108 protein-coding genes (2 of these 108 running past the window's edge) are annotated in these 111,827 nt (G+C 71.5%); 56 read left to right on the top strand and 52 right to left on the bottom strand.

Annotated features, from left to right (window positions below; all coding sequences use genetic code 11):
- Positions 1-677, top strand: the end of a protein-coding gene (locus ACZ3II_RS17700) for a dihydroorotase (RefSeq protein WP_465518717.1). The gene continues 766 nt to the left of window position 1, outside the view; the window shows 677 of its 1,443 coding nt (coding positions 767-1,443); the start codon falls outside the window, past its left edge; the stop codon is at positions 675-677.
- Between the two features lie 6 nt (positions 678-683).
- On the opposite strand, the gene ACZ3II_RS17695 is transcribed toward ACZ3II_RS17700, so the two are convergent.
- Genes ACZ3II_RS17695 through ACZ3II_RS17685 form a run of 3 tightly spaced genes read right to left on the bottom strand, consistent with a single transcriptional unit; the run spans position 684 to position 3,390 of the window.
- Positions 684-1,766, bottom strand: a complete 1,083-nt coding sequence (locus tag ACZ3II_RS17695; RefSeq protein WP_465518716.1) for a hypothetical protein — start codon at positions 1,764-1,766, stop codon at positions 684-686.
- Between the two features lie 21 nt (positions 1,767-1,787).
- On the bottom strand, positions 1,788-2,216 hold the full coding sequence (locus ACZ3II_RS17690; RefSeq protein ID WP_465518715.1) for a hypothetical protein: 429 nt from the start codon (positions 2,214-2,216) through the stop codon (positions 1,788-1,790).
- A gap of 25 nt (positions 2,217-2,241) precedes the next feature.
- Positions 2,242-3,390 (bottom strand): NHL domain-containing protein, encoded by a 1,149-nt coding sequence (locus ACZ3II_RS17685; RefSeq protein WP_465518714.1) that lies wholly within the window; start codon positions 3,388-3,390, stop codon positions 2,242-2,244.
- Positions 3,391-3,472: 82 nt separating this feature from the next.
- On the opposite strand from ACZ3II_RS17685, the gene ACZ3II_RS17680 reads away from it, so the two are divergent.
- Complete coding sequence (locus ACZ3II_RS17680; RefSeq protein WP_465518713.1) at positions 3,473-4,036, top strand: hypothetical protein; 564 nt, start codon at positions 3,473-3,475, stop codon at positions 4,034-4,036.
- On the opposite strand, the gene ACZ3II_RS17675 is transcribed toward ACZ3II_RS17680, so the two are convergent.
- Positions 4,033-5,994, bottom strand: a complete 1,962-nt coding sequence (locus ACZ3II_RS17675) for an acyl-CoA dehydrogenase family protein (RefSeq protein ID WP_465518712.1) — start codon at positions 5,992-5,994, stop codon at positions 4,033-4,035. The genes ACZ3II_RS17680 and ACZ3II_RS17675 overlap by 4 nt on opposite strands.
- 76 nt (positions 5,995-6,070) lie before the next feature.
- Here ACZ3II_RS17675 and ACZ3II_RS17670 point away from each other — a divergent pair, with 76 nt between their 5' ends.
- Positions 6,071-7,642 (top strand): methyl-accepting chemotaxis protein, encoded by a 1,572-nt coding sequence (locus ACZ3II_RS17670; RefSeq protein WP_465518711.1) that lies wholly within the window; start codon positions 6,071-6,073, stop codon positions 7,640-7,642.
- A gap of 135 nt (positions 7,643-7,777) precedes the next feature.
- Here ACZ3II_RS17670 and ACZ3II_RS17665 read toward each other — a convergent pair whose 3' ends face one another.
- The 3 genes from ACZ3II_RS17665 to ACZ3II_RS17655 form a co-directional block, all read right to left on the bottom strand.
- The gene (locus tag ACZ3II_RS17665) at positions 7,778-8,650 is read right to left on the bottom strand and encodes a DUF4437 domain-containing protein (protein WP_465518710.1); all 873 of its coding nucleotides are present in this window, start codon (positions 8,648-8,650) and stop codon (positions 7,778-7,780) included.
- The gene (locus tag ACZ3II_RS17660; protein WP_465518709.1) at positions 8,647-10,131 is read right to left on the bottom strand and encodes a class I adenylate-forming enzyme family protein; all 1,485 of its coding nucleotides are present in this window, start codon (positions 10,129-10,131) and stop codon (positions 8,647-8,649) included. The genes ACZ3II_RS17665 and ACZ3II_RS17660 overlap by 4 nt, the downstream gene beginning before the upstream one ends.
- A gap of 365 nt (positions 10,132-10,496) precedes the next feature.
- On the bottom strand, positions 10,497-11,396 hold the full coding sequence (locus tag ACZ3II_RS17655) for a hydroxymethylglutaryl-CoA lyase (RefSeq protein WP_465518708.1): 900 nt from the start codon (positions 11,394-11,396) through the stop codon (positions 10,497-10,499).
- Positions 11,397-11,453: 57 nt separating this feature from the next.
- Between ACZ3II_RS17655 and ACZ3II_RS17650 the strand changes: the two genes are divergently transcribed.
- Together ACZ3II_RS17650 and ACZ3II_RS17645 are read left to right on the top strand one after the other, a co-directional pair.
- Complete coding sequence (locus ACZ3II_RS17650; RefSeq protein WP_465518707.1) at positions 11,454-12,647, top strand: CaiB/BaiF CoA transferase family protein; 1,194 nt, start codon at positions 11,454-11,456, stop codon at positions 12,645-12,647.
- On the top strand, positions 12,647-13,279 hold the full coding sequence (locus tag ACZ3II_RS17645; protein WP_465518706.1) for an isochorismatase family protein: 633 nt from the start codon (positions 12,647-12,649) through the stop codon (positions 13,277-13,279). Before ACZ3II_RS17650 ends, ACZ3II_RS17645 begins: the two co-directional genes overlap by 1 nt.
- Before the next feature lie 48 nt (positions 13,280-13,327).
- Here the strand turns inward: ACZ3II_RS17645 and ACZ3II_RS17640 are convergent, their stop codons facing one another.
- A complete protein-coding gene (locus ACZ3II_RS17640; protein ID WP_465518705.1) occupies positions 13,328-13,588 on the bottom strand; it encodes a hypothetical protein in 261 nt (86 codons plus the stop codon).
- A gap of 130 nt (positions 13,589-13,718) precedes the next feature.
- Here ACZ3II_RS17640 and ACZ3II_RS17635 point away from each other — a divergent pair, with 130 nt between their 5' ends.
- A complete protein-coding gene (locus ACZ3II_RS17635; RefSeq protein WP_465518704.1) occupies positions 13,719-14,261 on the top strand; it encodes a PadR family transcriptional regulator in 543 nt (180 codons plus the stop codon).
- Complete coding sequence (locus tag ACZ3II_RS17630; RefSeq protein WP_465518703.1) at positions 14,258-15,112, top strand: CPBP family glutamic-type intramembrane protease; 855 nt, start codon at positions 14,258-14,260, stop codon at positions 15,110-15,112. Before ACZ3II_RS17635 ends, ACZ3II_RS17630 begins: the two co-directional genes overlap by 4 nt.
- Here the strand turns inward: ACZ3II_RS17630 and ACZ3II_RS17625 are convergent.
- Both ACZ3II_RS17625 and ACZ3II_RS17620 read right to left on the bottom strand, forming a co-directional pair.
- The gene (locus tag ACZ3II_RS17625; RefSeq protein WP_465518702.1) at positions 15,105-16,070 is read right to left on the bottom strand and encodes an alpha/beta fold hydrolase; all 966 of its coding nucleotides are present in this window, start codon (positions 16,068-16,070) and stop codon (positions 15,105-15,107) included. The two genes, ACZ3II_RS17630 and ACZ3II_RS17625, sit on opposite strands and share 8 nt — an antisense overlap.
- Before the next feature lie 125 nt (positions 16,071-16,195).
- Positions 16,196-16,456 (bottom strand): hypothetical protein, encoded by a 261-nt coding sequence (locus ACZ3II_RS17620; RefSeq protein WP_465518927.1) that lies wholly within the window; start codon positions 16,454-16,456, stop codon positions 16,196-16,198.
- Positions 16,457-16,639: 183 nt separating this feature from the next.
- Between ACZ3II_RS17620 and ACZ3II_RS17615 the strand changes: the two genes are divergently transcribed.
- The gene (locus ACZ3II_RS17615; protein ID WP_465518701.1) at positions 16,640-18,385 is read left to right on the top strand and encodes a glycosyltransferase family 2 protein; all 1,746 of its coding nucleotides are present in this window, start codon (positions 16,640-16,642) and stop codon (positions 18,383-18,385) included.
- On the top strand, positions 18,382-20,331 hold the full coding sequence (glxA, locus tag ACZ3II_RS17610; RefSeq protein ID WP_465518700.1) for a radical copper oxidase GlxA: 1,950 nt from the start codon (positions 18,382-18,384) through the stop codon (positions 20,329-20,331). The genes ACZ3II_RS17615 and glxA overlap by 4 nt, the downstream gene beginning before the upstream one ends.
- Before the next feature lie 147 nt (positions 20,332-20,478).
- On the opposite strand, the gene ACZ3II_RS17605 is transcribed toward glxA, so the two are convergent.
- From ACZ3II_RS17605 to ACZ3II_RS17595, 3 genes are read right to left on the bottom strand one after another with little or no spacing between them, the layout of a single operon-like run.
- Positions 20,479-21,468 (bottom strand): glycoside hydrolase family 6 protein, encoded by a 990-nt coding sequence (locus tag ACZ3II_RS17605; protein WP_465518699.1) that lies wholly within the window; start codon positions 21,466-21,468, stop codon positions 20,479-20,481.
- 39 nt (positions 21,469-21,507) lie between these two features.
- A complete protein-coding gene (locus ACZ3II_RS17600) occupies positions 21,508-22,242 on the bottom strand; it encodes a hypothetical protein (RefSeq protein ID WP_465518698.1) in 735 nt (244 codons plus the stop codon).
- Positions 22,229-22,810 (bottom strand): RNA polymerase sigma factor, encoded by a 582-nt coding sequence (locus ACZ3II_RS17595; RefSeq protein WP_465518697.1) that lies wholly within the window; start codon positions 22,808-22,810, stop codon positions 22,229-22,231. The genes ACZ3II_RS17600 and ACZ3II_RS17595 overlap by 14 nt, the downstream gene beginning before the upstream one ends.
- Before the next feature lie 114 nt (positions 22,811-22,924).
- Here ACZ3II_RS17595 and ACZ3II_RS17590 point away from each other — a divergent pair, with 114 nt between their 5' ends.
- Positions 22,925-24,118, top strand: a complete 1,194-nt coding sequence (locus ACZ3II_RS17590; RefSeq protein WP_465518696.1) for a YncE family protein — start codon at positions 22,925-22,927, stop codon at positions 24,116-24,118.
- On the opposite strand, the gene ACZ3II_RS17585 is transcribed toward ACZ3II_RS17590, so the two are convergent.
- On the bottom strand, positions 24,101-24,715 hold the full coding sequence (locus tag ACZ3II_RS17585) for a class I SAM-dependent methyltransferase (protein WP_465518695.1): 615 nt from the start codon (positions 24,713-24,715) through the stop codon (positions 24,101-24,103). The two genes, ACZ3II_RS17590 and ACZ3II_RS17585, sit on opposite strands and share 18 nt — an antisense overlap.
- Complete coding sequence (locus ACZ3II_RS17580) at positions 24,712-25,728, bottom strand: hypothetical protein (protein ID WP_465518694.1); 1,017 nt, start codon at positions 25,726-25,728, stop codon at positions 24,712-24,714. The genes ACZ3II_RS17585 and ACZ3II_RS17580 overlap by 4 nt, the downstream gene beginning before the upstream one ends.
- Before the next feature lie 44 nt (positions 25,729-25,772).
- Here ACZ3II_RS17580 and ACZ3II_RS17575 point away from each other — a divergent pair, with 44 nt between their 5' ends.
- Positions 25,773-26,846, top strand: coding sequence for an AbfB domain-containing protein (locus tag ACZ3II_RS17575; protein WP_465518693.1), 1,074 nt, complete (start codon positions 25,773-25,775; stop codon positions 26,844-26,846).
- Positions 26,847-27,049: 203 nt separating this feature from the next.
- Here ACZ3II_RS17575 and ACZ3II_RS17570 read toward each other — a convergent pair whose 3' ends face one another.
- Genes ACZ3II_RS17570 through ACZ3II_RS17555 form a run of 4 tightly spaced genes read right to left on the bottom strand, consistent with a single transcriptional unit; the run spans position 27,050 to position 32,131 of the window.
- On the bottom strand, positions 27,050-29,038 hold the full coding sequence (locus ACZ3II_RS17570; RefSeq protein WP_465518692.1) for a beta-galactosidase: 1,989 nt from the start codon (positions 29,036-29,038) through the stop codon (positions 27,050-27,052).
- Positions 29,035-30,375 (bottom strand): ABC transporter substrate-binding protein, encoded by a 1,341-nt coding sequence (locus ACZ3II_RS17565; protein ID WP_465518691.1) that lies wholly within the window; start codon positions 30,373-30,375, stop codon positions 29,035-29,037. The genes ACZ3II_RS17570 and ACZ3II_RS17565 overlap by 4 nt, the downstream gene beginning before the upstream one ends.
- A gap of 11 nt (positions 30,376-30,386) precedes the next feature.
- Positions 30,387-31,262 carry a carbohydrate ABC transporter permease gene (locus ACZ3II_RS17560; RefSeq protein WP_465518690.1) on the bottom strand — a complete coding sequence of 292 codons (876 nt, stop codon included), beginning with the start codon at positions 31,260-31,262 and terminating at the stop codon, positions 30,387-30,389.
- Complete coding sequence (locus ACZ3II_RS17555; protein WP_465518689.1) at positions 31,262-32,131, bottom strand: carbohydrate ABC transporter permease; 870 nt, start codon at positions 32,129-32,131, stop codon at positions 31,262-31,264. The genes ACZ3II_RS17560 and ACZ3II_RS17555 overlap by 1 nt, the downstream gene beginning before the upstream one ends.
- 96 nt (positions 32,132-32,227) lie before the next feature.
- On the opposite strand from ACZ3II_RS17555, the gene ACZ3II_RS17550 reads away from it, so the two are divergent.
- On the top strand, positions 32,228-33,289 hold the full coding sequence (locus ACZ3II_RS17550; RefSeq protein WP_465518688.1) for a LacI family DNA-binding transcriptional regulator: 1,062 nt from the start codon (positions 32,228-32,230) through the stop codon (positions 33,287-33,289).
- Between the two features lie 108 nt (positions 33,290-33,397).
- A complete protein-coding gene (locus ACZ3II_RS17545; RefSeq protein WP_465518687.1) occupies positions 33,398-33,775 on the top strand; it encodes a spore germination protein GerW family protein in 378 nt (125 codons plus the stop codon).
- A 242-nt stretch (positions 33,776-34,017) separates the two neighbouring features.
- On the opposite strand, the gene ACZ3II_RS17540 is transcribed toward ACZ3II_RS17545, so the two are convergent.
- Positions 34,018-34,701: a PilZ domain-containing protein gene (locus tag ACZ3II_RS17540; protein WP_465518686.1), complete on the bottom strand. Its 684-nt coding sequence runs from the start codon at positions 34,699-34,701 to the stop codon at positions 34,018-34,020.
- A gap of 143 nt (positions 34,702-34,844) precedes the next feature.
- Between ACZ3II_RS17540 and ACZ3II_RS17535 the strand changes: the two genes are divergently transcribed.
- From ACZ3II_RS17535 to ACZ3II_RS17520, 4 genes are all read left to right on the top strand, one after another.
- Entirely contained in the window at positions 34,845-35,363 is a 519-nt protein-coding gene (locus ACZ3II_RS17535) for a SigE family RNA polymerase sigma factor (protein ID WP_465518685.1), read from the top strand.
- Positions 35,360-36,190 carry a hypothetical protein gene (locus ACZ3II_RS17530; RefSeq protein ID WP_465518684.1) on the top strand — a complete coding sequence of 277 codons (831 nt, stop codon included), beginning with the start codon at positions 35,360-35,362 and terminating at the stop codon, positions 36,188-36,190. Before ACZ3II_RS17535 ends, ACZ3II_RS17530 begins: the two co-directional genes overlap by 4 nt.
- On the top strand, positions 36,187-37,254 hold the full coding sequence (locus tag ACZ3II_RS17525; protein ID WP_465518683.1) for an amidoligase family protein: 1,068 nt from the start codon (positions 36,187-36,189) through the stop codon (positions 37,252-37,254). The genes ACZ3II_RS17530 and ACZ3II_RS17525 overlap by 4 nt, the downstream gene beginning before the upstream one ends.
- A 105-nt stretch (positions 37,255-37,359) precedes the next feature.
- Positions 37,360-37,998: a hypothetical protein gene (locus ACZ3II_RS17520; protein ID WP_465518682.1), complete on the top strand. Its 639-nt coding sequence runs from the start codon at positions 37,360-37,362 to the stop codon at positions 37,996-37,998.
- 34 nt (positions 37,999-38,032) lie between these two features.
- Here ACZ3II_RS17520 and ACZ3II_RS17515 read toward each other — a convergent pair whose 3' ends face one another.
- The 6 genes from ACZ3II_RS17515 to ACZ3II_RS17490 form a co-directional block, all read right to left on the bottom strand.
- A complete protein-coding gene (locus ACZ3II_RS17515) occupies positions 38,033-38,728 on the bottom strand; it encodes a GntR family transcriptional regulator (RefSeq protein WP_465518681.1) in 696 nt (231 codons plus the stop codon).
- A gap of 63 nt (positions 38,729-38,791) precedes the next feature.
- Entirely contained in the window at positions 38,792-40,009 is a 1,218-nt protein-coding gene (locus ACZ3II_RS17510; RefSeq protein ID WP_465518680.1) for a cytochrome P450, read from the bottom strand.
- A 12-nt stretch (positions 40,010-40,021) separates the two neighbouring features.
- Complete coding sequence (locus ACZ3II_RS17505) at positions 40,022-41,080, bottom strand: DUF2293 domain-containing protein (RefSeq protein ID WP_465518679.1); 1,059 nt, start codon at positions 41,078-41,080, stop codon at positions 40,022-40,024.
- Between the two features lie 11 nt (positions 41,081-41,091).
- Positions 41,092-42,879 (bottom strand): RiPP maturation radical SAM C-methyltransferase, encoded by a 1,788-nt coding sequence (locus tag ACZ3II_RS17500; protein WP_465518678.1) that lies wholly within the window; start codon positions 42,877-42,879, stop codon positions 41,092-41,094.
- A gap of 6 nt (positions 42,880-42,885) precedes the next feature.
- Positions 42,886-43,128: a hypothetical protein gene (locus ACZ3II_RS17495; RefSeq protein ID WP_465518677.1), complete on the bottom strand. Its 243-nt coding sequence runs from the start codon at positions 43,126-43,128 to the stop codon at positions 42,886-42,888.
- Entirely contained in the window at positions 43,116-45,887 is a 2,772-nt protein-coding gene (locus tag ACZ3II_RS17490) for an AfsR/SARP family transcriptional regulator (protein ID WP_465518676.1), read from the bottom strand. The genes ACZ3II_RS17495 and ACZ3II_RS17490 overlap by 13 nt, the downstream gene beginning before the upstream one ends.
- 108 nt (positions 45,888-45,995) lie before the next feature.
- Here ACZ3II_RS17490 and ACZ3II_RS17485 point away from each other — a divergent pair, with 108 nt between their 5' ends.
- Positions 45,996-46,712, top strand: a complete 717-nt coding sequence (locus ACZ3II_RS17485; RefSeq protein WP_465518675.1) for a hypothetical protein — start codon at positions 45,996-45,998, stop codon at positions 46,710-46,712.
- On the opposite strand, the gene ACZ3II_RS17480 is transcribed toward ACZ3II_RS17485, so the two are convergent.
- On the bottom strand, positions 46,696-47,652 hold the full coding sequence (locus tag ACZ3II_RS17480; protein WP_465518674.1) for a LysR family transcriptional regulator: 957 nt from the start codon (positions 47,650-47,652) through the stop codon (positions 46,696-46,698). The two genes, ACZ3II_RS17485 and ACZ3II_RS17480, sit on opposite strands and share 17 nt — an antisense overlap.
- Positions 47,653-47,786: 134 nt before the next feature.
- On the opposite strand from ACZ3II_RS17480, the gene ACZ3II_RS17475 reads away from it, so the two are divergent.
- The 5 genes from ACZ3II_RS17475 to ACZ3II_RS17455 all read left to right on the top strand — a co-directional run bounded on the left by ACZ3II_RS17475 (position 47,787) and on the right by ACZ3II_RS17455 (position 51,421).
- A complete protein-coding gene (locus tag ACZ3II_RS17475; RefSeq protein WP_465518673.1) occupies positions 47,787-48,554 on the top strand; it encodes an alpha/beta fold hydrolase in 768 nt (255 codons plus the stop codon).
- Positions 48,555-48,563: 9 nt separating this feature from the next.
- Positions 48,564-48,977 (top strand): RpiB/LacA/LacB family sugar-phosphate isomerase, encoded by a 414-nt coding sequence (locus ACZ3II_RS17470; RefSeq protein ID WP_465518672.1) that lies wholly within the window; start codon positions 48,564-48,566, stop codon positions 48,975-48,977.
- Between the two features lie 67 nt (positions 48,978-49,044).
- Positions 49,045-49,677 (top strand): VanZ family protein, encoded by a 633-nt coding sequence (locus ACZ3II_RS17465; RefSeq protein WP_465518671.1) that lies wholly within the window; start codon positions 49,045-49,047, stop codon positions 49,675-49,677.
- Complete coding sequence (locus tag ACZ3II_RS17460) at positions 49,665-50,327, top strand: response regulator transcription factor (RefSeq protein ID WP_465518670.1); 663 nt, start codon at positions 49,665-49,667, stop codon at positions 50,325-50,327. The genes ACZ3II_RS17465 and ACZ3II_RS17460 overlap by 13 nt, the downstream gene beginning before the upstream one ends.
- The gene (locus ACZ3II_RS17455) at positions 50,324-51,421 is read left to right on the top strand and encodes a sensor histidine kinase (protein WP_465518669.1); all 1,098 of its coding nucleotides are present in this window, start codon (positions 50,324-50,326) and stop codon (positions 51,419-51,421) included. Before ACZ3II_RS17460 ends, ACZ3II_RS17455 begins: the two co-directional genes overlap by 4 nt.
- Before the next feature lie 7 nt (positions 51,422-51,428).
- Here ACZ3II_RS17455 and ACZ3II_RS17450 read toward each other — a convergent pair whose 3' ends face one another.
- Positions 51,429-52,754 (bottom strand): alpha/beta hydrolase family protein, encoded by a 1,326-nt coding sequence (locus ACZ3II_RS17450; protein WP_465518668.1) that lies wholly within the window; start codon positions 52,752-52,754, stop codon positions 51,429-51,431.
- Between the two features lie 152 nt (positions 52,755-52,906).
- Here ACZ3II_RS17450 and ACZ3II_RS17445 point away from each other — a divergent pair, with 152 nt between their 5' ends.
- The 4 genes from ACZ3II_RS17445 (at position 52,907) to ACZ3II_RS17430 (ending at position 55,509) form a co-directional block, all read left to right on the top strand.
- The gene (locus tag ACZ3II_RS17445; RefSeq protein ID WP_465518926.1) at positions 52,907-54,136 is read left to right on the top strand and encodes a sensor histidine kinase; all 1,230 of its coding nucleotides are present in this window, start codon (positions 52,907-52,909) and stop codon (positions 54,134-54,136) included.
- The gene (locus tag ACZ3II_RS17440; protein WP_465518667.1) at positions 54,124-54,768 is read left to right on the top strand and encodes a response regulator; all 645 of its coding nucleotides are present in this window, start codon (positions 54,124-54,126) and stop codon (positions 54,766-54,768) included. Before ACZ3II_RS17445 ends, ACZ3II_RS17440 begins: the two co-directional genes overlap by 13 nt.
- Positions 54,769-54,952: 184 nt before the next feature.
- Positions 54,953-55,240: a type II toxin-antitoxin system Phd/YefM family antitoxin gene (locus ACZ3II_RS17435; protein WP_465518666.1), complete on the top strand. Its 288-nt coding sequence runs from the start codon at positions 54,953-54,955 to the stop codon at positions 55,238-55,240.
- Positions 55,237-55,509 (top strand): Txe/YoeB family addiction module toxin, encoded by a 273-nt coding sequence (locus tag ACZ3II_RS17430; RefSeq protein ID WP_465518665.1) that lies wholly within the window; start codon positions 55,237-55,239, stop codon positions 55,507-55,509. The genes ACZ3II_RS17435 and ACZ3II_RS17430 overlap by 4 nt, the downstream gene beginning before the upstream one ends.
- 67 nt (positions 55,510-55,576) lie before the next feature.
- Here ACZ3II_RS17430 and ACZ3II_RS17425 read toward each other — a convergent pair whose 3' ends face one another.
- The 7 genes from ACZ3II_RS17425 to ACZ3II_RS17395 all read right to left on the bottom strand — a co-directional run bounded on the left by ACZ3II_RS17425 (position 55,577) and on the right by ACZ3II_RS17395 (position 63,482).
- The gene (locus ACZ3II_RS17425) at positions 55,577-56,785 is read right to left on the bottom strand and encodes a vWA domain-containing protein (protein WP_465518664.1); all 1,209 of its coding nucleotides are present in this window, start codon (positions 56,783-56,785) and stop codon (positions 55,577-55,579) included.
- Positions 56,772-57,827 carry an SRPBCC family protein gene (locus ACZ3II_RS17420; RefSeq protein ID WP_465518663.1) on the bottom strand — a complete coding sequence of 352 codons (1,056 nt, stop codon included), beginning with the start codon at positions 57,825-57,827 and terminating at the stop codon, positions 56,772-56,774. Before ACZ3II_RS17420 ends, ACZ3II_RS17425 begins: the two co-directional genes overlap by 14 nt.
- A 20-nt stretch (positions 57,828-57,847) precedes the next feature.
- Positions 57,848-58,708: an AAA family ATPase gene (locus tag ACZ3II_RS17415; RefSeq protein WP_465518662.1), complete on the bottom strand. Its 861-nt coding sequence runs from the start codon at positions 58,706-58,708 to the stop codon at positions 57,848-57,850.
- On the bottom strand, positions 58,705-59,646 hold the full coding sequence (locus ACZ3II_RS17410) for an XdhC family protein (protein WP_465518661.1): 942 nt from the start codon (positions 59,644-59,646) through the stop codon (positions 58,705-58,707). The genes ACZ3II_RS17415 and ACZ3II_RS17410 overlap by 4 nt, the downstream gene beginning before the upstream one ends.
- A 118-nt stretch (positions 59,647-59,764) precedes the next feature.
- Complete coding sequence (locus tag ACZ3II_RS17405; protein WP_465518660.1) at positions 59,765-62,137, bottom strand: aerobic carbon-monoxide dehydrogenase large subunit; 2,373 nt, start codon at positions 62,135-62,137, stop codon at positions 59,765-59,767.
- Complete coding sequence (locus ACZ3II_RS17400) at positions 62,134-62,610, bottom strand: (2Fe-2S)-binding protein (RefSeq protein ID WP_465518659.1); 477 nt, start codon at positions 62,608-62,610, stop codon at positions 62,134-62,136. Before ACZ3II_RS17400 ends, ACZ3II_RS17405 begins: the two co-directional genes overlap by 4 nt.
- A gap of 2 nt (positions 62,611-62,612) precedes the next feature.
- The gene (locus ACZ3II_RS17395) at positions 62,613-63,482 is read right to left on the bottom strand and encodes an FAD binding domain-containing protein (RefSeq protein WP_465518658.1); all 870 of its coding nucleotides are present in this window, start codon (positions 63,480-63,482) and stop codon (positions 62,613-62,615) included.
- Between the two features lie 127 nt (positions 63,483-63,609).
- On the opposite strand from ACZ3II_RS17395, the gene ACZ3II_RS17390 reads away from it, so the two are divergent.
- Positions 63,610-64,656 (top strand): XdhC family protein, encoded by a 1,047-nt coding sequence (locus ACZ3II_RS17390; RefSeq protein ID WP_465518657.1) that lies wholly within the window; start codon positions 63,610-63,612, stop codon positions 64,654-64,656.
- 488 nt (positions 64,657-65,144) lie between these two features.
- Entirely contained in the window at positions 65,145-65,510 is a 366-nt protein-coding gene (locus tag ACZ3II_RS17385) for a ClpX C4-type zinc finger protein (protein WP_465518656.1), read from the top strand.
- 118 nt (positions 65,511-65,628) lie between these two features.
- Here the strand turns inward: ACZ3II_RS17385 and ACZ3II_RS17380 are convergent, their stop codons facing one another.
- Positions 65,629-66,468 carry a serine aminopeptidase domain-containing protein gene (locus tag ACZ3II_RS17380; RefSeq protein ID WP_465518655.1) on the bottom strand — a complete coding sequence of 280 codons (840 nt, stop codon included), beginning with the start codon at positions 66,466-66,468 and terminating at the stop codon, positions 65,629-65,631.
- A gap of 88 nt (positions 66,469-66,556) precedes the next feature.
- Positions 66,557-66,853: a metal-sensitive transcriptional regulator gene (locus ACZ3II_RS17375; RefSeq protein WP_043523427.1), complete on the bottom strand. Its 297-nt coding sequence runs from the start codon at positions 66,851-66,853 to the stop codon at positions 66,557-66,559.
- Between the two features lie 78 nt (positions 66,854-66,931).
- On the opposite strand from ACZ3II_RS17375, the gene ACZ3II_RS17370 reads away from it, so the two are divergent.
- The 4 genes from ACZ3II_RS17370 to ACZ3II_RS17355 all read left to right on the top strand — a co-directional run bounded on the left by ACZ3II_RS17370 (position 66,932) and on the right by ACZ3II_RS17355 (position 72,538).
- On the top strand, positions 66,932-67,144 hold the full coding sequence (locus ACZ3II_RS17370) for a heavy-metal-associated domain-containing protein (protein ID WP_465518654.1): 213 nt from the start codon (positions 66,932-66,934) through the stop codon (positions 67,142-67,144).
- On the top strand, positions 67,141-68,058 hold the full coding sequence (locus ACZ3II_RS17365; RefSeq protein WP_465518653.1) for a hypothetical protein: 918 nt from the start codon (positions 67,141-67,143) through the stop codon (positions 68,056-68,058). The genes ACZ3II_RS17370 and ACZ3II_RS17365 overlap by 4 nt, the downstream gene beginning before the upstream one ends.
- Positions 68,051-70,234, top strand: coding sequence for a heavy metal translocating P-type ATPase (locus ACZ3II_RS17360; protein ID WP_465518652.1), 2,184 nt, complete (start codon positions 68,051-68,053; stop codon positions 70,232-70,234). Before ACZ3II_RS17365 ends, ACZ3II_RS17360 begins: the two co-directional genes overlap by 8 nt.
- Positions 70,235-70,372: 138 nt before the next feature.
- Positions 70,373-72,538, top strand: a complete 2,166-nt coding sequence (locus tag ACZ3II_RS17355; protein ID WP_465518651.1) for an esterase-like activity of phytase family protein — start codon at positions 70,373-70,375, stop codon at positions 72,536-72,538.
- Between the two features lie 67 nt (positions 72,539-72,605).
- Here the strand turns inward: ACZ3II_RS17355 and tuf are convergent, their stop codons facing one another.
- Positions 72,606-73,796, bottom strand: a complete 1,191-nt coding sequence (gene tuf, locus ACZ3II_RS17350) for an elongation factor Tu (protein WP_465518650.1) — start codon at positions 73,794-73,796, stop codon at positions 72,606-72,608.
- Between the two features lie 331 nt (positions 73,797-74,127).
- On the opposite strand from tuf, the gene ACZ3II_RS17345 reads away from it, so the two are divergent.
- Genes ACZ3II_RS17345 through ACZ3II_RS17335 form a run of 3 tightly spaced genes read left to right on the top strand, consistent with a single transcriptional unit; the run spans position 74,128 to position 76,454 of the window.
- Positions 74,128-74,883 carry an ATP-binding protein gene (locus ACZ3II_RS17345; RefSeq protein ID WP_465518649.1) on the top strand — a complete coding sequence of 252 codons (756 nt, stop codon included), beginning with the start codon at positions 74,128-74,130 and terminating at the stop codon, positions 74,881-74,883.
- A complete protein-coding gene (locus ACZ3II_RS17340) occupies positions 74,876-76,255 on the top strand; it encodes an ATPase domain-containing protein (RefSeq protein WP_465518648.1) in 1,380 nt (459 codons plus the stop codon). The genes ACZ3II_RS17345 and ACZ3II_RS17340 overlap by 8 nt, the downstream gene beginning before the upstream one ends.
- A gap of 31 nt (positions 76,256-76,286) precedes the next feature.
- A complete protein-coding gene (locus ACZ3II_RS17335) occupies positions 76,287-76,454 on the top strand; it encodes a hypothetical protein (RefSeq protein WP_465518647.1) in 168 nt (55 codons plus the stop codon).
- Between the two features lie 4 nt (positions 76,455-76,458).
- Here the strand turns inward: ACZ3II_RS17335 and ACZ3II_RS17330 are convergent, their stop codons facing one another.
- The 6 genes from ACZ3II_RS17330 to ACZ3II_RS17305 form a co-directional block, all read right to left on the bottom strand.
- Positions 76,459-77,202, bottom strand: coding sequence for an ATP-binding cassette domain-containing protein (locus tag ACZ3II_RS17330; protein ID WP_465518646.1), 744 nt, complete (start codon positions 77,200-77,202; stop codon positions 76,459-76,461).
- A complete protein-coding gene (locus tag ACZ3II_RS17325) occupies positions 77,202-78,200 on the bottom strand; it encodes an ABC transporter permease (RefSeq protein WP_465518645.1) in 999 nt (332 codons plus the stop codon). Before ACZ3II_RS17325 ends, ACZ3II_RS17330 begins: the two co-directional genes overlap by 1 nt.
- Before the next feature lies 1 nt (position 78,201).
- Positions 78,202-79,332, bottom strand: coding sequence for a substrate-binding domain-containing protein (locus ACZ3II_RS17320; RefSeq protein ID WP_465518644.1), 1,131 nt, complete (start codon positions 79,330-79,332; stop codon positions 78,202-78,204).
- Positions 79,333-79,347: 15 nt separating this feature from the next.
- Positions 79,348-80,526 carry an aldose epimerase family protein gene (locus ACZ3II_RS17315; protein WP_465518643.1) on the bottom strand — a complete coding sequence of 393 codons (1,179 nt, stop codon included), beginning with the start codon at positions 80,524-80,526 and terminating at the stop codon, positions 79,348-79,350.
- 421 nt (positions 80,527-80,947) lie between these two features.
- Entirely contained in the window at positions 80,948-81,520 is a 573-nt protein-coding gene (locus ACZ3II_RS17310) for a redoxin domain-containing protein (RefSeq protein ID WP_465518642.1), read from the bottom strand.
- Positions 81,521-81,600: 80 nt separating this feature from the next.
- A complete protein-coding gene (locus ACZ3II_RS17305; protein WP_465518641.1) occupies positions 81,601-81,945 on the bottom strand; it encodes a nuclear transport factor 2 family protein in 345 nt (114 codons plus the stop codon).
- 261 nt (positions 81,946-82,206) lie between these two features.
- Between ACZ3II_RS17305 and ACZ3II_RS17300 the strand changes: the two genes are divergently transcribed.
- Positions 82,207-82,845 carry a DUF4360 domain-containing protein gene (locus ACZ3II_RS17300; RefSeq protein ID WP_465518640.1) on the top strand — a complete coding sequence of 213 codons (639 nt, stop codon included), beginning with the start codon at positions 82,207-82,209 and terminating at the stop codon, positions 82,843-82,845.
- Positions 82,846-82,982: 137 nt separating this feature from the next.
- Here the strand turns inward: ACZ3II_RS17300 and ACZ3II_RS17295 are convergent, their stop codons facing one another.
- Both ACZ3II_RS17295 and ACZ3II_RS17290 read right to left on the bottom strand, forming a co-directional pair.
- On the bottom strand, positions 82,983-83,705 hold the full coding sequence (locus ACZ3II_RS17295) for a response regulator (RefSeq protein ID WP_465518639.1): 723 nt from the start codon (positions 83,703-83,705) through the stop codon (positions 82,983-82,985).
- Between the two features lie 168 nt (positions 83,706-83,873).
- Positions 83,874-84,740: a sensor histidine kinase gene (locus tag ACZ3II_RS17290; RefSeq protein ID WP_465518638.1), complete on the bottom strand. Its 867-nt coding sequence runs from the start codon at positions 84,738-84,740 to the stop codon at positions 83,874-83,876.
- Between the two features lie 416 nt (positions 84,741-85,156).
- Here ACZ3II_RS17290 and ACZ3II_RS17285 point away from each other — a divergent pair, with 416 nt between their 5' ends.
- From ACZ3II_RS17285 to ACZ3II_RS17270, 4 genes are all read left to right on the top strand, one after another.
- Positions 85,157-85,867, top strand: a complete 711-nt coding sequence (locus tag ACZ3II_RS17285; RefSeq protein ID WP_465518637.1) for an ABC transporter ATP-binding protein — start codon at positions 85,157-85,159, stop codon at positions 85,865-85,867.
- Positions 85,861-86,610, top strand: a complete 750-nt coding sequence (locus ACZ3II_RS17280) for a hypothetical protein (protein ID WP_465518636.1) — start codon at positions 85,861-85,863, stop codon at positions 86,608-86,610. The genes ACZ3II_RS17285 and ACZ3II_RS17280 overlap by 7 nt, the downstream gene beginning before the upstream one ends.
- A 179-nt stretch (positions 86,611-86,789) precedes the next feature.
- Positions 86,790-87,335, top strand: coding sequence for a hypothetical protein (locus tag ACZ3II_RS17275; RefSeq protein WP_465518635.1), 546 nt, complete (start codon positions 86,790-86,792; stop codon positions 87,333-87,335).
- 159 nt (positions 87,336-87,494) lie between these two features.
- Entirely contained in the window at positions 87,495-87,845 is a 351-nt protein-coding gene (locus ACZ3II_RS17270) for a hypothetical protein (protein ID WP_465518634.1), read from the top strand.
- 250 nt (positions 87,846-88,095) lie between these two features.
- Here ACZ3II_RS17270 and ACZ3II_RS17265 read toward each other — a convergent pair whose 3' ends face one another.
- From ACZ3II_RS17265 to ACZ3II_RS17255, 3 genes are read right to left on the bottom strand one after another with little or no spacing between them, the layout of a single operon-like run.
- On the bottom strand, positions 88,096-89,799 hold the full coding sequence (locus tag ACZ3II_RS17265) for a glycerol-3-phosphate dehydrogenase/oxidase (protein WP_465518925.1): 1,704 nt from the start codon (positions 89,797-89,799) through the stop codon (positions 88,096-88,098).
- The gene (gene glpK / locus ACZ3II_RS17260; protein WP_465518633.1) at positions 89,796-91,301 is read right to left on the bottom strand and encodes a glycerol kinase GlpK; all 1,506 of its coding nucleotides are present in this window, start codon (positions 91,299-91,301) and stop codon (positions 89,796-89,798) included. The genes ACZ3II_RS17265 and glpK (ACZ3II_RS17260) overlap by 4 nt, the downstream gene beginning before the upstream one ends.
- The gene (locus ACZ3II_RS17255) at positions 91,294-92,133 is read right to left on the bottom strand and encodes an MIP/aquaporin family protein (protein WP_465518632.1); all 840 of its coding nucleotides are present in this window, start codon (positions 92,131-92,133) and stop codon (positions 91,294-91,296) included. Before ACZ3II_RS17255 ends, glpK (ACZ3II_RS17260) begins: the two co-directional genes overlap by 8 nt.
- A 126-nt stretch (positions 92,134-92,259) precedes the next feature.
- Here ACZ3II_RS17255 and ACZ3II_RS17250 point away from each other — a divergent pair, with 126 nt between their 5' ends.
- The 3 genes from ACZ3II_RS17250 (at position 92,260) to ACZ3II_RS17240 (ending at position 96,766) form a co-directional block, all read left to right on the top strand.
- The gene (locus tag ACZ3II_RS17250; protein ID WP_465518631.1) at positions 92,260-93,012 is read left to right on the top strand and encodes an IclR family transcriptional regulator; all 753 of its coding nucleotides are present in this window, start codon (positions 92,260-92,262) and stop codon (positions 93,010-93,012) included.
- On the top strand, positions 93,009-94,505 hold the full coding sequence (gene glpK, locus ACZ3II_RS17245) for a glycerol kinase GlpK (RefSeq protein ID WP_465518630.1): 1,497 nt from the start codon (positions 93,009-93,011) through the stop codon (positions 94,503-94,505). The genes ACZ3II_RS17250 and glpK (ACZ3II_RS17245) overlap by 4 nt, the downstream gene beginning before the upstream one ends.
- A 248-nt stretch (positions 94,506-94,753) precedes the next feature.
- The gene (locus ACZ3II_RS17240) at positions 94,754-96,766 is read left to right on the top strand and encodes an NACHT domain-containing protein (RefSeq protein ID WP_465518629.1); all 2,013 of its coding nucleotides are present in this window, start codon (positions 94,754-94,756) and stop codon (positions 96,764-96,766) included.
- Positions 96,767-96,769: 3 nt separating this feature from the next.
- Here the strand turns inward: ACZ3II_RS17240 and ACZ3II_RS17235 are convergent, their stop codons facing one another.
- Entirely contained in the window at positions 96,770-96,997 is a 228-nt protein-coding gene (locus tag ACZ3II_RS17235; RefSeq protein ID WP_465518628.1) for a zinc-ribbon domain-containing protein, read from the bottom strand.
- 157 nt (positions 96,998-97,154) lie between these two features.
- Between ACZ3II_RS17235 and ACZ3II_RS17230 the strand changes: the two genes are divergently transcribed.
- Positions 97,155-97,502 (top strand): STAS domain-containing protein, encoded by a 348-nt coding sequence (locus ACZ3II_RS17230; RefSeq protein ID WP_465518627.1) that lies wholly within the window; start codon positions 97,155-97,157, stop codon positions 97,500-97,502.
- A 56-nt stretch (positions 97,503-97,558) separates the two neighbouring features.
- Entirely contained in the window at positions 97,559-98,572 is a 1,014-nt protein-coding gene (locus tag ACZ3II_RS17225) for a LuxR C-terminal-related transcriptional regulator (RefSeq protein WP_465518626.1), read from the top strand.
- On the opposite strand, the gene ACZ3II_RS17220 is transcribed toward ACZ3II_RS17225, so the two are convergent.
- Together ACZ3II_RS17220 and ACZ3II_RS17215 are read right to left on the bottom strand one after the other, a co-directional pair.
- Positions 98,565-99,335: an ATP-binding protein gene (locus tag ACZ3II_RS17220; RefSeq protein WP_465518625.1), complete on the bottom strand. Its 771-nt coding sequence runs from the start codon at positions 99,333-99,335 to the stop codon at positions 98,565-98,567. The genes ACZ3II_RS17225 and ACZ3II_RS17220 overlap by 8 nt on opposite strands.
- Positions 99,336-99,495: 160 nt before the next feature.
- A complete protein-coding gene (locus ACZ3II_RS17215; RefSeq protein ID WP_465518624.1) occupies positions 99,496-100,509 on the bottom strand; it encodes a lipid II:glycine glycyltransferase FemX in 1,014 nt (337 codons plus the stop codon).
- A 226-nt stretch (positions 100,510-100,735) separates the two neighbouring features.
- Between ACZ3II_RS17215 and ACZ3II_RS17210 the strand changes: the two genes are divergently transcribed.
- The 10 genes in view from ACZ3II_RS17210 to ACZ3II_RS17165 are tightly spaced (at most 24 nt apart) and all read left to right on the top strand, a layout consistent with a single transcriptional unit that may run on beyond the window.
- Positions 100,736-101,506, top strand: a complete 771-nt coding sequence (locus tag ACZ3II_RS17210; protein ID WP_465518623.1) for a polysaccharide deacetylase family protein — start codon at positions 100,736-100,738, stop codon at positions 101,504-101,506.
- Entirely contained in the window at positions 101,499-102,602 is a 1,104-nt protein-coding gene (locus ACZ3II_RS17205; protein WP_465518622.1) for an aminotransferase class I/II-fold pyridoxal phosphate-dependent enzyme, read from the top strand. Before ACZ3II_RS17210 ends, ACZ3II_RS17205 begins: the two co-directional genes overlap by 8 nt.
- A gap of 5 nt (positions 102,603-102,607) precedes the next feature.
- Positions 102,608-103,834 (top strand): glycosyltransferase family 4 protein, encoded by a 1,227-nt coding sequence (locus ACZ3II_RS17200; RefSeq protein WP_465518621.1) that lies wholly within the window; start codon positions 102,608-102,610, stop codon positions 103,832-103,834.
- Between the two features lie 15 nt (positions 103,835-103,849).
- Positions 103,850-105,400 carry a tyrosine-protein kinase domain-containing protein gene (locus tag ACZ3II_RS17195; protein ID WP_465518620.1) on the top strand — a complete coding sequence of 517 codons (1,551 nt, stop codon included), beginning with the start codon at positions 103,850-103,852 and terminating at the stop codon, positions 105,398-105,400.
- Positions 105,393-106,667 carry a lipopolysaccharide biosynthesis protein gene (locus tag ACZ3II_RS17190; protein WP_465518619.1) on the top strand — a complete coding sequence of 425 codons (1,275 nt, stop codon included), beginning with the start codon at positions 105,393-105,395 and terminating at the stop codon, positions 106,665-106,667. The genes ACZ3II_RS17195 and ACZ3II_RS17190 overlap by 8 nt, the downstream gene beginning before the upstream one ends.
- Positions 106,664-107,872, top strand: coding sequence for an O-antigen ligase family protein (locus tag ACZ3II_RS17185; RefSeq protein WP_465518618.1), 1,209 nt, complete (start codon positions 106,664-106,666; stop codon positions 107,870-107,872). The genes ACZ3II_RS17190 and ACZ3II_RS17185 overlap by 4 nt, the downstream gene beginning before the upstream one ends.
- Entirely contained in the window at positions 107,869-108,996 is a 1,128-nt protein-coding gene (locus ACZ3II_RS17180; protein ID WP_465518617.1) for a hypothetical protein, read from the top strand. Before ACZ3II_RS17185 ends, ACZ3II_RS17180 begins: the two co-directional genes overlap by 4 nt.
- 24 nt (positions 108,997-109,020) lie before the next feature.
- Complete coding sequence (locus ACZ3II_RS17175) at positions 109,021-110,043, top strand: GNAT family N-acetyltransferase (RefSeq protein WP_465518616.1); 1,023 nt, start codon at positions 109,021-109,023, stop codon at positions 110,041-110,043.
- A 9-nt stretch (positions 110,044-110,052) separates the two neighbouring features.
- Positions 110,053-111,285 carry an FAD-dependent monooxygenase gene (locus tag ACZ3II_RS17170; RefSeq protein ID WP_465518615.1) on the top strand — a complete coding sequence of 411 codons (1,233 nt, stop codon included), beginning with the start codon at positions 110,053-110,055 and terminating at the stop codon, positions 111,283-111,285.
- Between the two features lie 14 nt (positions 111,286-111,299).
- Positions 111,300-111,827, top strand: the 5' portion of a protein-coding gene (locus tag ACZ3II_RS17165; RefSeq protein WP_465518614.1) for a GNAT family N-acetyltransferase. 492 nt of this gene lie beyond the right edge of the window; 528 of the gene's 1,020 nt are visible here — the first part of the coding sequence; it begins with the start codon at positions 111,300-111,302; its stop codon lies beyond the right edge, outside the window.

The raw sequence follows: 111,827 nt of genomic DNA, 5'->3' as shown, positions 1-111,827 counted from the left end.
GTGCCACCGGCTGCCCGGTGAACCTGCTGCACCTGTCGTCCGGCGAGGCCCTGGCCGCCGCCCGCGAGGCCCGGATCGCCTTGCCCGGGGTCGACATGCGGTTCGAGGTGACCCTGCACCACCTGTGCCTGACCCACGACGAACTGGACTCCCGAGCCGGTTCCGGCGGTCTCGGCGGCAAGGTCAATCCCCCGATCCGTACGTATGCCGACACCGAGGCATTGTGGGCGGGCGTCCTGGACGGAACCGTCGGCTGGGTCGCCTCCGACCACGCCTGCTGCCTGGAGGAGGAGAAGGGCGACGAGCTGTGGCCGGCCCTGCCCGGTTTCGGCGGCACCGCCCTGCTCTACCCGATCCTGATCAGCGAGGGCATGCACAGGCGCGGTCTCCCCCCGGCCCGCGTCGCCGAACTGGTCTCGGCGAACCCGGCCCGCGCCTACGGCCTGGACGGCCGCAAGGGCAACCTGCTGGTCGGTTACGACGCCGACCTGACCGTCATCGACCCCGACCTGGAGCAGGAGGTCACCACCGGCCTGCTCCTGTCCGCCCAGGACCACTGCCCGTTCGAGGGCCGCAAGCTCCGCGGCTGGCCGGTCGCCACCATCCTCCGCGGCAACCTCACCTACCAGAACGGCGAGGTCCTCGGCTCCCCCCGCGGCTCCTTCCTTCCCCGCTGACCCCTGTCATCGCCCGCCGAACGCCTCGAAGGCCGGCTCCAGCTTGGCGAGGATCTCCGCCGGTGTGGCGGACGCCAGCGGCGGCGCCGGCACGATGAACGGATTCTCGCCGTCCTCCGCGACGGCCTGTTGCAACCGGAACCGCTGCACCGCCTCCTGCAGTGTCGAGAAGGCCGTGACGATGTCGCGCTCCGACTCGTAGACATCCGAGCTGAGGCTGACCAGGGCGTTGTTGATGTTCACGGCCACTTCGGTGGCTGTGGGCGCCGACAGCGGCAGCGTCGGCTGATTCGGCGGGTCCTCCACGAGACCGCCGGCCGCGGTACCCCCGGCGTCCAGCAGTACGGCGAGAGCGAGACCCCACCCGCCGGCTATCGGCCCGGCGACAGTACCGGCCACGACCATCGCGATCGTCGCCCACTTGAAGGTGTCCTCCGGTGACGAGGCGTTCTGGCTGAGCGCCTGAGTGGCCTGGATGCCTTGATCCAGCAGTTGGACCACCTTGCTGCGCCGGCGGATGTAGAGGATCTTGGTGACCTTCACCTGATCGGCGACGATACGCGCCAACTCGGCGAAGTTGGGGAACCTCGTCGTGAGCGGTGTGCAGAACGCGTCGCTCATCTCATCGCTGAAGGCGCCGCGCCAGGCGGCCATGTCGGCACGGATCGCATTGACCCGGGTGAGCGCTTCGCTCGCGCCGACCCACCCGCCGCTGGAATCCGGCTGTCCCCCGAAGACCGCCTGCATCCGGGTCAGCGCATCGATGATCTGGTCGAGGTGATCCGGATCCGGGAGCAGATGACTTTCGAAGGCGGGAATCACCCACTCGAAATCCTGGGTGCGCACCTGTTGCCGGTACTGCTCCCGCTCCGCATCGGTAATGGGGAAGATCGGGGCCTTGTCCGGGTTCGCCTGTGCCCACTTCTCCTCGACGACCCGCTCCCATGACTGAGCGTCCTGAAGGGCCTGCCGGATCAGCTCCGCCTTGAGCCGGCGAGCCTGATCCTGGACGGTCTGCTGGTAGGCCTCACCGGCGAGGTGTGGAGGTGTCGTGAAAGCGTTCTGGTTCGATGTCGCGTCCTCACCCACGGCTCGTGTCCTCCCCGCCCGTCAGGATGCCGGCCGCTGCGGATATTCGCCGGACCCCGGGACGGGCGGCAGGGAATCCGGACCGGCCTGCATCGAAGGACTCTCCAGAGCGCTGGCGAGAAGGGTCTTGCCGTTCTCCTCGTCGACGACATCGAAGACTTCGGTGGCCACGCGAACTCCCTGGGCGGCCTCCATCATCACGTCACCCATGTTCGTGAGCAGGGCCTGCATCTCCCCTCGCAAGCCTTCCCACGCGCTACCGACCGGCCCACTGACGGGTGCCCTCGATCCGGGGAACCCGCCGTCGCTCCACGGGAACGCGGCGCCACCACCGGTCGCTCCCTTCATGAGTCCGCTCATGTCGTAGAACGTGTCCGCGATTCGCGGCAGGTGCACCTCGGACACCCGCCACAGGTGGATCAGGTGACCACCGGTGACTCCCTCGACCATGTCCTCTCCCCGTACATCCGTCGTGTCAGGCTGGCAGCCGGCGCCGCCGGCGTCTCGTGATTCCCCAGGCGACGATCAACGCCAGGGCCGGCACGCCCACCCCGAGGATCCACAGCCATGGGGTCGCCCGCTGATCGGGTGACTGCACTGCTCCGGTCTGCGGTACGTCGACCGCGAAGATCCGGCTGGACACCATGTCGATCACGTACAGCGGGCCTCCGGCCGCGGGACCGGCCGCGATCTGCACCGGATCACTGCGCGGGAACTCCGCCGGCGGCAGGTCCGCAACCACCGTGACGGCGCCGTCGGGGCTCAAGCGGTGCACCGCCCGCTCCGAGCCTTCGACGATGTAGACGTCGTCACCGCCCACACTGACTGCCGACACGTTGGTCATGCTGGGCGCCGCGAGTGGCCATTCCTTGCCCTCGTAGGCGCTCCACCGGCCGGAATCCTTGGTGATGGCGGTGACCGCCTCGGCGTCCATCCGATACAGGTGGACGGTGCCGGTGATCCACAGATCGCCGCGATCATCGGCAGCGAGGTCGCCGGGCAACGGGATCGGGCGGCCCGACCGCTCCGCCGCACCGTTGCCGACGGCCACGGTCACCGTGCCGTCGGCGGTGCTGGCGAAGACCCGGTTGTTCTCCCGGTCGGAGATGTAGAGAGTGCCGTCCGCGGTGACGGCGATACCCCGGATGTCGTACAGCCCACGAGCGTTCGAGACGTCGGCACGCAGCGAGATCGTTCCGTCCGGGGCCAGCGCGTAGACGCGGATCGCGCCGCTGTCCGCGATGTATACCGTGCCGTCAGCACCCACCGCGACATCGGTGGGAAGGTTGAGCGAGACAGCAGTGCCCTTGGTTCCCGGTGACACGGGCAGGCTCTGAGCCCGGCCCTGCCCGTTACCGGCGACAGTGCGGATGGTGCCGTCCGGAGGCACCGCGCGGACCCGGTGATTCATGGCGTCGGCGATGTAGAGGGTTCCATCGGGGCCGACCGCCGCCCCGTACGGCTTGTTCAGTTCCGCCGCGCTCGCCGGACCGCCGTCACCGCTGAAGCCGGCGTCGCCGCCGGCGACGAGCCGCAGCGATACGGCGTCCGCCTCTGCCGGGACGGGCAGGAACAGCACGGTCAGCAGCGCCACGGCTGCCGCGGCGACGCGTTGGGCTGTCACGAATTTTGTGTACCACACACCAGCGCATACGTTGGCTGTCATCGATCGGTTCGGCAGGTGCACCCGATAGCGGGAGGATGGCATGAACCCGTACGAGGCTGATTTCGGCGATCGGCTCCTCAGCATGACCGCGACCGGCACCTCCCCGGACGGGCAGATCACCGCCACGATCTCCGGCGACATGAGCCTGCGGATCCGCTTCCGGCCGCGCGCCTACGAGTGGTACGACGAACCCGGCCTGAGCAGGCAACTCGCCGGTCTGGGGACGAACACCTGGGTGGCCTGGGAACGCGAACGCCGCGAGATCTTCCGCCTGGCGCAAGGCCTGAGCACCACCGAGGCCGCAGCCAATCGCCGCGAACGGCGCGACGACCGCTACGACCGTTACGCGGAGGGACTCCGTGCTCTGGAGTGTCAGGCTCTTTCACCATCTGAGGTATTGCACGTGCGAACGATCGGCGTGACCGAGTGGCACGTCGGCATCGAGCCCGGCACCCTGCAGCGATTTCGCGAGCCGGAGTTCGTACCGGAGCTGGTGTCCGCCTTCGCCGCTCTCGTCCGGGACCGGGAGCGCCGGTTGATCCTGCTCAAGGCTGAGCATTTCGACCTCGGCATCCCCCGGTCCTGGCGGGACCGCGCCCGCTAACGAGCGCGGACCGCGTCGTCCTCCTTGGCCATCGCGTCCTGGCGGGACGGCTCCTCCCGCAGGATGGCCGCGTTCAGCCACTCGTCGGGGATGGCGAAGGCGTCGACCAGGGTGCGCATGTGCGGGCGCAGTTCGCGCAGCAGGTCGTTGATCACGGCGGTGACGGTCTTGGAACGGGCCGGGGTGAGGCGGCCGTGTTCCAGGAACCAGGCCTTGTCGGCCTCGATGGTGGTCAGGGCGTACAGGTCGCAGAGTTTCGACAGCAGGGCCCGCGCGGACGGGTCGGTGGTGCGGTCGATGCCGGCGACGAACGCTTCCAGGGTGATCCGGTCGATGTGGGCGGTGGCGACGGCGAGCACGTGGTCCTGGACGTCGTTGAAGATGTCGAACGGCCGGTCCTTCTTGGTGGCGGCGCCCTTGCGGAGACGGCGGATCGCGCCGTCGAGCAGGTGTTTCTCCCGGTCCTCGAAGGCGGCGAGGTGCCAGCCGCGGTCGGTCACCGCGACCTCCTCGTCGCGGCCGGGGACGGCGCCGACCAGGCGCTGGATCAGCGAGCGGGCCGCTGTCCGCTCCAGCACCATCTCCCGGACCTGCTCGGCGACGAACGTCGCGCGGCCCCAGCCGTCGAGTGAGCCGAACGCGTCCCGGTAGCCGGTGAGCAGGCCTTTCGCGACGAGTTGCAGCAGCACCGTGTTGTCGCCTTCGAAGGTGGTGAAGACGTCGGTGTCGGCCTTGAGGCCGGGCAGCCGGTTCTCGGCGAGATATCCGGCGCCGCCGCACGCCTCCCGGCACATCTGGATGGTGGCGGTGGCGTTCCAGGTCTGGGCGGCTTTCAGGCCGGCGGCGCGGGATTCGAGTTCGCGCTGGCGGTGCTCGTCGGGTTCGGGGAGGGCGAAGACCTCGGCCATGGTGACGGCGAGTTCCTCCTGGGCGAAGGCGTACGCGTACGACCGCGCCAGCGCCGGAAGCAGTTTGCGCTGGTGTGCCAGGTAGTCGTTGAGCACCACTTCACGGTCGTCGCCGGGCCGGGTGAACTGGCGGCGGGTGTCGCCGTAGCGGACGGCGATGGTGAGCGCGTTGCGGGTGGCCGCGGAGGCGGCGGCGCCGACGGTGACCCGGCCGCGGACCAGGGTGCCGAGCATGGTGAAGAAGCGCCGGGTGTCGTTCTCGATGGTGCTGGTGTACGTGCCGTCCTCGGCGACCTGCCCGTACCGGTCCAGGAGCATGTCCCGCGGCACGATCACCTGGTCGAAGCTGAGCCTGCCGTTGTCGACGCCGAGCAGCCCGGCCTTGGGCCCGGCGTCGCCGATGGTGACGCCGGGCATCGGGTCGCCGTGCTCGTCGCGGATCGGCACCAGCCACGCGTGGACCCCGTACGACCGCCCGCCGGTGATCAACTGCGCGAAGACGACTGCCATCCGCCCGTCCCGCGCCGCGTTGCCGATGTAGTCCTTCCGGGCCGCCTCGTGCGGAGTGTTCAGGACGAAATGTCCGGCCTCCGGCGAGTACGTGCACGTCGTCCGCAACTGCTGGACGTCGGACCCGTGTCCCGTCTCGGTCATCGCGAAGCAGCCCATGAGGTCCGCCGAGATGATGTCGCGCAGGTACCGGTCGTGATGGCGGGCCGTCCCGAGCGCGACCACCGCCCCGCCGAACAGCCCCCACTGCACGCCGGCCTTGACCATCAGTGAGAGGTCGACCTGCCCGAGCATCTCGGCGGCGACCGTGGAGCCGCCCGGGTCGTCGGAGCCGCCGTAGCCGGCCGGGAACGCGGACGCGACCCCGACGTCGGTGGGCAGCGCGCGGATCAGCCGGCCGATCCGTTCCCGGGCCTGGTCACCGGCCTCGCCGGGAACGGTGACGAACTCGGCCCCGAGCGTGTCGCGCACGGCCTGGCGGATGTGCGCCCACCGGCCGTCGAGGACCTCGGTGAGGGACGCGGTAACCCCATTGATCATGGCGCTATATTACCCACGAGTAACCTATCCTGAACCTGGGACTCAGCATTTCGACCTATCGGCCGATAAGACCGATATGGGCAACTGGTCGGTGCGCTGGAAGATCAGCCTTCTCCTGGCGGTCAGCATCCTCCTGGCCGCCCTGCTGGGCGTGACCGCGCTGGTCAGCATCTCCCGGCTCTCCGACAGCGCGGCGAAACAGGACGACCTGCGCGAGTACGTGATCGTCCTGAACAAGCTGGAGATCGTCGCCACCAACGTCACCGGCATCGTCAACGCCAACCTCGCCTTCCCCGGGGACACCGCGCAGTTCATCGAGTTCAACAAGCCGACCATCGCCGCCGGTGATCAGATCGTGGCGGCCCTGCGGGCGCTGCCGCTCAGCGGGAGCGACAAGGCGGCCATCGACAAGCTGGGCACGGCCTGGGAGGAGTACCGGGACACCGCCACCGCGACGCAGGAGTCGCTGCGCACCGCGACCAAAGCGCAGCTCTACACCGCCGGCGAGTCGCTGTCCCAGGCCCGGGACGCGTTCGGCGCCGTCATCGGCGCGTCGGTCGACACCGCGAGCAAGCGCGCCGAGCAGGCCGAGACCGACCAGGCCGCGCTCGTCGACAGGACACGCTGGATCGTCGGCGTGGTGCTCGCGGTCGGCATCGCCGTCCTGGGCGTGGTCGGTTTCCTGATCGGGCGCGGCATCATCCCGCCGCTGCAGGCCGCGGTGCAGGCGCTGCGCCGGGTGGCGCAGCGCGACTACACGGTGGACGTGCCGGTACGCGGCCGGGACGAGATCGGCCAGATGTCCGAGGCGGTGAACGCCGCGGTCGCCGACATCCGCGACGCGATCAGCACGATCAGCGGGAACGCGTCGTCGCTGCGGGAGGCGTCGGTGCGGCTCACCGCGATCAGCGGCGACGTGAACGCGTCGTCGGAGCAGGCGTCCGGCCAGGCCGGCACGGTGTCCGACTCCAGCATGATGGTGACCGACCGGGTACGGGAGGCCGCGCAGGGCGCCGAGCAGATGACCGGCGCGATCCGGGAGATCGCCGGCAACACCAGCGCTGTCGCACAGATCGCCCAGGGCGCGGTGGAGACCGCCCAGCAGACCACCGACGCGATGTCGAAGCTGTCCGCGTCGACCGACGAGATCGGCAACGTGATCAAGCTGATCACCAGCATCGCCGAGCAGACGAACCTGCTCGCCCTGAACGCGACGATCGAGGCGGCCCGGGCCGGCGAGTCCGGCAAGGGGTTCGCCGTGGTGGCCAGCGAGGTCAAGGACCTGGCGCAGAACACCACCCGGGCCACCGAGGACATCGGCCAGCGGATCGAGGCGATCCAGAGCGACACCACGCACGCGATCGAGGCGATCGGCCGGATCGCCGACGTGATCAACGAGATCAACCAGTACCAGGCGAGCATCGCCGGCGCCGTCGAGGAGCAGACCGCCACCACCAACGAGCTGAGCCGCCTCTTCGACGACGCGGCCCAGGGCGCGGACTCGATCAACCGCTCGATCGAGCAGGTCGCCGCCACTGCCGCGCAGACCGCCGACGGCGCCACCTCGACCCGCCACGCCGCCGACGAGCTGGCGTCTTTGGCCACCAGCCTGACCGACGTGGTCTCCCGCTTCAAGATCAAGACCTAGGCTCTCGTACGCCGTGAGCCGCCCCCGCCGGAACCCACAGGCCCGTGACCCGCGGCGAGGTCACGGTCCGCGGTGGTTCTCCGGCTGGTTGTCAGGGCTGTCTCAGCCCTGACAACCAGCCGGGAGAGACCCCACTCACATGCCGTCGCCGGACCACTCCCCCCGCGACCGGGACCGGACCGGCAGTGACGACAGGATCGGGTGGACGTGGCCGTCGTGCTCGTCGTAGTTCTCCGCGTGGCCGCCGAATCTCACCCACTCCTCGGTGGTGTACCAGTTCGTCAGCTCGCCGTCGGACCGCAGGATCCAGTCGATCTCGGTCTCGGCGACGAAGTGCCCGTGCTTGACCCGGGCCGGCCGGAAACAGTACGTACCCTCGTCGATGTCCCCGAAGTTGTACGCCATCCGCCCGGCCAGGGTGTAGAACTCCTCGTAGCACGGGTGGTGCGCGAGCCGGTGGTCGGTCCAGCCCTGCGGCGCCCGGATCAGCCGGGTGTAGAAGCCGGTCTTCGGGTCCCGGTGCAGCAGCTTGATGTAGAGCGGCGTGAGCGGCCCGGCCGACGGCGCCTCGGTCCACTCCATCGTCTGCGCGTCCATCACGGTGACGCCCTCGGTGGATTCCGGCGAGGCCGTGGCCGCGGCCTGGTTCAATGACGTGTACGGGTCGAAGCCGCAGTCGCCGTACTCCCGCCAGTGCAGCACCCGCGACCCCTCCCGGATCCTGAGCCAGTCCATCGCCGTACCCTTGGGCACCTGGACGTAGCCGCCGGCGCCCAGTTCCCGGCCGCCGTACCGAAGGGAGCCTTCGACCACGTAGAACTCGGTGTCGGCGTGCACGATGCCGGCGCTGCGCCCCCAGTCGGCGGTGGCGTGCAGCGACAGCGACGACGAGCCGTCCTCCTCGTCGGTGGACAGCCGGCGCTCCAGGATGCGGCCTTCGCCGTACGGCAGCTCGCCGGTGTGGGAGATGTAGTCGTCTTCGTGGATCAATTCCACGTGTGCCCTCACGGCGTACTCCTCAGCTCGCGTTTCAGAATCTTGCCGGCGGCGTTGCGGGGCAGCGCCGGAACCGCTCGGTACTGCTTGGGGATCTTGAAACCGGCCAGTCTCGACCGTAGAAAGGACTCCAGTTCCCCGGCCGGCGCCCGCCCGACGTAGTAGGCGACGACCCGCTCGCCCCACCTGTCGTCCGGCTCGCCGACGACCGCGCACTCGACGATCGACGGGTGGGTGAGCAGGACCTCCTCGACGTCGCGGGGGTACACGTTCACGCCGCCCGTGATGATCACGTCCTTGACCCGGTCGACGATCGAGATGAAGCCCTCCTCGTCACGGGTCACGATGTCGCCGGAGGTGAGGAAGCCGTCAGCGGTGGTGCAGGCGGCGGTCGCGGCCGGGTTGCCGTGGTAGCCGTTCATCAGATACGGCGACCGGCTGTACAACTCCCCCGGCTGGCCCGGCGCGACCTCGGCGCCGTCCGGCCCGACGATCCGGACCCGGGTGCCGAACCACGGGTGCCCGACCGTCCCGGCCTTGCGGCGGGCGTCCGGCGGCCGCAGGTTGGTGATCACGCCGGCCTCGGTGGAGCCGTACAGCTCGTGCACGCCGACACCCGGGAACGCCTCGAACACCCACTCCTTGAGCGCCTTGGGCAGGGCGGCCGCGTTGAAGTACAGCGTGTCCAGCGTCGGCAGCTCCGGCGCCTTCTCCAGCGCGTCCTTGATCAATCGGGCGTGGGTGGGCACCAGGAACACCGACTGGGCGCCGTCCCGCCGGATCAGATCGAGCAGGGTGTCCGGCTGGAACGAGCGCAGCATGCTGACCGTCGCCCCGCAGTGGACGGCGGCGTAGGCGAAGGCGAACCCGGCGCCGTGATACATCGGGGCGACCGCGACGGTCCGCCGGCCCGGGCCGATCCCCCACTCCAGCGCCGTGGCATAGAAGGTGAGCGACCGGGAACGGTGCGAGATCAGCACACCCTTCGGGTCGCCGGTGGTGCCCGCCGTGTACGCGATACAGAACGGGTCCCGCTCGTCCACCGCGATCCACGGATCCACCGCCCGGGAGCCGCCGAGCCACGCCTCGTACTCCGGCCCGATCGTCACGACGCGCCCCGCGAACGCCTCCGGCACCGCGACAGCCGGCGCGGGGTCGGCGATCAGCACCGACGCGCCGGAATGCTGGAGTATGAACGCGACCTCCGGGGCGGTGAGCCGTGGATTGACCGGCACCAGGACCAGGCCCGCCTTGGCGACGCCCGCGGCGATCTCCGGGTACTCCAGGCGGTTGCCGCAGAGCAGGGCCACCCGGTCCCCGTACGCCAGCCCGGCCGTGAGAAGTCCGCAGGCGAGCCGTGAGGACCGCTCGTCGAGGGCGCCGTACCTCAGTTCCCGGTTCCCGTCACGCACCGCGATCGCGTCCGGGGTGGCCCGGCCGAACTCGCGCACGCCGCCGGCGATCGTCAGATCCGCACCTCCGGGCCGCAACATGCCCCGAATGGAAACACCGTTTCCATCACAAGCGCAAGAGCCGCGATCGCCGGCCGTCGCCCAGCCCTCCTACCCCAGCCCGAAAACCGGCCTGCGCGACGGCCGCCGACCTCAGCCGTCGCCCAGCCCGCCAACCCCAACCCGAAAACCAGCCCGCACGACGGCCGGCAACCCCAGCCGTCACCCAGCCCGCCAACCCCAACCCGAAAACCAGCCCCCACGACGGCCGGCAACCCCAGCCGTCGCCCAACCCGCCAACCCCAACCCGAAAACCAGCCCCCACGACGGCCGGCAACCCCAGCCGTCGCCCAACCCGCCAACCCCAACCCGAAAACCGGGCTGAACGACGGCCGGCGGGGAGCTGTTCAGCGGGAACGGGCGGGAAAGTCACCCGCCCGGCCGAGCTGCGCCGGGACTGCGGCTAGCCCGAGCCGCGACCCGATCCAGGCACCGGTCGCGGCGGCAGCCGTCACGTCCACGCCGGCCTTCACGGCGGAACGGTTGAGCAGATACGCCAGATCCTCCGTGGCGATGTTGCCGGTGGCCGCGGGCGCGAACGGGCACCCCCCGATCCCGCCCAGGCTGGCGTCGAGCGCGGCGAAACCGGCGTTCACGGCCGCTGTCGCGTTGGCGTACCCCGTATTGCGAGTGTTGTGGAAGTGCGCGCGCAGCGGCACGCCCGCCGCAACCGCCCGCACCGCCGCCGCCAGCTCGGCGACCTGAACCGGCACTCCCACGCCGATGGTGTCGGCCAGGCAGATCTCATCCAGCGGACCGGCTTCGCCCACGATGTCCCGCACCCGGGAAACCGGCACTTCCCCCGTGAACGGGCAACCGAACGCCGCCCCAACCGTCAATGTCACGAAAAATCCGGCATCGCGTGCGCGGGTGGCGACAGCGCGGAACGCCTCGATCGACGCGGCGGTGGACATCCCCTGATTACGGCGGGAGAACTCGTCACTGGCGACAACTACATAATTGATCTCGTCAGGCCGCGCCGCCCCCAGCGCCAGCGCCCGGTCGAGCCCTCTGCCGTTGAGCACGAGCGCCGCATACCGGACCTCCGGCGACCGCGGCACGGCCCGCAGCACGTCCTCGGCGTCGGCCATCTGCGGCACAAGATCGGGCCGGGCGAACGCGGCGACCTCGATCCGGCGCAGCCCGGCCGCGACGGCCCGGGCGACGTATTCGACCTTGACCGGGGCCGGCAGCACCCGCTTCTCGTTCTGCAGCCCGTCCCGCGGCCCGACCTCGACGATCTCCACGCCGGCGCCTCTCGTTCCATCTAGCGAAACAACGTTTCCCAAGTATAGGGTGGCCTCGTGACCGCGCCACTGTCTGACATCCGCGTCCTGGAAACCGGAACGCTGCTCGCCGGCCCGTTCTGCGGGCAACTCCTCGGCGACTTCGGGGCCGAAGTGATCAAGCTGGAGGATCCCGGCCGCGGCGACCCGATGCGGCAGTGGGGCCGGGAGAAACCGCACGGTCAGTCCCTGTGGTGGCCGGTGGTCGCCCGCAACAAGAAGTCGGTCACCTGCAACCTGCGCACCGAGGAGGGTCAGCAGCTGGTCCGCCGCCTGGTCGAGCGGTCGGACGTGCTGCTGGAGAACTTCCGCCCGGGCACCCTGGAGCGCTGGGGCCTCTCCTACGAGGAGCTGTCCACGATCAACCCCCGATTGATTCTGGTACGGGTGACCGGCTACGGCCAGACCGGCCCCTACGCCCCTCGCGCCGGCTTCGGGTCGATCGGTGAGGCGATGGGCGGGCTGCGGTACGTGACCGGTGAAGCCGACCGCGCCCCGTCCCGGTCCGGCATCTCGATCGGCGACTCGCTCGCCGCCACGTACGCCGCGTTCGGCACGCTCGCCGCCCTGCACGCCCGCGAACGCACCGGCCGCGGCCAGGTCGTCGACTCGGCGATCTACGAGGCGGTGCTCGCCATGATGGAGTCGCTGATCCCGGAGTGGGGCGTCGCCGGTTACCGCCGCGAGCGCACCGGCCCGATCCTGCCGAACGTCGCGCCCAGCAACGTCTACCCCACCGCCGACGGCTCGGACGTGCTGATCGCCGCCAACCAGGACACCGTGTTCCGCCGTCTCGCCGACGTGATGGAGCGGCCCGACCTGCCGGCCGACCCGCGGTACGCGACCCACGGCGCCCGCGGCGAACATCAGGCCGAACTCGACGACATCATCGCCACCTGGACCGCGACGGTCCCGTCGGCGAAACTGCTGTCGCTGCTGCACGGGTCGGGCGTGCCGGCCGGCGGCATCTACACCGCCGAGGACATCATCGACGACCCGCACGTGCGGGCCCGGGAGGCGGTCATCGAGGTCGGCCACCCCGACTTCGGCACGGTCCCGATGCAGAACGTGGCCCCTCGCCTGTCCGGCACCCCCGGCGCGGTGAGATGGGCGGGCCCGGCGCTCGGCTCGCACAACGACGAGATCTACCAGGGCCTGCTCGGCCTCTCCCCGGAGCAGCTCACCGAACTGGCGAGCCGCGGGATCGTCTGATGTCCGGGCTCGCCGACGACTACGCGAACGCCGGTTTCGCCCGCCGTCTCGGCTGGGGCGAACGGCCCGCGGTGTTGCTGGTCGACCCGGCGCTGGCGTACACCGACCCGCACTCGCCGCTGTTCCTCGCCACCGGACAGCGGGCCGCCGGCGCGATGGCGGAACTGGCCGCCGCCGCCCGCGCCGCCGGTGTTCCGGTCCTGTGGACGTCGGTCCGCTTCGCCGACGAGTCCTGTTCGGAGGCGCCGCTGTTCGCCGCGAAGGTCCCGGCGCTGAGGGTCTTCGCCGCCGGCAACCCGCTCGGCCGTTTCGCGCCCCCGCTCTCCCCCGGCCCCGGCGAGCAGGTGATCGTCAAGCACTACGCGAGCGCCTTCGCCGGCACCCCGCTGGCCGCCTGGCTCTCGTCGCACTCGATCGACACCCTGGTCATCGGCGGTTTCTCGACCTCCGGCTGTATCCGCGCCTCCGCCCTGGACGCCCTGCAGCACGGCTTCCGCCCGATCGTCGTCCGCGACGCCTGCGCCGACCGCGCCCCCGCCCCTCACGACCACAACCTGTTCGACCTGAACGCCAAATACGCCGACGTCGTCTCCCTGGCGGAAACCCTGAAAACCTTGCGGCGTACGCCGTGAGCCGCCCCGCCCGGCTGGTCTGCCGGAGACAGCCACCACAACCAGCCCTCAGCGCCGGATCTTGCTCGGCTGGCCGTCAGTGCTGTCTCGACCGGCCGGAGACAGCACTGACAACCAGCCGGAGAAACCCAAGCTGGTCCTCATGGCTGCCTCGGCTCGGGTGCGGGCTACCACTTCTCCGGGGCGGATGGGCAGGTCGAGTCCGTCCACGGCGGTGACCGTGCCGAACCGTTTGACCACGCCGTCCAGATCCACGGCCGGCTGCCCCGTGCCGGCGGCCGCGATATCGGTTGAAGCGGTGAGCGACATGCATCGACCCTGACCGCCGCCGGGCGCCCGTTCCCACGCCGTCCGTCACGTTCCACCCATGACAGATGTCAGGGCTTCCTCGTTGCATGTATCTGGTAGAAATATCTGGCAGATATAAGGAGGGGTGACGATGGCGCGGTCCAGCCAGACCCAGATGGCGGTGCTCGGCGGCCTGAGCATCGAGCCGATGACCGCCTACGCGTTGCGGGAGGCGATCCGGGACGTGCTCGGGCATTTCTGGAGCGAGAGCTTCGGCCAGATCTACCCGGCGCTGCAGGCGCTCGAGGAGGCGGGCCATGTGCGGCGGCGTGACGGGCAGCGGGCCCGGTCCTCGGTCTTCGAGATCACCGGCTCCGGCACGGCCCGGCTGGTCGAGATGCTCACCGAGCCGATCCGGGACACGCCCCCGCGCGACGGCCTGCTGCTGCGGCTGTTCTTCGGCCGCACGCTCGGGCGCGAGCGATGCCGCACGTTGCTGCGGGCGGCGCGCGACGAGGCCACTGCCAAGCTTGCGGAGTACGAGTCCCTGCACGCCCAGTTGAGCGCCGCCGAGGCCGGCACCCCCGATTGGCCGTTCATCGAGCTGACCGTCCGCGCCGGGATCCACGGCGCGCGGTCCACGGTGGCCTGGGCCGACGAGTCCCTCGCCGCGCTGGACGGGGAGTCGTCGTGAGGGCCCGGATCAACTTCGCGCTCTTCGCCCTGGCCGTGATCGGCACCGGCTGGCTCGGCGTCGCCGTCGACCGGGCGGCCGGTGTGGAGACCGCCACCGGCACCGCCACGAGCGCGGGCGGCGGCACCACCGGCATGCTGTTCTTCCTGCTCGGCCCGGTGGCCGCGGCGGTGGTCCTGTATTTCTCCGGGCGGAGCGCCGACGGTGGCGGGCCGCTCGGCCTCAGCCCTCGGGCGCCGATCCGCTGGTACGCCGGCGCCGCCCTGTTCTACCCTCTGGCCACCCTGATCTCGGTCGGCCTCGGCGTGGCGACCGGCCTGGTCACGGTCACCGGCCGGCCCGGCTTCGCCGCCGCGTTCCTGACCGTCTTCGCCGTGCAGCTGGTCAAGAACCCGATCGAGGAGTTCGTGTTCCGCGGTTACGGCACCCGGACGGCGCTGGCCATGGGCCTGCGCGGCCGTCTCGTCCCGCACCTGCTGGCCGGCGCGGTCTGGGCGCTCTGGCACGTCCCGCTCTATCTGGTGTGGACGTCGGCGGCCGACATGCGCCTGGTCACCTCCCTGCCGATGACCCTGTTCCTGCCGCTGATGCTGGCCGGGCTGCTGGCCGCGTCGGTGCTCTACGGCGAGATCCGTCACCGGACCGGCTCGATCTGGCCGGGCGTGCTGATGCACAGCGTGTGCAACGCGATCGCCACCCCGCTGATGGTCGACGGGTACCTGCGCTTCGCGGGTCACAGCGACGCCGTGTTCTCCCCGGTCGCCGCGTCGATCGTGCTGACCGTGCTGACCGCGGCGGCGGGCCTGCTGGTGGCCCGCCGCCGGACCCGATCGTTGGTGGCCGTCAATTGAGGGTCTGGATCACGTTGCCGGCGAGCAGGCTCTGGTAGTACGTGCCGCCCGGGTAGTAGGTCGCGGTGGTCGTCCCGGCCACCGCGTCGGAGGCCCAGTTGATCGCGAGGGTCTGCAGCGCGGTGACGTTGCGGGCCTTGGAGGCGCCGCCGGTGAGGGTGCACAGCCAGTTGGTGGTGGAGCCTTCGGCGTCACAGTGCGAGCCGGTGGTGAGCCGGACCCCGAGGAACGGCCGGTCGACCCGGTTGACGAGTTCCACGGTGCCGCTGGCGTTGCTGTTGGAGAGGTACGGCGGCGAGGAGATCGCGGTGATCGGCAGCGACGTGCCGTTGAGGCCGGTCAGGCCGTCGGCCATGTTGGTGCCGGACGGCGACTTCACCGGGTCGAGCAGCTGCAGGTACTTCAGGTTGGCGAAGGTCGCCGGGAACGTGGTGCGCAGCCGGTTGGCGATGTAGGTGACCGCGTCGCCGCCTGCCGAGTGCCCGGCGATGACCAGCGGGGCGGGCAGGGTGCTGCCGGCCCGCCCGGCGGTGGTGGCGGCCGCCGCGTAGCTGACGGCCAGGGCCTTGGCCGGGTCGGTCGCCTCCCCGAAGAGGGCGGCCACCCCGTTGAGGAACGCCGGGTTGCCGCCGGTGTTGTTGACCGTGCAGCCGTTGCCGTTGGACGACGGCAGGGTCGGCGCGAACACCAGGAAGCCCGCGGCCTGGTACCGGCGGGCCAGGGCGAACAGGTTGCTGTTCGCGCGGGAGAAGCCGTGCTGCAGGTAGACCAGGGCCTTCGGGCCGGTGGTGTCGGGGAAGAACCAGTCGGCGTCCTGGTTCAGGGTGCCGGACCCGCAGGGCAGGGTGATCGAGCCGTCGACCTCGGCGGTGGCGGCCGACGCCGGCGACGGAGTGGCGGCGAGGACGCCGGTGGACAGGATCAACGCCAGGAAGACACGGCGCAGGGACAGGGACACGGGACCTCCATTGGTCAGCCGTAACACTCTCCGAAACAGTGTTTCCATTAGCTGTCATCGATGTCTGCCTGTCAAGGCGCACGAAGAACCCGGCGCCCCACGGACGCCGGGTCTCGGGAGTGCGCTCAGTCCTCGTAGCGCGGCACCACCAGCGGGTGCCGCTCCTCGTCGCGGGCGGCGATGCCGGCCATCGACCGCAGGTACTGGCGACGGGTGATCTCCCCGTCCAGCAGTTGGGCGCAGAGCACGCCTTCCAGGCTCTCCGGCGCGAAGAGGGCCTCCGGGACGGTCAGCTCCGCCTCGGCGGACACGTCCGCCCGCACCCCACGCACCGCGAGGACGCAGGCGGCGGCCAGGACCAGGATGAGGAGGGACAGGATCAGCATTGCCACCGCCTTGTCGGTTCACCGCGGGACGCTCGTGGCCCCGCCTGCCAGAGAGAACGGATGACAGGGCGTGTCGGTTCGACGATTTCCGTCACGGACCGTGAATCACTTTCAGTCCGGGACACGACACGAACGGCGTACGAGGTATGCCCGGTTCTTGGTAATTTTCGCTATCTTTCTGCGGTGACTGGAAAGCGTGCTATATCCCGTCTGCCGGATTATGACGGCTTCAGTCGGCTCGCCGGCGATCCCCAGCCCGTCCCGGACGGAGACGACTACCAGGTCCGGCTGCAACCACTGACCCGGCGCCGCCCGATCCGGTCCACCCTGATCGCGGCGTTCGCGTTCGCCTTCGAGAGCACCTTCTTCGGCTGGCTGCTGGCCAAGGTGGAGCTTCCCGACCGGCGCATGCAGACCGCCCTCTTCCTGGTCACCGTCTTCATGATCGCCGCGACCGCGCTGATCGAGCTGTTCCGTCTGGTCAACGTCGTCACGCTGTGCCTGGCGACGCTGCGGGCGCGGGATCCGATCCCGGTTCCGCCGGACGAGCGGCTGCGGGTCGCGTTCCTGACCACGATCGTGCCCGGCAAGGAGCCGATCGAGATGGTGGAACGGACGTTGCGGGCGGCGACCCGGATCCGGCACGCCGGGCGGTACCACGTCTGGCTGCTGGACGAGGGCAACGATCCCGAGGTCAAGGAGATGTGCCGGCGGGTGGGGGTCCACCACTTCAGCCGCAAGGGGGTGCCGGACTGGAACACCGCGGCGGGCGCGTTCAAGGCGAAGACCAAGCACGGCAACTACAACTCGTGGATGGACCGGCACGGCGGCGAGTACGACGTGTTCGTCTCGGTCGACCCGGACCACGTGCCGCTGCCGAACTTCTGCGAGCGGCTGCTCGGCTACTTCCGCGACCCCGATGTGGCGTTCGTGATCGGGCCGCAGATCTACGGCAACTACGACAACGTGATCACCAAGTGGGCCGAGTCGCAGCAGTACCTGTTCCACTCGCTGCTGCAGCGGGCCGGCAACCGCCTCGGGATCCCGATGCTGGTGGGGACGAACAACGCCGTACGCATCAAGGCCCTGCAATCGATCGGGGGCCTGCAGGACTCGATCACCGAGGACATGGCGACCAGCCTGGCCCAGCACGCCTCGCGCAATCCGGCGACCGGCCGGCGCTGGCGCTCGGTCTACACCCCGGACGTGCTCGCCGTCGGTGAGGGCCCGTCCTCCTGGACCGACTACTTCAGCCAGCAGCATCGCTGGTCGCGCGGCACCGACGAGGTGTGCGTGGCCGGTTTCGCGAAGATGATCCACCGCTTGGGGGTACGCCGTGCGCTGCACTACGCGCTGCTGATGGCGTACTACCCGCTGACCGCCGTGGCGTGGCTGCTCGGCGCCGCCACCGCCGTCTTCCACGTGCTGCTCGGCGTCAAGGGCGTGCAGGTCCCGCAGCAGGTGTGGCTGATGCTGTACGTGGACGCCGCGCTGTTCCAGGTCGGTCTCTACATCTGGAACCGGCGGCACAACGTGAGCCCGCACGAGGAGGCCGGGTCGTCCGGCCTGACCGGGATGCTGCTGTCGACGTTGTGCGCGCCGATCTACGTCACCTCGTTCCTGCAGTCGGTGCTGCGCCGTACCGCCGGTTTCGTGGTGACGCCGAAGGGCGACTCGGCGAGCCCGGACTCACTGCTGACCTTCCGTACCCATCTGCGGTGGGCGGCCTTCTACGCCGTCCTGCTGGTCGTCGCCGCGTTCACCGGCCACGCACACGGCTTCATGTGGCTGTGGCCGTCGCTCAACCTGGCCCTCTGCCTCACCCCGCCGGCCATCTGGGCGGCACAGGCGCTCGGCCGGTCCCGCGCGAAACCCGCGCCCACCCCGCTCGACGAGGAGAAGGACATCCTGATGGAGATCGCCGCATGACACCGCGGAGAAGGCCCAGCATCGCCCGCCGGGTGCTGACCATGCTGGTGATGATGCCGCTGATGGCGGCGGTGGCGGTGGTGAACAAACCGATCGTCGGTCTCGCCGCCGACCGGTACCACGAGTTCACCATCAACCGGGACTCCTACAAGCAGAAGTTCGGCCACTGGTCGCTGCTGCGGGTGCCGGCGGAGTTCCGGATCAACGCCATTCACGCCGCGATGCTGCGTACCGGAAAGGTCCTGATCATCGCGGGTTCCGGCAACAACCGGGACAATTTCGAGGCCGGCACGTTCCGCACGATCCTGTGGGATCCGCGCACCGACGCGTTCACCGACGTGCCCACCCCGACCGACCTGTTCTGCGCCGGGCACACGTTCCTGGCGAACGGCAACCTGCTGGTGGCCGGCGGCACCAAGTCGTACGAGGTCCTGGAAGCCGACATCACCCACGCCGCCGGCGTCATGAAGATCAAGAACGAGTCGCCGGACTTCGGGGCGCGCAGGTTCGCCAAGGGCACCCGGTTCGTCGCGGCGAACGGCCACGAGTACCTGAGCCGGGCCGACGTGACGGTGCCGGCCGCCACCAAGATGACCCACGGCGCGCACACGATGGTGCACGCCGGCGAGGCCGAGGTGTGGGTGGACGCCGTCGACGAGGGCGACGGGCCGATCGTTCGGCAGCCGGCCCAGTACGCGATCCAGGGCCTGACCGGCAACGACGCCCGCAACCTGTACGGCATCGCGGAGAAGATCACCCGGGAGAAGCAGGAGTACGGCGGGGACAGGACGACGTACGAGTTCGACCCGGTCGCGGAACGCTACGTGCGGACCGGTGACATGATCGAGCACCGCTGGTACCCGACCCTGGCCACCATGCCGGACGGTGACATCCTGGCGGTGTCCGGGCTGGACGAGTTCGGCCGGATGCTGCCCGGCGTCAACGAGCGCTACCAGGTCGGCAAGAAGAAGTGGGTGCCCGCGCCGAAACTCCGGCGGGTGTTCCCCACGTACCCCGCGCTGTTCCTGACCGAGAACGAGAAGCTGTTCTTCTCCGGGTCGAACGCCGGGTACGGCTCGGACACCGAGGGCCGCACCCCCGGCCTGTGGGACGTGGAGAAGAACACGTTCCAGAACGTGCCCGGTCTCGAGGACGCGGCGATGACCGAGACCAGCGCGTCGGTGCTGCTGCCGCCGGCCCAGCGGCAGAAGGTGATGATCCTCGGCGGCGGCGCCGTCGGTGACTCGCCGGTGTCCACGGCCCGGACCGCGATCGCCGATCTGAGCGAGAAGCAGCCGCGGTACCGGACCGGACCGGACCTGCCGGCGCCCACCCGCTACCTCAACACCGTGGTGCTGCCCGACGACACCGTGTTCACCAGCGGCGGGTCGTCGGGGTACCGGGGCGGGCCGTACCAGGGCCGTAACCGCAGCGACCTGCTGACCGCGCACCTGTACGACCCGGCGCGTGAGGAGTTCCGGGAGGCGGCGGCGCCCAGCGTGGGCCGCAACTACCACTCCGAGGCGCTCCTGCTGCCGGACGGTCGGGTGGTCACCATGGGCAGCGACCCGATCTACGACTCGACCGGGAAGAACCCGGGGAAATTCGAGCAGCGGATCGAGATCTACAGCCCGCCCTACCTGTTCCAGGGCGACCGGCCGGAGATCGACGGCGGGCCGCGGACGGTGGAGCGGGGCCGCAAGGTCCAGTTCGCCACCCGGGACGGGCATCAGATCAAGAGCGCTCGCCTGGTACGGCCCAGCGCCGTCACCCACGGCACCGACGTGGACCAGCGGTCGGTCGAGGTGGGGGTACGCCGCACCCCCGGCGGGGTGAGCATCGCCGTCCCGAAGTCCCCCGGCCTGGTCCCCGCCGGCTGGTACATGCTCTTCGTGATCGACGACAAGGGCATCCCCTCGAAGGCCCGCTGGGTAAAGGTCGGCTAAAGCGTGTTGAGTTCGGGCGCGTAGGACGGCCGAACTCAACACGCCTTGAGTGTGTTGAGTTCGGGCGCGTAGGACGGCCGAACTCAACACGCCTTGAGTGTGTTGAGTCCGGGCGTATAGGACGGCCGAACTCAACACGCGGGAACGTCAGTTGGTGGCGAGCCCGAGCGCGTACTCGGGCCACCACTGACCGGCCGGCGGCGCGTCCGGCAGGCAGGGCCCGTCGGACTCCCCCGGCCGTTTGATCCACAGGTACGCGTCGACCCGCGGCGTGCCGGTCTCGGTGGTCGGGGCCGGCCCGAGCGCCCGCCCGGGCGGGTTGCACCAGTGCCCCTCGGCGTCGCGGGCGTCCACCGGCGCCGGCCCGTTGCCGTTCCGGCTGGTGTCGATGACGAACGGCTTCCCGCCGAGCCGGTCGGAGATCGCCGTGCCGTACCCGACGTTCGCCTCGGTGGTCTCGAAGTTGGCCACGTTCAGGCTGAACCCGTCGGCCGCGCGGACACCGGCCCGGTCCAGGGCCTCGGCCACCCGGGCGGTGTCCTTGATCCAGCCGGGGTTGCCGGCGTCCAGGTAGACCCGTACGCCCGGCTGTCGCTTGAACGCCGTGATCGCCTCGCCGAGCAGCGTGAACCGCTCGTCCGCGGCGTCCCCGGTGACGCACTCGTCGAGCACGTGCGGGATCGCGTCCGGCTCCAGGACCACCACTGCCGGGTGGCCGCCGACGATCGCGGCGAGCTCGGCGATCCAGGCCCGGTAGGCGGCCGCGTCCGGGGCGCCGCCGCCGGAGTGCCCGCCGCAGTCACGTTGCGGCACGTAGTACGGCACCAGGACCGGGGTCTGTCCCCGTTTCGCCGCGTCGGTGATCAGCCGCCGGGCGCGGTCCTGGAAGCCCGGGTTCGCGTCGGCGAACCACACCGCGGTCGGCGATTCGGCGATCCGGCGCAGCGCCGCGGCGTCCTCGGCCCGGCCCTGCGCCTGCCACGCCGCCACCTGCCGCACCGCCGGCGCGTCGGGCTCCACATAGAACCCCGCCGACTCGGGCACCACCGGTGACGGTGTCACCACCGGCTCCTCCGACGTGCAACCGCCGAGGACGATCATCGCTGCCAGGCCACAGAGCGCGGGTAACCTTCTCATCGCCTGCGAAGCTACCGACCGCGCCTACCCGATCGCGGCTCAGCGCACCGAGCGTCCCACCGCAATCGCCTCTTCGAGTGTCACGATTCCCTCCAACCGGTAGGTGACGGCGCCCGTCGTCCAGACCAGCGCCGGACCGGCCAGCCGGGCCGTCTCGCGGCGCTCCACACCGTCCCGGCCGACGTAGGTCACCGGGTGCGGCCCCGGCATCCACGCCGCGGTGACGACCGGGCCGCCCAGCTCGACCGGCCGCGCGTCCGGCGCCGTCTTCAGGAACGTCGTGTCCAGCCGCCCGTCGAACTGGTCGAACCGGACCGCCCCGCCCCGGAACCGCATGGTGACCACCCGCGGATGGCCCTGCGGGTCGGGGTCGGCGACCTGGACGGACTCGGGTTCGCCCAGGTCGGCGGGGACCAGGACGGGGAACGCGGCGGTCCGGCGGGCCTCGGCGAGATCGGCCCGCTCCGCCGCCGGCAACGGGCTCGGGGTGGCCGGGCGGGTGGCGGGGGGCGGCTCACGGCGTACCTCGATGCCCGCGACCCGCAGCAGGTCACCGACCACCTCGACCACCGCCGCCCGGGCCGGAGCCACCCCGGCGACGACGGCGATCAGGGCGGCGGCGAGCGCCGCGAGCCACAGACGGGCGCGATGCGGGCGCGGCGCCGGGTGGGCGAGGCGCTCCCGGACCGCTTGCCGCTGATCAACCGCTGGGGGTACGGGCCACCGCGCGCCCAGTTCCCGCAGCTCCGCGATGAGATCGTCAGGCTCGGGCATCGGGCACCTCCTGCGGCAGCCGGTCGCGCAGCCTCGCCAGGGCCCGGGAGGTCCGCGACTTGACCGTCCCCTTCGGCAGGTCCAGCATGACCGCCGTCTCCGCCTCGGACAGATCCATCAGGAACCGGCAGACCAGCACCTCCCGGTCCCTGCCGTCCAGCGCCCGCAACTGCTCGACCAGGAACCGGCGGCGCTCCCCGGCCATCGCCGACTCCGCCGGATCCGGTTCCCAGCGCAGCGGGTCCTCCCGGGCGGCCGCCCGCAGCCACAGCCCCTCCCGGCGGCGGCGCGACCGGACCAGGTTGCGGGTCTCGTTCGCCACGATCGCCAGCAGCCACGCCTTGAACCCGGCGTCGCCCCGGAACCGCCCCAGCTGCCGGTACGCCTTCACGAACGACTCCTGCACCACGTCGTCCGCGTCCGCGCCGGCCCCGAGCAGGACGGCGGCCCGGTGCGCGGGCGCGGTACAGCGGGCGACCAGGACCTCGTAGGCGTCCAGATCGCCGCCCCGGGCCCGCGCCACCACAGCCGCCTCGTCCTCGTCGATCCCCGCCCCCCTCAGCCGCACACCCTACTGACACCGCCCACGCCGCCGAAGTTCCCCGGCTGGTTCTCATGGCTGTCTCACGCGCGCTGAGACAGCCAGCGGGAACCTGGTGGGGGTGAGCGGTGTCGAGAATGCATGACTACCCGCCGTAACGTTCTGCTGCTCGCCGCCGGATCGGGGCTCGTGCTCGCCGGCTGCCGGGAATCCGCTCAGGCGGCCACCGCCACGACACCGGATGTGCTGCTCGCCGAGTCGGATCGAGGGCTGCTGCGGCTCGGCCCCGCCGGGGAACAGGTCCTCGGGGCCGCGGCGGTGTCCTTCGACGGATCTCAGGTGTACGCCGCCACCGGCACCGGCCTCGACCAGGTCAACCCGATCAGCGGGGCGGTCGTCCGGTCCGCCCGGGCCGAGGCGGGTTGGGTGCCGCGGGTGGTCGCCACGGACGGCAGGGCGTGCGCGCTGAGCCGGACCGGGGCCGCCGACCGGCCCGCCGCGCGCGCCCGGACCGCCCTGCTGGTCGCCGGGCCGGGCGGGGAACGCGAGTACGACCTGCCCGGCGTGATCGAACCGGACGCGTTCACCGCCGACCTGACCGGCCTGTTCGTCCTGGAGTGGCTGCCCGCGACGGCCCCGGACCACTATCGGGTGCGACGGCTCGACCTGCTCAGCGGGAAGGTCGAGGCGCTGGTCACCCGGAACAAGGTGCCGGTGCCGCCGGGGGCCGAGGAGCAGATGCGCGGCGAGGGGCGGCAGGCGGTCCTGTCGGCGGACCGGAAGCTGCTGTTCACCCTGTACACGCATCAGCCCGGGCATCAGCACACCCGGGATCTGCTGTCCGGGCGGCCGGGCAACGCGCACGCGTTCGTGCACGTGCTGCACCTGACCGACGGGTGGGCGTACTGCCTGGATCTGCCGCACCCGTTCGGGGAGGGACCGGCCGCGGGGCACGCCCTGGCCGCCGACGCCCGGAACCTGGTCGTCGCCGACCTGAACGTGGGCAAGCTGGCCTTCGCGAGCCCGGAGTCGCTGATCGTGGAACGGGTGGTGGACGTGCCGCCGGTGGCCGGGTCGGCGGCGGCGCTGGCGCTGACCGGTGACGGCCGGGTGCTGGTCGGCGCGGGCGGCGTCACGGTGCTGGACCGGGCGTCCGGCAGGCCGGCGGGCCGCTGGGACCTGCCGGGGCCGGTACGCGGGCTGGCGCTGAGCCGGGACGGCAGCCGCCTCCACGCCGGCGGCACCGGCCGGGTGACCTGGCTCGACGCCCGTACCGGCACCCGCCAGGGCGAGGTCGCCGTGCCCGGCCTGACCGCCTTACGCCACGCCGTCTGAGCGGCGCAGCACGTCCAGGAGGAACCACTCGTCCTCGTGGTGGATCACCGGCTCCAGGCCGGGGACGGCGGCCAGCGCGGCGTGCGCGTTGAAGCCGTCGTAGTTCCCGCCGTTCTGCCGGTCGCGGAAGTGCACCGACACCAGGTCGCCGCCCGGCTCCAGGCGCTGCACCAGACCGTCCAGCAGCGCCTGGAGGTCGCCGGCGGACAGGTAGTAGAGCAGGTCGCCGATCACGATCAGGTCGAAGTCGCCGTCCGGCAGGCCGGCCGGCAGCTCGGCCCGTTCGGCCCGCACGTTCGGCAGGTCGGCGAGGTTCTGCCGGGCCAGTTCGACGGCCTCCTCGACACTGTCGACCGCGAGCACCTCGTCGCAGCGGGCGGCGAGCATCCGGGTGAGCGTGCCGATCGAGGCGCCCGGCTCGTAGCAGCGCCGGTACCGCTCGCGCGGCAGGCTCGCCATGGTGACGGCGAACTTGCGCCGGTCGTGCCACTTCGTCGCGATGTCCCACGGGTCGTCCTTCGCCAGGTAGAGCCCGGTGAAGTAGTCGAGGGAGACGGTGCTCTCCGGTGGTGCGGCGTCGCCTGCTGCTCGTGTCACCCGCCGATTGTGCCCCCGGCCTGCCCGGCGGCGACCGTCAGGGTGCCGACGCCCTCGTCCGCGACCAGGTCGATGCCGCCGGTCCCGCCGGTCACGGTGAACCGGGCGCCCTTGTCGACGCCCTGGTTCCGGGCGCCGTAGAGGACGACGGCGCCGGCGCCGCGCTGCAGCACGGCCCGGACCGGGATCTTGCGGCCGGTGGTGATCCGCCAGTCGTTCACGCCGCCGGACATCGCGATCGGGACGACGGTGTCCTGCCGGGGCAGCCGCAGGTTGAGGGCGGCGGCGCCGCCGAGCAGGTCCACCCGGTCGACGCGGCCGCCGGTCAGATCGAAGGTTCCGGTACGCACCCCGCCGCGCATCAGCACCGACCAGGTGACCTCGGGGCTGAGCCGTACGTCCACCCGCGCGGGTCCGCCGGTGCCGGTCTTGTCGACGAAGACCCGGACCGATCCGCCCTCCAGGACGGCCCGGGGCCGGATGCCGCTGCCTGACGGGGTGGAGACCTGGAACCAGCGGTTGCCGGTCGCGCCGATCGTCACGTTGAGTTCGGTGGTGCCGTCGGCCAGCTCGAAGGTGGCCGTGTCCGGGGCCACGCTCGCCTCGATGGAGACCGGCGGGGTGGCCGGGACGGTGGCCGGCGGCGGCGTGGGGCGGGCCGGGGCGGCCACCGGGTCGTCGTCCGGGGCGCCGAACGCGTACCAACCGCCGACGCCCGCCAGGAGCGCCCCGGTGAGCACCGCGATCAGGATCTTCCCGGCCGGGCGGCGGGGCGGCGCGGGCTCGCCGATGACGGTGAGTTCGATGGTCGGGCGGCGGGGCGCCAGTTCCACGGTGGGCCGGCCGGTGGCGCGCTTCTGCCAGGCCGGGGCGGTCCGGACGGCCTCGGCGCCGTCCGGCTCGTAGTGGTCGGCGGGCGGCCCGGCGCGGTGCGGGGCGTCCGGCCAATAGCCGGAGATGTCGGGCAGCTCCCCTGATGGCTCGGCGGGTGTCTCGGTCTCGGTACGGTCCACGCTGCTCTCCTCGAACACGGAAGACTCCGGGCTGAGATACGGACGTGGCCGCTCGCCGGATCAACTGGGCGCGCTCCCAAACTAATTGTTATCGCTACACCCTTGCCCTCACCCGTACGAGTCGGGTAGATCCTTATCAAATCATTAAGTCCCGATGTGCACGTTCCCCAGGAAGCGATTTGATGCCGGAAGACGACACCCGTGACGGACTACGGGTCGGCGGCTGGATTCCGCCCTATTCGCCCGGCGGTGACGCCGCCGGGCCGATCCGGCCCGACAATCGGCCGGCCTTCGGTGGCCGGCCCCGCCCCCGCGACCATTTCCCCCGATCGGGTGGCGGCCGGCTGACGCGCCCGCGCCTCGTCCTCGCCGCCTCGATCTGTCTCGCCTGCGCCGCCACGGCCGCCGTGGCCGTGCTTCTCGACGCCTCGCGCGGCCCGCAGCCGGTGGCGGCCGAGTTCGCCTTCCCGCAGGCGGTCCCTCCGGTCGACCTCTCGCCCGCGGTCGACCCCACGACCGGTGACGTGCCGGTCAGCGTCCAGCCGTCACCCTCGGTGACCTCGACGGTCCCGATTCCCCCGGCGCCGCCGGCCAGTCCCGCCCGCCATCACTCGACCGCGCCGCCGACCAGCCCGGTGGCCGGCCGGACCACCACCGTCCCGCCCCGCGCCACCACCGCGCCGGTGACGCTGACGGCCGGTTCGACGGCCGGACTGGAGGCCGCGGACCGCCCCGGGCAACGCGTACGGCACCGGGACCACCGCGCCCGACTGGACCCGATAGGATCGACGGACAGCGATGCCGTGCAGGCGGATTCGAATTTCCGTGTGCACACCGGACTGGCCGGCTCCGGTTGCGTCTCGCTCGAATCTGTAAACTTTCCCGGATATTATCTGCGCCATCGGAATTTCGAAATACGTCTGGATCGGAACGACGGTTCTCCGCTATTCCGTCAGGACGCGAGTTTCTGCCCCGTGTCGATTCGCCGAGGCACCGCGCTGGCGCTGCGGTCGGTCAATTACCCGGACCACTTCGTGACCGCCGGCCGCGAGTCGCTGCGGATCGCCGAGACGACCGCAACCGGGGCTCTGGCCCTCACACCGCGCCCGGCGCTCTGAGTCGTCCCCGGCTGGCCCATCCAGCCGGGGACCCCGGTGTGTGTACTTCGGCCGTCCAGGACGCCCGAAGTACACACACCAGGAGGACCGCCGACAGCGTGTGTACTTCAGCCGCCCACCGCACCCGAAATACACACACCAGGAGGATCGCCGACCGGTGTGTGTGTTTCGGGCGTCCTGGACGGCCGAAATACACACGCCGGTCAGTGGCGGTGGATCACCAGGACACCGCGGGGTTCGAGACGGGACCGGCCGATGATGCCGAGGTCCACCGGCTCGTCGGTCCGGTTGATCAGGAACCAGTGGTCGCCGCGGACCGCCAGCTCGACCGGCCCGGCCAGCTCGGGCGGCAGCTCGCTGATCACCCCGGCCGGGCCGAGCAGGCCGGGCAGCAGCGTGGCGAGCCCGTCCGGGCCGAGACGGGTGGAGACGTACGCCGCGGAGCCCGCACCGACCGCACGCCGGGTGACCGCCGCCCGTTCCGCCTGCTCCCCGGTCTTGTACCGGGCCAGCACCTCGACGTCGTCGCCGGTCACGTCGATCCGGTCGGTCCACAGCGTGCCGGTGGCGCCGTTGTCGAGTTCGGCGCTCTCGTGGTCGAGCAGCGGCCCGAACTCCTCGATCCGGATGCCGAGCAGGTCACGCAGCGCCCCCGGATAGCCGCCGAGCCATACGTGGTCGTTCTCGTCGACGATCCCGGAGAAGTACGTGGTGACCAGGTGCCCGCCCCCGGACACGTAGTCACTCAGCCGCTTCGCGAGGGCGGACGGGACGACGTGCAGGATCGGGGCGATCAGCAGCCGGTACTCCTCGAGCGGCTCGCCGGTGGGCACCACGTCCACCCGGACGCCGGCGTCCAGCAGCGCGGTGTACCAGTCGAGCGCCTCCTGCCTATACCGCAGCCGGTCGGTGGGGTGCGAGTCCTGCTCGGCGGCCCACCACGACTCCCAGTCGAAGACGATCGCCACGTCGGCGCGGCGGCGGTGGGAGCCCGCGACCGGAGCCAGCTCCCGCAGCCGGTCCCCGAGCCGGGTCACGGCCCGGAACAGGTCGCTGTCGGTTCCGGCGTGCGGCAGCATCGCCGAGTGGTATTTCTCCGCGCCGGCCTTCGACTGCCGCCACTGGAAGAAACAGACCGCGTCGGCCCCGTACGCCACATGGGTGAGCGAGTCCCGCTCCAGCTCGCCGGGTTTCTTCGCGACGTTGACCGGCTGCCAGTTGACCGCGCTGGTGGAGTGCTCCATCAGGAACCAGGGGCGCCCGCCGGCCAGGTTGCCGGTCAGGTTCGCCGAGAAGGAGAGTTCGTCGCGGGCCTGCGGGCCGGGCATCACGTAGTGGTCGTTGGAGACGAAGTCGACCTCGGCGGCCCAGTCGGCGTAGTTCATCGGCTTCTGCTCGCCCATCACCATGAAGTTGGTGGTGACCGGCACCTCGGGGGTGATCTCGCGGAGCAGGTCCCGTTCGGCGATCAGGTGTGCTTTCAGCGCGTCCGACGAGAAGCGCTTGAAGTCGAGCTGCTGGGTCGGGTTGGGGTGCGAGGCGGCCAGCCGGGGCGGCAGGATCTCGGCGAAGTCGTCGTACCGCTGGGACCAGAACGCCGTACCCCAAGCGTGGTTGAGGTCTTCGATGGTGCCGTACCGCGACGCCAGCCAGGTCCGGAAGGCGGCGGCCGCGTCGTCGGAGTAGTCGTAGACGTTGTGGCAGCCCAGCTCGTTGTTGACGTGCCAGGCGACCAGGGCCGGGTGGTCGGCGTACCGGGTGGCCAGCGCGCGGACCAGCCGCAGCGCGTGGTCCCGGAAGACCGGCGAGGTCGGCCGCCAGTGCTGGCGGGCGCCCGGCGACAGGGTCTCGCCGGTTCGCGTCACCGGCAGGATCTCCGGGTGCTTACGGGTCAGCCAGGGCGGCGGCGAGGCGGTGGCGGTGGCCAGATCGACGCTGATGCCACCGGCGTGCAGCAGGTCCATCACCTCGTCGAGCCAGGCGAAGTCGTACGTGCCCTCGCGCGGCTCGATGCGGGCCCAGGAGAAGATGGCGAGGGAGACGATGGTGACGCCGGCCGCCCGCATGGCCCGTACGTCGTCGTCCCAGACCTCGCGCGGCCACTGCTCGGGGTTGTAGTCGGCGCCGAACTCCAGGCGCGCCGAGCCGGCGTGGCGAAGCCAACGCCGGCTCGTGTCGTCACGTTGTGTCATTTAACTGTGAAGCCCTGTTCCTGGCCGTATTTGACGGAGGCGTCCTGCCAGGCCTTCAGCCCGTCGGTGAGGTTCCCCTGCCCGAGGTACGCCTTACCGACAGTGTCGCCGTAGATGCTGTTGGCGTAGACCTGGAACGGCAGGTAGTTCCAGCCGGTGACGACCTGCGAGGCGGACTCGGCGAGCACCTCGTTGACCTTCTGGCCACCGAAGTACGGGAACTCCTTGCTCTTGAACGCGTCCGCGTTGAGCTCCTTGGTGGTCGCCGGGAAGGCGCCCTTGTCGACCCGGGACTGCGCGCCCTCGTCGACGGCGACGTACTTGAGGAACCCGTACGCCAACGCCTTCTTCGTGCTGGCCTCGGTGATGGCCAGGGAGCTGCCGCCGTTCTCGGCCGCCGCCTTGCCGCCGCTCTCCCACTGCGGCATCGGCGCGACCCGCCACTTGCCCTTGGCGGCCGCCGCGCCGCTCTCCAGGTTGCTCGGCATCCACGCGCCGATCACCAGGGAGGCGATGGTGCCGTCGCTGAGGCCCTTGAACCACTCGTCGGTCCAGGAGACCACCGGGGAGAGCAGCTTCTTGTCGAGCATGCCCTGCCAGACGCCGGTGAACTTCTGGCTGCCCGCGTCGGCGAAGTTGATCGTGACGTCGGTGCCGTCGACGGTGTACGGCTTGCCACCGGCCTGCCAGATCAGGCTGGTGGTGAACCCGGCCTCACCGGCGTCGGCCGTGATGTAGGTCTTCGGGTCGGCCTGGTGCAGCTTCTCGGCCGCGGCCGCGTACTCCTGCCAGGTCTTCGGGATGGCGATGCCGTGCTTGTCGAAGACCTCCTTGTTGTAGAACAGCGCCATCGGGCCGGAGTCGATCGGCAGCCCGTAGACGCCCTTGCCGCCGGAGCGGACCGCGTTCCAGGTGCCCGGGGTGAACGTGCTCTCCAGGGATCCGGCGCCGAGCGCGGTCAGGTCGGCGGCGGTCTTGGACAGCACGAACTGCGGCAGCGCGTAGTACTCCAGCTGCACCACGTCCGGCACGCCCGAGTTGGCCTGCACCGCGTTCTGCAGGGCCAGGTACTCGTCCTTGTTGGTGCCGGCGTTGACCACCTTCACCTTGACCTTCGGGTACTTCTTCATGAACTCGGCGGCCACCGGCTCGATCGTGGTGTCCCACGCCCAGACGGTCAGCTCGCCGCCGGCCTCCAGGGCGGCCTGCACGTCCGCTTCGGACGCGCCGGCGGTGGCGGGGGCGCCGTCCGGCTCGGCCGAGCCGCCGCAACCGGCGGCCATCAGGGTTATCGACAGGGCGGCGCCCAGGAGCGCGCGCCGACGGGTGATCGACATGCCATTCCCTTCTATTGTTTGACGCTTCCCGCGGCCAGACCCGACTGCCAGTACCGCTGCAGCAGCAGGAACGCCACGATGAGGGGGACGATGGTGAGCAGCGACCCGGTGATCACGAGATCGAAGACGACCTCCCCGCCGACCGTGTTGGCCTGCATGTTCCAGGAGTAGAGGCCGAGCGTGAGCGGGTAGAGGTCGGGATCCTTCAGCATGATCAGCGGGAGGAAGAAGTTGTTCCAGGTCGCGACGATGTTGAAGAGCAGCACGGTGACCAGGCCGGGTGCGAGCAACGGCAGCGAGATCTGGAAGAAGGTACGGAACTCGCCCGCCCCGTCGACCCGGGCGGACTCCAGGATTTCGCCGGGGACGGCCTCGGTCGCGTACGTCCACATCAGGTACAGGCCGAACGGCGACACCAGCGACGGGATGATGATCGCCCAGGGGGTGTCGGTCAGGCCCATCTTGGCGAACATCAGGAACGTGGGTACGGCCAGCGCGGTGGACGGGCACGCGATGCCGATCAGGACCACCGCGAACACGCCCCGCCGGCCCGGGAAGTCGAACTTGGCCAGCCCGTACCCGGCGAGCGCGGCCAGCAGGGTGGCGCCGCCCGCGCCGACGGCCACGTACAGCACGGTGTTGAGCACCCACCGGCCGAAGATGCCGTCCTGGTAGGTGAAGGTCTGCCCGATGTTCTCGAACAGCGCGAAGTCCCCGCCGAACCAGAGCCCGAACGTGCCGAGCAGGTCCTCCTGGTTCTTGGTCGAGCTGATCACCAGCCAGGCCAGCGGCAGCAGCGTGTAGACCACCATGACGCCGGTGACGACGGTCAAGGTCAGGCTGCGGGTACGGGGTTTGCGGTTGACTCTGATGGTGGGCGCCGTCATCACTGCACCCCGCGGAGGGAGCGGCGCTGGAAGAGGTACGCCACGATCATCGTCGCCACGCCCATGATCAGCGCGATCGTCGCCGAGTAGTTGAACTGCTGCCCGGTGAACGACAGCTGGTACGTGTAGACGTTCGGGGTGAAGTACGTGGTGATCGCGTTCGGGGCGATCGACTTGAGGATCTGCGGCTCGGTGAACAGCTGGAAGCTGCCGATGATCGAGAAGATGGTCGCCACCACGAGCGGCCCGCGCAGCGCCGGCAGCTTGATCGACCGGATGATCCGGAACTGGCCGGCCCCGTCGATGGCGGCGGCCTCGTACAGCGCGGTGTCCACCACCCGCAGCCCGGAGTACAGGATGAGCATGTTGTAGCCGACGAACTCCCAGGTCACGATGTTGCCGATGGTCGTCAGGATCCAGTCCGGGGCGAGCGGGTCGGGCAGGTTCAGGCCGAGGCCCTCGTTCAGGCTGCCGACCAGGCCGAACCGGATGCCGTAGAGGAAGCCGCACATCAGGGTGGCGACGACGGCCGGCACCGCGTACGGCAGGAAGATAGAGACCCGGAAGAACCCGGTCCCGTACAGCCGCCCGCTGTCGATGGCCAGGGCCACCAGCAGAGCCAGCCCGAGCATGATCGGGACCTGGACGGCGAGGAAGATCGCGACCCGGGTCACGCCCTCCCAGAACTGCGGATCGCTGAACGCCTTGGTGTAGTTCTCCAGGCCGACGAAGGCGGTGCCGCCGACCAGTTTGGTGCGGAACACGCTGAGGTACGCCGAGTAGCCGATGGGCGCCAGGAACACCAGCGCGAACACCGCCAGGAACGGACCGGTGAACTGCCACCCGATCCATGAACGCCGGGTCACCATCGCCCCCTCCGTAGGATGTTTACGTAAACATTTCCGCCATGTTTACGTAAACATGGCTGCCGTATAGTGGCACGGGCCACAAATCACGGTCAAGGAGTGATCAAGATCGAACCGCCCCGGCTCCGCGCCGCCTCGGACGTCCCCGGCGGCCGGCGCAAGCAACGCGTCTCCATGGCCGACGTGGCCCGCCTCGCCGGGGTCTCCTCGCAGACCGTCTCACGCGTCGCCAACGGCCTGCCCGGTGTCGTCGAAACCACCCGCGAGCAGGTGCTCGCCGCCATGAGCGAACTCGGTTACCGGCCCAACAGCGCGGCCCGCTCGCTGCGCTACGGCAGGTTCAACACGATCGGCGTCATCCTGTTCGGGCTGTCCTCCACCGGCAACAGCCGCACCGTCGAGGCGATCGCCACCCACGCCGCCGCCGAGGGCTACGCGATAACCCTCATCCCGGTCGGCGTGCCCACCCAGGACAACGTCCTGGGAGCGTTCACAAGAATGGGCGAGCTGGCGGTCGACGGCGTCATTCTCATCATCGAGGTGCACCTGCTCGACGCGACCGCCGTGGCCCTGCCGCCGGGCGTGCACGTGGTCGTCGTCGACTCCGACGCCGGCGACCGCTACCCCGTCGTCGACACCGACCAGACCGACGGCGCCCGCCAGGCCGTCCGGCACCTGCTCGACCTCGGCCACCGCACCGTCTGGCACGTCGCCGGCCCCGCCGAGTCGTTCGCCGCCGAACGCCGCGCCGGCGCCTGGCGCCAGGTCCTCGAACAGGCCGGCCGCCCCGTCCCACCACTGGAACGCGGCGACTGGTCCGCCGACTCCGGGTACCACGCCGGCCTGCGCCTCGCCGCCGACCCGTCGTGCACCGCCATCTTCGCCGCCAACGATCAGATGGCCCTCGGCGTGCTGCGCGCCCTGCACGAGAAGGGCCGCCGCGTGCCCGCCGACGTCAGCGTGACCGGTTTCGACGACATCGCCGACGCCGCGTCCTACCTGCCCCCGCTGACCACCGTCCACCAGGACTTCGCGGAGGTGGGACGGCGCTGCGTGGAAGCCCTGCTCCACCAGATCCACGCCGAGCCGTCCAGCCCCGGAACCGACCTGGTCCCCACACGTCTGGTGGTCCGCGCCAGCACCGCCCCACCGCCGTCCTGACACCCTCTCCGGCCCCGCCGCCGGCGGAGCCGGCGCGGTCGGGGCTGCGCGATCCTGGTCTTCGGGGCGACCCTGAGGGGAGAACTCGACGCGGAGGGTGGAATCGACATGCCATCGAAACTCAGTGCCGGCGAGATCCTGGAGCGTGCCCGCGCCGGCACCGAATCAGCAATGGTCGGCCGGGTCTTCGGCGACCCGATCGAACGCGACGGCGTCACCGTCGTCCCGGTAGCCGTCGTCACCGGAGGCGGCGGCGGGGGTGGTGGCAGCGCTGCCACCGGCGACGACGCCGACACTCCTCAGGGCGAGGGCTCGGGCGGCGGTTTCGGCTTCTCCGCCCGACCGGCCGGCGTCTACGTCATCCGCGACGGCGACGCCCTCTGGCGCCCCGCCGTCAACGTCAACGCGCTCGCCATCGGCGGCCAGGTGGTCGCCATCGTGGCCCTGCTGGTCGCCCGCTCCGTCCTGCGCTACCGGCGCCGCTGACTCCGCGCAGCCCGGACCGGCGCCGGTCACCGCCGGCTTCCCGGTCCGGGTTCCCGCACCTCAGCCGTACGCCAGACACCTCACCGCCGCCGCATAACCGGCCTGAACGACGGCCGACCACCCCAGCCGTACCCCACACGCCCTAACCCCGCCGCAAAACCGGCCTCAACGACGGCCGACGACCTCAGCCGAACGCTCTGCCGAGGCCGGAGTGGTGCGGCGCGGGGTGCGGGTGGGTGCGGTCAGGGGGTTGTGCGCTTGTTGCGGCGGCGCTCGCCGATCTCCCAGGCCATGATGTACTGGCGGATCATCTGGCCGACGTCCTCCTTGGTGTCGAAGGTGAGGATCAGGTGTTCGCCGGGGTCGCCGTACGGGGCCGGCCGCACCGTGTGCACCAGCCCGCTCAGCCGCGCCTCCGCCGTGCCCAGCCACACCGTCGCCTGCACCTCGTCGCCGGGGGCGAGGGTGACCGGCTCGTCGACCCAGCAGCGCAGCCCGCCCTCGCTGATGTCCAGGAGCACGCCTTCCTTCGGCTGGCCGCTGATCGCCGCTTCGAGGCGTACGACGGCCCCCGCCCCGCCGCGCACGAACTCGCGCCGGTTGTCGTGCCGGGCGGGGCCGGTGGGCGCGAGGGTCCAGCGCATCGGCGGTTTGTCGGACACCGCGGTGAGCCGGCAGGGCAGCACGACCCGGCTGCGCGGCGGCGCCCAGAAGATCTCGACCTCCCGGCCGGGTTCGAACATCTGCAGCCCGACCGTCTCCAGCGGGGCGGTCACGGTGAGTGTGCCGCCGTCCACCGATTCCAGTTTCGAGCGCAGATTCAGCCCTTCCCCGACGACGAGGAACACGGGCGTCCCGATCTCCGGCATCTCCACCGCGCCCGCTCCTCCGGCGTTGGAGATCGAACCAGCCGCACCGTTGCTCATCTTTCACCTCTGTGACACGCCACTTCACGACAGACCGGACATCTCTCCCTTCGGCAGCGGGCGCCGCGAAATGAACGGGTGCCGTGGCGAAAAAAGTTCAGCGACGGAGTGCACAGGACGGGCCCGGCGTGCGTCGATGAGGTGTGACCTTCGAGCAATTCGCGTTGGCCCGCCTGCCCAGCCTGCTTCGTTACGCGGTCGTCCTCACCGGCGACCGCGATCTCGCGCAGGACGTGGTGCAGGAGGTGCTGGCCCGGGCCCAGGTCCGGTGGAAACGGATCAGTGACGCGGACTCACCGGAGGCGTACGTCCGGCGCATGGTGCTCAACGAGTACCTGTCGTGGCGGCGCAGCTGGGCGGCCCGGCACGTGCACGCCGCCGGGGAACGGCTGATCGAGCTGGACGACGCCCGGGGCGGGGTCCGTGATCACGCCGACGGTGTGGTCGAGGCGGACGCGCTGTGGCACCGGCTGAAGACTCTCGGGCGCAAGCAGCGGGCCGTGCTGGTGCTGCGCTACTACGAGCAACTGGACGACGACGCGATCGCCGACCTGCTCGGGTGCGCGCCCGCAACGGTACGCAGCCACGCGTCGAGGGCATTGCGGAACCTCCGGCTCGACCACGAGTCGGACCAACGAGTACCTGCCGAGGAGAGGTCGTGACCGAGCACCAGGACCGGCTGCGCGAAGCCTTCACCAAGCACGAGAACGACACGCCGGATCCCGCTGCGGTCTACGCCCGCGTCGAGGAGCTGGCCAAGAAGTACACCTGGCGCCGCCGGGGCGCGCAGGCCGCGGGCGGGGTCGCGCTCAGCGCCGGCCTGATCGCCGGTGTCACGCAGCTCCCGGCGATCCTGCCGGCCGGGCCGCCGGTGGCTCCGGCCGCCACGATCCCGGCGTTCCAGCCGGCGGCCGCGCCCAGCCCGTCGGTGCCGGCGGGGCTGTCCGACGCGGACGCCGAGCAGGGGCTGAAGGCCTACTTCGCGGCGGGGTACGGGTACGACAACGCGCTCCAGCTGGCCGAGCTGTGGAATCTGAACAAGAAGTACGTCGGGGACATCAAGGCGCTCGCCGGGCAGAAACTGCTGGCCGGGGAGACGCTGCCGGTCACGCCGGTGCCGAACCCGACCGGTGAGCCGCCGGTGGAGACCGTGGACGACAAGCGGCGGACCGCGTTCTTCCAGGCCGGCTACGACTACGACGACGCGGTCAAGCTGGCGAAGCTGTGGAAGATCGCTGACCCGTGGGACGCCAAGGCGGAAGGCGGCAAGCGGCTGCTCGCCGGGCAGAAGCTGCCGGTGAAGCCGGACCCGGCGAACGTCCAGACGGCGCTCGAGGGCAAGCGGGTGGACGCGTTCTTCAACGCCGGCTACGACTACGAGGACGCGGCGAAGCTGGCCGGGCTGTGGAAGCTGGACAGCCCGTATTCAGCGAAGATCGAGGGCGGCAAGCGCCTGCTGGCCGGCAAGAAACTGCCGTTCCAGCCATGACCGAGCTGCGCCGGCGCATCGGCTTCGAGATCGAGCTGATGGCCCCTCCGGGGGTCAGCCGGCGCACCCTCGCGGAACACCTGGCCGGGCGCGGTGGGGGCCGTGCCCGGCCGGTCTGGCACCACGACAGCGAACCGTCCCTGGTCCCGGGCCTGGGCCGGTTCCTGCACCTGACCCAGGGGTTCGAGGTGCGCCGGCCGGACGGCGCCCCGCTCTGCACCCTGGTCGACGACGTCACCCTGCTGCACGGGCTGGACCGGAGCGCCCCGGCGATCCCCGGCTGGCACCGGATCCTCACCGACGATCCGCGGCTGCTGCGGCTGCTCGCGGCGCACTGCGATCCGGGCGTGCCGTTGCGTGAGGTCCTGGACCCGGCCGCCCGCCTGTGGGGCGTCACCACCGAACGGCACGGCGACATCGTGCGCCTGAGCGATGCGGCGGGCGTCACCATCGCCCTGGCCTCCCCGGCCGGCGGTGAACGGGAGCGTCCCTGCGAGATCGTCACCCCGCCGCTGTCCGGGAATCATCACGCCGCCCTGTCCGAGCTGCTCGGCGCCGCGCGGGAGCTGGGGTTCACGGTGCCGCACGAGGCCGCTGTGCACCTGCACCTGGACGGCGGGCCGTTCCGTGAGCCGGCGGTGCTGGCCAACCTGGTGCGGCTCTTCGCGTACTGGCGGGAGCCGCTGCGGCGACTGCTGGCCACCAACCCGGCCTGCCGCCGCCTGGCCCCGCTGCCCGCGCCGCTGGTCGACGCCGTCGCCGGAACCCGTACCCCGTCGACGACCGAGATCCGTCAGGCCGCCGAGGCCGGCGAGATCTCCAAGTTCTTCGACGTCAACCTGACCCAGCTGCTCACCGACACACCGATCCGGGACACCGTCGAGATCCGCATCCTGCCCGGCTCCATCGACGCCGGCGAGATCGTCGCCCGGGCCGCGCTGGTCGAGCTCCTCCTCGACCGCTGCCTGGACCCGGCCCCGATCCCCGCGCCGCGAGCGGACGACGACGCGGTGGAGGCGTTGCTGGAGATGGCGGCCGAGGCGATGGCCAGAACCCGGCCATAAACACGCAGGCCTGGCGCGCCACTCACGACCGAAACCGGCGCCCCCGAGAGCGTCGAGCTGCGTACCCCGGTCCTCGAGGACACGGGCCGGTTCCTCACCGACCGGATGGCCCTGGAGGTCGTCGACCGGCGCGGCGACAGCGTGTACCTGCACGCCTGGGACGACTACGAGACCTTCACCGTCAAGGTCACCGCCGCGACGACGTCCGGGCCGGGCCGCACGTGGCTGCGCGCCCGCAGCGCGGAGGCCCTCGACCGGCGGGTGCGTGCCATCGAGGCGGCGGGCCTGGGTGCGGGGTGGAGCGAGGACGAGCCGGGGTACGGCCGGGTCTTCCACTTCACCGATCCGGACGGGCACCCGTTCGGTCTCTACCACGACACCCGGCGGTACGTGGCCTCGGACGCCACCCGCCCGTCGCTGAAGAACCAGGCCGCCCGTTTCCCCGGCCGCGGCGCGAACGTGCGCCGGCTGGACCACGTGAACTTCCTGGCCCGGGACGTGCCGGTGAACGAGGGGTTCCTGGCCGGGGCGCTGACCGGCCGGGCCAGCGAGCAGATCGTCCTCGACGACGGGACCACGGCGGCGGTCTGGTACACGTTCACCGACAAGTCGTCGCCCCGGACCACGAGGTGGTCACCTGGACCGAGACCGAACGCGCCAAGGGCCAGGCGTGGGGCCTCACGACGATCGCGTCCTTCCACACCCACGGCACCCCGCCGGTCGCGTGAGGTTCCGGCGTGTTGAGTTCGGCCGTCCTACGCGCCCGAACTCAACACGCCTAAAAGCCGTCCTCCAAGGAGCGCAGCACCTCGATGACGCTGGCGATGTGCTCGCGCATCGCCGTCTCCGCCTCGGCCGGCTTGCGGTCACGGATCGCCGTGATGATCCGCTCGTGCTGCGGCAGGGAGATCTGCGGCCGGCCCGGCAGCAGGGACAGCATGAACTGGTGCCGGGCCAGCTGGGCCCGCAGCGTCCCGATCAGCCGGTCCGCGGTGGCGTGCCCGGCGATCTGGCGGATCAGGCCGTGCAGCCGCTGGTTGAGATCGCTGTAGCGGCGGTGCTCGCCGGACTCCACGGCCCGCCGCATCAGCCGGCCGATCTCGTCGAGCTCGGCGACCGCCTCGTCGGTGACCCGCTCCGCGGCCTGCGCCGCGGCCAGGCCCTCCAGAACCATCCGGACCTGGGTGATCTCGATCGTCTCGGCGAGCGAGATCTTCCGGACCTGGGCGCCGCGGTTGCGCTGGATCTCGACCAGGCCCTCCCCGGACAGGTCCTGCAGGGCGAGCCGGATGTTGAACCGGCTGACCTTGAACCGCTGGATCAGCTGCGCCTCGACCAGGCGTTCCCCGGGCATGTACTCCCCGGACAGGATCGCGGCGCGCAGCTCGTCCCGCGCGGTGTCCTTGCCCGTGCCGTCCGCCCGGCCCGGTGGCCGGGACCGGCGGGTGCCGGTGAGGTCGTTCTCCGCAGACATGTGATCCCGTCGCCCCAGTGACCAGTGCGGAAACGATACCGTGCACCCGCCGGCGCGAGTACGTCAGAAGGCGACCGGCAGCGACATCAGCCGGTGACCGAACGGCGGGCTCGGCACCCGGTCCGGCGCCTGGTAGGCGGGCCGCAGATCCGGGAACCGGCGCAGCAGGATCCGCAGGCACTCGTCGGTCTCCATCCGGGCCAGCGCGGCGCCCAGACAGTAGTAGGTGCCCATCCCGAAGGCGAGGTGCCGGTTGCGGGGCCGGGTGATGTCGAAGACGTCCGGGTTCTCGAAGACGTCCGGGTCCCGGTTCGCGGCCATCAGGGCGAGGAAGACGTGCTCCCCGGCCGGCACGGTGTGCCCGGCCAGCTCGACCGGCTCGGTGGCGACCCTGCCGATCACCCCGGCCGGGCCGTCGCAGCGCAGCATCTCCTCGACGGCCTGCGGCGTCAGGTCCGGGTCGGCGCGCAGCCGGGCCAGCTGGTCCGGGTGCTCGAAGAGCAGCACGAGGCCGTTGGCGATCAGGTTGGCGGTGGTCTCGTGGCCGGCGAACAGCAGCAGCACACAGTTGGCGACGGCCTCGTCCTCGGTGACGACGCCCTCCGCCTCGGCGGCCATGAACATGCTGAGCACGTCCTCGCGCGGGTTCCGGCGCCGGTCGGCGGCGATCACCCGCAGATAGTCGTGCATCTCCAGCATGCTGCGCTGGGCGTCGCGCAGGCTCGCCAGGTCGCCGTCGCCGAACACCGGCAGGATGTCGCGCGACCACGCCTGCAGTTGCTCGCGGTCGCTGATCGGCATGCCGAGCATCTCGGCGATCACATTGGCGGGCAGCGGGTACGCGAGGTCGCGTACCACGTCCATCTCGCCCTTCGGCGCGACGGCGTCGAGCAGTTCCTCGGTGAACTCCCGCACCCGGGGCCGCAGCCGGTCCACCGTCGCCGGGGTGAAATAGCGTTTGAGCAGCTGCTGGAAGCGGACGTGGTCGGCCGGGACGGTGTGGCCCATCCACATCTCGACGGACCGGCGGACCGGTTCCAGCTCGGCCTGCTCGGCCGGGGTCAGGCGGTTCAGCACCCGCAGCATGTTGGCGCTGTCCATCCGCTTGTCGCGCAGCGCGGCGTTGACGTCGGCGTACCGGGTCAGCAGGTAGGCGCCGAGCTGCGGAAGCCGCGCGAGCGGGCTCTCGGCGCGGATCCGGTGCAGGTAGGCGTTCGGGTCAGCCATGGCCTCCGGGGTGAACAGGTGGTATTCCCGTACTGTCGCGGCATGGTCGCTCATAGCGACGATTATCTATGCGGTACGCCGCCAGCCGTCCAGCACGCGGTCGATGTCGGCACGGATTCGTTCCCGGGCCACGTCCCGCGGGACGCCGGACATCAGCATCTCGTCGTACCCGGTGTCCTCGTGCCGCACCGACGCCACCACCGCCCGGGTCACCGCGTCCGGGTCGAAGGCCCGGCCGGCGGCGCTGCGCCCGACCCGGCCGCTGCCCCGCTCCCCCGTGTGCCGGCTGATCTCCGCGGCCCGCGCCGCCGGGCAGCCCGGGAACAGCCTGGTGATCTCGGCGGCGAGGTCCTCCTGGAACCGCTCGTCGGCGACCTCCCGGCGCTGCGCGTCGCGTTCCCGGCGGCGGGCCCGGACCTCCTCGTCGGACAGGCACTGCTGCTCGGCCAGCTCGATCGCGGCCTCCTCGACGAGCAGGCCCCGGCGTTCGTACCGTTTGCGGCTCCGGTTGAACCGCACCACGACAGCGGAGAGCCGGCTCGCCTTCTTGGCCCGGCGGGTCAGCGTCGCGTCACCGGACGGCAGGAACACCAGGTGGCCGAAGTCGACACAGGTCATGCAGAGGGCGCCGGCGTCCTCCATCATCAGCAGGTCGCCGTCGGTGCGCCCGCAGCCGTCACAGGTGAACTCCTGGAGCGGCTGGACCACCACCAGGTCCGGCGCCTTGCTCTGCTTGGCCTCGATCCGCTCACGCTGCCGCTCCGGCAGGTCCGCCGGCGTCCAGTGGGTGCGGAACGCCTCCTCCCGCGCGGGATCGGCGGCCACGGTGAACTGCAGCGGCTTGCGGTCCCGGGTGGCCGACACGTACTCCACCTGGCCGGCCCGCAACTCCCGGCTCCGCGCCCAGCGGCCGAAGATCTCCAGGACGTCGGCGATCCGGTCGGCCGGAACCGCGGCGAGCGGCTCCAGGACAGCGGGCCGGCCCTGCTTCCACCGCTCCACCTGGACGGGATGCAGCCAGCCCAGGCCGGTCAGCACGTCGAGCGGGCTCACCGTGTGCTGCCGCTCCAGCGCCTGCTCGGCAGCGGTCACCACCCGTCGTTCCAGTTTCGTGACGACCTGCATGACCGACCACTTTATCGGCCGGGCACGGCGGGGAGGGCCAGGGCCACGGCCAGCGGGCCGTCGCGGAGGATCAGGCCGCGGCGGGTGAACTCGGCGAGGACCTCGTCCACGTACCCGGGAGGTTTCGGGCGCAGTCGCTGATGGATGGCGGATATCCCGGTCGGGCGGTCCACACAGGCCAGGTAGACCTCGGCGATCGGGCCGCCGAACGTGTAGCTGCCGGCGCTGTCCGGATGCCGGTCGTCGTCGATCCGCAGCACGCCCGGCGCCGACCGGTACGTCAGCGACGGGCGCGGGTCCCGCCGCCAGGCCCGTGACCAGTCGTCCAGCGCGGTCTGCAGGGGCGCGTACACCTCGGCGGGCAGCTCGTCCGCGGGGTCGTGGTCGAAGAAGTAGGCGAGCCGGTCCAGGTCGAAGCCGGCCGGGTAGACGTGCCGGTAGCCGCGCTGCGGCGTACGGTTCCGGGCGGTCGCGAAGAGGGGGCTGAAGCGTTCCAGCCAGATCCGGCCGGAGCCCTCCGGCGGCTGCAGGTGCGCCAGGTGCGGCACGACGGCGGCCTGCTCGGCGTAGTCGGCCGGGGTCTCGCCCGGGAAACCCCACAGGACGCTCCACGCCACGTCGATGCCGTAGTAGCGGGCCCAGCGCAGCAGGTTCACGTTCTGCGCGGCGCGGACCCCCTTGTCCATCAACGCGAGCACGTGCGAGCTGAGCGACTCCAGCCCGGGTTGCAGCCGGGTCACCCCGCCGTGTGCGAGGGCCCGTAGCTGGGCGCGGGTCAGGTTCGCCTTGGCCTCGTAGAACAGCTCGTAGTCGTGCCGCCCGTCGGCGGCCGCCGGGAACAGCGACGTGAGGTACCGCATGTCGAGGATGTTGTCGACCGCCTCGAACCGCAGCGTGCGGTGCCGGCCGGCCAGAGTGGCCAGCTCGTCCAGCACCCGCCGCGGCGACTTGCTGCGGTAGCTCATCGTGGTCGCGTTGAGCCCGCAGAACGTGCAGTGGTGCCGGGCGCCCCACCAGCAGCCACGGGAGCTCTCGAACGGCAGCCACACCTCCCCGCTCCCGGCCTCCGGCAGCAGGCCCAGCCGTGCGGCCCGGTCGAAGTACTCGTGGTAGTCCGGGGCGGGCAGCGCGTCGAGGTCCCGGTGCGGCGGGGCGGGCGGGCCGGCGCGATCCCGGCGGGCCACCCCCGGCACGGTCGCCGGGTCCCCGCCCTCGGCCAGGACCCGCAGCAGGGCCGGGAACGCCGTGTCCGCCTCCCCGGACACCACCAGGTCGACCGCCTCGACCCGGCGCAGCAGCTCCCGGCCCATCTCGCCGTCGAACCCGGCGCCGCCGAAGACCGTGATCAGGTGCGGGTGCTCCGCCTTGAGCCGCCGGGCCAGCGCGAACGAGGCGGTGTTCTGCTGGAACGTGCAGGTGAAGCCGACGACCTGGACGGCGGCCCAGTCCTGCCCGGCGGCCAGGTCGTCGAGCAGGGCGGGCACGTCCTCGGCGCGGGCGCGCAGCAGCCGGTCCCGTTCGCCGCCGGTGACGCCCAGCTCGTCCAGCAGCCGGCCGCCGGGGTCGGGCGCCCGGTCGCCGAACGCCTCCACCGCGAACAGCCAGTCACCGATCATCGGGCCACGGGCGTCGGCGATCGTACGGTAGAGGTCCGCCCCGATCCGTGCGGCGAGATCGAGGTTGGCGTGCAGCGTCGCGACGTCGAACCCGTGCCCGGCGCCGATCGCCCGGAGCAGGCCGAGCTGGATCGACGGCCGGTCCGCGCTCATGAACGGCATGGCGACCAGCACGGTGCGCACGACCGGTCAGCGGCCGATCTTCATGACCGTGACGTTGACCTGGCGCCGCCCCTTGGCGGCGAACGCGGCGTCGAACTCCTCGGCGACGGCGTCCACCTCGACACTCACGCTGACCACCTCGTCCCGGCCGAAGGCGGTCCGGACCGCGGTGACCAGGGCCCGCAGCAGGTCCGCCGCGGGCATCTCGCCGCGGTCGGCGAGTTCGGCGAGCGCGTCGATGTCGGCACGGCTGACGATTACCTCATCCATGATGTCCCCTCGTCTCCCGGTGCGGGATGGCCGGCGCGGGCCCGGATGGCCGCGGCGCCCGGATGGTCGATCTGGTCGAAGAGGTCGGCTGCGGCCCGCCAGGCGGCGCGGGCCGCCGGGGCGTCGCCGGCCGCGTGGTGCGCGTCGCCGAGCGAGGCCGTGCTGTCCGCCTCGTTGTACCGGTCGTCGAACTCCCGGTACCGGGCGACGGCGGTCCGGTACGCGGCGATCGCCTCCGCGTGCCGGCCCAGGCGCTGGGCGGCGTACCCGAGGCTGTCCCAGGTCTCGGCCTGCCCGAACCGGTCGCCGGCGGCGTCCTGCAGGCGCAGCGCCTCCTGGCAGACGGTGACCGCCTCGGCGTAGTCGCCGAGCATGGCGTGGAACCAGCCGATCGCGTTCAGGGCGCGCCCGCGCCCGGCGAGGTGGCCGGCGGCAGTGAACAGCGCGACCGCCTGCTCGGCGTGCCCGAGCGCCTCCCGGTAGCGGCCCTGCACCTCCAGCAGCCAGGCGTGATAGCGCTGGGTGTGGGCCTGGCCGGTGACGTCCCCGGCCTCGGCGGAGATCCGCAGCGCCGCGGCGAGGTGCCGGCCGGCCTCGTCGAGCCGGTGCAGGCGCAGGTACGAGCAGCCCAGCGACCGGTGGGCGGAGGCGGCCTCGGCCGGGCCCGCGGCAGCGGCCAGCGCGGCGGTCAGCGCCTCGATCGAGTCGTGCCAGCGGCCCTGGTAGGCGAGGTACCGGGTGAGTCCCCAGGCCAGGTGCCACGCCGTCGCGTCGTCGGCGGCGCCGCGCAGCGCGGCCAGCATGACGTGGTACTCCGCGCCGAACCAGGCGAGCGCCTCCGGCAGGCCGGCCGGACGCTCCGGGCGGACCCCGGCGGGCAGCGGCGGCGGCGCGGTCACCGGGTCGTCGCGCATCGGGTTGAGCAGCAGATCCGCGGCGTACGCGCTGTGCACCCAGTAGCCGAGCAGCCGCTGCCGGGCCGCCGTCCGTTCCGGGCCCGGGTCGTCGGTGGCGGACAATTCGGTGGCGTAGGCGCGCAGCAGGTCGTGCAGCGTGTACCGGGTGCCGGCCCGTTCCAGCAGGTGCGCCCGGGTGAGTTCGCCGAGGACCGGGCGGACCTCGCCGGGCGGCGCGCCGGACAGGGCGGCCGCGGCGCTCGCCCCGAGGTCCGGCGCCGGGTGCGCGGCCAGCCGCCGGAACAGGGTCGCCGCGGCCGGGCTGAGCTGCCGGTACGACCAGGAGAACACGGCCCGGACGTTGCTCTCCAGGTCCGGGTCGGTGAACTCGGCGAGCCCGCCCTGCGCCTGCCGCAGCTCGGCGGCCAGCGCGGCGAGCGGCAGGCCCGGCGTGACCGCGGCCCGGGTCGCCACGATCGCGCACGCCAGCGGCAGCCGCGCGCAGCGGGCGACGATCTCGTCGACGGCGGCCGGTTCGGCGGCGACCCGGCCCGCCCCGATGCGCTGCGCGAGCAGTTCCCGGGCCTCCGCGCCGGACGGCAGGTCCAGGGTGATCGGGTGCGCGCCGGACGTGGTGACCAGCCCGGCGAGCCGGTTGCGGCTGGTCACCACGGCGAGGCAGCCGGGCGTGCCGGGCAGCAGCGGCCGGACCTGGTCGGCGTCCCGGGCGTTGTCGAGCAGCAACAGCACCCGGCGGGCGGCCAGCAGGCTGCGGAACAGGCCCACCCGGTCGGCCGGGCCGGCCGGGATCCGGGCGGGCGGGACGGCGAACGCGTCGAGGAAACCGCGGACCGCCTCGTCCGGGGCGAGCGGGGCGGCGGCCGGGTCGAAGCCGCGCAGGTTGACGTAGAGCTGCCCGTCCGGGAAGTGCCGGGCGGCCCGGTGCGCCCAGTGCACGGCCAGGGCGGTCTTGCCGATGCCGGCCATCCCGTCGATCGTCACCGGGCGGCCCGGCGCGTCCCGCCGCAGGGTGTCCAGTTCGCGCAGGGGGGTGGTGCGGCCGGCGAAGCCGTACACGTCCGGCGGCAGCTGGGCCGGGACGGTGACCGGCCGGGCCGGCGGGACGTCCGGCGGCTCGCCACGCAGGATCGTCTCGTGCAGCTCGCGCAGCCGGGGGCCGGGATCGGCGCCGAGCGCGTCGGCCAGCCGGGCGCGGACGGCGGCGTACCGGTCCATCGCCTCGGCGTCCCGGCCGGCGGCGTGCAGCGCCTCCATCAGCAGCGCTTCCAAGGGCTCCGCGAGGGGGTACTCGGTGATCAGCGGCGGGGCGGCGGCGATCACCGCGTCGGCGTGACCGAGGCCCAGTTCGGTGCGCGCCCAGGCGACGACGGCGTCCAGGCGACGCCGGTGCCAGGTCTCGCGGACGCCGTCGGCCCAGTCGCCGGTCAGCGCGGCCAGCGGCGTGCCCCGCCACAGGTCCAGTGCCCGGGCCAGCAGGGCGGCCCGGTCGGCGGGGGCGCGGGACGGGTCGCGGCCCTGGTCGGTGAGGCGGGCGAACCGGTGCAGGTCCACCATGTCCGGATCGAGGTCGAGGACGTAGCCCGCGTACCGCCGGTCGAGGCTGCCGGCGCCGTCGCCGAGTCGCAGCATCCGCCGAATCCGGCTGATGTGCGAATAGAGGACGTTGCGGGCCTCGGCCGGTGGAGCGTCGCCCCAGACCCGGTCGACGAGCGTCTCGATCGCCACGGGTTTGCCGGGGTCGACGGCGAGGGCCGCGAACACGGCCTGCTGCCGCGGGGTGCCGGTGTCGAGCGCCCGGCCCGCGGCGATCACCTGCACTTCCCCGAGCAGCCGCACATCCATCGAAACCCTCGGTGATCATCCGGTGACGCGACGTTTCCGTCTCATGTTTTCCCGGACCGCAAGGTGGCCGCAAGGTACGTGCGCAGATGCCGGGGCGACCGTTCGGACATGTCTGAGAACACCATGCTGATGCTCGGCACCGGCCCGATCTACCTGTCGCACCTTCCGGCCGACGGCGGCCGGCACGATTTCCAGCTCCTCCTCGAAGCGGCGCTCCCGCAGGTGACGGTGGACGCCATGGGCATCGACCGGGCCCGGTGGGGCGACGGCCCGTACACCTTCGACCCCGATCCCGCCGCCGGTCCCGCGCCGCTCGACGGCCCGCCCGCCCCGGGAGCGATGACCGGGGCCATCGTGCGCGGCCACGCCGGGCACGGCGATCCGCCGATGGCCAAAGGCGTGGACCTGCAGGTACGGCGGGTGGTCTGGTACCGGCGCCTGGACGACGGGACCGAACCGGCGACCGCGCTGTCGTACCTCTGCTTCGGCCGTGGCGACCAGGTGTTCCTGGCCCACCGGCGGCACCGGCGCCCCGGCTTCGACCAGGTGCTCAGCGTCCGGTTCGTGCCGGGCACGGTCCGCAACGCCGTCGGCCGTCCGCTCGCCGACGACGTGGCCGAACTGCGGTTCGAGGAGGCGCAGCCGGTCGAGTTCGCCCGCGACGACGGCTTCGCGCGGCGGTTGCGGCCCGGCGAGGTGGCCACCGCCGTGTTCCCGGTGACCAGCTCCCCCAGCGCCGCTCGCGGATTCAGCGTCAGCATCGAGGCCGAACGCGAGCTCTACCTCGACATCGACCGGCGGGACCCGATCAGCTCCACAGGGTGACGTGGATGGACGGTTTGAAGCGGGCCACGTTGATCCCCGTACCCCGCATCATGGCCTGGATGGCCCGCGGCGTCGAGGCGAACCGGGCCAGCTCGGCGGCAGCCGGCGGGCTGCCGCCGTCGGCCAGGATCATCGAGTGCCAGACCTCCTCGATCCCGGTGTGCGGCCCGCAGAACTGCACGAGATGCCCCTTGCGCACCTCCGGCGCCACGGTGAACGACAGCGCCGCCGCCACCCCGCGCCCACGTTTGGCCTCCTCCAGCGCGGCCGCGTGGCTCTGGAAGATCTGCTGCCGGTGGTCCGGCACGCCGAGCCGGCGCAGCAGGGTGGGGATCGCCCCACGGTCGGCGGCCGCGGACGGCCCGAGCAGCCAGGTCTGGTCACGCAGTTGGCGCGGGGACGGCTGGGTGCCGGCGAGCGGATGGTCCGGCCCGGCCACCGTCACGATCTTGTAGTACATCACCGGGCGGGCGGTCACACCCGGCTCCGGTTCGGCCGGCGCCGGGCCGATCGCGATGTCGACGCCCCGCTCGATCAGCGTCTCGGCGAACGAGCCCGGGTTCCGCACACTCAGCTCGACGTCCAGGTCGGCGGCCCGGCTGGCGAACAGCTCGATCAGCCCCGGCGCCGCGTGCTCGGCGAACAGCGACGACGCCCCGACCCGCAGCAGCCGCCGGCCCTGCCCGGCCGCGCTCACCTCCAGGACGGTGATGTCCTGCAGGCCGAGCAGCTCGGTGGCCCGGCTGGCCAGCCGCAGCCCGCCCGGCGTGAACGTCAGGCCGGACGCGGTCCGGGAGAACAGCTGATCACCCAGCTCCCTGCGCAACTGCCCGATGTGCAGCGACACCGCGGACTCGGAGACCTCGAGCTGGGCCGCGGCCTGCTTGACCGAGCCACACCGGACGACGGCGGAATAGGCACGCAACTGTGTGGGGGTCACAGCCCGATGTCCCCTAACGGATTGGGTTGGGCAGTCTCATCCGAAAATGTATCGCGATCAACAACCGTCGAACGCCGCCACACCGGCGATCTTGCCGATCCCGGGCGGGCGGGACACCGCATACCCTGTGCCCCATGCCGACCTTCCAGGCCACCGATGGCGTCGAGATCCACTACGAACAATGGGACGGGCCCTCCGGCCTGCCGCCCGTCCTGCTGCACCACGGCTTCATCGCCAACGGCGTGACCAACTGGGTGCTGCCGGGGGTGGTGGCCGCCCTCACCGCGACCGGCCGCCGGGTCATCACCATCGACGCCCGCGGTCACGGCGAGTCCGGGAAACCGCACGACCCGGCCTTCTACGGCGAGAGCCGGATGGCGTACGACGTCTCCACGCTCCTGGACCTGCTCGGCATCACCCGCGTCGACGTGGCCGGGTACTCGATGGGCGCGATCGTCTCGCTCCTGCTCGCCACCCGGGACCGGCGGGTCCGCCGCCTCGTGATCGGCGGGGTGGGCGCCGCGGTGGTGGAGCTCGGCGGGGTCGACACCCGGGTGATCCCGCCCGCGGACTTCCGCGAGGCCTTCGAGACGGCGGATCCGGCCACCATCACCTCACCGGCGGCGGCCGGGTTCCGGTCCTTCGTGGACGCGGTGGGCGGTGATCGTACGGCCCTCGCCGCGCAAGCCGCCGCGCTGCACGCCGAACCGATCCCCCTCGACACGATCACCGTGCCGACGCTGGTCCTGGCCGGCCGCGACGACGTCCTGGCGACCCGCCCCGAACTGCTGGCCAAGGCCATCCCGGACGCCCGCCTGACCGTCACCGACGGCGACCACCTGGGCGCGGTACGGGTCCCCGAGTTCATCGCCGAGCTGACCGGCTTCCTCAACACGCCATAGGCTCCACGCATGCGGATCGCGTTCGCCAGTGACGACGAGAACGAGACGACCCGGGCCGTCGTGGCCGCCCTCACCGAGGACGGCCACCAGGTGCTGCGCTCGGAGGGGTCGCCGGGCTGGCCCGACCTGGGCCGGTTCGTCGGGCGCGCGGTGGTGGAGGGCCGGGCCGACTACGGCGTCGTCATGTGCTGGACCGGCACCGGCACCGCGATCGCCGCGAACAAGGTCCCCGGGGTCCGCGCCGCCCTGGCCTGGGACCCGTGGATCGCTCGTGGCGCCCGGCTCTGGAACGACGCGAACGTCCTGGCGATGAGCCTGAAACGGCTCGCCCCGGACGTGGCCGTCGAGGTGCTGCGGGCCTTCCTCGACACATCCGAGCCGGATCCGGACGAGGCCGCGAACATCGCCGCGCTGGAGCCCTGACACATATCGCGGGCGTATCGAAAAGCGCATACGCCCTCGCAACGGCAGGTCGGCTCTCCTCTTCACCATGCGCAAGAACGTCTTCCGGTACGCCGTCCCACTGGTCCTCGGACTGGCCGGGGCGGCGTACGCCGTACGCCGCCCGCTCCTGATGGCCGCTCCACGGTGCCTGGCCGGGCACTGGCACGGCTGCTACGACACCGAGAACGGCGTCGTGCTGATGACACTGGTGGGCCTGCCTCTCGCGGTCGCCGTCGCGGGCCTGCTGGCGTGGTTGCGGAACGGGTGGCGGCTGCCGCTGGCCGAGGTGGGCATGGTGTACGGGACGGTGCCGTTCGTCTGGCTGACGCTGATGCCCGGGCCGGGCGCCGGAACCGTGCCCGGCCGGGTGAGCCTCGTCCCGCTGCGCGACCTGATCACGATGGGGCCGCTCGGCATCGGCGGCAACCTGCTGATCTTCGCGGCGCTCGGGTTCTTCGCCCCGATCCGGTTCGCCGCGTGCGCATCAGTGCCGCGGGTCCTGGCGCTCGGCGCGGGCTGCTCGGCACTGGTCGAGACCGCCCAGCACGTGTTCCGGCTCGACCGGGTGTCGTCGGTGGATGACATCCTGGTCAACGCGGCCGGCGCGGTGCTGGCCGGACTGCTGTCCCGCCGGTGGTGGAGCCGTGCCGAGCAGAAGGCCGAGGCATGCGTGTACTGATCGTGGAGGACGAGCCGGACCTGGCCGCGGCGGTGCGGGACGGTCTGCGGCTGGAGGCGATCGCCGCCGACATCGCCGGTGACGGCGACACCGCCCTGGAGCTGCTCGCCGTCAACGCGTACGACCTCGCCGTCCTGGACCGGGACATCCCCGGGCCGTCCGGGGACGAGGTGGCCCGCCGGATCGTCGCCTCCGGCAGCGGCATCCCGATCCTGATGCTGACCGCCGCCGACCGGATCGACGACAAGGCGTCCGGTTTCCAGCTCGGCGCCGACGACTACCTGACCAAACCGTTCGACCTACGGGAGCTGGTGCTGCGGCTGCGGGCCCTCGACCGCCGGCGCGGGCACGCCCGTCCCCCGGTCCTCCAGATCGCCGGGCTGCGGGTCGACCCGTTCCGCCGGGAGGTGTTCCGTGACGGCAGGTACGTGGCCCTGACCCGCAAGCAGTTCGCCGTGCTGGAGGTCCTGGTCGCCGCCGAGGGTGGCGTGGTCAGCGCCGAGGACCTGCTCGAACGCGCCTGGGACGAGAACGCCGACCCGCTCACCAACGCCGTCCGGATCACCGTGTCGGCGCTGCGCAAACGCCTCGGCGAGCCGTGGCTGATCGCCACCGTGCCGGGCGTCGGCTACCGCATCGGCGCCGGATGAGCGCCCGGCTCAAACTCACCCTCAGCTACGCCGCGTTCCTGATGCTGGCCGGCGCGCTGCTGCTCGCCGCGGTGTGGCTGTTCCTGCTCCGGTACGTCCCCGACCAGGCCCTCATGATCAGCGCCGACGCCTCGCTGCACGGCGTCTTCCCGGTCCGGTCCAACCTGCTGCGCGCGTTCGCCCCCAAAGCGGCCGCCGTGCTCGGCCTGCTGCTGGTGTTCGGCATGGCCGGCGGCTGGGTCCTGGCCGGCCGGATGCTGGCGCCACTGACCCGGATCAGCGCGGCGGCCCGGGCCGCCGGCGACGGGTCGCTGTCGCACCGGATCGGGATGACCGGCCGCCGCGACGAGTTCCGGGACCTCGCCGACACCTTCGACACGATGCTCGACCGGCTCGAATCGCACGTCGCCGAGCAGCAGCGGTTCGCCGCGAACGCCTCGCACGAGCTGCGTACCCCGCTCGCCGTCTCCCGGGCCCTGCTCGACGTCGCCCTCCGCGACCCCCGGCACGATCCTGAGCTGCTGCGACGGCTGCACGCCGCCAACACCCGCGCGATCGATCTCACCGAGGCCCTGCTGCTGCTCAGCCGCGGCAGCTTCACGACCGAGCCGGTCGACCTGTCGCTGCTGGCCGAGGAGGCCGCCGAGACCCTGCTGCCGCTGGCCGAGCAGCGTGGCGTCACCCTGGACGTCACCGGTGAGGCGGCCCCGGTCAGCGGCTCCCCGGAACTGCTGCTGCGCGTCGTGACGAACCTCGTCCAGAACGCCATCGTGCACAACGTTCCCGGCGGCGCCGCGACGGTCCACACCGCGGCCGATGGCGTGCTCCGGGTCGCGAACACCGGTCCCCGGCTCGACGCCGCCCTGATCCCCACCCTGGTGGAGCCGTTCCGGCGCGGCGCCGACCGGGTCCGCACCGGCGACCACGGCGGGGTGGGACTGGGCCTGGCCATCGTCCACAGCATCGTCCGCGCCCACCACGGCTCCCTCGATCTGACCCCGAACCCGTCCGGCGGCCTGGAGGTCACGGTCCGCCTCCTCTCTGACCCCGGCCCCGTTTTCAGCGGCGGCGTGGGGACCACCGTCCGCCAGTGACGGCCGGTCAGGGGATCAGCAGGCCCCACTGGACGGCCCACGGGATGAACAGCAGCCCGCCGGCCAGCAGCAGGGCCGGCCGGATCCGGTCGGCGGCGCGGTGGCGCAGCAGGGTGTACCCGACGGCGGCGGTGGCCACCACTGTCGCGCAGGCCAGCAGTTGCAGGGCCAGCCACACGACCGGGCGGCCCAGCAGCACCGGGCCGGTGATCTTGGCGGCGGTGGCGAGCAGCACCAGCAGGTACATCAGGGTGCCGGCGACGGTGACCGGGCCGAGCAGGGCGAGCCAGCGGGCGGCCCGGAAGCCCTTGACCCGGCGGCGGATGATCAGAGCGGTGAGCATGATCACCACTGTCAGCAGCAGGAACACGGGCGAGAGCGGGTCGCCGACGGACGGCGCGGCCGGCTCCGGGCCGAAGTCACCGGCGGTGGCGCTCGCCGCTCCCGGGTCGGCGATCCAGCGCGCCTCCACGTCGCCGTAACCGTCCGGCAGGTCCGGCAGGCGGTCGAACCCGTCGTCGGCGGTCCGGTGCAGGTTGTGGTTCGCGCCGTCGACGATCCGGACGGTGTGCCGGGTGTTCCCGCCGCGCTCCAGGGCCTCGCGGATCAGCCGGCTGCTCTCGCCGGGCACCGCGTCCCGGTCCAGGCGGCCCCACTGGGCGAGCACCGGCTGGCGGACCCCCTGCCAATGCGCCGGCGGGTCGAACCCGGCCTCGGCGAAGATGCCCGCGCCGATCGCGGTGCGGACGGTGACCCCGCGCATGGTGCCCGGCAGGGAGCCGCCGACTCCGGCGTGCCGCAGGTAGGTGCCGTACGCCCAAGCGGTCTGCTTCGCCGGGGTGACCCCGACCGCGCCGACCGTGACCAGGAACTTCACGTCGGTGGACCGGTTCGCGGCGATCGGGGCGACGAACGCGCCCTCGGACAGCCCCCACAGACCGGTCCGCTCCGGGTCGACGTCCGGCCGCGACCGCAACATCCGCAGCCCGGCCAGGGCGTCGTCGGCGAGCAGCCGGTAGTCGCGGTCCAGCATCGAATAGCCCTCGGTGCGCTTGTCGTACACCAGCGTCGTGATGCCGTGCCGGGCGTACGCGCGCGCCTCCGGCATCAGGTACTCCCGGCCGCGGTTGCCCGCGCCCTCCAGCATCACGATCGCCGGCCGCCGGTCCCGTCCCGCCGCATCGGCCGGCGTCAGCACCGTGCCGTGCAGGGTCACGCCGCCGGCGCCGGCGAAGTCGACAGCGGTGGCGATCACGTCCCCGGTGTCGGCGTGGGCCGGCGCCGGCACCGCGACGGCCAGCGCCACCAGCACGGCTGTGACGATCTTTCGCATCTGAGTCTCCCCGGTTCGATCTCGGTGCTGCCGGGATTCAGACTCGTCGCTGCGCCACCCCCGCGGACAGGGCGCGCGCCCCCGGAACCGTAGGGGTGCAGACACCCTGTCGGCGGCATCGACGCCGCTCTACTGTCGGTGCGGTGAAGAGGATGCGGAGTCATGGACGAGACCTGGGCCGGCTGGCGGTGAGCGCGGCGATCGGGCTGCCCGCGCCGGTGCTGTTGTTCCTCGCCGTGGCATCGATACCGGCGAGCGTGGTGGCCGGCCTGGGCGTGGCGCTGTTCGCGGCCACCGTGTGGGCGACCCGCCGGCTCGCCGGGCTGCAGCGCCGCCGGGCCGCCGCGGTGCTCGGGGTCGCGGTGCCGGCGCCGTACCGGGCACTGCCCGCCGGGATGCTCCCCCGGCTCCGGATCGTCCTGCGTGACCGGGCGACCTGGTTCGACTTCGTCTGGGCAGCCGGCCAGTTCGCCGCCGGGTTGGGCAGCCTGGTGCTGGCGGCCACGCTGTGGCTCGGCGCGGCGCAGTGCCTGACGGCACCCGTGCTGCTGGCGCTGCTGCCGGAGACTTCGGGGTACGACCCACTGGTGCTGGAGCTGACCGGCCGGTCGCCGCTGTTCAGCTGGCTGCTGGTGCCGGCCGGGGCGGGGCTCGCCCTCCTCGCGTACCGGCTGCCCCGCCACCTGGTCCACCTCCAGGCCCGTCTCGCGGCCGCCCTGCTCGGCCCCAGTTCCCGGGCGGTGCTGACCGAACGGGTCGACCGGCTCACCGTCGCCCGCGCCGCCACCGTCGACGCCTCCGCCGCCGAACTCCGCCGCATCGAACGGGACCTGCACGACGGCGCCCAGGCGCGGCTGGTCGCGATGTCGATGAGCCTCGGCGTCGCCGAAGACGTCATCGACACCGACCCGGCCGGCGCGAAAGCCCTGGTCGCGGAAGCCCGGGCCGGTGCGGGCACGGCGCTGGCCGAACTGCGCGATCTGGTACGGGGAATCCACCCGCCCGTCCTCGCCGACCGGGGCCTGGCCGCCGCCGTCGAGGCTCTGGTGCTGAACACCTCGTACCCCGCCGACCTTGACCTGCGGCTGGACCGGCGGCTCGCCGCCCCGGTCGAGGCGGCGGCCTACTTCGCCGTCGCCGAGGCGCTCGCCAACGCCGGCCGGCACAGCGGCGCCACCCGCGTCCAGGTGACCATCCACGACTCCGGCCCGGCCCTGCGCATCACCGTCCGCGACGACGGGCACGGCGGCGCCGACCCGTCCCGCGGCACCGGCCTGCTCGGCATCCAGCGCCGGATGTCGGCCTTCGACGGCGAGCTGCGGGTCAGCAGCCCGTCCGGTGGCCCGACCGTCCTCGACATGGAGCTGCCGTGCGCGTCCTGATCGCCGAGGACCAGGCGCTGCTGCGCGACGGCCTCACCCGCATGCTGACGGCGTACGGCTTCGAGGTGGTCGCCACCGTCGCCGAGGGCCCCGGCCTGGCCGGCACGCTCGCCGAGATCCGCCCCGACGTCGCCGTCGTCGACGTCCGGCTGCCACCGACCTTCACCGACGAGGGGTTGCGCGCCGCCCTCGCCGCCCGCGAGCGGGTGCACGGCCTGCCCGTGCTGGTCCTCTCCCAGTACGTCGAACGCCTCTACGCCCGGGAACTGCTGGCCGACCGCGCCGGCGCCGTCGGTTACCTGCTCAAGGACCGGGTCGGCGACGTCCGCCAGTTCGTCGCCGCGCTGCGCCAGGTCGCCGCCGGCGGCACCGTCATCGACCCGGACGTGGTCGCCGGCCTGCTGCACAACCGCGACAACCTGACCGACCTGACCCCGCGCGAACAGGACGTCCTGCGCCTGATGGCCGAGGGCCACTCCAACGCCGCCGTCGCCACCCACCTCACCATCACCGAGAAGTCGGTGAGCAACCTGATCAACGCCCTCTTCGCGAAGCTGGGCCTCCCCCCGTCGAGCAGCCACCACCGCCGGGTCCTGGCCGTCCTCGCCTACCTCGACGACCGCGTCCGCTGACAGCCCGCCCGCACACGGACGACATGATCCGCGGAACTTCGGGCACGTCCGGCAATCGATCGTCGCCACTGCGCATCGGCGGCAAGGCGCGGCAGCCGGTAGCTGGTGCACATTCACTACTCCCGCCAACCCTGTTGTACGGTTTTACGTACACTACAACGTACGTTCTATTCCAGGGGTCACGATGAAGGTGCTGACAATCAGCGATGTCCGCAAGAACCTCGCTGCCGTGGTCGACTCGGTGATCGATGATGCCGAGGAGTGCATCATCCCCCGCGGCGGCGGCAAGGCAGTCGTCATGGTTTCGCTCGACGAGTGGAACGCCATGAACGAGACGCTCCATGTCCTCGGTTCCGCCTCGAACGCCCGCCGGCTGCTGGAGAGCATCGCCCAGGCCGATGCCGGACTGCTCGAGGAGCATCCGCTCGACGCGAAGTCCTCCTCTCCGAAACCCGGCAAGGAGGCCGCATGAGTTTGCGCATCGCCTTCACCCCCAACGCATGGGAGGACTACGACGGCTGGCTGCGCCGCGACATGAAGATGGCCCGCCGCATCAGCAAGCTGATCCTCGACGCTCAACGGGATCCACACGGAACCGGTCTCGGCAAGCCCGAACTGCTCAAGGGCCCGCTCTCCGGATGGTCGTCCCGCCGCATCAACGACGAACACCGGCTCATCTATCGGGTCCGTGGAGGCGACCTGGAAATCGCCGCATGCCACGGCCACTACCTCAACAAGTAGGAACGGCTCCCGCCAGGGCTGACCTGCACGATCAGGTTGGAAAAGGCTCAAGGCACGAGGCCAACTGTCACCTGGTGAGGGTTTGCAGGTGGTGGGTGGCGGCCGTCAGGTCGGTAAAGGTGGCGGCGGGGAGCAGGTCGTCGCAGAACGGCAGAGCCGCGGCCATCCCGCCGACCGACGGGGTGAAGCCGGTGGCGCCGGCGCGGGGGTTCAGCCACAGGATGCGGTACGCGCGGCGGCGTAGGCGGGCCATCGCGGCGGTCATCGCGGCGGGGGGATCGCTGTCCCAGCCGTCGGAGGCGACGATGACCACGCCGCCGCGGACGGTGTTGCCGTGGTGGGAGTCGAGGAGGGTGGCGATGTTGGTGGCGATCCGGGTGCCGCCGAAACGGTCGTCGACGGCGGCGCCGGCCTGGTCGATCGCCTCACGGGGGGAGGTGTGGCGCAACGGTACGGTCAACCGGGTCAGGCGGGTCGCGAAAGCGAACACCTCGGCGTCGGCAACCGTCGTGAAAGCGCGCATCAGCTGCATGTACGCGGCCGCCTGAGCCCGCATCGACTCGCTCACGTCGCACAGCATCACCACACGCCGGGGGCGCGGCACCGGACGTTCCCGGACCACCGTGATCGCCTCCCAGCCGGTACGCCGGGCCCGCGCGATCGTCGGCCGCAACGCCACCCGCCGGCCGGCCGGGTCAGCCCGGTGGCGGCGGCCGCGCCGCTGTGGCCAGGACGTCAGGGCGTCCCGCAGCGCCGCCCCGAGCGCCTCGGTCTGCGCCTGGTCGAGTTCCTCGAACGGCCGGCCGGCGAGCGCGGCCAGATCGCTGGGACGCAGTTCCGGCAGGTTCAGGCCGTCGCCGGCGGGGTCCGGATCGGCGGCGACGGCGGGCGGCAGGGTCGCCCACGGCAGCCCTCCACCGGCGGCGGCGCCTTCATCACCGGTTCCCGGGACGGCGACGTGCCTGCCGTCGTCACGGCGGTTCGGGGGTACGGCGGAACGCGTCAACGGCAACGGCGGGCTGTTGTCGAAGACCGTGGCGAAGACGCGTTCGAACACGGCCAGGTCATCGTGCCGGCGGACCAGCGCGATCCGGGCCGTCCAGTAGAGGGTGGTCCGGGAGGTCGGTGGGCTCGCTTCGAGGGCCCGTACCAGATCGTCGGTCTCGGTGATCCCGGCCGGCAGGCCGGCACGGCGCAACCGGGCCGTGAACGCCACAGCGAACGCGGCCCGGTCGATGCCCCGCAGCAGGACGGGGCGCTGGTCAGCCCTGGGCAACGAACCAGGCGATCACGGCGGCGGCCACGACGGCCACCCCGACCGCGACCGGAACGACCCGCTTGTAGATCGACCCGCCGGCGACGTCGAGCAGATCGATCGGCTCCACCTCCGCACTCTCGATCGACCGTTCTCCCTCGGCGGGAGCGGGGCCGGAACCCACAGCGGGAGCGGAGGCGGCAGAAGCGGCTGGGGCGGTGGAGCCGGCGGTGACAGCCGACAGATTCGCGTCCGGCGTGCGGAGCGGAGCGACCGGCTCCGGCGTGCCCTCCGCCGTCTCGATACGTCCCGCCGCCGGCTCCACCTCACCCGCGGAGGGATCCGGAACGATAGGCGCGGCAGCCTCCGCACCGACCTCGACAGTCGTCGCGGGCGCAGCGGCCCCGAGCGCCACCGCAGTATCCGGCGCGGTCTCCACAGCCGCCGCCGAAGCCCCACTGCCCTCAACGGAAGCGGCGGGCGCAGCCGAGACGGAAGCGGCAGACACTGAAGACGCAGCAGGCGCGGGCGAAGCGGAAGCGGCAAGCGCAGGGGACGCGGCAGGCTCAGGCGAAGCGGCAGCCGCAGGCGCGGAGGACGCGGCGGGCGCAGCCGAATCGGAAGCCGGAGCAGCGGTCGAATCGGCTGCGAGCTTGGCCTCGAGGTTGGTCACGAACTGGGCCAGCAGCTTCGACGACACCTCCTTGATCATGCCGCTGCCGAACTGGGCCAGCTTCCCGCTGATCTTCAGGTCGGTGTCGACGGTGACCTTCGTGCTGGTCTCGGTCACCGCCGTCAGAAAGGCGCTCACCGTGGCCGACGCGTTCCCCGCCGACCGCGCGTCCCGGCCCTTCGCGTCGATCACCGCGCGATGGCCGGCCGCGTCCTTCGACGTGAACTGCGCCGTCCCGGAGAAGTCCGAGATCACCGGCCCGACCTTGATCTTCACCTTGCCCTTGTAGACGTCGCCCTCCACCCCGGTGAGCTGCGCGCCCGGCATGCACGGCGCGATACCTTCCAGGTCGGTCAGCACCTCCCACGCCCGGTCGATCGGGATCTGCACGGTGAACTCGTTGCTGATCTTCATTGGGGGGTCTCCTGAGCTGCGTGGGCGACGGCGGTCCGGTCGTCGGGGGTCTTGGCGATGGCGCCGATGGTCCGCAGGACGTCACCGGCGGCGAGTTCGGTGACGCCGAGCGCGGCCAGCGCCGACACCCAGTCGATGCTCTCCGCCAGGCCGGGCGCCTTGTCCAGGTCGAGCCCGCGGACCCGGCCGATGAACTCGGTCGCGTCCCGGATCAGCGGTGCGGTGGCGGCCGGAACCGCGCGGCGCACGATCGACGCCGCGCGGTCCGGGGCCGGGAAGGCGATCCAGTGGTAGAGGCAGCGGCGGCGCAGCGCGTCGTGCAGGTCGCGGCTGCGGTTGGAGGTGAGCACCACGATCGGCGGGCGGGTGGCGGCGAAGGTGCCGAGCTCCGGTACGGTCACCGACGCCTCGCCGAGGAACTCGAACAGCAGCGCCTCGAACTCGTCGTCGGCCCGGTCGATCTCGTCGATCAGCAGCACCGGCGGGGTCGGCCCGTCGTGCCGGACGGCCCGCAGGATCGGCCGTTCCTGCAGGAAGTCCGTGGTGAACAGGTCGGCGTCGTCGACCGAGACGCCACGGGCCTCGGCGAGCCGGATGTGCAGCAGTTGCCGCTGGTAGTTCCACTCGTACAGGGCTTCGCCGGCGGTCAGGCCCTCGTAGCACTGCAGCCTGATGAACGGCGTGTCGAGGGCCCGGGCCAGGGCCTTCGCGGCAGCGGTCTTGCCGACGCCGGGTTCGCCCTCGAGCAGGAGCGGTTTGCCGAGCCGCAGGGCCAGGAAGACGGCCATGGCGAGGCCGTCGTCGGCCAGATAGTCGACGGCATCGAGCCGCTGAACAACTTCGTCCGGATTTCTCATGACTTGGCGCGGGTGTACTTCCGCAGGCAACCGGGGCAGCAGAACCAGTGGTCCTGCCCGTCCACCACACCGTGGTGGGTGTCCGGCCCGATGATCACGGTCATGCCGCACACCGGGTCGATGGCGGTGGCCGCGGGGGTGGCCGGCCCGACGGGCAGAGCCGGGCCGGCCACGATCTCGGGCCGGGCCGCAGCGAACGCCGCGGCCTCGGCATGGGCGGCGGAGAAGGTGGGCACGGCGGCTCCGCCCTGACGGATCTCCCGGACGATCTCCGCCAGAACCGAGAGGGCGATCTCCTTGGGGGTACGGGCTCCGATGTCGATCCCGGCATGTGCCCTGATCCTGGCGCGCTCGTCAGCGGTCAGGCCCATAGCCTCGAGGAGGATCGCCGACCGCGTGTTGCTCGCCACCAGCGCGATCAGGCCCACCCCTGCGTCGAGCGCCGCCCTGATGGCCCGTTCCTCGTCGCGGCCGAGCCCGGCGACCACGACCGCCGTGACGGCGGCGTACGACGAAGTCACCTCGAAGTCGAGGAACTCCGCGAGCGCCGTGACCGCCGTACTGATCGGGCTGTTCCCGGCGATTGCGATCAGCGGTCTCGGCAGCACCGGCCGCAGGAAGATCTCGATCGCCCCGCCGGAGTGGCAGGGGTTGACGACGACCCGCGCGCCGGGCGTCTCCGGGAACGCGGCGGCGTCCTCCGGCAGCACCCGCAGCAGCACGGTGTTGCCGTCGCGCAACGTGTCCATGGCGGCGGCCCGCACCGACGTCTCGGCGCAGACCCCGCCGACGAAGCCCTCGATGGAGCCGTCGGCGAGGATCACCGCGTCGTCGCCGGCCCGGGCCGAGGTGGGTTCCTGGGCACGGACCACGGTGGCGTGCACGAACGGGCGGCGGGCGACGGTCAGTTCGTGCGCGCGCTCGGCGATCGGCGTCATCGCGTACTCCTCAAGGCAGTTGATCTTCGCCTGGCTCGCGAACCGGAAGCGAAGGGCAAACCCGATCGCGTGTGGATTTCGGCCGCTATGCGCGCCCGAAATCCACACACAGTCGGTTCTAGATCGGCGGGGTGGCCTGGCCGCGCATCGCGTCCCAGACCCGGGACGGGGTGAGCGGCATGTCGGCGTGCCGGACCCCGAACGGCTTCAGCGCGTCGATCACCGCGTTGACGATCGCCGGCGGGGAGCCGACGGTCGCGGACTCGCCGATGCCCTTGGCGCCGATCGGGTGGTGCGGCGACGGGGTGACCGTGTAGCCGGTCTCCCAGTCGGGCGTCTCCAGGGCGGTCGGGATCAGGTAGTCCATCAGCGAGGCGCCGAGGCAGTTGCCGTCCTCGTCGAAGGAGATCATCTCCATCAGCGCCATGCCGACGCCGTCGGCGAGACCGCCGTGCACCTGACCCTCGATGATCATCGGGTTGATCCGGGTGCCGCAGTCGTCGACCGCGATGAACCGGCGGACCTTGACCTCGGCGGTGCCCGGGTCGATGTCGACGACGCAGATGTACGCCCCGTGCGGGTACGTCAGGTTCGACGGGTTGTAGCAGATCTGCGCCTCGAGACCGCCCTCGACGCCGTCCGGCAGGTCACCCGCTCCGTGGGCCCGGAACGCGATGTCCTGGATCGTCACCGACCGGCCCGGGTCGCCCTTGACCTGGAAGGAGCCCTTGACCCAGTCCAGGTCGGCGACCGACACCTCGAGCATCGCCGACGCGATCAGCTTCGCCTTGTCCCGGACCTTGCGGGCGACCAGCGCGGCGGCGGCGCCGGACACCGGGGTGGAGCGGGAGCCGTACGTGCCGAGCCCGAACGGGGTGTTGTCGGTGTCGCCGTGCAGCACGTCGATGTCGGCCGGCGGGATGCCCAGCTCCTCGGCGATGATCTGCGCGAACGTGGTCTCGTGGCCCTGCCCCTGGGTCTTCACCGACAGCCGGACGACGGCCTTGCCGGTCGGGTGGATCCGCAGCTCACAGCCATCGGCCATGCCCAGGCCGAGGATGTCCATGTTCTTGCGCGGGCCGGCGCCGACCGCCTCGGTGAAGAACGAGATGCCGATGCCCATCAGCTCGCCGCGGGCCCGCTTCTCAGCCTGCTCCCGGCGCAGCTCGTCGTACCCGGCCATCTCCATCGCCAGGCGCATCGTCGGCTCGTAGTTACCGGAGTCGTACACCCAGCCGGTCTTGGTGGTGTACGGGAACTGCTCGGGCTGGATGAAGTTCTTCAGCCGCAGCTCGGCCGGGTCCATCTCCAGCTGGTACGCCAGGGCGTCGACGATCCGCTCGACCAGGTAGACGGCCTCGGTGATCCGGAACGAGCAGGCGTACGCGACACCGCCCGGCGCCTTGTTCGTGTAGACCGCCGTCATCTTGCAGTGCGCGGCCTTCAGGTCGTAACTGCCGGTGAACACGCCGAAGAAGCCGGCCGGGTACTTCACCGGGGCAGCAGTGCCGTTGAACGCGCCGTGGTCGGCCAGCACGTTCGTACGGATCGCAAGGATCTTGCCCTCAGCTGTGGCCGCGATCTCCGCGCGCATGATGTAGTCCCGCGCGAAGCCGGTGCTGATCAGGTTCTCCGAGCGGTCCTCCATCCATTTCACCGGCTTGCCGGTGACGATGGAGCCGACGATGGAGTGCACGTAGCCCGGGTAGATCGGCACCTTGTTGCCGAAGCCGCCGCCGATGTCCGGGGCGATCACCTGGATCTTGTGCTCGGGGATGCCGGCGACGATCGCGTACAGGGTGCGGTGCGCGTGCGGGGCCTGCGTGGTCGACCACAGCCGCAGCTTGCCCTCGACCGGGTCGAAGTCGGCGACCGAGCCGCACGTCTCCATGGGCGCCGGGTGCACCCGCGGGTAGACGATGTCCTCCTGGACGATCACGTCCGCCTCGGCGAAGACCCGGGCGGTCTCCTCCTCGTCGCCGGTCTCCCAGTCGAAGGCGTGGTTGTTCGTCTTGCCCTCGAGGTCGGTGCGGATGATCGGGGCGTCCGGCTCCAGGGCCTTGCGGACGTCGATGACCGGGTCGAGCACGTCGTACTCGACGTCGATCAGCTCGAGCGCGTCGCGGGCCTGGTACCGGTCCTCGGCGACGACGAACGCCACCTCCTGGCCCTGGAACCGCACCTTGTCGGTGGCGAGCACCGCCTGCACGTCGTTCGACAGGGTCGGCATCCACGCCAGGCCGAGGCCCTGCAGCGTCTCGCCGGTCACGACCGCCTTCACACCGGGCGACGCCTCGGCGGCACTGGTGTCGATGCTGACGATGGTGGCGTGCGCGAACGGGGACCGCAGGATCGCCAGGTGCAGCATGCCGGGCAGCTGCACGTCGTCGACGAACCGGCCCCGGCCCCGGAGCAGCCGCGCGTCCTCCTTGCGCAGCATCCGGCCGTACCCGATGGGTTGGAGATCGTTGTTCTCGAAGACCTGGGTCACTGCTTCACCGCCTCAGCCTCGTGTGCCGCCGTCCACTGCACGGACCGGACGATCGACGAATATCCCGTACACCGGCAGATCTGGCCGGAGATGGCCTCGCGGATCTCGCCCTCGGTCGGGTTCGGGTTCTTGTCGAGCAGGGCCCGGCAGGTCATCAACATGCCCGGCGTGCAGAAACCGCACTGCAGCCCGTGGCATTGCCGGAACCCCTCCTGGATCGGGTCCAATTCGGCGCCGTTGGCAAGACCCTCGACGGTACGGACCTCATGCCCGCCCGCCATCGCGGCGAGAACGGTGCAGGACTTGACGGGCTCGCCGTCCAGCCACACCACACACACGCCGCAGTTGCTGGTGTCGCAGCCCCAGTGGGTGCCGGTCAGGCCGAGCACGTCGCGCAGGAAGTGCACGAGCAGCATGCGGCCTTCGATCTCACGGGTGTACTCGGTCCCGTTGACGGTCATCGTGACCTGCATGCTCAGCTCCTCGCCCGATCCACTGACCTACGCAGGGTGCGCCGGGTCAGCTCGTCCGCCAGATGGCGCTTGTAGTCCGCGCTGCCGCGGGTGTCGGTGACCGGGTCACAGCTGCGCGCCGCGATCGCGCCGGCCACCTGGAACAGCTCCTCGCTCGGCTCGTGCCCGCGCAGCGCCGCCGAGATCTCCGGGATGCCGGTGGTGTTCGGCCCGACCGCGGCCAGACCCACCCGGGCGTCGACGATGCGCCCCTGGTCCAGCCACACCGCGGCGCCCGCCGACACCACGGCCCAGTCGCCGGCGCGGCGCTCGACCTTGGCGTACGCGCTCCCGACCCGGTAGTTCTTCCGCGGCAACCGGATCTCGGTGAGGATCTCGTTGTCCGCGACCGCCGTCTCGTACGGCCCGACGTGGAACTCCTCCATCGTCACGACCCGCTCCGACCCGCCCGGCCCCCGGATGACGCAGCTCGCGTCCAGGGTCGTGCAGACCGCCGACAGGTCCTCCGACGGGTCCGCCTGGCACAGCGAGCCGCCCAGCGTGCCCCGGTTCCGCACGATCGGGTCGGCGATCACCTTCTCCGCGTCCCGGAAGATCGGGAACACGTCCGCCAGGATGTCCGACTCCAGCAGCTCACGGTGCCGGGTCATGGCCCCGATCCGCACCTCGTCGTCGCTGAGCCTGATGTAGCCCAGCTCGCCGTGCAGATCGTTGATGTCGATGAGATATTCGAAGTTGGCCAGCCGGAGCTTCATCATCGGCAGCAGGCTGTGGCCGCCGGCCACCAGCCTCGCCGAACTGCCCAGCCGTTCCAGCAGACCAATGGCTTGATCCACGCTTGTGGCACGTTCGTATTCGAACGGAGCCGGCACCTGCACCCTGCACCTCCCGCGAAGTCGCGCAGACCCTCGCGTGCCGGGCGTCCAATGTCAACAACAACCTAAGGGATCTCTTAACCACCCGTTGACTTCCCCGGCGGCGATCACGGAAGGTGCTCGGATGCGCGAGATCGTGGACGGCCTGCTGGCCTGGCGTGCCGCCGGCATCTCCTTCGCCGTGGCCACGGTCGTGCACACCTGGCGTTCGGCGCCCCGGCAGCCGGGCGCGGCGATGGCCGTCAGCGAGCACGGCGACGTGCTGGGCAGTGTGTCCGGCGGCTGTGTGGAGGGCGCCGTCTACACCGCGGCCCAGGAGGTCATCGAGACCGGGAAGGCGCAGACCCACACGTACGGGGTGAGCGACGGTGACGCCCTCTCCGTCGGCCTGACCTGCGGCGGCACCATCGAGATCATGATCCAGCCGGACGTCGCCCTGCGCGATCCGGACGAGGTCCTCGCCGCGATCGCCGCGGGCCGGCCGGTCGCCACGGTCTCCCTCCCGGACGCCCAGTTGGTGGTGTGGCCCGACCGCGCCTCGGGAACCCTCCGCGACGCGGAACTCGACCGGATCGCCGGGGAACAGGCGCGCGGGCTCCTCGCGCACGGTCGCAGCGCCATCGTCACCGCCTGCGAGCGAGAGGTGTTCGTCCAGTCCTGGGCCGCCCCCGCCCGCATGATCGTCTTCGGGGCGATCGACTTCGCGGCCGCCGTCGCCCGGATCGGCAAGTTCCTCGGCTACCAGGTCACCGTCTGCGACGCCCGCGGCGTCTTCGCCACCCCGGCGCGCTTCCCCGACGCCGACGAGGTGGTCGTGGAGTGGCCGCACCGCTACCTGGAGTCGACGCCGGTGGACGAGCGCACCGTCCTGTGCGTGCTCACCCACGACCCCAAGTTCGACATCCCGCTGCTGAAGGTCGCCCTGCACACCCCGGCCCGCTACATCGGCGCGATGGGCAGCCGCCGCACCTGCGAGGACCGCCTGCGCCGCCTGCGCGAGGAAGGCGTCCCGGAGCAGGCCCTGTCCCGCCTGCGCGCCCCGATCGGCCTGGACCTCGGCGCCCGTACCCCGGAAGAGACCGCCGTCGCCATCGCCGCCGAGATCGTCGCCTTGTCCTGGGGCGGCTCCGGCGCCCCGCTCACCGGCCTGACCGCCCCCATCCACGGCTGACAACCATGCTTGGGTACGGGCCACGCAAGGTCCCGTGCCTCGCGGCGGCCACCGCAGGCGTCCCCTGACGGCCGACCCGCGGGTGCGGGCCATGCATGCCCGGAACGGTCACCCCTCGGCTGGTTCTCCCACTGCGGAAACTGCGCCGCGATCAGCCGCCGTACCAGCCCCGCATCGATCCCCGCCCGCCCATCGATCATCCCTGAGTCCCTACCCGCACCGCCCGAATCCTCACTCCCGCCGCGCCGCCTCTCGCCCTCCCGCTCACCTCGGTCACCCCGCTGGGCCTCGTCGCCCGGTGGCCTCGGTCGCCCCGATCCGCCGGTCATCCCGGCTGCCTCTGGGGTCCCGGATTCCCGCCTTCGTCGCCACGCGTGATCCATTGGGTATGGCACGCGCGCTCGGTGGCCGGGCCGCACCTGGAGCCGTAAGGTCGGCCCTGACAGTCGTCAGGACAGCCCTGACGAATGGCCGCCAGGGAAGTCGCCATGACCGATCTTCGGATCAACTGTTCGTTCTGCGCCAAGCCGGGCTCGGCCGTCGAGAAAATCATCGCCGGGCCGGGCGTCTACATCTGCAACGAGTGCGTCCAGCTCTGCAACGACGTCCTCGAGATCGAACGCCGGAAACCCGACGGGCCAGGCACCCCTCTACCCGTCTGGGAGGAGTCGATGACCGAGGAGCAGTTGCTGGAGCTGCTCCCCCGGGTCGCCGCCGTCGGCGCCCAGATCGAGGCGAACCTGCAACGCCTCATCACCGTCCTGCGCACCCGGAAAGTGACCTGGACCCGCATCGGCGCTTCCCTGGGCATCACCCGCCAGTCCGCATGGGAGCGCTTCTCCGGCGAGGAGTAAGCCACACCGGAACAGCAGCTCATGGCCGGCCTCGACGGGCAACTGCTCGAGATCGGTACGCGAGCGCCTGCTCCCGTTGAGGGATCACGGATGCGGACGGGGCGACCGAGAAAGGCGCTCAGGAAATTCGCGGCCGGGCTGAGGCTTCGGCCCCTGTGGGCGCGGCCTGCTCACCCCTTGCGGCGGTGATCGGTGTGCCGGGCATGCCCGTTGCCGTGTTCCACCAGGTGATGATGTGGTCGACGACCGGGCCGGGCTTGCGCGCCCAGCCGATGTGGTCGTTGCTGGCGCCGGGTGGCACGTCGGCCTTCCGGTAGTGCCAGATCGTGACGCGCTCCGGGGCGATGAAGCCGGCCGCGAACCGTTCCACCGCGTTCGGTGGGGCGAGCCGGTCCCCTTCCAGCGCGACCACCAGCGACGGGCTGCGGACCGGTTCGGCTGACGGGAACGGGGTACGGCCGGTCAGTGCCATCCGTGCCCACTCCCGCATCTGCGTGCGTGCGCCGGGACCGCCGAACGCCGGCTTGGGCAGGTACCCGAACAACCCGGTCAGCACCGGGACGATCACGCCCGCCTGGATCATGATCGGCAGGCCGCCGAGGGGGTAGTGGCGGTGGTACGGCAGGGACCCGCCCACGGTGACCAGGCCGTCGGCTGCCGGGTGGTTGATCTGGTGCCCGACCGACAACTGGGCGCCGAGGCTGTGGCCGAGCAGGATGACCGGACGTTCCGGCGCTTCCGCGCGGGCTTCGGCGACCGCCCGGGCGACGACGTCGATCTCGTCGGCGTACGACCAGTCGACCCGCCGGGACGCCGGCGGGTCGGTGGGTTCGAACCCGCGCCGGGGCAGTGCCCGGGCGCTCCAGCCCCGTACCTCGAACGCTTCGGTCAGCAGCCGGTAGAACCGGGAGCCGATTCCCATCGCGGGCGCCACGAGGACGATCGGGGCAGTCGTCATGTCGGTCCTCGCCTCAACCACGTGTTACCGGTCAGTACCAGCACTCTTCGGGTAACCGGAACCGGACGACAAGGGGTTATGGCACACATCACCCGCGTTTCATGAGGCGGCCGACGGCGGCCATCAGCTCGCCTGCCATCTCGTCGGCGCGGCCCTCCTTGGCGCCCTCGTGCATGCAGTGGCGGGCGTGGCCGTCCATCAGGCCGAGGGCGACCTTGTCGAGGGCGGCCTGGATGGCGGAGATCTGGGTCAGGATGTCGATGCAGTAGCGGTCCTCGTCGACCATCCGTTCGATGCCGCGGACCTGGCCCTCGATGCGGCGCAGCCGTGACTGCAGGTTGTCCTTGGAAGCCGTGTATCCGCGGGTCGGGGCAGGGTTGGTCATGCCGCCGATACTACAACCCCCCGGGGGTATGGCGCGCCATGTTGCGATACCCCTACCGGGTATGTGTATGGTGGAGCCATGGAGACCACGACTTACCCCGTCATCGGCATGACCTGCGGCCACTGCGTCACCTCGGTGACCACCGAGGTGTCCCGCATCCCCGGCGTCACCGGCGTCGCGGTCGACCTGCCCGGCGGCACGGTCACCGTGACCGCGGACCGCGCGCTCGACCGCGAGACCGTCCGGGCCGCGGTCGACGAGGCGGGCTACGAGCTGGGCAGCGCCTCATGAGGACGGCGGCCAGGCTTTCGGCGTACGCCGCAGGGTTGGTCCTGATCTTCGGCGCGGCGGTGGGCGCGGGCCGCGTGATCGGCCCGGACCAGCCGCCCGCGCCGGCGCCCGCCCACACCGGGGCACATGCCGAACCGGCGGCACAGGGCACCGAGGAGCACCTGCCCGGTGGGCTGCAGGTGGCGCAGGACGGCTACCGGCTGAGCCCCTTGACCACGCGGCTGCCGGTCGGGCCGGAGCGGCAGTTCGCGTTCCAGGTGCTGGGGCCGGACGGGAAGCCGGTCACCGGTTACATCCGCAACCATGACAAGGACCTGCACCTGATCGTGGTCCGCCGCGATCTCTCCGGCTACCAGCACGTGCACCCGGTTCTCGGCGGTGACGGCACCTGGACGGTCCCGCTCGCCGTGGATACCCCCGGGCAGTATCGGGTGCTCGCCGATTTCCAGGCCACGGCCATGCCGGAGGCGATCACGCTGGGCGTCGACGTCCCGGCGCCCGGCGACTACCGGCCGGTGCCTCTGCCGGCGCCGGCGCGGACCGCCGAGGTCGACGGTTACACGGTCACGCTGAGCGGTGACCTGCGGGCGGGCGCGGCGAGCGAGCTGACACTCGCGGTCACCCGGGACGGGCGACCGGTCACCGACCTGGAGCCCTACCTGGGCGCGCGGGGTCATCTGGTGGCGCTGCGCGACGGCGACCTGGCATACCTGCACGTGCACCCGGTGAGCGACGACGCGCTCGCGTTCCGGGCCGAGGTGCCGTCGGACGGGGTCTACCGTCTCTACCTGGACTTCCAGCATGGTGGAAAGGTGCGGACCGCCGAGTTCACCGCCACCACGGCAGGCGTCGCGCCGGTGGTGGCGACCGCGGCGCCGGACGACCACGACGCGGACGGGCACACCCATGACTGAGACCTTGATCGAACTCGAGATCGGCGGGATGACGTGCGCGTCCTGCGCGTCGCGGATCGAGAAGAAGCTGAACCGGATGGACGGGGTCAGCGCCACGGTCAACTACGCGACCGAGAAGGCGACGGCCACGGTCGACCCGGGGGTCACGGCCGCCGACCTGATCGCCACGGTCGAGAAGACCGGTTACACCGCGAAGATCCCGGCCGAGGAGCAGGAGCCCACGGACGTACGGGATCCGCTGCGCGACCGGCTGATCACCGCGATCGTCCTGAGCATCCCGGTGATCGTGCTGGCCATGGTCCCGGCCTGGCAGTTCACGTACTGGCAGTGGCTGTCGCTGACGCTGGCCGCCCCGGTCGTCGTCTACGGCGGCTGGCCGTTCCACCGGGCCGCGGCGATCAACCTGCGGCACGGCGCGGCGACCATGGACACCCTGGTGTCGCTCGGCACCCTCGCCGCGTTCGGCTGGTCGCTGTGGGCGCTGTTCCTCGGCACCGCCGGCGAGCCGGGCATGACGCACCCGTTCAGCCTGGCCATCGGCCGGACCGACGGGGCCGGCGCGATCTATCTGGAGGCGGCCGCCGGGGTGACCATGTTCATCCTGGCCGGGCGGTACTTCGAGCACCGGTCGAAACGGCGGGCCGGGGACGCGCTGCGGGCGCTGCTGGAGCTGGGCGCGAAGGACGTCGCGGTGATGCGGGACGGGCGGGAGGTGCGCGTACCGGTCGATCAGCTCGCCCCCGGCGCCGTGTTCGTGGTCCGGCCCGGCGAGAAGATCGCCACCGATGGCGTCGTCGAGGAGGGCTCCTCGGCGGTGGACCGGTCGATGCTGACCGGGGAGAGCGTACCGGTCGAGGTCGGTCCGGGCGGTGAGGTGACCGGCGGGACGGTGAACGCGGGTGGCCGCCTGCTGGTCCGGGCCACCCGGGTCGGCGCGGACACGCAGCTCGCGCAGATGGCCCGCCTCGTCGAGCAGGCGCAGGCCGGGAAGGCGGAGGTGCAGCGGCTCGCCGACCGGATCTCCGGGGTGTTCGTGCCGATCGTGATCGCCCTGTCCGTGGCCACGCTGGGCTGGTGGTTCGGCACGGGCGCGGGCGGGACGGCGGCGTTCACGGCAGCCGTGGCCGTACTGATCATCGCCTGCCCCTGCGCCCTCGGCCTCGCCACGCCGACCGCGCTGCTGGTCGGCACCGGGCGTGGCGCCCAGCTCGGCATCCTGATCAAGGGGCCGGAGGCGCTCGAGTCGACCCGCCGGGTGGACACCGTCGTCCTGGACAAGACCGGCACCGTGACCAGCGGAGACATGAAGCTGGTCGCTGTTCTCCCGGACCGCGGCGAGGAGCTGCTGCGGCTGACGGCCTCGCTGGAGGCGGCGTCCGAGCACCCGATCGCCCAGGCGATCGCCGCGGAGGTCAGCGATCGGCTTCCGGTCAGCGGTTTCACCGGCGTGGAGGGCTTGGGTGTACGGGGCACCGTCTCCGGCCACGACGTCCTCGCCGGCCGGATCGCCCTGCTGGAACGGGAGGGTTTCGCGGTCTCCGAGGAGATCCGGCGGTTCGCCGCCGAGCAGGAGGCGGCCGGGCGTACCGCGATCGTCTCCGGCTGGGACGGCGCCGCCCGTGGCGTCTTCGCGGTCGCCGACACGGTCAAGCCGACCAGCGCCGCCGCGATCGCCGGCCTGCGGAGACTGGGGCTGACGCCGGTGCTGCTGACCGGTGACAACGAGACAGTGGCCCGGGCGGTGGCCGCCGAGGTCGGCATCGATCAGGTGATCGCCGGGGTGCTGCCCGCCGGCAAGGTCGCCGAGGTTCAGCGGCTGCAGTCGGACGGTCGCGTGGTGGCGATGGTCGGTGACGGGGTGAACGACGCGGCCGCCCTGGCCCAGGCCGATCTGGGGCTGGCGATGGGCACCGGCACCGATGTGGCGATCGAGGCGTCGGATCTGACCCTGGTCCGGGGCGATCTGACCGCCGCGGTGGACGCGATCCGGCTGTCCCGCCGTACCCTGCGGATCATCAAGAGCAACCTGTTCTGGGCGTTCGCCTACAACGTGGCGGCGCTGCCGCTGGCCGCCGCCGGCCTGCTCAACCCGATGATCGCCGGCGCCGCCATGGCCTTCTCGTCGGTCTTCGTCGTCGCCAACAGCCTCCGCCTCCGCCGCTTCCAACCCGCCTGACCCCGCGTGTGTATTTCGGGCGTACTGTCCGCCCGAAATACACACGCCGGGCCGGCAGCCGAGCGGATGGCAGCCGGACGCCCGCGGACGAGATGGTGTTCATGTCCTGTTCGGACCGGCATCGGATCGTGTCGAGGCGTGGCTGACAAAGCGATTCTCGCGACCGCGGCCGCCGTGCTCCTTCTGGTTCCGGCGGCTCCGGCACACGCGACAGCACCCGTAGGAAATGCTGCCTGCTCCCCCGATGCGTCGCTGCTGGGGTTCTCCGACGCGCTGGACAAGACGACGTACGCCGGAACGCCGGTGGCGGGCCTGTCGGCGCTGGCGGTGACCGGGCGGGACCGGGCGCTGGCGCTCGTCGACAACATCGGCACGACACCGGCCCGGGTCTACTCCGTGCGCCTGGACAAGCCGCGGGTCACCGGTGTCACGGTGTTGACGAGAGCAGACGGGTCCCCGTACACGGGAAGCGATTTCGATGGTGAAGGTCTGATCGCGGAGGCCGGGGGCCGGACGATCCTGGCGAGCTCGGAGAAGGAGCCGTCGATCCGGCGGTTCCGGCTGTCCGACGGGCGCGAGATCGGCTCGCTGCCGGTGCCGGCGCGGTTCCGGGTGGCGCCGGCCGGTGAGGCGACGACAAACCAGACGTTCGAGGCGCTGACCGCCACCCCGGACCACCGGGTGATCTACGCGGGCATGGAGGGCGCGCTGTCCGCGGACGGCGCGGGCAACAACCGGATCCTGCGCTATGAAGGCGACAAGCTTGCGCAGTACGCGTACCGCACCGACCCCGGGCTCGGCCTGGTGGAGCTGGTGGCGCTCGGCGGGGACCAGCTGATCGCGGTGGAACGCGGGTTCACCGCGGGCGTGGGCAACACGGTCCGGATCTACCAGGTGTCGGCGACCGGAGCGCCGGACGTCACCGGTGTGGCGGCGCTGTCCACGGTCACCGACCCGCGCACCTGGCTCGGCAAGACGCTGATCGCCGACCTCGCGAACTGCCCGTCGCGGGGCGCGACGGCGAAGCAGCCGCAGCCGAACCCGCTGCTGGACAACATCGAGGGCGCGGCGCTCGGCGGGACGCTGCCCGGTGGCCGCCGGGTGCTGCATGTGGTCTCCGACGACAACGGCAGCGCCACCCAGATCACCCGGCTCTACACCCTGGCCGTGAAGATCCGGCCGGAGGTGACGTTGCGGAGCCGGGCGATCCTGCCGGCGACCGCGTACCAGCCGGGGCCGGTGTCCGGGACGCAGCTGGCGACGGCGCCGGTCAACGGGATCAGCGCGCCGTTCCCCGGGCAGCCGATCCCGGGGTTCTCGGCGGTGATCCCGCTGTCCGGGAACGGGTCGCGGCTGCTGGCCATGCCGGACAACGGGTTCGGGGCGAAGAACAACTCGGCGGACTTCCTGCTGCGGGCGTACGACATCACCCCCGACCACCGCCGCCACCAGGTGAAGGTCAACGGGTTCGTCAGTTTCCGGGACCCGGACCGCAAGGTGCCGTTCGGCATCGTCAACGAGAACACCCGGGAGCGGCTGCTGACCGGGGCCGACTTCGACATCGAGTCGCTGGCCCGGGACGCGCGGGGGAACCTGTGGCTCGGTGAGGAGTTCGGGCCGTACCTGATCAGGACCGACCGGACCGGGAAGGTGCTGCAGGCGCCGATCCCGCTGCCCGACGGCGGCAAGTCGCCGCAGTCGCCGGACCTGGCCGCCGGGGAGACCGCGACGGTGCCCGGCAGCCGTGGCTTCGAGGCGATGGCGGTCAGCGAGGACGGCAAGACGCTCTACCCGATCCTCGAAGGCGCGCGCACCGACGACGCGAACCAGCGGCGCCGGATCGTGTACGAGTTCTCGGTGACCGCGAACCGGTACACCGGCCGCACCTGGACGTTTCTCGTCGACGACCCGTCGCTGCTGGTCGGTGACGCGGCGATGCTCGACGGCAACCGGCTGCTGCTGATCGAACGCGACAACGGCATGGGGCAGACCTCGCTGGTCAAACGCCTCGTCGTGGCCGACCTGGACGAGGCGGTGAACGGGACGCTGCCCCGGCGTGCCGTCGCCGACCTGATGCGGATCGCCGACCCGTCCGGCGTCTCCACCCCGGCCCGCCCCGGCGAGTACGGGGTCGGCGCGCTGTTCTCGTTCCCTCTGCAGTCGGTCGAGTCGGTGCTGCCGCTCGGCGGGAACCGGGTCCTGGTCGCCAACGACAACAACTTCCCCGGCAACGACGGCCGCATCCCGGGCCGCGCCGACGACACCGAGCTGATCGTCCTCGACGTGCCCGGCCTCCGGTCGTAGGTCCACGCGCCAAGGGGCGTGTTGAGTTCGGCCGTCATACGCGCCCGAACTCAACACGCCCAGGGCTTCAGTCCAGCACCGCGAGGACGGTGCCGGCGGCGACCGTACGGTTGCCCTCGCGGACCGCGAAGCCCAGCCCCGGCTCCAGCGCCACCGGGCGGCCCAGCGTCACCGTCACCTCGTCGAGGGTGTCGCCCGGCATGACCAGGTCGCGGTCACCCAGGTCGAACCCGCCGGACACGTCGGTGGTGTGGATGTAGAACTGCGGGCGGTAGTCGGCCGCGAACGGCGTGTGCCGGCCCCCTTCGGCGCTGGTCAGGGCATACATCCGGGCCGTGAAGACCCGGTGTGGCCGCACGCTGGACGGCGCGGCGAGGACCCGGCCCCGCTGCACCTGCTCGCGCTTGACCCCGCGCAGCAGCACCGCCGCGTTGTCACCGGCCTGCGCCGACTCCAGGACCTTCCCGAACGTCTCCAGGCCGGTCGCCACGCTGCTGATCGTCGGGCCGAGGCCCACGATCTCGACCGGCTCGCCGGCGCGCAGCTCGCCACGCTCGACCTTGCCGGTGACGACGGTGCCGCGGCCGGAGATGGACAGAACGTTCTCGATCGGCATCAGGAACGGCTCGCCCAGCTCCCGCGGCGGGATCGGCACGTACTCGTCGACGGCGTCCAGCAGCGCGGTGATCGAGTCGGTCCAGCGCGGGTCGCCCTCCAGAGCGCGGAGGGCACTCACCCGCACGACCGGCACCTCGGCGCCGGGGAACCCGTACGCCGACAGCAGTTCCCGGACCTCCAGCTCGACCAGGTCGAGCAGCTCCGGGTCGTCGACCATGTCGCTCTTGTTCAGGGCGACCACCAGGTACGGGACACCGACCCGCTGGGCCAGCAGCACGTGCTCGCGGGTCTGCGGCATCGACCCGTCCTGCGCCGACACCACGAGGATCGCGCCGTCCACCTGCGCCGCGCCGGTGATCATGTTCTTGACGTAGTCGGCGTGGCCGGGCATGTCGACGTGGGCGTAGTGGCGGGACGCGGTCTCGTACTCGACGTGCGCGATGGTGATGGTGATGCCGCGCTCGGTCTCCTCCGGCGCCCGGTCGATCCCCTCGAACGCGACGTACCGGTTGGTTGCCGGGTCGCGGTCGGCGAGAACCTTGGTGATCGCGGCGGTCAGGGTCGTCTTGCCGTGGTCGACGTGACCCATCGTGCCGATGTTGAGGTGGGGCTTCGTACGCTGGAACTGGCTCTTGGCCATGATTGTCGATCCTCACTGGATGCGAGGCGGTGCGGTGGACCACGCGCCGTCGCCAGGCGGGGCGTGTCAGAACCCGGGCATGAGGCAGCCACCCTTCCCCGGGGTCCTGCTGCCGGTGGGGAAGGGTCAGAGTCGGGTATCAGCGCCGGGGAACACGCACACGGGAGCCACCGCGAGGGGCAGCTGCATACCGGGCGTGAACATGACCAGCACGGTAGTCCGCTCGCCGGCGGCCCGCGACCGAATATCCGACCCCGGCCGGGTAACGCGTCTGGTGCGGCGACGACACGGCGGGTTACCGTGGCCTGAGGGGGCCGGAGGGAGACTCGTCATGTCCTCATCACCTGGCCCAGGAGCGGTGGAGTACCTGTTCCCGGCGTCGCCCGAGGTGCTGCGCGAGATCCGCGCCTTCGTCACCCGGCTCGCCCGGGAGGCCGGCTACACCGAGCGGGAGCAGGAACGCATCGTGCTGGCCGCGCACGAGCTGTCGGCCAACGCGATCGAGCACAGCGCCAGCGAGGTGGTCCGGGTGCGCTGGGAGGATTCCGGCACCGGCGTCTGGATCACCGTGTTCGACCAGGGCGTCTTCGCGACCGGCGACGGCGGGATCGGCGAGCGCGGGCGGGGCCTGCGGATCGTCATCGGGATGGCCGACGAGGTCACCATCCGGCCGGGCCGGCACGACGAGCCGGGCACCACCATCCGGCTGCGGGTGCCGGTGTACGCGGGGCGGCCCCGGCTGCTGCTGGTCGACGGGGACCGGTTCGCCGCGCGGTCGCTGTCGTCGTTCCTGGACGCCGAGGGTTTCCCGGCCGAGGTGGCGGAGTCGGCGGAGGCCGGCCGCGCCGCCGCGGAACGCCCACCATGGCTGGCGATCGTCGACCTGATGACCTCGCACGGGCGGGCCGTCCCGCTCTGTGCCGACCTCATGGAAGCGGGAGTCCCGGTGCTGGCCATGTCGATCCTTCCGGCGCCGGCGGGCCTGCGGGCGAGCCGGTTCCTGCGCAAACCCGTCCATCCGCTGGAGGTGCTGGCCGTGGTGCGGCTGCTGAGCGAGCCGTCCATCACGGAGGTCACCGGTGCCTGAACGGCGACTGGCGAGCGGGCAGGAACGGCTGGACGCGATTCTCGGTGGTGGCCTGGTCAACCCGTCGGTGGCGGTGATCGCGGGACTGCCCGGCAGCGGCAAGACGGTGCTGGCGCAGCAGTACGCGTTCACCAACGGCACCGACGAACTGCCCACGATCTATCTGAGTACGGTCGCCGAGCCGCTGAGCAAGATCCTGTACTTCGGCGAGGCGCTGACGTTCTTCGACCCCGACCGGGTCGGCCGGTCGGTGCTGTTCGAGGACCTCGGCGGCGAGATCGACGACCACGGCCTGCCCGGCGTCCTGGAACGCATCGGCGACCTGATCGCGAGACGGCCGTGCGCCCTCCTGATCATCGACAGTTTCCGGGCGCTGCGGCACCGGGCGTCCGACGAGCGGGAGTTCGAGGGTTTCGTCCACCAGCTGGCCGGCCGGCTGGCCGCGACCGGCACGATGGCGCTGTGGCTCGGCGAGTACAGCCGGGCGGAGCTGGCGACCTGCCCGGAGTTCGCGGTGGCCGACGCCGCCGTCCTGATGTCCACCGAGGACGCCGGGCAGCGCGAGAGCCGGGCGCTGCGGGTGCTGAAACTGCGCGGCAGCGATTTCCAGTCGGGCGCGCACGCCTACCGGATCGAATCCGCGGGGGTCCGGGTGTTCCCCCGGCTCACCGATGTCGGCGCCGGGACGTACGAGCTGGCCGGCCGGCGGGCCACGTCCGGGATCGCCGCCCTGGACATGCTGCTCGGCGAGGGCTACTGGCCCGGCTCGGCGACGCTGGTGATCGGCCCGTCCGGCTGCGGCAAGACGGTGATGGGGCTGCAGTTCATCTTCGGCGGGGCGGAAGCGGGCGAGGCCGGGGTGTACGCCTCGATGCAGGAGAACCGGGTCCAGCTGGAGCGGATGATCCGGGGGTTCGGCTGGGACGCCGACGGGAAGGCGGTGCTGCGCTGCGACACCCCCAACGACGTCTACATCGACGAGTGGTACTACGACCTGCTCGACACCATCGCCGCGACCGGCGCCACCCGCCTCGTCATCGACAGCCTCGGTGACCTGGCGGCCGCCTGCTCCGACGAGAAACGGTTCCGGGAGTTCGTCTACGCCCTGCTCAACCACTGTTCGCGGGCGGGCATCAGCGTTCTGCTCACCTACGAGTCGGCCGAACTGTACGGCCACACTCGACTGTCCGAGCGGGGCGTGTCACACCTGTCCGACAACGTGATCCTGCTGCACTACGTCCGGAACGAGGCCCGGGCCGGGCGGGCGCTGACCGTGCTGAAGACCCGGGCGAGCCGTCATGTCCCGCAGTCCCACGAATTCGAGATCACTCACGATGGCATCGACATCCAGGCTCCCCTCGACCCCGTTTGAGGCGCGCCGGGCGCACGGTGATCCCCCCACCGTGTACCTGATCGGCGAACTGGACCTGGCCACCCGCGATTGCCTCGCGGCCGTTCCCGGCAAGGCGGCGCGGCCGGGCCACGACCTCGTACCCGCCGGGTTCGGGAATCTCCTCCATCTTCTCGACCTGACCGCCACGGTGCCCAACCTGCGCCGGGACGACCTCTGAGGCGTCACCGGCCGTGGGAGCGGTACTCGGCGACCACGAGTTCGGTGAGTTCCTCCAGGGAGGTGTCGGCGGAGCGCTTGTCGAAGGTGATCGCGCCGTGCTGGAGCAGGTTGACGCGGTCGCAGACGTCGAGGACCTGGGCGTAGTTGTGGGCGATGATGATCACCGACACCTGGCCGCGCTGTTTCAGGTCACGGATCAGGTCGAGGATCAGCGCGCCTTCCTTGGCGCCCATCGCGGCGAGCGGCTCGTCGAGCAGCAGGACGCGGGCGTCGGAGTAGACGGACCGGGCGACCGCGATGGCCTGCCGCTGGCCGCCGGACAGTTTCGCCACCTCCACCGTCACGTCGGGCAGGTCGACCCCCATCTCCTTGAGGTGCTGTTCGGCCTTGCGGCGCATCGCCCGGTTGTTGAGCAGCGGCCAGCGGACGAGTTCCCGGTTGAGGAACATGTTGTGGTAGACGGACAGCTCGTTGATCAGGGCGAGGTCCTGGTAGACGGTGTCGATGCCGAGCGAGCGGGCGTGGTCGACGCTGCGCAGCGTGACCTCGGCGCCGTCGATCAGGATGCGGCCGCTGTCCGGCCGGTGGAACCCGCAGATGATCTTCATGAGGGTGGACTTGCCGGCGCCGTTGTCGCCGATCAGGCCGAGCACCTCGCCCTTGTCCACATGCAGGTTGACGTCGCGGAGAGCGGTCAGGGCGCCGAAGCGCTTGGCCACGTTCTCCACGCGCAGGGCGCTGCTCATCAGGTCCTCCCCGAACGGCGCAGCCGGGACAGGTACTGGTTGGCGATCATCGAGACCAGGATGGCCAGTCCCAGGATGAGATAGATGGTGTTGGCGCTGTACCCGATCAGGTTGAAGCCGTTCTGCAGCTCGGCCAGGACCAGGGCGCCGAGGAACGCGCCGACGATCGTGCCGGAGCCGCCGGCCAGGGCGGTGCCGCCGATGACGGCTGCCGAGATGGCGTAGAAGGTGAGGGTGGTGCCGCCGCCGATGTTCGGGTCGATGGTGTTGATCCGGAACGCTTCCATGATGCCGACCAGCCCGCCGAGCGTACTGGTCACCATGAAGTTCCCGATCTTGATCCGGGAGGCCCGGATGCCGGCTTCGGTCGCCCCCAGCGGGTTGCCGCCCACCGAGATGGTGTGCAGGCCCCACCGGGTGCGGGTGAGGATCACGTGGAAGACCGCGACGATCACGGCGGCCCACATGATGCTCGCCCACGGGCCGGCGCCGAGCCAGGTCTGCCACGTGCCCTTCGCAGGCGCCGGGATCGGCACCGGATAGGCGTGCGAGGTGATCAGCAGGATGCCCTGGACGGCGAAGAACGTGCCCAGGGTGGTGACGAACGACGGCACCTTCAGCTGGGTCACGATCAGGCCGTTCACCAGGCCGACGGCAGCGGCGGTGAGCAGCGCCAGAAGCAGGCCGATCAGGACCGGCTGACCGTAGAAGTCGATCGCGAAGTGCAGCAGGAACGGGGCGAGCGCGGCCACGATCCCGACCGACAGATCGATCTCGCCGCTGACCAGCAGCAGCACGATGCCGACCGCGACGATCGCGACCGGGGCGGTGGCCTGCGCGATGTTCACCAGGTTGTTGCGGGTCAGGAAAACCGGCGTGGCCCACTGGAAGTAGATCATCAGGCCGAGCGCGACCAGCAGCACGCTGGCCTCCCGCCGGCGCAGGAATCCGTCGAGGACCCGGCGGGGCACACCCCGCCGGGTTCCTCTCACCGCCACGTCAGCCATGGGCGATCGGCCCGGACCTCGGAACGAGGACCTTGTCGGTGGTCGAGCCCTCGTACCGGGACTTGGAGTCCTGGTACGGCGTGACGTTGTCCTTGGTCACGAACAGCAGGCCGGTGTTGGTCTCGCTGGGCGCGAGCAGCCCGCCGGACACCTGGTAGAGGTAGAGGTAGAGCACCGGCAGGAAACCCTGCAGGTACGGCTGCTGGTCGATGGTGTAGTCGAGGCTGCCCTCCTTCACCCCGGCGAGGCTCTCCGGGATCAGGTCGAACCCGCCGGCCACCTTGAGGCCCTTCGCCCGCATGTCGTATTTCTTGACCGTCTGCCCCACCGACGAGGTGGAGCCGGCGTCCACGGCCAGCATGCCGGCCAGGTTCGGGTGGCCCTGCGCGTACGCGTCGATGATCGACAGACCGCGCGTCACGTCGGCGTTGGTGGCGACCGCGGTGAACGTGATCGGCCTGCCGGAGTCCTTGATCGCCTGCTGCGCCCCGTCGATGCGCGGCTGGATGTTCAGCGCCCCCGGGGTGGCGATGAACCCGGCCACCTCACCGGACTGGACCTGCTCCAGGGCCCGCTGTCCCAGCGCATAGCCCGATTCATAGAGGCCTTGCCCGATGTACGCGAGACGATTGGTCCCCGGATCGGCCCGGGACCCGTCGGCGTTGTACGACACCACCGGGATCCCGGCGTCCAGGGCCTTGTCGACCGGCCCGCGGAAGGCGTTCTGGTCCACCACGGCGAGGGCCAGGCCGTCGACCTTGGCGCTGACCGCGGTGTTCGTCGCGTTCACCATTTCGGCGACGATCGAGTTCTGCGAGCCGGTCCACTGCGGCTTCTCGATGCCGAGCAGGGCGGCGGCGTCCTCCATCCCGTACTGGGTGGGGGTGAAGAACGGGTTCGTGGTGACGTGGTTGACGAAGGTGAACCTCCATCTCGGGGTCTCCGGGAAGTTGCCGGTGACCCCGGACGGGGTCTGTTCCGGCCGCGAGCACGCGCTGAGCAGGGCGCCCGCCGCGAGCGAGGCGCTGATCAGGCCGGTTCCGGAGAGCAGCCGCCGGCGGGCCACCGGATTCAGGTCCAGTGTCTCGACGGCCTCCTCGATCTTCGGATGGACTGTTGACATGTCATCGCCCCCTGTTCAGCGGCTCACGCCGAACTGGTAGATCGTCGTGGTGCGGTACGTCTGCCCGGGCCGCAGCACGGTAGACGGGAAGTTCGCGTGGTTCGGCGAGTCCGGGAAGTGCTGGGTCTCCAGCGCGAACCCGTCGCCCTGCCGGTACGCCCGGCCGCCGGTGCCGTAGAGGGTGCCGTCGAGGAAGTTCCCGCCGTAGAACTGCAGGCCCGGCTCGGTGGTCCAGACGCTGAGCCGCCGGCCGGTGGCCGGGTCGGTGGCCTCGGCGGCGAACTCCAGCTTCCGGTACGACTCGTCGCCCCGGTTCAGCACCCAGTTGTGGTCGTAGCCGCGCCCGTACACCAGCTGCTGGAAGGGCTCCCGGTTGCGCGCGCCGATCGCCGTCGCCCGGGTGAAGTCCATCGGGGTGCCGGCCACCCGGTCGATCGCCCCGGTCGGGATCAGGGTCGCGTCGACCGGCGTGTACCGGCCGGCGTTGATCCGCAGCCGGTGGTCGTCGATGGTGCCGGTGCCCTCGCCACCGAGGTTCCAGTAGGCGTGGTTGGTGAGGTTCACGATGGTCGCCTCGTCCGTGACGGCCTCGTAGTCCATCCGGATCTGCTGCCGGTCGGTGATCGTGTAGGTGACGGTGGTACGCAGCGTGCCCGGGTAGTTCTCCTCGCCGTCCGGGCTGGTGTAGGTGAGCCGCAGGCCGACGCTGTCCCGCCCGGTGACCGGGGTCGCGGCCCACACCCGCTTGTCGAAGCCGGCGTTCCCCCCGTGCAGGTGGTTCGGGTCGTTGTTGAGGGCCAGCCGGTACGTGGTCCCGTCGAGGGTGAAGGCGCCCTTGCCGATCCGGTTGCCGTACCGGCCGATGATCGCCCCGAAGTACGGCGCGTTCGCGCTGTCCAGGTATCCGGCGAGGTCGGCGAACCCGAGGGTCACGTTGGCGGACCTCCCGTGCCGGTCGGGGGTCTCGATGGTCTGCAGGATCCCGCCGTACGTCAGGATCCGCACGCGCAGCCCGCCGTTGGTCAGTGTGTACCGGTCGACCGCCTGGCCGCCCGCGCTGCCGAAGGATTCCCTGGTGATGGTGGGCCGGCCCCCGGCCTGCGAGGTGGCCGGACTGATCAGCCCGACGGTGACCATCATGAGGGCGACGACACCCGCGCGGACCAGGTGGCGTATCGGTTCGGTTTCGGTCATGTCCTTCCCCTCTCCTGCTTGGCTCTCCCCTGCTGTCTCTCTCCCGTTGCTTCTCTCGTGCTTGCGTCTCCGTGCGCGGCGATGACGCGGCGCAATGGGACTCGCGACGGCGCGAATGCGATTTACAGGAAATCGGAATCGGACACGCCGAAATGGCCCCCGGCGAAGCGCGGACAGCGGATCCAGGGGTCCGGACATGTCTGGCTGATTCTTTTGCCGGACACGGCCTACGAAGCTGGATTCTAAGCACAGCAGGCGCTGCACCGGCTCCGCCGATCGAGGGAGGGTGCTGACCGATCTCTTTATTCGGGGTCGTCGATGTGCATTCTGCGCGTTCTGGCAAATGCGACGTTCACCGGCGACCCCGGCGACTTCCGGTCGATTTCAGACGGCTTCTCGCCGAAACTTTCGCCGCCTGCCGTCAGAGGAGCGGGCGGACCGCTTCGACGATGCGGGCGGCCGGGAGCTGGTCCAGCCAGTTGGGGCGGACGTCGGCGAAGCGGACCACGCCGGAACGGTCGGCGACGACGACCGAGGCGAACGGGAGCACCGAGCGCCCGGTGCCGAGCGGCTTGTCCGCGCCCGGGCTGGAGAAGCCGATCCGCAGCGCGTCGATCAGCACGTGCCGCGGGTCCGAGGTGACCAGCATCCGCAGGTCGTCGCGGTGCTTGACGGCGGCGAGCCGGTCCGGGGCCTGCGGGCTGACCACGACCAGATGGGCTCCGAGGCCGGCGAGGGCCGGCTCCAGCTCCGCCGAATAGGCCCGCAGCAGCGACTCGCACCACGGCGACCCGGCGTAGCGCACGAAGACCAGCACCAGCGGGCCGGTGTCGAGCAGCCGGTCGAGGTGGACCGGGCCGAGGTCGACCTCGAAGAGCGGCACCAGCGGAAGCCGGTCGCCGGTGGCGATCATCCGCTTCCAGATGGCGTTGCGATCCAGCAGCTGCCGGAACGCCGCATCGTCGACGCGGCGCAGGTCCTGCGCGGTCGTCATGGTGTCTCCAGTCGTGAGGGTCCGGCCAGAATACCCCATCAAGCCGATAGGATATGCATGCGCCGGACCCCGGCGACCCCTCAGAGCGGCCGGCTCGCGTCCCAGTGCTCGACGATCAGGCCGTCCTCGAACCGCCAGATGTCGATCACCACCTCGGGCGGCCCGTCCACCGGGATCAGGTTGTAGTGCGCGACGACGAACTCGTCGTCGGCGATGACATGCTGGATGTCCAGCTGCGCCCCGGCGATCGGCGAGTTGACGATGAACTCGATCCAGGCGTCCCGGCCGGCCGGCGCCCCCGGGCTGTGCGAGACGAAATCCTCCCGGAGGATCTCCCGGAGCACCTCGACGTCACCGGCTGCGAAGCGGCCGAACGCGTCCAGGAACCGTCTCTTGTTCTCTTCGGCGCCATCGATGTCAGTCATGCAGCCACGTTCGCATTGCGGCGGCGGCGTGTCGAGCCGCCTAGCATTGATCGATGCGGTTCGGGCCGGATTCGCGGAGAATCTGCCCGGACGGCCGGGAGCGGTGCGCCCGGACGGTCAATAAACGGTCCCCGGGCCCCACCGGCAGGCGTTTGCATCGCGTTATCTCTGCGCTCTCCGGCGGACGACAATTACGTTTCTCATCGAGCGCCCGCACGGCGCAATCCCGTGCACTTTTCACCATTCTTCAGGAGGCACACGATGCTGAGCGCGATCACCGCCGGGGCCATGATCCTGTCGTCGGCCGGCGGGCCGGTCACAGGCTGGCAGGTGGCCGAGCCACCACCGGAGCACATGGTCATCGACGTGGTGTCGGCGAACGGCTCCGGCTGCCCGGACGGCACCGCGGAGGTGAACGTCTCCCCCGACAACAAGGCGTTCACCGTCGCCTACAGCGAATTCGTCGCACAGGTCGGCCCGGAGGCGAAACCGACCGACTTCCGCAAACAATGTCAGCTGTCCCTGAACGTCCAGGTGCCGGAGGGATACACGTACGCGGTGGCCAGCGCCGACTACCGCGGATACGCGCGCCTGGAAGAGGGGGCGAGCGCGACCGAGACGGCGTACTACTACTTCCAGGGCGAGTCGCACACCACCCGCAGCCGCCACGACTTCAAGGGATTCCTGGACCAGGACTGGCAGATCAGCGACAAGGTCGAGATCCAGTCGATGTCGTTCCTGCCGTGCGGCGAGAAACGCTATCTGAACGTCAGCACGGAACTGCGGGTGGCCCGCGGCTGGGCGCCCCCGCAGACCACCAGTTTCATCACCATGGACTCCTCCGACGGCAATCTGGAGACCGTCTACCGGGTGTCCTGGATGAAGTGCCCGGAGGAATAGCCGGGTCGACTCACCCGGCGCCGCCCCGCCTCCGCACCGGCTCCGCCCTCGTCCCGCCGCCGCCCGCCCTCGTCCCGCCGCCGCCCGCCTTCGTCTCGCCGCCGCCCCACCTTCGTCCCGCCTTCGCCCCGGCTCGGTCAGCGGGGGCGCACCAGCCCCGCGTTGAAGGCGGCGATCACCAGCTGGGCGCGGTCCCGTGCGGCCAGTTTGGCCATCAGGTGGGTGATGTGCGTCTTCACCGTCCGCACCGCGATGACCAGTGCGTCGGCGATCTCCTCGTTGGCGAGACCGTTGCCGATCAGGGCGAGGACCTGCACCTCGCGCGGGGTGAGCAGCCGCAGGGCCCCGGCCGGGCGCTCCGGCCGGGGCGCCTCCACGTAGTGCGCGATCAGCCGCGTCAGAATCGACGGCGCGAACAGCGACTCCCCCCGGCAGGTCCGCCGCACCGACTCGACCAGATCCTCCGGCGGGGCATCCTTGAGCAGGAACCCGGACGCGCCGGCCCGCAGTGCCTCGTACACGTACTCATCCAGCTCGAACATGCTCAGCACCAGCACCCGGGTGCCGCTCAGCACCGGATCGGCACAGATCCGCCGGGTCGCCTCGAGCCCGTCCAGGTGCGGCATCCGCACATCCATCAGCACCAGATCGGGCCGGGTGGCCCGGGCCAGCAGCATCCCCTCGGCCCCGTCGCCCGCCTGCCCGACCACCTCCAGATCCGGCTGATGCCCGATGATCATCGCCAGGCTCTGCCTCAGCAGCGGCTGATCATCGACGAGCAGAACCCTCTTCCTCGGTACGGCCATCCCACCCCCGACCCCACCGGCCCCGCCCTCGGCTTCGCCGCTGTCGCCCGCCATCCCGCCCTCTCCACCAGCCACCACCCCCGCAGACCCGTCACGACCGGCCGCCACCTCCCAACCAACCATCACGGCGCGCCCCGCCGCCACACCGGACGACCGTCCCCGCCGTCACCGCCGCCCGGCCCTTCGACACCGCCGCGACCAGCGGCCACTGCGGATCGGCCGTCAGGCTGGTGGCTCGTCCGGGATGCGGGCCGTCAGCCGGAAGCCGCCCTCCACCGGGCCGGCCATCAGGGTGCCGCCCAGGCTGCCTATTCGCTCCCGCAGCCCGGCCAGCCCGTGCCCGGCGCCGGGAGTGGGCCGCCAGCCCTCGGCCGGCCCGCTGTCCGCCACGTTCACCACCACGTGGTGCCCGTCCCGGTGCACCCGGACCAGCACCGGCACCGGGCCCGCATGCCGGGCCGTGTTGGCCAGACCCTCCCGGACCGTCCGGCAGACGGCGAGCTGCACGCCCGCGGACACCTCGCCGGCCAACACTGCCTGCAACTGCGCCCGCACCCCGGCCCGGCCCGCGGACCGCACGATCCCGGGCAGCGCCTCCAGGCCCTCGGCAGGGGCGCGTGGCCCGGCCGACGACGGCTCGCGCAGCACCGTCAGCATCCGGCGCAGCTCGGCGGTCGCGGTGCGGCTGGTCTCCTCGATGTCGCTGAGCGCCGCCCGGATCTCCGGCGACTGCGGCAGGTGCCGGGTGGCGGCCGCGCGCACGGTGATCAGGCCGAGCCCGTGCGACACCAGATCGTGCAGGTCGCCGGCGATCCGCAGCCGCTCGCCGAGCACCGCCTCGGTCGCCGCCCACTCGGTGAGCTGCCGCTCGTAGTCCGCCCGGTCGGTCCGCCAGCGCCACACCGCCCAGGTGGCGGTGCCGGCCGCGCCCGCACCGAACGCCAGCGGGACGATCCGGGCGGCCGGGCCCTCGGCACCCGCCGTGCACAGCAGCAGGAGCAGGAGCACGGCGAACACCGCGACGACCGGAGCCGCCCGGTTGCGCCAGGCCGGTCGTGCGGAGACTGCGGGTCGCGGGGAACCGAACACGCGCCCCACGGTATCCCTCGTACCCAGGTCTTAGATCCGTTGTCCACAACGGCCGGAGCGAGCATCCGGGTTCGATCCCGCGGATCGCGTGAGAGCGGGGAGAAGCCCAGCCCACGCCGCCGTCGCCGGGGATCCGCGGGGCGGGGTCCAGGCCCTGGGTCACGAGCCCGGGCGAGGCGAGGTTCAGGTGGCGCCTTGGCCACGCGGCAGCCGTGCGAGATGCGTCAGGCCGTGCCGCGCACGATGCGCGACGCCACAGCCGCGCACGATGCGTCACGCCGCAGCCGCACAAGCTGCGCCACGCCGCAGCGGCACGGGGTCGCCACACCGGATCTAATACCTGGGTCTTAGACGACGGCGCAGAGATCGGATCTGGGTCCGATGTGCGCGGTCGCAAGCGCCGGTTGACTGGGCGCATGATTTCGATCGACGGCATCACCAGGGTCCGGGGCAAGGCCCGGGTCCTGCACGAGGTGGGTTTCACCGCCCGGCCCGGCCGGGTCACCGGCTTTCTCGGGCCCAACGGGGCGGGCAAGACCTCCACCCTGCGGGTGCTGCTCGGCCTGGACCGTCCGCAGGCCGGCACCGCCCTCATCGACGGCCGGCCCTACGCCGCGTGGGACCGTCCACTGACCGTGGCCGGCGCCCTGCTCGACGGCAGCGGGGCACACCGGTCCCGGTCGGCGCGGGCGCATCTGCGCTGGGTCGCGGCCAGCAACGGGCTGGCCCGGTCCCGGGTCGACGAGGTTCTCGAGGTCGTCGGGCTGACCGCCGAGGCCGGCAAGCGGGCCGGCCGGTTCTCGCTGGGCATGAGCCGCCGGCTCGGCCTGGCCACGGCGCTGCTCGGCGACCCGCGGGTGCTGATCCTGGACGAGCCGGTGAACGGTCTGGATCCCGCCGGGATCCGGTGGATGCGCACGTTCCTGCGGGACAGCGCGGCCGCGGGACGGACGGTGCTGCTCTCCAGCCATCTGATGGGCGAGCTGGCCGAGACCGCCGACGACGTGGTCATCATCGACAAGGGCCGGGTGGTGGCGTCCGGCACGGTGGCCGAGGTGACCACCGGGCACGCGACGCTGGAGGACGCGTTCCTCGCCCGCACCGCCACGGATGGCGTCACATGGTGAGCCTCGTCCACGCTGAGCTGCGCAAACTACTCGGCCTGCGGACCGCCTGGATCGGCCTGGTGACGGGTCTGGTGACACCGCCCGCGCTGGTCCTGCTGAATGCGGGTTACACCCGGCGGGCGATCGCCGACAGGTCCTACGGCGACGTGAGCGACCTGGCGTTCCAGAGTCTGTTGATCGCGGTGCTGGGCGCGATGGTGCTCGGCGTGGTGACGGTCAGCAGTGAATACACGCCGACCGGCGAGGAGGGTGGCCGGCAGCTCACCACCACACTGGCGGCGATGCCCCGGCGGCGCCTGCTGCTGACCGCCAAGGGCCTCGCGCTGGCGCTGGTGGTGGCGGTGCAGGGCGCGGTCACCACGGCCGCGACCCTCGCCCTGGTCATCGCGGAGTATGGGGACGCCATCCCGTCACCGGAGCCATCCCGGGCCGTCGCGGCGGTGTTCTACCTGGTGTTGATCAGCTTGCTGGCCTACGCGCTCACCGTGATCTTCCGCAACGGCATCATCACGCTGACCCTGCTGATCGTGAACAGCGGCGTCGTCTCGGTGTCCTACCTGCTGACCAAGGTGACCCCGGCCGCCGCCTACCTGCCCGACATCGTGGGGCCGCACATGTTCCTGCGGTCGATCGACACCGGCGGCATCCGCGTTCCACCGGTGCAGGCCGGTCTCGTGATGACCGCCTGGGTGGCCGCCCTGCTGATCCTGGCGGCCTGGCTGTTCCAAAGGAGAGAGGCATGACCGGCGGCGGCCGGAGAAACGGCGGCATGACCGGCGACAGCCGGAGGAACGGTGCCATGACCAGCGGCGCCGGGCCGGATGGCGGTGTGGCGGGCCGCGAGGGCCGGACGGACGGGGCCATGCCGGGTGCTGTGATGCGGCCGCTGCGGGAAAGTCCGCGACGGGGGTGGCCGACCGCGGTGCACGGTGAGGTTCTCAAGCTGGTCACGCTGCCCGCGATGTGGATCACCGTGGGGCTGACCGGGGCGGTGACGTTGCTGGTGCGGATCGTCGCGCCGGCCGGGTCGGCGATCGGGATCGCGCAGGTGGGGTTCCTGGTGCTGGGCGCGCTGGCGGCCACGCACGAGCACCAGGGTGGCGGCCAGTTCCGCACCACGCTGCTGGCGGTGCCACGGCGGCCGGTGCTGGCAGTGGCGCGGACGGTCGCGCTGGCGGGGACGGCCGCCCCGGTCGCGCTGGTGGTGGCGGGGACGGCCGGGGCGCCCGGTGACGCCGGGTTCCTGCTGCTCGACGCGCTGCTGGCGGCGGGTGTGGGCACGATCGTGCGATATCCGGTGGGGGCGGTGGCGGTGCTGCTCACGGCGTACCAGATCGTCATGCCGATCGCCCAGGGGCGCTTCGCGGGCCTGGCGCCGTGGCTTCCGGCGCAGAACGCGGCGGCGGTGGTCTGGGCGGCGGTGATCACCCTGGTGGCGGCCGTGGCGCTGGTCCGGAGGGAAGCGTGAGGAAGATCGATTCGTTCGAACTCGGTACATCGAGAAGGACGCCGCCGGGAACGGCACCTGGGAGTAACCCGATCGGAGGGCGGTCGCCTTCGCGTTTCCTGACCATCCAGGCGTTTTGTCCTTAGACTCGCAACTGCCGCCGGGGTGGCGGTGACCCGAATGACCAGGAGGATCATGGTGAACGTCACCAGCCAGCAGACCCAGACGCTCGACGCGATCACCGGCAATCTGCTGGCCGAGCTGCAGCGGATCCGGCAGGTCCTGGACGTGCTGCCGCTGCCGGAGGAGACCACCACGATCGCGCACCGGGAACTGTCCGCGTGCGAGGTCGACCTGATCGGGACCGGGCCGGACCGGCAGCGGATCGCCGGCTCGGTGCAGCGCCTGGCGCTCGCGCTCTGCCAGTCCGGCGCGCTGGACCATGCCGGCCACGCGCTGACCGGCCCGCTCACCACCCTCGTCGACTGGCTCGGCGACGCCGGCCAGCCGATCCGCCGCTTGCTCTCCTGAAGAGGGCCGCCCACGCCCGGACGCCGAAACGGCCGGCACCCGCTGATAAAGCGCCCGCGAACAAAGGGCCCGGCGTCACAGCGCCAGCAAACGAAGGGCCCGGCGCCGAAGCGCCCGCGAGCAAAGGGCGCGGCGTCGAAGCGCCCGGTGTCAAAGCGCGGTGTCGAAGCGCCCGGTGTCAAAGCGCGGTGTCGAAGCGCCCGGCGTCGAAACCCCCTGGCCGAGCGCTTCTTGACACCGAGGCGAAGCGTCAGCTGATCCGTATGGGGACGACGTCGGGGGCGCCGAGGCGGGCCGCGTCGGCTGTCTCGTCGTCCTGTTGTTCCTGGGATGCGCGTTCCGCCTCGACCCGCAGGCGGTAGTTCTCCACCTCCCGTTCCTGCTGGGACTCCGTCCAGCCGAGGACCCGGCCCATCAGCTCGGCCGCGTCCGGGGCGGCCACGACTCCCCGGTCGAACGTCTCGATGGAGATGCGGGTTCGCCTGGTCAGCACGTCGACCAGGTGCCGGGCGCCCTCGGCGGCGGCCGCGTAGACGAACTCGGCCCGCAGGTAGTCGTCGGCGCCCTCGATCGGCCGGCCCAGGTCCGGTTCGTCGCGGATCAGGGCGAGGATCTCGTGGACGAGCGAGCCGTAGCGGCCGAGCAGGTGCTCGACCCGGGCCACATGCAGGCCGGATTCGGTGGCGAGCAGGCCGCGCCGGTTCCACAGGGCCGGGAACCCGTCGGCGCCGAGCAGCGGCACCCGGTCGGTCACCGAGCGCGGCACGGTCCGGGCCAGGTTGTGCACGCAGGCGTCGACGGCGTCCTTCGCCATCACCCGGTACGTGGTGTACTTGCCGCCGGCCACCACGACCAGCCCCGGCACGGGGCTGGCGACCGAGTGTTCCCGGGACAGTTTCGAGGTGGATTCCGATTCGCCGAACAGCAGCGGCCGCAGCCCGGCGTAGACCCCTTCCACGTCGGCGCGTTCCAGTGGCGTCTCCAGGACCTTGTTGACCTCGGTGAGCAGGTAGTCGATGTCCTTGGCGGAGGCGGCCGGGTGGGCTTTGTCGAGCTGCCAGTCGGTGTCGGTGGTGCCGATGATCCAGTGCCGGCCCCACGGGATGACGAACAGCACGCTGGACGTGGTCCGCAGGATGAGCCCGGTCGACGACTGGATCCGGTCGCGGGGGACGACCAGGTGGATGCCCTTGGAGGCGCGGACGTGGAACTGGCCGCGTTCGCCGACCAGGGACTGGGTGTCGTCGGTCCACACTCCGGTGGCGTTGATGATCTGCTGGGCGCGGATCTCGAACGTACGGTCGTGTTCGAGGTCGTTGACCCGTACCCCCGTCATCCGTGACCCCTCCCGCAGGAAACCGGTCACCTCCAGCCTCGTCGCGACGTGGGCGCCGTAGGCGGCCGCGGTCCGGGCCAGGAACATCGTGTGCCGGGCGTCGTCGATCTGCGCGTCGTAGTACTGCAGCGCCCCGATCAGCGCGTCCTTGCGCAGCGACGGGCAGGCCCGCATCGCGCCGCGGCGGGTCAGGTGCCGGTGCCGGGGCATGCCGCCGGCCCAGGCCATCGTGTCGTAGAGGGTGACGCCGGCGCCCGCGTAGAGGCGTTCCCAGCCGCGGTGTTTGAGCGGGTAGAGGAACCGGACCGGCCGGGCCAGGTGCGGCGCGAGGCGCTGCAGGATCAGGCCGCGTTCCCGCAGTGCCTCGCGGACCAGCCCGAAGTCCAGCATCTCCAGGTATCGCAGCCCGCCGTGAATGAGTTTGCTGGACCGGCTGGATGTGCCGGAGGCGAGGTCGCGCGCCTCGACGAGGCCCACGGTCAGTCCCCGTGTGACCGCGTCGAGCGCGCAACCCGCCCCCACCACTCCCCCACCGATCACCAGCACGTCGACCTCGCTGGTCGCGAGGGCCGTGAGGGCGGCGTCCCGGTTCGAAGGAGAGAGAGCAACCATGATCAGTCCACATCCACCCAGTCGAGGGTCCGCTGCACCGCCTTCTTCCACCTCCCGAAGCCCTGGTCGCGTTGTTCCGCGGTCCAGTTCGGCTGCCAGCGCTGCGACTCGTTCCAGTTCTCCCGCAGCTCGTCGGTGTTCTTCCAGTACCCGACGGCGAGACCGGCCGCGTACGCCGCCCCCAGCGCCGTCGTCTCGGCGACCACCGGCCGGCTGACCGGCACGCCGAGCACGTCGGCCTGGATCTGCATGCACAGGTTGTTGACGGTGATGCCGCCGTCGACCTTGAGCACGTCCAGGGTGACCCCGGAGTCCTGCGCCATCGCCTCGACCACGTCGCGGGTCTGGTAGCAGATGGCCTCCAGGGTGGCGCGGGCGATGTGCGCGTCGGTGTTGAACCTCGACAGCCCGACGATGGCGCCGCGGGCGTCGGAGCGCCAGTACGGCGCGAACAGGCCGGAGAACGCGGGGACGAAGTAGACGCCGCCGCTGTCCGGCACCCGCGCGGCGAGGGTTTCGCTCTCGTCGGCCGACTTGATGATGCGCAGCTGGTCGCGCAGCCACTGCACGGCGGAGCCGGTGACCGCGATCGACCCTTCCAGGGCGTAGACCGGGGCGGCGTCGCCGAACTTGTAGCAGACCGTGGTGAGCAGCCCGTTCTCCGAGCGCACCAGGTTGGTGCCGGTGTTGAGCAGCATGAAGTTGCCGGTGCCGTAGGTGTTCTTGGCTTCGCCGGGGCTGAAGCAGACCTGGCCGACCGTGGCGGCCTGCTGGTCGCCGAGGTCGCCGGTGAGCGGCACGTCCCCGCCGAGCGGCCCGTCGACGTGCGCCACCCCGTACCCCGTGGGGTCGGACGACGGCCGGATCTCCGGCAGCATCGACCGGGGGATGGTGAAGTACGACAGCAGCTCGTCGTCCCAGTCGAGGGTCTCCAGGTTCATCAGCATGGTCCGGGACGCGTTGGTGACGTCCGTGACGTGACTGCCGTGGGTGATGTTCCACAGCAGCCAGGAGTCGGTGTTGCCGAACAGGGCGTCGCCGCGCTCGGCCGCCTCGCGTACGCCGTCGACGTTCTCCAGAATCCACTGGATCTTGCCACCGGAGAAGTACGTCGCCGGGGGCAGGCCCGCCTTGCGGCGAATGCTCTGCCCACGTTCGTCCCGGTCGAGGGCGGAGGCGATCCGGTCGGTACGGGTGTCCTGCCAGACGATCGCGTTGTAGTACGGCCGTCCGGTCCGCCGGTCCCACACGACGGTGGTCTCGCGCTGGTTGGTGATCCCGACCGCGGCGAGGTCGGAGGCCGACAGCCGGGCCTTCTGCATCGCGGTCCGGACCACCGCGATGGTCCGCTCCCAGATCTCGATCGGGTTGTGCTCGACCCAGCCGGCCTGCGGCAGGATCTGCTCGTGTTCGAGCTGGTGCCGGGCCACCTCGTTGCCGCCATGGTCGAAGATCATGAAACGGGTGCTGGTGGTGCCCTGATCGACGGCGCCGACGAAGTCAGCCACGGCGAACCTCCACATCCTCATCTGTGCGTGTCGGGATCTCGCCAGGTTCCTGGGGTGACGCCGACGGCAGGAAACGTCCGATCAGAGTCTGGTACAGACCCGCGCCGATGACGCCACCGATGATGGGCGCGATTATCGGAACCCAGAAGTACAGATTCCCGTACTGGTCGCGCCACGCGCCGCCGTACCCGGTCAGGAAGCTGGCGAGTCGCGGCCCGAAGTCACGGGCCGGGTTGATCGCGTACCCGGCGTTGGTCCCCCACGCCATGCCGATCGCGACCACGAGCAGGCCGATCACCACCGGGCCGAGGTTGGCGGCCGGGGCGGTGTTGGCCATATCGGTCAGCGCCAGGATGACGAAGAGCAGGATGGCCGTGCCGATGATCTGGTCCCGGAAGGCGCCCCACTCGCTGACCGGGAGCGTGCCGTTGCCCGGCAGCGTCGAGAAGACACCCTGCGTCTTGATCGTCAGGCGCGGGTCCGCGGCGTGCAGCACCTCGGTGTAGTTCCAGCGCACCAGCAGCGCGGCGACGAACGCGCCGAGGGTCTGGGCGAGCGCGTACGGGCCCACCTTCCGCCAGGAGAAGCCCTTGAAGACGGCGAGCGCGACGGTCACCGCCGGGTTGAGGTGCGCGCCGCTGACCCGTGCCGCGACGTAGACGCCGAGGGTCACACCCAGGCCCCACGCCCAGGCGATGCTGTCGTGATCGCCGATGCCGGCCGCGGCGACCTGCGCCACCACGCCCACACCGAACAGAATGAGAATCATGGTGCCGGCGAACTCCGCCGCGAGCTCACCGGCGAGACCAGGAACTTTGAGTCGTGTAGCCATGCTCCCTCCCCTGATTGGATGCCTGCAGACGCTAGGCAGGGGCCCGAAAGGGGGCAATGAACGCCGGTCGGCATTGTCGAACATCAATCACGGCGCGCTGTCGTACGGTGGCTTAGAGTCCGAAACATGCCGGGAACAGTGCAGGCGATCGAACGGGCCGCAGCGATCCTGCGGACCCTCGCCGGTGGGCCGGGCCGGCTCGGGCTCAGCGAGATCGCCCGCACCCTGGACCTGGCCAAGGGCACCACCCACGGCATCCTGCGCACCCTCCAGCTGGTCGGTTTCGTCGAGCAGGACCGGGTGTCCGGGCGGTACCAGCTCGGCGGCGCCCTGCTCCACCTGGGCACCAGCTACCTGGACATCAACGAGCTGCGCTCCCGCTCGATCAACTGGGCCGACCCGCTGGCGGCCCGCAGCGGCGAGCCGGTCCGGATCGGCACCGTCCTGGAGGGCCGGGTCCTCGTCGTGCACCACGTGTTCCGGCCGGACGACACGTTCCAGACCCTCGACGTCGGCACGCTGCTGCCGCTGCACGCGACCGCGCTCGGCAAGGTGCTGCTCGCCTACCGGGCCGGGGTTCCGGTGCCGGAGCTGGAGAGGTTCACCCGGCTCACGCTCACCGATCCGCGGGCGCTGGCGAGCGCGCTGGAGGGGGTACGGGAGGCCGGCTGGGCGTACGAGATCGAGGAGTTCCTGCTCGGCCAGGCGTCGGTGGCCGCGCCGATCCGCGGGTACGGCGGCCTGGTCGTCGGCGCGATCGGCATCTCCGGCCCGGTCGACCGGCTCTGCGACAGCCGCTACCGGCCGCGGCCGCGGCTCGTCGGTTTCGTGCGGGACGCCGCCCGGGCGATCTCCCGGGACCTGGGGGCGACGCGATGAGCGAGAAGTACGTGGTCGCGCTCGACCAGGGCACCACCTCCACCCGCTGCATCGTCTTCGACCGGCGGGGACAGCTGGTGTCGCTCGCCCAGCAGGAGCACAAGCAGTACTTCCCCCGGCCGGGCTGGGTGGAGCACGACGCCATGGAGATCTGGCGCAACGTGGAACGCCTGGCCCCGCGCGTGCTGAACCGGGCCGGGATCGGGCTGGACCAGGTGGCGGCCCTCGGCATCGCCAACCAGCGGGAGACCACCGTCATCTGGGACCGGCACACCGGGGTTCCGGTCGGCCGCGCGATCATCTGGCAGGACACCCGTACCGACGCCCTGGTGCACGAACTCGGCGCCGATCCGCTGGCCGGCACCATCGCGGACATATCCGGCCTGCCGCTCGCGACCTACTTCTCCGGCCCGCGCCTGCGCTGGATGCTCGACCACACTCCCGGCCTCCGCACGCGCGCCGAACGGGGCGAGGTGCTCTGCGGCACCATGGAGACCTGGCTGATCTGGAACCTCACCGGCCGCGCCCAGCACGTCACCGACGTCACCAACGCCAGCCGCACCATGCTCCTCGACGTGCGCACCCTCGACTGGTCCCCGCGGGCGCTGGACTTCTTCGGCATACCCCACGCGATGCTTCCCGAGGTCCGGGCCTCGATCGGCGCCTTCGGCACCGCGACGGAAGGCTTCCCGGGGGTACGGATCGGCGCCGCGCTCGGCGATCAGCAGGCGGCCCTGTTCGGGCAGACCTGTTTCACCCCGGGCGAGGCCAAATGCACGTACGGCACCGGCAGTTTCCTGCTGCTCAACACCGGGGCCGAACTGGTCCGCTCGGAACACGGCCTGCTCAGCACGGTCGCCTACCAGATCAAGGGCGAGCCTGCGGCGTACGCCCTCGAAGGCTCCATCGCGATCACCGGCTCGCTGGTCCAGTGGTTCCGCGACCAGCTGGAGCTGATCTCCAGCGCCCCGGAGATCGAGACCCTGGCCCGCACCGTCGCCGACAACGGCGGCTGCTACATCGTGCCGGCCTTCTCGGGCCTCTACGCGCCGTACTGGCGCAGCGAGGCCCGCGGCGTCATCGTGGGTCTCACCTCGTACATCACCAAGGGTCACCTGGCCCGGGCGGTCCTGGAGGCGACCGCCTGGCAGACCCGCGAGGTGGTCGACGCGATGAACACCGACTCCGGCCTCACCCTGACCACCCTGAAGGTGGACGGCGGGATGACCGCCGACAACCTGCTGATGCAGATGATCGCCGACGTGCTGGACGTCCCGGTGGTCCGCCCGCTCGCGGTGGAGACGGTGTCCCTGGGCGCGGCGTACGCGGCCGGCCTGGCCGTCGGCCACTGGCCCGACCTGGACGGCCTGCGCCGCAACTGGCACATCGCCGGCCAATGGCTCCCGGCGATGGAACCTCGCCTCCGCACCACCGAGTACACCAATTGGCGCCGTGCCGTCGAGCGCACCTTCGACTGGATCCAGCCCGCCTGACCACCATTCGTGAATGGCGTTCAGGTAGCGGTACCCCGAAAGAAGAGATCGAATGGGGACGGCATCATGGGCGGATGCGAAAACCCGGTAGAAGGTGGGGCCTGATCCCTGTCGCTGCAGGTGGAGCAGCGATCACGATCCTTTCCGCATTCATCTGGCTCTCCCTCCGGGAGGACTCGGGAAGCCGCCTGGAGAACGCCGACAAATTGGCCAGCGTCGGTGCCTTCCTGCTGGCCGGAGTCGGATTGATGATCACCATGACGACGCTGCGGCAGCGGCGCCCGGCCGCCTCCGAGCACCGCCGCCTGCTGGCTGACGCGACGGTGGAGCTCGCCGAACTGATCTCCCGGCAGTGGAGCCACGAGGCCCGGATCCGCGGTCTCGCCGAGCCCAGCGCGCTGCGGGTGCGCTGGGCGTCGACCGGACGCGAGGTGGCCGCCGCCGCGGCGGACGTGCTCGGCCCGGGCTGGACCGCGGGCCGGCCCACCCGGCTCAAGCTGCACGGGGACGTCACCCAGGTCGCGACCGCGCTGCGCCGCCTGCCGGCTCGCCGCCTGGTGGTCATCGGAGCGCCCGGGTCGGGCAAGACCTCCCTCGCCGTCCTGCTGGTCCGTGAGCTGCTCACCGGACACGAGGCCGGTGAGGCGGTACCGGTTCTGCTCAGCCTCTCGATGTGGCAACCGGCCGAGCAGAGCCTGCAGGAGTGGCTGGTCAAACAGATCAGCGGCGCCTATCCGCCGCTGGTCTCCGAGGAACACTTCGGGCCGGACGCGGTGAGCCGGCTGCTCGCCTCGGGCCTCATCATTCCGGTGCTGGACGGGCTGGACGAGGTCACCCCGGACCAGATCACGCTCGCCGTCACCCGGCTCAACAACTACCTCTCCGAGGACCGGCCGATGGTGCTCACCTGCCGTGCGGTGGAGTACGAGGAGATCGTCGGCCAGGTCGGCGCGGTGCTGGCCCGGGCGGCTGTCGTCGAGCTGGAGCCGGTCACCAACAAGGAGGCGGCCGAATACCTGCCGGCCGGCCAGGGGGACATCGGCCGCGGCCGGTGGGAGCCGGTCACCCGGCACCTGCTCCGGCAGCCGAACGGGCCACTGGCCCGGGTGTTCTCCACGCCGCTGATGGTTCACCTGGCCCGGGTCGTCTACCGCCAGCCGGCCACCACACCGGCAGATCTGCTCCGGTTCACCCACACCGCGGCGCTGGAGGAGCACCTGCTGCTCAGCTACGTGCCCGCCCTGTACCCGGAGTCCCCGGGTGACGGACGGCCCGCCGGCCGCCGGCACTATCCGCCGGAGAAGGCGCATCGGTGGCTCGCCTTCCTGGCCGGGCACCTGACCCGCAGCAGGTCCCGGGACTTCACCTGGTGGCAATTGGTGAACGCGGTCCCCGTCGATCTGGTCCGGGAGGCGGCGGGCGGCGTCGTGCTGGTGGCTCTCATCGTGCACTTCGTCGTGTTCGGCGGCCGGATCGAGGGATGGTCCCTGACGGTCACCGCCGTTCTCGCCGTGCTGCTGGGGCCCATGATCGGCGTCGTCATGGGGCTGGCCGACGGGCAGCCTCACCGGCTCCGGCTCCGGCCCCGGTCCTTCCTCACCGGACTCGCCATCGGCGGGGCGTTCCCGCTCTGCGGTCTCCCGCTGCTGCTGGGGGTCACGCTGCTGGCCGATCCGACGCTCACCGGCCTCCTGAACGGCATACTCTTCCAAATCCTTCTCTGCCTGATCTGCGGTCCCCTGGTGGGAATCGTCGCGTTCCTGGTCGAGGGCATCGGCACGACGGCAGGCGCGGATCGTTCCGCCGGTTCCCGGGTGTCGTTGCGCGACGACCGGACGGCGTTCCTGGCGACCACGACGGCGGCGATCGCGATCATCGGGGTGATCGCGGTGGGCCTCGCCTACGCCGGTGAGATCGGCGAGGTCACCGGTCCGCCGGAGTCCGGCCTGCTGGTGATCTGCGGCCAGGTGGCCCTGACGCTGGGGCTGATCATCGGCCTGAGCAGCGGAACCGGGGCAGCCTGGCGCCGCTTCACCTACACCCGGATCTGGCTTGTGGCGCACGGACTGGCGCCCTGGCGGATCCTGGACTTCCTGGACGACGCCCACGACCGCGGGGTGCTGCGGAGGATCGGCCCGGCATACCAGTTCCGGCATGCCCGGCTCCAGACCGCCTTGGCCCTGCGTGACGCCACCGCCGCCGGGACCCGGGCGCCGACCGCGACAGCGGATCGTGTGGCCGGCAACCCGGTCCCGTCCTGACGCTCAGGCGGCGGCGAGCAGGCGTGGGTCGGCTCGGCGGAAGCCCAGGCAGTGGCCGCAGACCAGGTAGTGGCTGGCCGGCTTGACCGGGAAGAGCGGGACGAAGAACAGCGTGAACTTCGTGCTCCGGCGGATCAGCTGCTGCGGTGCCTCCCACCGGCAGATCTCGCACGTCATCGTCCGCGTGCTGACCAGATGGTCCTTGCTGCGCAAGCCGAACAGGAAAAACATCGGTACTCTCCTCGCTCACCGGTGGTCCTCATGGTCTTACCCATCCGCAAGCGGCCACACCGTCCAGCCCATTTCGAGTGGGAGTTTCTTCCGATGCCCGCACGCGGTTGCTCTCGGTAGCGTCGAGTCGGGGAACCGGACGGCACGGGAGGGTGGCGTGCAGCACCATCAGGAAGAACTCACCATCTCCGCGGAAGAGACCGGGCTGGGCGACGTGCTCGTCCGGGTGTCGGGCGAGCTGGACATCCGCAGCTCGTCGGCGTTGCTGGCCGCGCTCGGCACGATGCTCGCCGAGAAGGAGGAGCTGCTGTTGCGGCTCGACCTGTCCGAGGTGCAGTTCTGCGACCACGCCGGGCTGCGCGCGCTGCACGCCCTGAGCGAGGCGGCCGGGCCGGGCCGGGTCCGGATCGTGGCGGCGCACCACGCGGTCGACGTCATCCTGCAGCTGTGCCGGATTCCCACCTTCCTGGGGTACACGACCCAATGGGCGGGCTGCCGGGGCTGATCGGCCGACCCCGGGCGGGCGTGGCCGATGACGGCGCCAGGGCACATGATGGAGGGGTGGGACTACCTCCCGACAGTGGGCGGATCACGGCTGAGGTCGTCCGGATCGCCGCGACGCCGGGTGGCGTCAGGCAGCGTGCGGAAGAGCTGCTCGAGGCGCTGTGGCCGGTGCTGCGGCACGACACGGCGTGGCTCAGTCTGCTCGACCCGGAACGCTGGATGCTGCACACGCTGGCCGCGCCGGGACACAGCGACCGGATGCGCCGTTTCATGACCAGTGCCGCTTTCATGGCCGATGTGGAGCTGGCCGGCATGCACCGCGACCGCCGTCCGTTCCGGGTGTTCGACTCGCCGGTGCCGGCTGACGAGATCCCCGCCTGGACGGACTACTTCGCCCCGGCGGGGATGGCGGAGGGCGTGACCATCGCGCTGGTCACCGCGGACGGGCGCTACCTGGGCCTGATGGGCGGGCACACCGAGTCGGCGACACCGCTCGGCGACGACGTCATCGACCTGCTGGTCATGCTGACGCCGCTGCTCGCCCAGGTGGTGGATCCACTGCGCACGCTGTCCACGATGACCGGGATGGTCCGGGACGCGGTCGCCGGGGTGGTGCTCACCCGGGCCGGGCGCACCGAGCCGCTGCCCGGGCTGACCGGCATCCGTGAGTTCGGCGTGGAGCCGTCGTCGGTGCGCCTCGTCGCGTCGATGCTGACGCCGGGGCGGTCGGTGGCCCGGTTCCTGGTGCCGGGCACGGACGGCCTGGTGCAGATGACGGCCCTGGCCTGCCCGCCCGAGCCGCCCGGCCACCACCGGGCGCTGGTGCTGCTCAGCCCGCCGCCGGAGACGTACGGCCTGACCCGGCGGGAGTTGCAGGTGCTCGGGCTGCTGGTGGAGGGGCACACCAACGCGGCGATCGCCAGCGCGCTGCGGATCACGGCCCGGACGGCGGTCAGCCATCTGGAGCACATCATGCTGAAGTTGGGCGCCGGGTCACGGACCGCCGCCGCGGTGCGCGCCGAACGGCAGGGTCTCTACATGCCCGCGGAGTTCCTCGGCACCGTCAGCTGATGCCCAGGTCATCGGCCTTGAGCATGGCCCACACCATCTTGCCGGTCCGGGTCGGCACGGTGCCCCAGGTGTGCGCGGCGGCATCGACGATCTTCAGCCCGTAGCCGCGGTCGGTGAGCGGCTGCCTCCCGTCCGGGCGCAACCAGGGCAGGATCGGGTCCCGGTCGACCACCGCCAGATGCAGGAACGCGCCCCTGCCGCGCCGGGAGATCAGCACGTCGATCCAGGTGGCGGCGTGCTCGACGGCGTTGGACACCAGCTCCGAGACGATCAGCCGGGCGCGGGGCACGAGCAACGGCATCCCCCACTCCTCGCAGGCCGCGGTGACCATGAACCGGGCCCGGGCCGCGGCGGACACGTCCGGTGGCAGGTACAGCCGCACCCGGTCCAGCAGCAGCCGGTGGCTGGCGAGGTGGGACCGGGCCAACCCCACGGTCGGGAAGACCGGGGCCAGGCGGCGCGCGACCACCAGATCGAGGCGGCGGGCCAGCCTGGTGTCGCGGGGCAGGCAGATCGCCACCCGGACCGGCGGCTCCATCTCCTCGCCCTGCATCGCCGTGCTCAGCCAGGTGGTGGCGCTGTGCGCGGCGGGGTCGCTCAGGCCCCGCAGGTCGAAGAGCACACCCGCCGGGTGCTGGGCCATCGCCTTCGCCACGGCGGCGCCGACGGCGAGCCGGAGGTCGCTGTCCCAGACGCCGTGCACGGTGACATCGACGATCCATTGCTCGTCCTGCACCACCACCGTGACTGATGGGCCGGTCATCTCGTTCCGTCCGCCCTGCCGCGTCTCCCCGGAATCGAAATCCCCGGATTACCCCTGAAACGCTATAACCAGGGCGGGCCCGGAGCCAATCACCGGAGGTGTGACTCCCGCGGAGTTGGCACATCGGGCGTCCGGCCGGGATGTGCCGCGGTACGGCGGGTCAGGCCGCTCCGGTGAGGCGGGCGACGGTGCGCTGTTTCAGGGCGAATCCCTGCTTGGCGGCGTCCCGCAGGTGGGCCACGATCGGCGAGCGGGAGCGGCGCACCCACGGCACCGGGACCGTGGTGGTGCCGTACTTGGCCTTGTACGCGTTCCCGCCGACGAAGTCGAACTCGGTGAGGCCGCGGGCCCGGGCCCAGCGCAGCGCGTGCCAGATCAGCGCCTCGTTGGGCCGCAGGTGCTGATGCTGGCGGTAACTGGCGCCACCCCAGAAGTACATGGTCCGGTGGTACCACGGGAGCACGGCGGTGGCGATGCTCCGGCCGTCGGCGTCGCGGGCGCGCAGCAGCAGCAGGTTCCCGGCGGGCGCCAGGTGACGGATCAAGGACCGAACCCTTTCCACCGAATACGTGGGCACGAGATTCTGTTTGGCGAATACGTCCCGCAATTGATCGTAGAATTCGTCGGCGAATGCGGGATCGGCGGCCGCCTCCTCGATGACGACTCCCGACTTCGCGGCCTTGCGGATGTTTCTGCGGCAGGCGCTCGCCATCGCGCCGAAGAGGGTTTCCTCGTCCGGATTCAGATCGATCACCGCGGTCGGCGCGTCGTCCCAGCGCAGCCCCGCGCCGGCGGTGGCGAGATCCTCACGCGTCAGGCCGCGGTCGCGGATCTCCAGGTGCGCGGCGCCGGCCTCCCCGAAGGCGAAATGCGACAGGGCCTGGAGCGCCGACGTCCGGGAGACGTCCGGGGCGAGGGTGAAACCCATGTAGGAGGTGGTCCAGCCGGCCATCGGGCTGCCCAGGATCCGCATGCCGAAACGCCTGGTCAGCAGCCCGGTGAAGTGGCCGACGACCTGCCCCGCGTCGCTGACCGTGGCGAGCAGTGGCTCGGCGCGCTGGCACTCCCCGACGAATGTCAGCCACTCCGGAGTGTGAAAGATGAGGCGGTCCGGGTAGGTGGCCCGGTCGGCCCAGACGGCGGCGGTCGGTTCCACCCGGTGCAGTCGCAGCATGTCGTGGTCCCCGATCGAGAATGTGGCCCGGCGGGCACGATGATGCTCAACCGGAAGAACATTCCGCAAGAAGCCGTTCGGGTTGAATTCAATTGACGTGAATAATACTCGCGTTCCTTATGACAATTGCTACTCCCGGTCCCGTCACGCATTTGCGAGGGTTGGTGAAAGCCGCGGGGCATCGCACCGTGGCCGTGACCTGTCGACAAGCGGAGGGCGGGAACGGATGCAGCCGCCGACGGCGATCAAGCGACGCCTGAACGAACTGGGGCTGCGCAGCCGCCTGCGGGCCCGGCCCCGCCTGCAGGGCCGGATCCTCGCCCCGGCCGGCCTGCGCCGCCGGCTGCCGAGTTCCCCCGGACTCTACTGCCCCTTCTATCACGACGTGCCCGCCGAGTTCGCCGGTGACCTGCGCCGGCACCTGCGGGCCCTGCAGCGGATCGGGCCGATGGTCTCCTGGGACACCGCGCTGCGGATCCTGTCCGGCGAGGCCCCGCTGACCGGGCCGGTCTTCTGCCTCTCCTTCGACGACGCCCACCCGACCTGGCGGGACGTGGCCGCCCCGCTGCTGCTGGAGATGAAAATCCCGGCGATGTTCTTCCTGACCTCCGGCATGGTCGGGCAGCCCGGGAACCTCACCTGGCAGGACTGCCGGGACCTGGTCGCCGCCGGGTTCGACTTCGGGTCGCACACGGTCACCCATCACCGGCTGGCCGACCAGGACGACGCCGACGCGGCCCGCGAGATCGTCGGCTCCAAGCACGAGATCGAGGACGAGCTGGGCATTCCGGTACGGGACTTCGCCGCCCCGTACGGCCACCCCGCCGTGGATTTCCGCGAACGGGACGTGCGGGTGGCCCGGGACGCCGGTTACCGCAGCTTCGCGACCACGCTCCGGCCGGCCATGCACCCCGGCGACTCCCCGATGTTCATCCACCGGCAGGGCCTGCACCCGGCCTGGCCGATCATGGCAGTGAGGACGCGGGTACATGACTGAGACCGATTCACGGATCTGGCTCTCCCCACCGGACGTCAGCGACCTCGAACGCAAGCTCCTGCTGGAGGCCTTCGACTCGAACTGGGTCGCGCCGGTCGGCCCCGACCTGGACGCCTTCGAGGCGCAGGTGGCCGAGCTGGTCGGGGTCCGGCACGCGGTGGCGCTGAGCAGCGGCACCGCGGCGCTGCACCTGGCGCTGATCGCGGCCGGGGTGCGGCGCGGCGACACCGTGCTGGTGCCGTCGTTCACCTTCGCCGCCACCGCCAACGCCGTGGTCTACCTGGGCGCCGAGCCGGTGTTCGTGGACAGTTCCCCGGACAGCTGGAACATCGATCCCGAGCTGGTCGCGCGGGAGCTGCGGGAACGGGCCGGGCGGGGGCGGCTGCCGCGGGCGGTGATCGCCGTCGACATGTACGGCCAGTGCGCCGACTACGACGCGCTGCTGACCGCCTGCGACCGGTACGGCGTACCCCTGATCGAGGACGCCGCCGAGGCCCTCGGCGCCACCTACCGCGGCAAGGCGGCCGGGTCGTTCGGGCTGGCCGGCGTGCTGTCGTTCAACGGCAACAAGATCATCACCACCGGCGGCGGCGGGATGCTGCTCACCGGCGACGACCGGGTGGCCCGGCAGGCCAGGCACCTGTCCACCCAGGCCCGCGAGCCGGTCCCGCACTACGAGCACCGCACCGTCGGCTACAACTACCGGCTCAGCAACCTGCTCGCCGCGGTCGGCCGGGGCCAGGTGCAGCGCCTGGAGCAGATGATCGCCGCCCGGAAGGCGACCTTCGCGTTCTACCGCGCCGAGCTGGACCACCTGCAGTTCATGCCGATCGCCGGGTACGGGGAACCCAACTACTGGCTCACCTGCGTGCTCACCGACGACCGGGACCGGATGCTCGCCGCCCTGAACCGGCACAACATCGAGGCCCGGCCCGCCTGGAAGCCGATGCACCTGCAGCCGGTCTTCCAGGACTGCGCGATGGCCGGCGGCCCGGTCTGCGCGGACGTCTTCGCACGCGGGGTGTGCCTGCCCAGCGGGTCAGCGCTGACCGAACACGACCGACGGCGCGTCGTGGACGCGGTCCGGGAGGGCTGAACCGCATGCGCATCGTCTACATCCACCAGTACTACTGCAACCCGGGCATGGCGGGCGGGATCCGCTCGTACGAGCAGGCGCGCCGGCTGGTGGCGCGGGGGCACACGGTCGACGTGATCACCACCGACATCACGCCGGGCGCCCGGGAGCTGGGCTGGCGCACCACCGTCGAGGACGGCGTGACGGTGCACTGGTTCCGGGTTCCGTACGACAATCACATGGGCTTCGCCCGGCGGCTGCGCGCCTTCGGTGAGTTCATGCTGCTCGCCGCCGCGAAGGCGGCCCGGCTGAAGGCCGATCTGGTGTTCGCCACCAGCACCCCGCTGACCGTGGCGGTGCCCGGCGTGATCGCCGCGAAGCTGCGCCGGGCGCCGTTCGTCTTCGAGGTCCGCGACCTGTGGCCCGAGGTGCCGATCGAGATGGGCGCGCTGCGCAACCCGGTGCTGCGCCGGGTGGCCGGCGGCCTGGCGAACTTCGCCTACCGCAACGCCACCGAGGTGATCGCCCTGTCCCCCGGCATGGCCGCCGGGGTCGTCGCCCGCCGCCCCGGCACCCCGACCACCGTCATCCCGAACGCCGCCGACCTCGACCTGTTCGCCGTCGACCCGGCGCGGGTGCGCGCGTTCCGGGCCGCCCACCACTGGCTCGGCGACCGCCCGCTGCTGGTCTACACCGGCGCGCTCGGCGTGGTGAACGGGGTCGGCTACCTGGTCCGGGCCCTGCACACGGCCGCGAAACTCGATCCGGACCTGCGCCTGCTGATCGTCGGGCACGGCAAGGAGTGGGAGTCGACGAAGACGCTCGCCGCGGAACTCGGGCTGCTCGGCGACGTGGTGCACATGTGGGAGAAGGTGCCGAAGGCGGAGCTGCCGGTGATCCTCGGCGCGGCCACCATGTCCAGCAGCACGGTCCGGCCGATCCGCGGGCTCTGGGACAACTCGGCCAACAAGTTCTTCGACGCGCTGGCCGCGTCCCGGCCGATCGCCATCAACTACGGCGGCTGGCAGGCCGACCTGCTCCGGGAGACCGGCGCGGGCCTGGTGCTGGACCCGGAGGACACCGAGGCCGCCGGCGCGGAGCTGGCCGACCGCCTGCGTGACGAGGCGTGGCTGGGACAGGCCCGCGAGGCGGCGCACCGGCTGGCCGTCGAACGGTTCTCCCGGGAGCTGTTGTTCGAGCAGTTCGAGGCGGTCCTGGACCGGTCCGCTCGCCGTGAGCCTGTCCGTTCCTGACGAATCGGGGGAATCGTGGAACTGCGTGCCTACGTCCGGGCCTGCCGGCGCCGATGGCTCTGGCTCCTGGTGCCGGTCCTGGTGGCGGCCGGGATCGCCGGGGGCCTCTCGCTCACCGGGGCGCCGGCGCACCGGTCGTCGATGGTCCTGTTCGTGAGCTCCGGCTCCGGGGATCCGGACGCCGGGGCACGGCGCCTCAACTCGTACATCGCCCTGCTCACCGGGCCGCGGGTGGCGCAGGCGGTGGTGGACCGGATGGGGCCGGGGATCGCCCCGGACGAGGTGCAGAAGAGCCTGTCCGCGCAGATCCGGGAGGGCACCGACCTGCTGGAGATCGCGGCCACCGACGGCGACGCGGACCGCAGCCGGCAGATCGTCACCACCGCCGCGTCGGTGCTGGTCGGCCTGGCCCGGCAGATCGGCGCCCCGGCGGACCCGGACGACGGGCCCGCCCCGACGGTCTCCATCGTGCAGGACGCGGTCACCGTCGAGGAGCCCGGCAGCCTGGGCCGCAACACCGGCTTCGCCGCGGTGCTCGGGCTGCTGATCGGCGCGGCGGCGATCGCGGTACGGGAGGCCGGGGCCCGCACCGTCACCGAGGAGGAGGACCTGCGGCGGCTCGGCCTGGACGCGGTCGGCGTGATCTCGATCGGCGGCCGGGCCCGTGCCGCGCACCCCGACCAGGCGCTCGCCGAGACGTTCCGGCAGTTGCGCAGCCTGATGCCGGTGTTCGCCGAGGCCCGGTCCGGCGCGCCCGGACGTGGCCGGTCGGTGTTGCTCACCGGCGCGAACCGCAAGGAGGGCACCACCGCCGTCACCTGCGGGCTGGCGATAGCGATGGCCGAGACCGGGGCGCGGGTGGCGCTCGTCGACGCGAACATGCGCACCCCCGGGGTGGGCCGTTACCTGGCCCTGGACAGCGCGCCCGGCCTGGCCGAGGTGCTCGCCGGCACCGCGAAGGTGCCGGACGTGCTGCAGAAGTCGCTCGGCGGCCGGGTCACCGTGCTGCCCGCCGGGGAGAACGCGCCCGATCCGGGTGAGCTGCTGGCGTCGCCTCGGCTCGGCGCGACGGTACGGACCCTGACCGAACGCTACGACATCGTGCTGGTGGACGCGCCGGCGCTGCACGGGGTGGCCGACGCGTCGGTGCTCGGCCAGGTCACCGACGACGCGCTGCTGGTGGTACGGGCCGGGCGGACCCGGACGGCAGACGTCGAGAAGTCGGTCGACGTGCTGAAACGGGCCGGCGCCAAGCTGGCCGGGGCGGTGCTCAACGCGTTGCCGCGCAAGCTGCCCACCAACGGCTCCTGGCAGGGGCAGGCCGAGGTCACCGGCGCCGACAGCCCGGACCTGATCTTCGGGCTGGACGGCGACCAGCCGCCCCGGCTCGACGACACGTTCGTGTCGCTGCCGCCGGTCGGCACCGCCCGCGGCCGGGCCCGGGTGGTCGCCCCGGCCGCGATCGAGACCGCCCCGGACGTCGAGGCCGAGTCGCCGCAGGTTCCGGCGCAGCGGGAGGCGCCGGCCAAAGAGGAGACCGAAGAGGAGCCACAGCGCGGTGAGTGAACTGCGGGTGCGGGCCGCCGGCACACGGCGCGGCGGTCCGGTCGCCCTGGCCGGGAAGGTGCTGCGCGAGCCGTCGGTGCAGCTGCTCGCCTCGCAGGTGCTGACCGGCGGGGTGGCGATGGCCGCGAACATCCTGATGGTCCGGTCGCTCAGCCCCACCCACCGCGGCGAGGTCGCGCTGCTGCTCCAGGTGGTGTACCTGGCCACCCAGCTGTTGCTGCTGGGCACCGAGCGCAGCTTCGTCGCCGCGTACCACGATGTCGCCCCGGCGCCCGCCGTCCGGGCCTACGCCCGCCTGCTCGCCGTACCCTGCCTGATCTTCCTGGCCGGTGCGGTGCTGTGGCAGGTCACCGCGCCGTCCCACCTCACCCCGGGCCCGCTGATCGTGACCATGCTGGCCTGGTTCGCCCTGATCGAGGCGGCCAGCCTGGCGACCCGGTCGATCGCGATCGCGGTCGGCCGGGTCAAGGACTTCCTGGCCGCCCGGGTGATGGAGGCGCTGCTGCTGCTGGCCATGCTGGTCGGCCTGTACGTCTCCGGCGCCGCCCACCCGGAGGCCTGGTTCCTGGCCTACCTGATCGCCGGCGCCACCCCGACCGTCGTCTACCTGGTGATCTGGCTGCGGCTGCCGCCGGTCGCGGGCGCCGCGCCGATCGACCCGGAGCAGAACCGGCTGGTCCGCCGGGAGGGCCTGTCGCTGTTCCCGGCCGCGCTGTCGAACATGGCGATGCTGCGGGTGGACCGCCTGGTCATCCCGGCTCTCGCCTCGACGGCGGCGCTGGGGCACTACACCTCGGTGGCCACGATGACCGAGCTGCTGGCGTGGCCGGTCCGGGCGTACGCCGACTCCCGGCTGGGCCGCTGGCGGGCCGCGCACCGGGCCGGCACGCTGAAGGCCGCGCCGATCGTGCTGGTCGCCGCGGCGTACGTGCTGGTGGTGGTCCCGCTGGTGACCGGCGGGCTGTACCTGCTGATCGAGCCCCTGTTCGGCCACGAGTACGCCGACGCCAAGGTGGTCGTGCTGCCGCTGGTGGTCGCCGCCGGCCTGTACGCGGTGTCCCGGGTGAGCCTGGGCCTGCTGATCGCCAAGGGCCACGGCGGCCTGGTGTCGGCCGCCGAGATCACCGGTTTCCTGGTGAGCTTCGTGGCGTACGTGCTGCTGATCCCGAAGATGAACATCCTCGGCGCGGCGTACGGCTCGCTCGCCGGCTACGGCACCTGCCTGGTCTTCGCAATGGCCGCCACCCGGATCGTGAGAGACCGATGATCAGCCGCCCGGATCGTGCCTTCCTCGCTCCCGGCCTGGTGCTGATCCTGGTCGCGATCGGTGGCCGGTACACCCTGGACCGGGCCGGCCTGCTCGACCTGGCCTGGGTCGACCTGCGGGTGATCGGCCTGGTCATCGCGCTGGTGCTGCTGGCGATCGAGGTGAGCCGGCGGCCGCGGGAGAGGGGCGGGCGGCCGGAGGGCTGGCTGGTCGCGGCGCTGCTGTTCCTCCTGTTCCAGATCGCGTCGGCGCTGTGGGCGCCGCCGGCCGCCCGGACCGGCCCGCAGACCCTGGACCTGGTGCTGCTCGGGGTGCTGCTGCTGGCCGCCTACGTCTACACGCTGGGCGACCCGGCGACCGTTCTGCTGTTCACGTTCCGGCTGTTCTTCGTGGCCGCGGTCGTCTACGCGCTGGCCGCGATCTTCATCAGCGGGCCCGGCGAGCAGGGCCGCTACTCGGCGTTCGGCGGCGGGCCGAACGTGTTCGCCCGGGTCGAGGTGCTCGGGGTGATCAGCGCGATCGCCCTGTTCATGCTGACCGGCCGGAAGCTGCCGTTGCTGGTTATCCCGCTGTTCCTGCTGGCCACCGTGCTGTCCGGGTCGCGCGGCACGCTGCTGGCGGGCGGGGCGGTCGGTTTCGCGGCGCTGCTGAAGCTGCGGCGGCGGATCAGTGCCGGTGCGGTCGTCGCGGCGGTGGCGGGGGCGGTGGCCGCGACGGGGGTGATCGTGGCGCTCGCGCCGCCCGAGTTCACCGACCTCTTCCAGGAGCGGTTCGTTGAACAGACCGTGCAGGAACAATATCTCTCCGGGCGGACCGACATCTGGATGGCCGCCCTGCGCATGTTCGCCGATCACCCGATCGGTGGCTCCGGGCTGGACGGCTTCTACGGGCTGATCGGGGTCAACCAGGCGGTCGAATATCCGCACAACTATCTGCTCGCGGTCGCCGCCGAGGGCGGGCTGGTGGGGCTGGGGCTGCTCACCGCCTCGATCCTGCTGTGGACCCGGATCGTCCGGGGTGGCGGCGCCCGCCCGCAGCTCACCGGCCTGGCCGTGGCGTCCGCCGTGTTCGTGGCGCTGAGCAGCCTGTTCTCCGGCGACTACTACGACTCCCGGCTGGCGTGGATCTTCGCGGCGATGGCGGCCGCGGCGGCCCTGGTGACGGCGCCGGCCACTCCGAGGGAACTGGCGGTGGTGGTCCGATGAGACGGAGGACGATTCTGGCGGCGGGGCTGGGGGGCGTGGCGGTCGCCGGGGCGACGGGGCTGCACCTGGTCCGGGCCGGTGACGACGTTCCCGAGGTACGCGAACCGGTCCCGGCGGCGCCGCCCGCCGTGGAGGACGCCGTGAAGATCAAATCGGTCGAGCACTGGACCGGCGTCTACATGAGGAGCTGGGACTACGCCGAGCGGAACGCCACCCCGCTGAGCCGGTCGAAGGACTCCCGCGACCACTACGACCTGGCGTACGACGTGGACTCGTCCACCGCCATGTACCGCGCCACCGGCCAGCGCCGTTTCCTGGACCGGAGTCTCGCCCTCCTGGAGAACGTGGTCGCCGCGGCGGTCCCGTCGGCGTCGCTGAGCGGCAGCTCGTTCCGGGACGGCTACCAGGGCTGGGCCTCCAGCAAGGCCGGCGGGGACGGCGACGAGTTCCCGCTGTACGAGTCGTACCTGTGGCGCTACGGCACGAACCTGCTGGTCGCCATCAAGGACACCACCGACGCCGGGCTGCGGGACCGCTACGCGCGGCTGCTCGCGTTCGCCGAGGCCAACATCTTCGACAAGTGGTACTCGCGCGGCCCGCGCAGCCACATCTACCGCGAGCGCACCCACATGTCCGCGCACTGGGCGCTGATCGCGATGAACCTGGCCCAGCTCAGCGCCGACCAGACCCGCCGGGCCCGCTGCAACGCGATCGCCGACGAGATCAGCACGCAGTTGCGCGGCCAGTTGCGGCGCAACCCGGTGGAGCCGACCGCGTGGTTCTGGAACGACGCCTGGGGCTCGGCGAAACAGCCCGGTCAGGACGTGGGCCACGGCAACGGGGTGGTCACGTACGTGGTGGAGGCACGCGACCGGAACCAGGGCTGGTCGGCGGCCGACGTGGCGGCGTTCGGCGCCCTGCTCACCAAGGTCGTCTGGCCCGGCGGGACCACCTACCGCAAGTTCGTCGACGGCACCGGCAGCGACAACGGCTGGTGGTCCGACGGCTTCGTGAAGCTGGGCCGCTACGACCCGGCCGTGCAACTGCGGCTGGAGAAACACCAGGTGGTGAACGATCAGTTCGCCGCGAACATGGCGCTCAACGCCCGCATCCTGCGCTCGTAGGGCACCGGAAGGGACAGTTCTCTCATGACGGCTTCGCTGCTGGAACCGGCGGCCCGCGAGTGGAAGGAGACGCTCCAGCACGTCGGTCACGACATGTACCACGTGCCGGACTACGTCGTCCTCGACGCCCGGCTCTACGGAGGCGCCCCGGCCGCGTTCCACTACGAGCAGGGTGGGCGGCGGTTGCTGATCCCGCTCATCCTGCGGGAGATCCCGGGCACGGATCTCAAGGACGCGATCTCGCCGTACGGCTACCCGGGCCCGGTCAGCGACGCCGCGCCCGACGACACGTCGTTCGGGGCGGCCGCCTGCGAGGCGCTGGTGGCCACGCTGCGCGCGGCCGGGGTGATCTCGGCGTTCGTCCGGATGCACCCGCTGCTGCCGGCGCCGGCCCTGGCGCTCGGCCCGCACGCGAGACTGGTGCACCACGGCGAAACCGTGTCGATGGATCTGACCGTCTCCGAGGAGGAGATGTGGAAGCAGACCCGCAGCGACCACCGCAACCACATCAACCGGGCGAAACGGGCCGGCACGGAGATCGTGTTCGACGACTGGGACCGGCTCGGCGAGTGGGTGGAGGTCTACCACGACAACATGCGGCGGGTCGGCGCCACCTCGTACTACTTCTTCACCGAGGAGCACCTGGCGGCGCTGCACGACGCGGTCGGCGACCGGATGCACCTGGTGGTGGCGTGCGAGGACGGTGAGGTCGTCGGCGGCAACACCTTCTTCGAGTACGACGGGATCGCCACCGGGTACGTCTCGTCGACCCGGCGGGCGCCGAAACGGTACGCCGACGAGCTGCTCTACGACCAGGTCCGCCGCTGGTGCAAGAACCGCGGTGACGAGGTGTTCCACCTGGGCGGCGGCAAGGGCGGGGCGAACGACTCGCTGTTCTCGTACAAGGCCGGGTTCTCACCGAGCCGGCACCCGTTCCACACCTGGCGGGTCATCGCGGACCCGGACGCGTACGCCCGCCTGGTCCGTGACCGCAAGCCGGACGCCGACCCGGCCGACCTGACCGCCACCTTCCCGGCCTACCGATAGGAGCCCGCCATGCGGATCACCTGTGTCGGCGGCGGTCCCGCCGGCCTGTACTTCGCCATCCTGGCCAAGCTCGCCGACCCGTCCCACGACGTCACCGTGCTGGAGCGCAACCCGGCCGGGGTGACATGGGGCTGGGGCGTGGTGTTCTGGGACGACCTGCTCGACGACCTGTTCAGGTACGACCCGGTGAGCGCCGAGCGGATCTGGGACGCCGCGTACAAGTGGGACGAGTACGAGGTCCGGGCCACCGGCAAACCCGTCACCCACCTCGCGGGGTACGGCTTCAGCATGGGCCGCCACCGGCTCCTGGAGATCCTCGCCGCGCGGGCCGTCGAGCTGGGCGTGACGATCAGCTACCGCGACGAGCTGACCGATCTCGCCGCGCTGCCGGCGGCGGACCTGGTGGTGGCGTGCGACGGGGTGCGCAGCCGGATCCGGGAGGCGCACGCCGAGCACTTCGGCGCCGAGGTGGAGGTGGCCCGGAACAAATACATCTGGCTGGGCACGCCGAAGGTGTTCGGCACGTTCACGTTCGGGTTCGAGGAGACCCCGGCCGGCTGGATCTGGTTCCACGCGTACCCGTTCGACGAGCGGACCAGCACGTTCATCGTCGAGTGCACCCCGGAGACGTGGGCGGCGCTGGAGTTCGGCACCCTCGACGCGGCGACCGGCACGCTCCGGCTGCAGAAGATCTTCGAGTCGCACCTGGACGGCGCCGAGCTGATCGACCACCGCGCCGAGGTCGGCGGCACCGGGTGGCTGAACTTCCGCCGGGTCACCACGCAGCGCTGGGACCACGGCAACGTCGTGCTGATGGGCGACTCCGCGCACACCACCCACTTCGCGATCGGGTCGGGCACCAAACTGGCCATGCAGGACGCGATGGCCCTGGCGGACGCGGTCGCCTCGGGAGACGATCTGCCGGTGGCCCTGGAACGCTACGAGCACCGCCGCAAGGTGGCGCTGGCTCCGCTGCAGCGTGCGGCGCGGGCGAGCAGCGCGTGGTTCGAGCGGATGCCGGAGTACGCCCACCTGCCGGCCCGCCGGTTCTCCTACGCGCTGTCGAACCGGCGCGGCGAGTACCCCACCTGGCGCTACCTGCTGCACATGGCGACGCAGAGCGCGGTGCCCCGCCGAGTGCTGCGGTGGACGCTCAGCGCCCGCCGGTGGAGCCGGGCCCGGCGCCGCACCGACACACCCGGCTCCGTGCCGGCGGGACAGGCGATCCTTGATACGGCGTGACGAACAGTGAGGCGATGACCATGGCCGAAGGCGCCCTGCTCGAACCCGGCGACCCGGCGTGGGCGGACGCGTTACGGCGCGTCAGCCACGACGTCTACCACCTCCCCGGGTACGTGGCCCTCGACGCCCGCCTGTCCGGTGGCGAGCCGGCCGCGTTCCGGTACGACGAGATGGGCCAGGTGTTCCTGCTGCCCCTCGTGCTGCGCCCGATCCCCGGCACCGGCCTGCGGGACGCGGTCTCCCCGTACGGGTACCCGGGCCCGGTCAGCGACGTCCCACCGAACGGCACCGGGTTCTGGACGCGGGCGGTCCGGCACCTGTCGGCGATGCTGCGCACCCACGACGTGGTCAGCGTGTTCGCCCGGCTGCACCCGCTGCTGCCGGTCGCCGAGCCGGCGCTGGCCGCGGCCGGGACGGTGGTGCGGCACGGCGAGACGGTGTCGGCCGACCTGACCCGTACCCCCGAGGAGCTGTGGCGCGACACCGGCCGCACCCACCGCAACCAGATCAACAAGGCGAAGCGGGCCGGGGTGGAGATCGTC

The sequence above is a fragment of the Actinoplanes sp. NPDC019969 genome (assembly GCF_055562375.1).
The sequence above is the reverse complement of the archived record's forward strand: the minus strand, read 5'-3'. Positions and strand labels throughout refer to the sequence as shown.

Bases quoted from the DNA above. Each gene is read 5' to 3' on its own strand.
- ACZ3II_RS17590 (WP_465518696.1), top strand. From the start codon at position 22,925: ATGACTACCCGCCGTAACGTTCTGCTGCTCGCCGCCGGATCGGGGCTC.
- ACZ3II_RS17300 (WP_465518640.1), top strand. From the start codon at position 82,207: ATGCTGAGCGCGATCACCGCCGGGGCCATGATCCTGTCGTCGGCCGGC.
- ACZ3II_RS17670 (WP_465518711.1), top strand. From the start codon at position 6,071: ATGGGCAACTGGTCGGTGCGCTGGAAGATCAGCCTTCTCCTGGCGGTC.
- ACZ3II_RS17205 (WP_465518622.1), top strand. From the start codon at position 101,499: ATGACTGAGACCGATTCACGGATCTGGCTCTCCCCACCGGACGTCAGC.
- ACZ3II_RS17690 (WP_465518715.1), bottom strand. From the start codon at position 2,216: ATGGTCGAGGGAGTCACCGGTGGTCACCTGATCCACCTGTGGCGGGTG.
- ACZ3II_RS17505 (WP_465518679.1), bottom strand. From the start codon at position 41,080: ATGCAGGTCGTCACGAAACTGGAACGACGGGTGGTGACCGCTGCCGAG.
- ACZ3II_RS17380 (WP_465518655.1), bottom strand. From the start codon at position 66,468: ATGACGACTGCCCCGATCGTCCTCGTGGCGCCCGCGATGGGAATCGGC.
- ACZ3II_RS17210 (WP_465518623.1), top strand. From the start codon at position 100,736: ATGCAGCCGCCGACGGCGATCAAGCGACGCCTGAACGAACTGGGGCTG.
- ACZ3II_RS17390 (WP_465518657.1), top strand. From the start codon at position 63,610: ATGCGCGAGATCGTGGACGGCCTGCTGGCCTGGCGTGCCGCCGGCATC.
- ACZ3II_RS17640 (WP_465518705.1), bottom strand. From the start codon at position 13,588: ATGTCGCTCACCGCTTCAACCGATATCGCGGCCGCCGGCACGGGGCAG.
- ACZ3II_RS17680 (WP_465518713.1), top strand. From the start codon at position 3,473: ATGAACCCGTACGAGGCTGATTTCGGCGATCGGCTCCTCAGCATGACC.
- ACZ3II_RS17310 (WP_465518642.1), bottom strand. From the start codon at position 81,520: ATGACGACCGCGCAGGACCTGCGCCGCGTCGACGATGCGGCGTTCCGG.
- ACZ3II_RS17445 (WP_465518926.1), top strand. From the start codon at position 52,907: ATGCGGAGTCATGGACGAGACCTGGGCCGGCTGGCGGTGAGCGCGGCG.
- ACZ3II_RS17215 (WP_465518624.1), bottom strand. From the start codon at position 100,509: ATGCTGCGACTGCACCGGGTGGAACCGACCGCCGCCGTCTGGGCCGAC.
- ACZ3II_RS17540 (WP_465518686.1), bottom strand. From the start codon at position 34,701: ATGAGCAACGGTGCGGCTGGTTCGATCTCCAACGCCGGAGGAGCGGGC.
- ACZ3II_RS17450 (WP_465518668.1), bottom strand. From the start codon at position 52,754: ATGCGAAAGATCGTCACAGCCGTGCTGGTGGCGCTGGCCGTCGCGGTG.
- ACZ3II_RS17320 (WP_465518644.1), bottom strand. From the start codon at position 79,332: ATGTCAACAGTCCATCCGAAGATCGAGGAGGCCGTCGAGACACTGGAC.
- ACZ3II_RS17485 (WP_465518675.1), top strand. From the start codon at position 45,996: ATGTCTGAGAACACCATGCTGATGCTCGGCACCGGCCCGATCTACCTG.
- ACZ3II_RS17475 (WP_465518673.1), top strand. From the start codon at position 47,787: ATGCCGACCTTCCAGGCCACCGATGGCGTCGAGATCCACTACGAACAA.
- glpK (WP_465518630.1), top strand. From the start codon at position 93,009: ATGAGCGAGAAGTACGTGGTCGCGCTCGACCAGGGCACCACCTCCACC.
- ACZ3II_RS17375 (WP_043523427.1), bottom strand. From the start codon at position 66,853: ATGACCAACCCTGCCCCGACCCGCGGATACACGGCTTCCAAGGACAAC.
- ACZ3II_RS17490 (WP_465518676.1), bottom strand. From the start codon at position 45,887: ATGGATGTGCGGCTGCTCGGGGAAGTGCAGGTGATCGCCGCGGGCCGG.
- ACZ3II_RS17370 (WP_465518654.1), top strand. From the start codon at position 66,932: ATGGAGACCACGACTTACCCCGTCATCGGCATGACCTGCGGCCACTGC.
- ACZ3II_RS17180 (WP_465518617.1), top strand. From the start codon at position 107,869: ATGAGACGGAGGACGATTCTGGCGGCGGGGCTGGGGGGCGTGGCGGTC.
- ACZ3II_RS17560 (WP_465518690.1), bottom strand. From the start codon at position 31,262: ATGACGGCGCCCACCATCAGAGTCAACCGCAAACCCCGTACCCGCAGC.
- ACZ3II_RS17635 (WP_465518704.1), top strand. From the start codon at position 13,719: ATGGCGCGGTCCAGCCAGACCCAGATGGCGGTGCTCGGCGGCCTGAGC.
- ACZ3II_RS17185 (WP_465518618.1), top strand. From the start codon at position 106,664: ATGATCAGCCGCCCGGATCGTGCCTTCCTCGCTCCCGGCCTGGTGCTG.
- ACZ3II_RS17365 (WP_465518653.1), top strand. From the start codon at position 67,141: ATGAGGACGGCGGCCAGGCTTTCGGCGTACGCCGCAGGGTTGGTCCTG.
- ACZ3II_RS17515 (WP_465518681.1), bottom strand. From the start codon at position 38,728: ATGTCTGCGGAGAACGACCTCACCGGCACCCGCCGGTCCCGGCCACCG.
- ACZ3II_RS17305 (WP_465518641.1), bottom strand. From the start codon at position 81,945: ATGACTGACATCGATGGCGCCGAAGAGAACAAGAGACGGTTCCTGGAC.
- ACZ3II_RS17345 (WP_465518649.1), top strand. From the start codon at position 74,128: ATGTCCTCATCACCTGGCCCAGGAGCGGTGGAGTACCTGTTCCCGGCG.
- ACZ3II_RS17430 (WP_465518665.1), top strand. From the start codon at position 55,237: ATGAGTTTGCGCATCGCCTTCACCCCCAACGCATGGGAGGACTACGAC.
- ACZ3II_RS17175 (WP_465518616.1), top strand. From the start codon at position 109,021: ATGACGGCTTCGCTGCTGGAACCGGCGGCCCGCGAGTGGAAGGAGACG.
- ACZ3II_RS17460 (WP_465518670.1), top strand. From the start codon at position 49,665: ATGCGTGTACTGATCGTGGAGGACGAGCCGGACCTGGCCGCGGCGGTG.
- ACZ3II_RS17465 (WP_465518671.1), top strand. From the start codon at position 49,045: ATGCGCAAGAACGTCTTCCGGTACGCCGTCCCACTGGTCCTCGGACTG.
- ACZ3II_RS17360 (WP_465518652.1), top strand. From the start codon at position 68,051: ATGACTGAGACCTTGATCGAACTCGAGATCGGCGGGATGACGTGCGCG.
- ACZ3II_RS17605 (WP_465518699.1), bottom strand. From the start codon at position 21,468: ATGAGAAGGTTACCCGCGCTCTGTGGCCTGGCAGCGATGATCGTCCTC.
- ACZ3II_RS17495 (WP_465518677.1), bottom strand. From the start codon at position 43,128: ATGGATGAGGTAATCGTCAGCCGTGCCGACATCGACGCGCTCGCCGAA.
- ACZ3II_RS17170 (WP_465518615.1), top strand. From the start codon at position 110,053: ATGCGGATCACCTGTGTCGGCGGCGGTCCCGCCGGCCTGTACTTCGCC.
- ACZ3II_RS17620 (WP_465518927.1), bottom strand. From the start codon at position 16,456: ATGCTGATCCTGTCCCTCCTCATCCTGGTCCTGGCCGCCGCCTGCGTC.
- ACZ3II_RS17520 (WP_465518682.1), top strand. From the start codon at position 37,360: ATGGCCCTGGAGGTCGTCGACCGGCGCGGCGACAGCGTGTACCTGCAC.
- ACZ3II_RS17330 (WP_465518646.1), bottom strand. From the start codon at position 77,202: ATGAGCAGCGCCCTGCGCGTGGAGAACGTGGCCAAGCGCTTCGGCGCC.
- ACZ3II_RS17510 (WP_465518680.1), bottom strand. From the start codon at position 40,009: ATGAGCGACCATGCCGCGACAGTACGGGAATACCACCTGTTCACCCCG.
- ACZ3II_RS17400 (WP_465518659.1), bottom strand. From the start codon at position 62,610: ATGCAGGTCACGATGACCGTCAACGGGACCGAGTACACCCGTGAGATC.
- ACZ3II_RS17645 (WP_465518706.1), top strand. From the start codon at position 12,647: ATGTCCGGGCTCGCCGACGACTACGCGAACGCCGGTTTCGCCCGCCGT.
- ACZ3II_RS17410 (WP_465518661.1), bottom strand. From the start codon at position 59,646: ATGACGCCGATCGCCGAGCGCGCGCACGAACTGACCGTCGCCCGCCGC.
- ACZ3II_RS17435 (WP_465518666.1), top strand. From the start codon at position 54,953: ATGAAGGTGCTGACAATCAGCGATGTCCGCAAGAACCTCGCTGCCGTG.
- ACZ3II_RS17385 (WP_465518656.1), top strand. From the start codon at position 65,145: ATGACCGATCTTCGGATCAACTGTTCGTTCTGCGCCAAGCCGGGCTCG.
- ACZ3II_RS17455 (WP_465518669.1), top strand. From the start codon at position 50,324: ATGAGCGCCCGGCTCAAACTCACCCTCAGCTACGCCGCGTTCCTGATG.
- ACZ3II_RS17200 (WP_465518621.1), top strand. From the start codon at position 102,608: ATGCGCATCGTCTACATCCACCAGTACTACTGCAACCCGGGCATGGCG.
- ACZ3II_RS17240 (WP_465518629.1), top strand. From the start codon at position 94,754: ATGATCACCATGACGACGCTGCGGCAGCGGCGCCCGGCCGCCTCCGAG.
- ACZ3II_RS17285 (WP_465518637.1), top strand. From the start codon at position 85,157: ATGATTTCGATCGACGGCATCACCAGGGTCCGGGGCAAGGCCCGGGTC.
- ACZ3II_RS17525 (WP_465518683.1), top strand. From the start codon at position 36,187: ATGACCGAGCTGCGCCGGCGCATCGGCTTCGAGATCGAGCTGATGGCC.
- ACZ3II_RS17470 (WP_465518672.1), top strand. From the start codon at position 48,564: ATGCGGATCGCGTTCGCCAGTGACGACGAGAACGAGACGACCCGGGCC.
- ACZ3II_RS17270 (WP_465518634.1), top strand. From the start codon at position 87,495: ATGACCAGGAGGATCATGGTGAACGTCACCAGCCAGCAGACCCAGACG.
- ACZ3II_RS17220 (WP_465518625.1), bottom strand. From the start codon at position 99,335: ATGACCGGCCCATCAGTCACGGTGGTGGTGCAGGACGAGCAATGGATC.
- glxA (WP_465518700.1), top strand. From the start codon at position 18,382: ATGACACCGCGGAGAAGGCCCAGCATCGCCCGCCGGGTGCTGACCATG.
- ACZ3II_RS17415 (WP_465518662.1), bottom strand. From the start codon at position 58,708: ATGAGAAATCCGGACGAAGTTGTTCAGCGGCTCGATGCCGTCGACTAT.
- ACZ3II_RS17545 (WP_465518687.1), top strand. From the start codon at position 33,398: ATGCCATCGAAACTCAGTGCCGGCGAGATCCTGGAGCGTGCCCGCGCC.
- ACZ3II_RS17315 (WP_465518643.1), bottom strand. From the start codon at position 80,526: ATGACCGAAACCGAACCGATACGCCACCTGGTCCGCGCGGGTGTCGTC.
- ACZ3II_RS17295 (WP_465518639.1), bottom strand. From the start codon at position 83,705: ATGGCGGGCGACAGCGGCGAAGCCGAGGGCGGGGCCGGTGGGGTCGGG.
- tuf (WP_465518650.1), bottom strand. From the start codon at position 73,796: ATGGCCAAGAGCCAGTTCCAGCGTACGAAGCCCCACCTCAACATCGGC.
- ACZ3II_RS17565 (WP_465518691.1), bottom strand. From the start codon at position 30,375: ATGTCGATCACCCGTCGGCGCGCGCTCCTGGGCGCCGCCCTGTCGATA.
- ACZ3II_RS17675 (WP_465518712.1), bottom strand. From the start codon at position 5,994: ATGATCAATGGGGTTACCGCGTCCCTCACCGAGGTCCTCGACGGCCGG.
- ACZ3II_RS17660 (WP_465518709.1), bottom strand. From the start codon at position 10,131: ATGTTGCGGCCCGGAGGTGCGGATCTGACGATCGCCGGCGGCGTGCGC.
- ACZ3II_RS17255 (WP_465518632.1), bottom strand. From the start codon at position 92,133: ATGGCTACACGACTCAAAGTTCCTGGTCTCGCCGGTGAGCTCGCGGCG.
- ACZ3II_RS17235 (WP_465518628.1), bottom strand. From the start codon at position 96,997: ATGTTTTTCCTGTTCGGCTTGCGCAGCAAGGACCATCTGGTCAGCACG.
- ACZ3II_RS17570 (WP_465518692.1), bottom strand. From the start codon at position 29,038: ATGACACAACGTGACGACACGAGCCGGCGTTGGCTTCGCCACGCCGGC.
- ACZ3II_RS17280 (WP_465518636.1), top strand. From the start codon at position 85,861: ATGGTGAGCCTCGTCCACGCTGAGCTGCGCAAACTACTCGGCCTGCGG.
- ACZ3II_RS17250 (WP_465518631.1), top strand. From the start codon at position 92,260: ATGCCGGGAACAGTGCAGGCGATCGAACGGGCCGCAGCGATCCTGCGG.
- ACZ3II_RS17600 (WP_465518698.1), bottom strand. From the start codon at position 22,242: ATGCCCGAGCCTGACGATCTCATCGCGGAGCTGCGGGAACTGGGCGCG.
- ACZ3II_RS17555 (WP_465518689.1), bottom strand. From the start codon at position 32,131: ATGGTGACCCGGCGTTCATGGATCGGGTGGCAGTTCACCGGTCCGTTC.